At 71.6% G+C, this 113,326-nt stretch carries 98 protein-coding genes, 1 tRNA gene and 1 riboswitch (2 of these 100 cut by a window edge); of the genes, 35 read left to right on the forward strand and 64 right to left on the reverse strand.

Going from position 1 to position 113,326, the window contains the following annotated elements:
* Nucleotides 1-637, forward strand: partial view of an N-formylglutamate amidohydrolase gene (locus ACIPY5_RS06170; protein WP_400967957.1) — the 3' portion only. The gene continues 452 nt to the left of window position 1, outside the view; 637 of the gene's 1,089 nt are visible here — the last part of the coding sequence; the start codon falls outside the window, past its left edge; the stop codon is at nt 635-637.
* Nucleotides 638-683: 46 nt separating this feature from the next.
* Here ACIPY5_RS06170 and ACIPY5_RS06175 read toward each other — a convergent pair whose 3' ends face one another.
* On the reverse strand, nt 684-2,027 hold the full coding sequence (locus tag ACIPY5_RS06175; RefSeq protein WP_309342905.1) for an anaerobic C4-dicarboxylate transporter family protein: 1,344 nt from the start codon (nt 2,025-2,027) through the stop codon (nt 684-686).
* Between the two features lie 160 nt (nt 2,028-2,187).
* Between ACIPY5_RS06175 and ACIPY5_RS06180 the strand changes: the two genes are divergently transcribed.
* On the forward strand, nt 2,188-2,739 hold the full coding sequence (locus ACIPY5_RS06180; RefSeq protein WP_400967961.1) for a hypothetical protein: 552 nt from the start codon (nt 2,188-2,190) through the stop codon (nt 2,737-2,739).
* Between the two features lie 69 nt (nt 2,740-2,808).
* On the opposite strand, the gene ACIPY5_RS06185 is transcribed toward ACIPY5_RS06180, so the two are convergent.
* Together ACIPY5_RS06185 and glyA are read right to left on the reverse strand one after the other, a co-directional pair.
* Entirely contained in the window at nt 2,809-3,690 is an 882-nt protein-coding gene (locus ACIPY5_RS06185; protein ID WP_400967964.1) for a bifunctional methylenetetrahydrofolate dehydrogenase/methenyltetrahydrofolate cyclohydrolase, read from the reverse strand.
* Between the two features lie 132 nt (nt 3,691-3,822).
* Entirely contained in the window at nt 3,823-5,097 is a 1,275-nt protein-coding gene (glyA, locus tag ACIPY5_RS06190; protein WP_400967967.1) for a serine hydroxymethyltransferase, read from the reverse strand.
* A 35-nt stretch (nt 5,098-5,132) separates the two neighbouring features.
* Nucleotides 5,133-5,215, reverse strand: a riboswitch (ZMP/ZTP riboswitch).
* An 84-nt stretch (nt 5,216-5,299) separates the two neighbouring features.
* On the opposite strand from glyA, the gene ACIPY5_RS06195 reads away from it, so the two are divergent.
* The 6 genes from ACIPY5_RS06195 to ACIPY5_RS06220 all read left to right on the forward strand — a co-directional run bounded on the left by ACIPY5_RS06195 (nt 5,300) and on the right by ACIPY5_RS06220 (nt 12,827).
* Nucleotides 5,300-6,901: a family 20 glycosylhydrolase gene (locus ACIPY5_RS06195; protein WP_400967970.1), complete on the forward strand. Its 1,602-nt coding sequence runs from the start codon at nt 5,300-5,302 to the stop codon at nt 6,899-6,901.
* The gene (nagA, locus tag ACIPY5_RS06200) at nt 6,898-8,073 is read left to right on the forward strand and encodes an N-acetylglucosamine-6-phosphate deacetylase (protein WP_400967973.1); all 1,176 of its coding nucleotides are present in this window, start codon (nt 6,898-6,900) and stop codon (nt 8,071-8,073) included. Before ACIPY5_RS06195 ends, nagA begins: the two co-directional genes overlap by 4 nt.
* A 464-nt stretch (nt 8,074-8,537) precedes the next feature.
* Nucleotides 8,538-10,583: a sigma-70 family RNA polymerase sigma factor gene (locus tag ACIPY5_RS06205; protein WP_400967976.1), complete on the forward strand. Its 2,046-nt coding sequence runs from the start codon at nt 8,538-8,540 to the stop codon at nt 10,581-10,583.
* Between the two features lie 10 nt (nt 10,584-10,593).
* Complete coding sequence (locus tag ACIPY5_RS06210; RefSeq protein ID WP_400967979.1) at nt 10,594-10,995, forward strand: YrdB family protein; 402 nt, start codon at nt 10,594-10,596, stop codon at nt 10,993-10,995.
* 7 nt (nt 10,996-11,002) lie between these two features.
* A complete protein-coding gene (locus tag ACIPY5_RS06215; protein ID WP_400967982.1) occupies nt 11,003-12,421 on the forward strand; it encodes an FAD-binding oxidoreductase in 1,419 nt (472 codons plus the stop codon).
* Nucleotides 12,414-12,827: an NUDIX domain-containing protein gene (locus ACIPY5_RS06220; protein WP_400967985.1), complete on the forward strand. Its 414-nt coding sequence runs from the start codon at nt 12,414-12,416 to the stop codon at nt 12,825-12,827. Before ACIPY5_RS06215 ends, ACIPY5_RS06220 begins: the two co-directional genes overlap by 8 nt.
* A gap of 81 nt (nt 12,828-12,908) precedes the next feature.
* Here the strand turns inward: ACIPY5_RS06220 and nagB are convergent, their stop codons facing one another.
* From nagB to ACIPY5_RS06235, 3 genes are all read right to left on the reverse strand, one after another.
* Nucleotides 12,909-13,688 (reverse strand): glucosamine-6-phosphate deaminase, encoded by a 780-nt coding sequence (gene nagB, locus ACIPY5_RS06225; RefSeq protein WP_309337198.1) that lies wholly within the window; start codon nt 13,686-13,688, stop codon nt 12,909-12,911.
* A gap of 63 nt (nt 13,689-13,751) precedes the next feature.
* Complete coding sequence (locus ACIPY5_RS06230) at nt 13,752-14,669, reverse strand: ROK family protein (protein ID WP_400968492.1); 918 nt, start codon at nt 14,667-14,669, stop codon at nt 13,752-13,754.
* 5 nt (nt 14,670-14,674) lie between these two features.
* Nucleotides 14,675-15,826, reverse strand: a complete 1,152-nt coding sequence (locus ACIPY5_RS06235; protein ID WP_400967989.1) for an ROK family protein — start codon at nt 15,824-15,826, stop codon at nt 14,675-14,677.
* 282 nt (nt 15,827-16,108) lie between these two features.
* Between ACIPY5_RS06235 and ACIPY5_RS06240 the strand changes: the two genes are divergently transcribed.
* Entirely contained in the window at nt 16,109-17,587 is a 1,479-nt protein-coding gene (locus ACIPY5_RS06240) for a L,D-transpeptidase family protein (RefSeq protein WP_400967992.1), read from the forward strand.
* A gap of 142 nt (nt 17,588-17,729) precedes the next feature.
* Here the strand turns inward: ACIPY5_RS06240 and ACIPY5_RS06245 are convergent, their stop codons facing one another.
* The gene (locus tag ACIPY5_RS06245) at nt 17,730-19,949 is read right to left on the reverse strand and encodes an NADP-dependent isocitrate dehydrogenase (protein WP_400967995.1); all 2,220 of its coding nucleotides are present in this window, start codon (nt 19,947-19,949) and stop codon (nt 17,730-17,732) included.
* A 248-nt stretch (nt 19,950-20,197) separates the two neighbouring features.
* On the opposite strand from ACIPY5_RS06245, the gene ACIPY5_RS06250 reads away from it, so the two are divergent.
* Entirely contained in the window at nt 20,198-20,650 is a 453-nt protein-coding gene (locus ACIPY5_RS06250) for a GNAT family N-acetyltransferase (protein WP_309340473.1), read from the forward strand.
* A gap of 211 nt (nt 20,651-20,861) precedes the next feature.
* Here the strand turns inward: ACIPY5_RS06250 and ACIPY5_RS06255 are convergent, their stop codons facing one another.
* The 3 genes from ACIPY5_RS06255 to ACIPY5_RS06265 all read right to left on the reverse strand — a co-directional run bounded on the left by ACIPY5_RS06255 (nt 20,862) and on the right by ACIPY5_RS06265 (nt 25,530).
* Nucleotides 20,862-21,707 carry a hypothetical protein gene (locus tag ACIPY5_RS06255; protein WP_400967999.1) on the reverse strand — a complete coding sequence of 282 codons (846 nt, stop codon included), beginning with the start codon at nt 21,705-21,707 and terminating at the stop codon, nt 20,862-20,864.
* A 113-nt stretch (nt 21,708-21,820) separates the two neighbouring features.
* Nucleotides 21,821-23,629 (reverse strand): ABC transporter ATP-binding protein, encoded by a 1,809-nt coding sequence (locus ACIPY5_RS06260; RefSeq protein WP_309340476.1) that lies wholly within the window; start codon nt 23,627-23,629, stop codon nt 21,821-21,823.
* The gene (locus ACIPY5_RS06265) at nt 23,626-25,530 is read right to left on the reverse strand and encodes an ABC transporter ATP-binding protein (RefSeq protein WP_400968002.1); all 1,905 of its coding nucleotides are present in this window, start codon (nt 25,528-25,530) and stop codon (nt 23,626-23,628) included. The genes ACIPY5_RS06260 and ACIPY5_RS06265 overlap by 4 nt, the downstream gene beginning before the upstream one ends.
* Before the next feature lie 658 nt (nt 25,531-26,188).
* On the opposite strand from ACIPY5_RS06265, the gene ACIPY5_RS06270 reads away from it, so the two are divergent.
* Genes ACIPY5_RS06270 through ACIPY5_RS06285 form a run of 4 tightly spaced genes read left to right on the forward strand, consistent with a single transcriptional unit; the run spans nt 26,189 to nt 31,026 of the window.
* Nucleotides 26,189-27,373, forward strand: coding sequence for a M20 family metallopeptidase (locus ACIPY5_RS06270; protein WP_400968005.1), 1,185 nt, complete (start codon nt 26,189-26,191; stop codon nt 27,371-27,373).
* Complete coding sequence (locus tag ACIPY5_RS06275; RefSeq protein ID WP_400968008.1) at nt 27,370-28,275, forward strand: GNAT family N-acetyltransferase; 906 nt, start codon at nt 27,370-27,372, stop codon at nt 28,273-28,275. The genes ACIPY5_RS06270 and ACIPY5_RS06275 overlap by 4 nt, the downstream gene beginning before the upstream one ends.
* Entirely contained in the window at nt 28,272-29,396 is a 1,125-nt protein-coding gene (menC, locus tag ACIPY5_RS06280) for an o-succinylbenzoate synthase (RefSeq protein ID WP_400968011.1), read from the forward strand. The genes ACIPY5_RS06275 and menC overlap by 4 nt, the downstream gene beginning before the upstream one ends.
* A 19-nt stretch (nt 29,397-29,415) precedes the next feature.
* Nucleotides 29,416-31,026 (forward strand): helix-turn-helix domain-containing protein, encoded by a 1,611-nt coding sequence (locus tag ACIPY5_RS06285; RefSeq protein ID WP_309356860.1) that lies wholly within the window; start codon nt 29,416-29,418, stop codon nt 31,024-31,026.
* A gap of 39 nt (nt 31,027-31,065) precedes the next feature.
* On the opposite strand, the gene ACIPY5_RS06290 is transcribed toward ACIPY5_RS06285, so the two are convergent.
* The 13 genes from ACIPY5_RS06290 to ACIPY5_RS06350 form a co-directional block, all read right to left on the reverse strand.
* Entirely contained in the window at nt 31,066-33,132 is a 2,067-nt protein-coding gene (locus tag ACIPY5_RS06290) for a prolyl oligopeptidase family serine peptidase (RefSeq protein ID WP_400968015.1), read from the reverse strand.
* On the reverse strand, nt 33,129-34,376 hold the full coding sequence (locus ACIPY5_RS06295) for an erythromycin esterase family protein (protein WP_400968018.1): 1,248 nt from the start codon (nt 34,374-34,376) through the stop codon (nt 33,129-33,131). The genes ACIPY5_RS06290 and ACIPY5_RS06295 overlap by 4 nt, the downstream gene beginning before the upstream one ends.
* A gap of 63 nt (nt 34,377-34,439) precedes the next feature.
* Nucleotides 34,440-36,293: an ABC transporter substrate-binding protein gene (locus ACIPY5_RS06300; RefSeq protein ID WP_400968021.1), complete on the reverse strand. Its 1,854-nt coding sequence runs from the start codon at nt 36,291-36,293 to the stop codon at nt 34,440-34,442.
* A 183-nt stretch (nt 36,294-36,476) separates the two neighbouring features.
* Entirely contained in the window at nt 36,477-37,382 is a 906-nt protein-coding gene (locus tag ACIPY5_RS06305; protein WP_309356864.1) for an ABC transporter permease, read from the reverse strand.
* Entirely contained in the window at nt 37,379-38,329 is a 951-nt protein-coding gene (locus ACIPY5_RS06310) for an ABC transporter permease (protein WP_309356865.1), read from the reverse strand. The genes ACIPY5_RS06305 and ACIPY5_RS06310 overlap by 4 nt, the downstream gene beginning before the upstream one ends.
* Nucleotides 38,326-40,374 (reverse strand): dipeptide ABC transporter ATP-binding protein, encoded by a 2,049-nt coding sequence (locus tag ACIPY5_RS06315; protein ID WP_400968026.1) that lies wholly within the window; start codon nt 40,372-40,374, stop codon nt 38,326-38,328. Before ACIPY5_RS06315 ends, ACIPY5_RS06310 begins: the two co-directional genes overlap by 4 nt.
* A gap of 148 nt (nt 40,375-40,522) precedes the next feature.
* The gene (locus tag ACIPY5_RS06320; RefSeq protein ID WP_400968029.1) at nt 40,523-41,575 is read right to left on the reverse strand and encodes a dipeptidase; all 1,053 of its coding nucleotides are present in this window, start codon (nt 41,573-41,575) and stop codon (nt 40,523-40,525) included.
* Complete coding sequence (locus ACIPY5_RS06325) at nt 41,572-42,951, reverse strand: serine hydrolase domain-containing protein (RefSeq protein ID WP_400968032.1); 1,380 nt, start codon at nt 42,949-42,951, stop codon at nt 41,572-41,574. Before ACIPY5_RS06325 ends, ACIPY5_RS06320 begins: the two co-directional genes overlap by 4 nt.
* Nucleotides 42,952-43,059: 108 nt before the next feature.
* Nucleotides 43,060-43,566 carry a methylated-DNA--[protein]-cysteine S-methyltransferase gene (locus ACIPY5_RS06330; RefSeq protein ID WP_400968035.1) on the reverse strand — a complete coding sequence of 169 codons (507 nt, stop codon included), beginning with the start codon at nt 43,564-43,566 and terminating at the stop codon, nt 43,060-43,062.
* Entirely contained in the window at nt 43,563-45,125 is a 1,563-nt protein-coding gene (locus ACIPY5_RS06335) for a DNA-3-methyladenine glycosylase 2 family protein (RefSeq protein ID WP_400968038.1), read from the reverse strand. The genes ACIPY5_RS06330 and ACIPY5_RS06335 overlap by 4 nt, the downstream gene beginning before the upstream one ends.
* A gap of 102 nt (nt 45,126-45,227) precedes the next feature.
* Nucleotides 45,228-46,835 (reverse strand): bifunctional phosphoribosylaminoimidazolecarboxamide formyltransferase/IMP cyclohydrolase, encoded by a 1,608-nt coding sequence (purH, locus tag ACIPY5_RS06340; RefSeq protein WP_400968041.1) that lies wholly within the window; start codon nt 46,833-46,835, stop codon nt 45,228-45,230.
* Between the two features lie 32 nt (nt 46,836-46,867).
* The gene (gene purN, locus ACIPY5_RS06345; RefSeq protein WP_309356872.1) at nt 46,868-47,488 is read right to left on the reverse strand and encodes a phosphoribosylglycinamide formyltransferase; all 621 of its coding nucleotides are present in this window, start codon (nt 47,486-47,488) and stop codon (nt 46,868-46,870) included.
* Between the two features lie 34 nt (nt 47,489-47,522).
* Complete coding sequence (locus tag ACIPY5_RS06350) at nt 47,523-48,782, reverse strand: DUF6350 family protein (protein WP_400968044.1); 1,260 nt, start codon at nt 48,780-48,782, stop codon at nt 47,523-47,525.
* A gap of 113 nt (nt 48,783-48,895) precedes the next feature.
* On the opposite strand from ACIPY5_RS06350, the gene ACIPY5_RS06355 reads away from it, so the two are divergent.
* Nucleotides 48,896-50,317, forward strand: a complete 1,422-nt coding sequence (locus ACIPY5_RS06355) for an NCS2 family permease (RefSeq protein WP_309356874.1) — start codon at nt 48,896-48,898, stop codon at nt 50,315-50,317.
* Nucleotides 50,318-50,490: 173 nt separating this feature from the next.
* Here the strand turns inward: ACIPY5_RS06355 and ACIPY5_RS06360 are convergent, their stop codons facing one another.
* Nucleotides 50,491-51,246, reverse strand: coding sequence for an MBL fold metallo-hydrolase (locus ACIPY5_RS06360; RefSeq protein ID WP_400968046.1), 756 nt, complete (start codon nt 51,244-51,246; stop codon nt 50,491-50,493).
* A 70-nt stretch (nt 51,247-51,316) separates the two neighbouring features.
* Here ACIPY5_RS06360 and ACIPY5_RS06365 point away from each other — a divergent pair, with 70 nt between their 5' ends.
* Nucleotides 51,317-52,267, forward strand: coding sequence for a GlxA family transcriptional regulator (locus ACIPY5_RS06365; protein ID WP_400968048.1), 951 nt, complete (start codon nt 51,317-51,319; stop codon nt 52,265-52,267).
* A gap of 67 nt (nt 52,268-52,334) precedes the next feature.
* Here the strand turns inward: ACIPY5_RS06365 and sucD are convergent, their stop codons facing one another.
* Nucleotides 52,335-53,237, reverse strand: coding sequence for a succinate--CoA ligase subunit alpha (gene sucD, locus ACIPY5_RS06370; protein ID WP_292718928.1), 903 nt, complete (start codon nt 53,235-53,237; stop codon nt 52,335-52,337).
* Between the two features lie 27 nt (nt 53,238-53,264).
* Nucleotides 53,265-54,431, reverse strand: coding sequence for an ADP-forming succinate--CoA ligase subunit beta (gene sucC, locus ACIPY5_RS06375; protein ID WP_400968051.1), 1,167 nt, complete (start codon nt 54,429-54,431; stop codon nt 53,265-53,267).
* Nucleotides 54,432-54,626: 195 nt separating this feature from the next.
* Here sucC and ACIPY5_RS06380 point away from each other — a divergent pair, with 195 nt between their 5' ends.
* Entirely contained in the window at nt 54,627-55,298 is a 672-nt protein-coding gene (locus ACIPY5_RS06380; protein ID WP_292718924.1) for a TetR family transcriptional regulator, read from the forward strand.
* A 125-nt stretch (nt 55,299-55,423) separates the two neighbouring features.
* Nucleotides 55,424-56,656, forward strand: a complete 1,233-nt coding sequence (locus ACIPY5_RS06385) for an acyl-CoA dehydrogenase family protein (RefSeq protein ID WP_400968055.1) — start codon at nt 55,424-55,426, stop codon at nt 56,654-56,656.
* A gap of 42 nt (nt 56,657-56,698) precedes the next feature.
* Here the strand turns inward: ACIPY5_RS06385 and ACIPY5_RS06390 are convergent, their stop codons facing one another.
* Complete coding sequence (locus tag ACIPY5_RS06390; RefSeq protein ID WP_400968058.1) at nt 56,699-57,202, reverse strand: hypothetical protein; 504 nt, start codon at nt 57,200-57,202, stop codon at nt 56,699-56,701.
* 60 nt (nt 57,203-57,262) lie between these two features.
* Here ACIPY5_RS06390 and ACIPY5_RS06395 point away from each other — a divergent pair, with 60 nt between their 5' ends.
* A complete protein-coding gene (locus ACIPY5_RS06395; RefSeq protein WP_309356880.1) occupies nt 57,263-58,714 on the forward strand; it encodes an NAD(P)/FAD-dependent oxidoreductase in 1,452 nt (483 codons plus the stop codon).
* Nucleotides 58,715-58,766: 52 nt separating this feature from the next.
* Nucleotides 58,767-59,810, forward strand: coding sequence for an ATP-dependent DNA ligase (locus tag ACIPY5_RS06400; protein WP_400968061.1), 1,044 nt, complete (start codon nt 58,767-58,769; stop codon nt 59,808-59,810).
* A gap of 389 nt (nt 59,811-60,199) precedes the next feature.
* On the opposite strand, the gene ligD is transcribed toward ACIPY5_RS06400, so the two are convergent.
* Complete coding sequence (ligD, locus tag ACIPY5_RS06405; RefSeq protein ID WP_400968064.1) at nt 60,200-61,264, reverse strand: non-homologous end-joining DNA ligase; 1,065 nt, start codon at nt 61,262-61,264, stop codon at nt 60,200-60,202.
* Nucleotides 61,265-61,362: 98 nt separating this feature from the next.
* Nucleotides 61,363-62,253 (reverse strand): LysR family transcriptional regulator ArgP, encoded by an 891-nt coding sequence (locus ACIPY5_RS06410; protein WP_400968067.1) that lies wholly within the window; start codon nt 62,251-62,253, stop codon nt 61,363-61,365.
* 71 nt (nt 62,254-62,324) lie between these two features.
* On the opposite strand from ACIPY5_RS06410, the gene ACIPY5_RS06415 reads away from it, so the two are divergent.
* Nucleotides 62,325-62,993: a LysE/ArgO family amino acid transporter gene (locus tag ACIPY5_RS06415; protein ID WP_400968070.1), complete on the forward strand. Its 669-nt coding sequence runs from the start codon at nt 62,325-62,327 to the stop codon at nt 62,991-62,993.
* Between the two features lie 5 nt (nt 62,994-62,998).
* Here the strand turns inward: ACIPY5_RS06415 and ACIPY5_RS06420 are convergent, their stop codons facing one another.
* The 3 genes from ACIPY5_RS06420 to ACIPY5_RS06430 all read right to left on the reverse strand — a co-directional run bounded on the left by ACIPY5_RS06420 (nt 62,999) and on the right by ACIPY5_RS06430 (nt 65,021).
* Entirely contained in the window at nt 62,999-63,796 is a 798-nt protein-coding gene (locus tag ACIPY5_RS06420; protein ID WP_400968073.1) for a PaaX family transcriptional regulator, read from the reverse strand.
* Nucleotides 63,793-64,383 (reverse strand): GNAT family N-acetyltransferase, encoded by a 591-nt coding sequence (locus tag ACIPY5_RS06425; RefSeq protein ID WP_400968076.1) that lies wholly within the window; start codon nt 64,381-64,383, stop codon nt 63,793-63,795. Before ACIPY5_RS06425 ends, ACIPY5_RS06420 begins: the two co-directional genes overlap by 4 nt.
* 71 nt (nt 64,384-64,454) lie before the next feature.
* Nucleotides 64,455-65,021 (reverse strand): TetR/AcrR family transcriptional regulator, encoded by a 567-nt coding sequence (locus ACIPY5_RS06430; protein ID WP_400968078.1) that lies wholly within the window; start codon nt 65,019-65,021, stop codon nt 64,455-64,457.
* Between the two features lie 54 nt (nt 65,022-65,075).
* Between ACIPY5_RS06430 and ACIPY5_RS06435 the strand changes: the two genes are divergently transcribed.
* The gene (locus ACIPY5_RS06435; RefSeq protein ID WP_400968081.1) at nt 65,076-65,549 is read left to right on the forward strand and encodes a DUF1772 domain-containing protein; all 474 of its coding nucleotides are present in this window, start codon (nt 65,076-65,078) and stop codon (nt 65,547-65,549) included.
* 61 nt (nt 65,550-65,610) lie between these two features.
* On the opposite strand, the gene ACIPY5_RS06440 is transcribed toward ACIPY5_RS06435, so the two are convergent.
* Together ACIPY5_RS06440 and ACIPY5_RS06445 are read right to left on the reverse strand one after the other, a co-directional pair.
* A complete protein-coding gene (locus tag ACIPY5_RS06440; RefSeq protein WP_400968084.1) occupies nt 65,611-66,750 on the reverse strand; it encodes a Gfo/Idh/MocA family protein in 1,140 nt (379 codons plus the stop codon).
* On the reverse strand, nt 66,750-67,556 hold the full coding sequence (locus tag ACIPY5_RS06445; protein WP_309357519.1) for a sugar phosphate isomerase/epimerase: 807 nt from the start codon (nt 67,554-67,556) through the stop codon (nt 66,750-66,752). Before ACIPY5_RS06445 ends, ACIPY5_RS06440 begins: the two co-directional genes overlap by 1 nt.
* 124 nt (nt 67,557-67,680) lie before the next feature.
* Here ACIPY5_RS06445 and ACIPY5_RS06450 point away from each other — a divergent pair, with 124 nt between their 5' ends.
* A complete protein-coding gene (locus ACIPY5_RS06450; RefSeq protein ID WP_400968088.1) occupies nt 67,681-68,289 on the forward strand; it encodes a TetR/AcrR family transcriptional regulator in 609 nt (202 codons plus the stop codon).
* Between the two features lie 77 nt (nt 68,290-68,366).
* On the opposite strand, the gene ACIPY5_RS06455 is transcribed toward ACIPY5_RS06450, so the two are convergent.
* From ACIPY5_RS06455 to rplK, 3 genes are all read right to left on the reverse strand, one after another.
* Nucleotides 68,367-68,726, reverse strand: coding sequence for an iron chaperone (locus ACIPY5_RS06455; RefSeq protein ID WP_400968091.1), 360 nt, complete (start codon nt 68,724-68,726; stop codon nt 68,367-68,369).
* Between the two features lie 95 nt (nt 68,727-68,821).
* Nucleotides 68,822-69,511 carry a 50S ribosomal protein L1 gene (gene rplA / locus ACIPY5_RS06460; protein WP_309357515.1) on the reverse strand — a complete coding sequence of 230 codons (690 nt, stop codon included), beginning with the start codon at nt 69,509-69,511 and terminating at the stop codon, nt 68,822-68,824.
* An 11-nt stretch (nt 69,512-69,522) separates the two neighbouring features.
* Nucleotides 69,523-69,954 (reverse strand): 50S ribosomal protein L11, encoded by a 432-nt coding sequence (rplK, locus tag ACIPY5_RS06465; protein ID WP_045272000.1) that lies wholly within the window; start codon nt 69,952-69,954, stop codon nt 69,523-69,525.
* A 355-nt stretch (nt 69,955-70,309) separates the two neighbouring features.
* On the opposite strand from rplK, the gene ACIPY5_RS06470 reads away from it, so the two are divergent.
* Nucleotides 70,310-71,023 carry a hypothetical protein gene (locus tag ACIPY5_RS06470; protein WP_400968094.1) on the forward strand — a complete coding sequence of 238 codons (714 nt, stop codon included), beginning with the start codon at nt 70,310-70,312 and terminating at the stop codon, nt 71,021-71,023.
* A 14-nt stretch (nt 71,024-71,037) separates the two neighbouring features.
* On the forward strand, nt 71,038-71,874 hold the full coding sequence (locus ACIPY5_RS06475) for a hypothetical protein (protein WP_400968096.1): 837 nt from the start codon (nt 71,038-71,040) through the stop codon (nt 71,872-71,874).
* Here the strand turns inward: ACIPY5_RS06475 and ACIPY5_RS06480 are convergent.
* From ACIPY5_RS06480 to ACIPY5_RS06495, 4 genes are read right to left on the reverse strand one after another with little or no spacing between them, the layout of a single operon-like run.
* A complete protein-coding gene (locus ACIPY5_RS06480) occupies nt 71,853-73,025 on the reverse strand; it encodes a thiolase C-terminal domain-containing protein (RefSeq protein WP_400968098.1) in 1,173 nt (390 codons plus the stop codon). The two genes, ACIPY5_RS06475 and ACIPY5_RS06480, sit on opposite strands and share 22 nt — an antisense overlap.
* Nucleotides 73,022-74,479, reverse strand: a complete 1,458-nt coding sequence (locus ACIPY5_RS06485; RefSeq protein ID WP_400968101.1) for a class I adenylate-forming enzyme family protein — start codon at nt 74,477-74,479, stop codon at nt 73,022-73,024. Before ACIPY5_RS06485 ends, ACIPY5_RS06480 begins: the two co-directional genes overlap by 4 nt.
* Before the next feature lie 53 nt (nt 74,480-74,532).
* Complete coding sequence (locus tag ACIPY5_RS06490; protein WP_400968104.1) at nt 74,533-75,651, reverse strand: DUF5938 domain-containing protein; 1,119 nt, start codon at nt 75,649-75,651, stop codon at nt 74,533-74,535.
* Between the two features lie 7 nt (nt 75,652-75,658).
* On the reverse strand, nt 75,659-76,444 hold the full coding sequence (locus ACIPY5_RS06495; RefSeq protein ID WP_309342877.1) for an SDR family oxidoreductase: 786 nt from the start codon (nt 76,442-76,444) through the stop codon (nt 75,659-75,661).
* Nucleotides 76,445-76,615: 171 nt separating this feature from the next.
* Between ACIPY5_RS06495 and ACIPY5_RS06500 the strand changes: the two genes are divergently transcribed.
* Nucleotides 76,616-77,230: a TetR/AcrR family transcriptional regulator gene (locus ACIPY5_RS06500; RefSeq protein ID WP_400968108.1), complete on the forward strand. Its 615-nt coding sequence runs from the start codon at nt 76,616-76,618 to the stop codon at nt 77,228-77,230.
* A gap of 190 nt (nt 77,231-77,420) precedes the next feature.
* Here ACIPY5_RS06500 and nusG read toward each other — a convergent pair whose 3' ends face one another.
* The 3 genes from nusG to ACIPY5_RS06515 all read right to left on the reverse strand — a co-directional run bounded on the left by nusG (nt 77,421) and on the right by ACIPY5_RS06515 (nt 78,889).
* The gene (gene nusG / locus ACIPY5_RS06505; protein ID WP_400968111.1) at nt 77,421-78,446 is read right to left on the reverse strand and encodes a transcription termination/antitermination protein NusG; all 1,026 of its coding nucleotides are present in this window, start codon (nt 78,444-78,446) and stop codon (nt 77,421-77,423) included.
* A gap of 55 nt (nt 78,447-78,501) precedes the next feature.
* Nucleotides 78,502-78,777: a preprotein translocase subunit SecE gene (gene secE, locus ACIPY5_RS06510; RefSeq protein ID WP_045272112.1), complete on the reverse strand. Its 276-nt coding sequence runs from the start codon at nt 78,775-78,777 to the stop codon at nt 78,502-78,504.
* A 39-nt stretch (nt 78,778-78,816) separates the two neighbouring features.
* Nucleotides 78,817-78,889: transfer RNA gene (locus ACIPY5_RS06515), tRNA-Trp, on the reverse strand.
* Between the two features lie 230 nt (nt 78,890-79,119).
* Here ACIPY5_RS06515 and ACIPY5_RS06520 point away from each other — a divergent pair.
* Nucleotides 79,120-81,012, forward strand: a complete 1,893-nt coding sequence (locus tag ACIPY5_RS06520) for an HSP90 family protein (protein ID WP_400968114.1) — start codon at nt 79,120-79,122, stop codon at nt 81,010-81,012.
* A gap of 78 nt (nt 81,013-81,090) precedes the next feature.
* Entirely contained in the window at nt 81,091-83,913 is a 2,823-nt protein-coding gene (locus tag ACIPY5_RS06525; RefSeq protein WP_400968117.1) for a hypothetical protein, read from the forward strand.
* A gap of 52 nt (nt 83,914-83,965) precedes the next feature.
* On the opposite strand, the gene poxB is transcribed toward ACIPY5_RS06525, so the two are convergent.
* On the reverse strand, nt 83,966-85,690 hold the full coding sequence (gene poxB / locus ACIPY5_RS06530) for a ubiquinone-dependent pyruvate dehydrogenase (RefSeq protein WP_400968120.1): 1,725 nt from the start codon (nt 85,688-85,690) through the stop codon (nt 83,966-83,968).
* A 69-nt stretch (nt 85,691-85,759) separates the two neighbouring features.
* Nucleotides 85,760-86,383 (reverse strand): NAD(P)-dependent oxidoreductase, encoded by a 624-nt coding sequence (locus ACIPY5_RS06535; RefSeq protein ID WP_400968123.1) that lies wholly within the window; start codon nt 86,381-86,383, stop codon nt 85,760-85,762.
* A gap of 57 nt (nt 86,384-86,440) precedes the next feature.
* Between ACIPY5_RS06535 and ACIPY5_RS06540 the strand changes: the two genes are divergently transcribed.
* On the forward strand, nt 86,441-87,043 hold the full coding sequence (locus tag ACIPY5_RS06540) for a TetR/AcrR family transcriptional regulator (protein WP_400968126.1): 603 nt from the start codon (nt 86,441-86,443) through the stop codon (nt 87,041-87,043).
* Between the two features lie 155 nt (nt 87,044-87,198).
* Here ACIPY5_RS06540 and ACIPY5_RS06545 read toward each other — a convergent pair whose 3' ends face one another.
* The 6 genes from ACIPY5_RS06545 to gabT all read right to left on the reverse strand — a co-directional run bounded on the left by ACIPY5_RS06545 (nt 87,199) and on the right by gabT (nt 95,567).
* Nucleotides 87,199-88,560, reverse strand: coding sequence for an NAD-dependent succinate-semialdehyde dehydrogenase (locus ACIPY5_RS06545; protein ID WP_400968129.1), 1,362 nt, complete (start codon nt 88,558-88,560; stop codon nt 87,199-87,201).
* 87 nt (nt 88,561-88,647) lie between these two features.
* Nucleotides 88,648-90,111, reverse strand: coding sequence for an NAD-dependent succinate-semialdehyde dehydrogenase (locus ACIPY5_RS06550; RefSeq protein WP_400968132.1), 1,464 nt, complete (start codon nt 90,109-90,111; stop codon nt 88,648-88,650).
* 46 nt (nt 90,112-90,157) lie between these two features.
* Nucleotides 90,158-91,720, reverse strand: a complete 1,563-nt coding sequence (locus ACIPY5_RS06555) for an APC family permease (protein WP_400968135.1) — start codon at nt 91,718-91,720, stop codon at nt 90,158-90,160.
* Complete coding sequence (locus tag ACIPY5_RS06560; RefSeq protein ID WP_400968138.1) at nt 91,717-92,673, reverse strand: universal stress protein; 957 nt, start codon at nt 92,671-92,673, stop codon at nt 91,717-91,719. Before ACIPY5_RS06560 ends, ACIPY5_RS06555 begins: the two co-directional genes overlap by 4 nt.
* Nucleotides 92,670-94,070 carry an NAD(P)/FAD-dependent oxidoreductase gene (locus ACIPY5_RS06565; RefSeq protein WP_309342852.1) on the reverse strand — a complete coding sequence of 467 codons (1,401 nt, stop codon included), beginning with the start codon at nt 94,068-94,070 and terminating at the stop codon, nt 92,670-92,672. The genes ACIPY5_RS06560 and ACIPY5_RS06565 overlap by 4 nt, the downstream gene beginning before the upstream one ends.
* A 135-nt stretch (nt 94,071-94,205) precedes the next feature.
* Entirely contained in the window at nt 94,206-95,567 is a 1,362-nt protein-coding gene (gene gabT / locus ACIPY5_RS06570; protein ID WP_309342850.1) for a 4-aminobutyrate--2-oxoglutarate transaminase, read from the reverse strand.
* A 111-nt stretch (nt 95,568-95,678) separates the two neighbouring features.
* Between gabT and ACIPY5_RS06575 the strand changes: the two genes are divergently transcribed.
* Entirely contained in the window at nt 95,679-97,172 is a 1,494-nt protein-coding gene (locus ACIPY5_RS06575; RefSeq protein ID WP_400968143.1) for a PucR family transcriptional regulator, read from the forward strand.
* 58 nt (nt 97,173-97,230) lie between these two features.
* On the opposite strand, the gene ACIPY5_RS06580 is transcribed toward ACIPY5_RS06575, so the two are convergent.
* From ACIPY5_RS06580 to ACIPY5_RS06595, 4 genes are all read right to left on the reverse strand, one after another.
* Nucleotides 97,231-97,458: a hypothetical protein gene (locus ACIPY5_RS06580; RefSeq protein ID WP_400968146.1), complete on the reverse strand. Its 228-nt coding sequence runs from the start codon at nt 97,456-97,458 to the stop codon at nt 97,231-97,233.
* Nucleotides 97,459-97,541: 83 nt separating this feature from the next.
* The gene (locus tag ACIPY5_RS06585) at nt 97,542-98,087 is read right to left on the reverse strand and encodes a hypothetical protein (protein WP_400968149.1); all 546 of its coding nucleotides are present in this window, start codon (nt 98,085-98,087) and stop codon (nt 97,542-97,544) included.
* 16 nt (nt 98,088-98,103) lie between these two features.
* Complete coding sequence (locus ACIPY5_RS06590) at nt 98,104-98,346, reverse strand: hypothetical protein (protein ID WP_400968152.1); 243 nt, start codon at nt 98,344-98,346, stop codon at nt 98,104-98,106.
* Between the two features lie 68 nt (nt 98,347-98,414).
* Complete coding sequence (locus ACIPY5_RS06595) at nt 98,415-99,113, reverse strand: MBL fold metallo-hydrolase (protein ID WP_400968155.1); 699 nt, start codon at nt 99,111-99,113, stop codon at nt 98,415-98,417.
* Nucleotides 99,114-99,208: 95 nt separating this feature from the next.
* Here ACIPY5_RS06595 and ACIPY5_RS06600 point away from each other — a divergent pair, with 95 nt between their 5' ends.
* Both ACIPY5_RS06600 and ACIPY5_RS06605 read left to right on the forward strand, forming a co-directional pair.
* Nucleotides 99,209-99,781, forward strand: a complete 573-nt coding sequence (locus ACIPY5_RS06600; protein ID WP_400968159.1) for a TetR-like C-terminal domain-containing protein — start codon at nt 99,209-99,211, stop codon at nt 99,779-99,781.
* 112 nt (nt 99,782-99,893) lie between these two features.
* Nucleotides 99,894-100,547: an amino acid deaminase gene (locus tag ACIPY5_RS06605; RefSeq protein WP_400968162.1), complete on the forward strand. Its 654-nt coding sequence runs from the start codon at nt 99,894-99,896 to the stop codon at nt 100,545-100,547.
* A 179-nt stretch (nt 100,548-100,726) separates the two neighbouring features.
* Here ACIPY5_RS06605 and ACIPY5_RS06610 read toward each other — a convergent pair whose 3' ends face one another.
* Entirely contained in the window at nt 100,727-102,178 is a 1,452-nt protein-coding gene (locus tag ACIPY5_RS06610) for a helix-turn-helix domain-containing protein (protein WP_400968165.1), read from the reverse strand.
* Nucleotides 102,179-102,336: 158 nt separating this feature from the next.
* Here ACIPY5_RS06610 and aceB point away from each other — a divergent pair, with 158 nt between their 5' ends.
* The 3 genes from aceB (at nt 102,337) to rraA (ending at nt 106,276) form a co-directional block, all read left to right on the forward strand.
* Nucleotides 102,337-104,022 carry a malate synthase A gene (gene aceB / locus ACIPY5_RS06615; protein WP_400968168.1) on the forward strand — a complete coding sequence of 562 codons (1,686 nt, stop codon included), beginning with the start codon at nt 102,337-102,339 and terminating at the stop codon, nt 104,020-104,022.
* Between the two features lie 45 nt (nt 104,023-104,067).
* Nucleotides 104,068-105,663 carry an isocitrate lyase gene (locus tag ACIPY5_RS06620; RefSeq protein ID WP_400968171.1) on the forward strand — a complete coding sequence of 532 codons (1,596 nt, stop codon included), beginning with the start codon at nt 104,068-104,070 and terminating at the stop codon, nt 105,661-105,663.
* Between the two features lie 148 nt (nt 105,664-105,811).
* Entirely contained in the window at nt 105,812-106,276 is a 465-nt protein-coding gene (gene rraA, locus ACIPY5_RS06625; protein WP_400968174.1) for a ribonuclease E activity regulator RraA, read from the forward strand.
* Nucleotides 106,277-106,319: 43 nt separating this feature from the next.
* Here rraA and ACIPY5_RS06630 read toward each other — a convergent pair whose 3' ends face one another.
* The 7 genes from ACIPY5_RS06630 to ACIPY5_RS06660 all read right to left on the reverse strand — a co-directional run.
* A complete protein-coding gene (locus ACIPY5_RS06630; RefSeq protein ID WP_400968177.1) occupies nt 106,320-107,147 on the reverse strand; it encodes a fumarylacetoacetate hydrolase family protein in 828 nt (275 codons plus the stop codon).
* Complete coding sequence (locus tag ACIPY5_RS06635; protein WP_309342825.1) at nt 107,147-107,569, reverse strand: RidA family protein; 423 nt, start codon at nt 107,567-107,569, stop codon at nt 107,147-107,149. Before ACIPY5_RS06635 ends, ACIPY5_RS06630 begins: the two co-directional genes overlap by 1 nt.
* Nucleotides 107,570-107,617: 48 nt before the next feature.
* Nucleotides 107,618-110,017 carry a bifunctional salicylyl-CoA 5-hydroxylase/oxidoreductase gene (locus ACIPY5_RS06640; RefSeq protein WP_400968181.1) on the reverse strand — a complete coding sequence of 800 codons (2,400 nt, stop codon included), beginning with the start codon at nt 110,015-110,017 and terminating at the stop codon, nt 107,618-107,620.
* A 1-nt stretch (nt 110,018) separates the two neighbouring features.
* Entirely contained in the window at nt 110,019-111,680 is a 1,662-nt protein-coding gene (locus tag ACIPY5_RS06645; RefSeq protein ID WP_400968184.1) for an AMP-binding protein, read from the reverse strand.
* Between the two features lie 29 nt (nt 111,681-111,709).
* Nucleotides 111,710-112,576 carry an acyl-CoA thioesterase gene (locus ACIPY5_RS06650; protein WP_400968187.1) on the reverse strand — a complete coding sequence of 289 codons (867 nt, stop codon included), beginning with the start codon at nt 112,574-112,576 and terminating at the stop codon, nt 111,710-111,712.
* A complete protein-coding gene (locus ACIPY5_RS06655; RefSeq protein WP_309339261.1) occupies nt 112,573-113,013 on the reverse strand; it encodes a cupin domain-containing protein in 441 nt (146 codons plus the stop codon). Before ACIPY5_RS06655 ends, ACIPY5_RS06650 begins: the two co-directional genes overlap by 4 nt.
* 183 nt (nt 113,014-113,196) lie before the next feature.
* Nucleotides 113,197-113,326: the final stretch of a PaaX family transcriptional regulator C-terminal domain-containing protein gene (locus ACIPY5_RS06660; protein ID WP_400968191.1), read on the reverse strand. The gene runs 689 nt beyond the window's last position; only the last 130 of its 819 coding nucleotides appear in the window; the start codon falls outside the window, past its right edge; the stop codon is at nt 113,197-113,199.

Consider the following 113,326-nt stretch of genomic DNA (forward strand, 5'->3'; position numbering starts at 1 on the left):
GCCGGACACCGAGGCCGGCCTGCACCGTCTCGTCGAGACGTTCGTCGAGGTCGCAGAGCGCGGCCTCGGAGTGTACGAGCGCACCCGCGACGATCTGACCGAGCGGATGGTCGCGGAGCGCCTTCGTACCGGAGGCCGGCTCACCCGCCTGTCGTTCCACGACACCATGAACACGACGACCACGAAGGACGGCGCCGTGGACGTCCCTCGCGCCGAGAAGGACCGGCTGCCGCACATCGTGGCGCTCTCCAACCGGGGCGACGCCCGCGGCGAGGAGCGCGATCCCGCCGATCCGCCGACCATGGCCCCGGAGCGCCTGCGCGCCCTGGCCGAGGCGCACCGCACGGGCTTCGATGCCGCCGAGCCCGGCGATGTCGCCCTCAACCAGCCCTATCTCGGCAGTCAGGAGATCCTCGCCGCCGGCGCCCGCTTCCGCGCGCTCGCGGACGAGGCCGCCGCATCCGGTGCCGTGCTCGACGCCGTGCAGGCGGAGTTCCTCCGCGAGTTCCTGCTCGGCGACGCGGCGACCGCGCAGCTGCACCGGCCCGGCACCGACTGGATCGCCGAGGATCCCGCCCACGTCGACCGGATCGCCGCCGCCTGCCGCCGCTCCTGGGATCTGTACCGGGCGCGCTGATCCGCCGCGGAGCCCGGGCGGAGCCCGCCCCGCGGACGGGCGAGCATCACCCGCCCCAGAGCACCCCGAACAGCGCGCCGAACCCGATGGTCGTCACCGCCAAGATCAGCGTGGGAGCGAAGAACGAGTGGTCCACGAGCTTGGTGCCGAGCTTCGTGGTGCCCGAGGTGTCGAAGTTCGCCGCGGCGATCTGCGATCCGTTGGTCGGCAGCAGGTAGATCCCCGCGAACGCGCCGGCCCACATGCCGGACAGCAGCCCGAGCGGGATCCCCGCCGCGAGGCCGATCGGCACGATCGTACGGGTGGCCGTGGACTGGCTCGTGGTGAGCACGCAGACCAGGAAGACGCCGAGTGCGAAGATCCACGGGGCCGCGGTGACGAGGCCGCCGACGCCCTCCGAGATGAGCTTCGCGTGGGCGCCGAGGAACGTGTCGGTGAGCCACGCCAGGCCGAACAGCGCGATCGCCGAGACCATGCCGGCCTTGAACACCGTCATCGTCGGGATCTCGCCGACCTTGGGACGGGAGACGAGGAGGATCACGGTTCCGGCGACGAACATCACGATCTCGATGATCGGCGTCATGCTCACCGGGTCGCCCGAGCCGTCCAGCGGGCGGAGGCCCTTGAACAGGCCGAACAGCACGATCACGGCGACGCCGAGCAGGAAGATGATCGCCGCGTTGCGGCCTGCGGAGGTCACGGTCACGTCGGCCTTGACCTCGGCGGCGCCCGTGCGCGGCGGCGCGAGCTCGCCGCGGGCGATCCTCGCCTGCACCTCCGGATCCTCGGCGAGCTCCTTGCCGAGGCGGTTCACGACGAAGCTGGACACCACGATGCCGACGACCGCGGCCGGGATCGTCACCTTGAGGATGTCCACGAGCTCGAAGTTCCAGGGCGCCGCATCGGTGAGCGTCACCATCGCGGCCATCGCCGCCGAGACCGGGCTGCAGGCGAGTGCGACGCCGGTCGCGACCACCGAGAGCGAGAGCGGCCGCGACGGCCTGATGCCGTTGCGGTACGACAGATCCTGGATCACGGGCAGCAGCGGATAGAGGATGTTCGAGGTCCCCGCCCCGACCGAGAACAGGAACGAGATGAGCGGCGCGACGAGAGTGATCTGCTTCGGGCTGCGCGCGATGAGCTTCGCCGCGACCGACACCATCCAGTCGATGCCTCCGGCGGACTGCATCATCGAGGAGGCGAGCACGACCGACAGCACGATGAGGAGCGCGTCCACGGGCGGCGACCCTGGCGGCACGCGGAACACGAAGACCAGAATCGCGACGCCCGTCCCTCCCCAGAGGCCGAGACCCACGCCGCTCGAGCGCGTGCCCATCACGATGCAGCCGAGGACCACGATCAGTTCTGCGATGAACAGGGCGATCTGCATGAGCGTCTCCTCGAGGGTCGCGGACGCGGCCAGCATATTGGTCCGCCCGCCGGCTGCACACCCCCTGTCCGGCGCGGCGCCCCTCGTGCGCGGCGGCGACACTCCTGTGCGCGGCGCGGCGCCCCTACCCGTCCGCTCCGGCGCATGACAGTCTGGACGCATGAGGAATCTGGTCGTGCGGTTCGCGTCGCTCTACGTCTTCAACGTCGTCGTGCTGCTCGTGATCGGGTGGCTGACCCCGGCGAGGGTCGGCCTGCACGCGCTGTGGGCATCCGTGATCCTGACTCTCGCGACGCTCTTCCTCAAGCCCCTGCTGAAGAGGGCGGCCACCTCGATGTCGGCGAGCGGCACCAAGTTCGTGCAGTACCTCGCCGTGTTCGTGGTCGAGTTCCTGATCTGGGCGCTCACGGTCTGGCTGAGCGGCGTGCGCGCGGGAAACCTCTGGGGCTGGATCGTCCCGCCGGTGATCCTGCTGATCGGCTGGGTCGTCTACGACCAGATCGACGACGCGCTCTCCCGCAAGGCCGGAGAGCTGTACGACGCCGCGGGGGCGAAGATCTCGGGATCCCGTCGCGGGTCCGCCTCCTCGGCTGCGCCGTCCGCCTCGTCCGCGCCGTCCGCGGCCTCTTCCGCGGCGACCGCCGCCGGACGGCGGGAGCTCGACGACGGCCTCACGCCCGAGCAGCGGCGCATGCTCGACGAGCTCGGCTGACCTTCCCCCGGTACGCGGAACGGGCGGATCCGACCTGTCGTCGGATCCGCCCGTCTCGTTCGTGGCGGATCAGGCCGCGGCGCGCTCCGCCGCCTCGACCACATTCGTCATGAGCAGCGCGACCGTCATCGGGCCCACGCCGCCGGGGTTCGGCGAGATCCAGCCGGCGACCTCGGCGACCGCCGGATCCACGTCTCCGTAGACCTTGTTCTTGCCGGTCTCGGGATCCGTCTCGCGCGTCACGCCCACATCGAGCACCGCGGCGCCGGGCTTGACGTCGGCGGCGGTGATGAGGTGCTTGACCCCGGCGCCGGCGACGATGACGTCGGCCTCGCGCAGGTACGGCGACATGTCGGGCGTTCCCGTGTGCACCTGCGTGACGGTGGCGTTGACGTCCCGGCGCGTGAGCAGCAGGCCCATCGGGCGGCCGATCGTGACGCCGCGACCGACGACCACCACGTGCTTGCCCTTGAGGTCGTAGTCGTTGCGCAGCAGCAGCTCGATCACGCCGCGGGGCGTGCAGGGCAGCGGCGTGCGGATCGGCGCGTTCACGTTCAGCACGAGCCGGCCGAGGTTGGTCGGGTGCAGGCCGTCGGCGTCCTTGGCGGGGTCGATCCGCTCGAGGATCGCGTCGGTGTCGAGGTGCTTCGGCAGGGGCAGCTGCACGATGTAGCCGTGGCAGGCCGGATCCGCGTTGAGCTCGTCGATCACGGCCTCGACCTCGGCCTGCGTGGCGTCGGCGGGCAGCTCGCGCTGGATCGAGTTCATCCCGATCGCCTCGGACTGCCGGTGCTTCATCCCGACGTACAGCTGCGAGGCCGGGTCGGCCCCGACCAGCACCGTGGCGATGCCGGGGACGATGCCCTTCTCCCGCAGCGCGGCGACCCGCTCCGTGAGCTCGGCCTTGATCTCGGCCGCAGCGGCCTTGCCATCCAGAATCTTCGCGGTCATGTCAACTCTCCTTCTCAGACTCCCGCGCTCTCTCCTCTGACCGCGAGACTCCAACTCGGCGACGAGACTGCGGTTCAGATCCGCAGTCTCGTCGCGGAGATGAAGTCTCGCGGTCAGGAATCGGGCTTGCGCTTACTGCTGCAGGTCCGGGTAGAGCGGGAAGGCGGCCGCGAGCGCGTCCACGCGGGAGCGCAGCGCCTCGACGTCGGCGCCGGGCTGCAGCGCGAGGGCGATGACGTCGGCGACCTCGGTGAACTCGGCGTCGCCGAAGCCGCGCGTCGCGAGCGCCGGGGTTCCGATGCGCAGGCCCGAGGTGACCATCGGCGGACGCGGGTCGTTCGGGACGGCGTTGCGGTTGACGGTGATGTGGATGTCGTGCAGGAGGTCCTCTGCCTGCTTGCCGTCGATCTCGGCGTCGCGCAGGTCCACGAGCACGAGGTGCACGTCGGTGCCGCCGGAGCGGACCGCGATGCCCGCGTCCTTCACGTCCTGCTGCGAGAGGCGCTCGGCGATGATCGCCGCACCGCGCAGCACGCGCTCCTGGCGCTCCTTGAACTCCGGGGTGCCGGCGATCTTGAACGCGGTCGCCTTGGCGGCGATCACGTGCATGAGCGGACCGCCCTGCTGACCCGGGAAGACGGCGGAGTTGATCTTCTTCGCGATCTCCGGGTCGTTCGTGAGGATGAAGCCCGAGCGGGGGCCGCCGATGGTCTTGTGCACGGTCGAGGAGACGACGTGCGCGTGCGGCACCGGGTTCGGGTGCAGACCCGCGGCGACGAGTCCGGCGAAGTGGGCCATGTCGACCCAGAGGAGCGCGCCGACCTCGTCGGCGATCTCGCGGAACGCGGCGAAGTCCAGCGTGCGGGGGTAGGCGGACCAGCCGGCGATGATGACCTTCGGCTTGTGCTCGATGGCCAGGCGGCGCACCTCGTCCATGTCGATGGTCGAGGTCTCCGGGTTCACGCCGTAGGCGACGATGTCGTAGAGACGCCCGGAGAAGTTGATCTTCATGCCGTGCGTGAGGTGGCCGCCCTGGTCGAGGGACAGGCCGAGCAGGGTGTCGCCGGGGCGGGCGATCGCGTGCAGCACGGCGGCGTTCGCGGTGGCGCCCGAGTGCGGCTGAACGTTCGCGAACTCGGCGCCGAACAGCTCCTTGGCGCGGGCGATCGCCAGCTCCTCCGCGACGTCGACCTCCTCGCAGCCGCCGTAGTAGCGGCGGCCGGGGTAGCCCTCGGCATACTTGTTGGTCAGCACCGAGCCCTGCGACTGCAGGACCGAGACGGGGACGAAGTTCTCCGAGGCGATCATCTCGAGGAAAGTCTGCTGGCGCTTCAGCTCACGGTCGAGGACCTGGGCGATCTCGGGATCCACCTCGGAGAGAGGCGCGTTGAAGAAACGGTCGGTCATGGCGTGCTCCTTTGACGGTTGCGAAGAGAAGGGTGCTCATCGGCCCAGGCGCGCGGTCGAATCCATGACGGTCGCTCCCCGGTGGTGACCCACCCAGACGCCAGTCGCGACATTCCGAGCCTACCGGATCGGGATCAGGATCCGGAGGGCGATGACGCGCGCGGGTCCCCGCACTCCCCTCCCGGCACGGTACGTTTTGTTCATGGTCCTGCATGATGCACCGTCGCTCATCCCGTTCCCCTCCTCCGTGCAGCTCGGCGAGGGATCCGTCCCCCTCGGATCCGTGCGGCTCACGGGCGACCCCGACACGGTCGCGCTGCTGGGCGCGGAGCTGGAGGCGCTGCTCGGCCGGGATGCGGTGAGCAGCACCGGGACGACCCGGATCGCGCTCGGGATCGACGAGACGCGGGGTTCGGCCGAGGGCTACGCGCTGGACGCCGACGACGAGGGGATCCGCATCACGGGACATGACGCGGCAGGGCTCTTCCACGGCACCCGCACCCTGCTGCAGCTGCTGCGCCGCGGCGAGCGCCCCGGAGACGCAGACGGCGAGCGCGACTGGTCCGTCCCCGAGGTCCGCATCGAGGACGCGCCGCGCTTCCGCTACCGCGGCGTCATGCTCGACGTCGCCCGCCACTTCTTCGAGGTCGCCGACGTCGAGCGCTGGATCGACCGCGCCTCCTCGCTCAAGTACAACCACCTGCATCTGCACCTCACGGACGACCAGGGCTGGCGCATCCACATCGACGCCTGGCCGCAGCTCACCGGCGCCGGATCCGGCGGCGACGCGACCGGCGGCCCCGGAGGCTTCTACACGAAGGACGACATCCGCCGGATCGTCGCGTACGCCGCCGCGCGGCACATGACGATCGTCCCCGAGATCGATCTGCCGGGGCACACCCACGCGGTCGGACTCGGCTACCCGGACCTCGTCGAGCTCCCCGCGATCACGGAGGCGAACATCAGGGAGGCGGCGGCGCTGAACCAGCCGCTTCCGGTGCACGGCGTGCACTACGCGGCCTGGGGCGTGGGCCACTCCTCGGTCAAGATCCACGAGGAGCGCACCTACGACCTCATCCGCGACGTGCTCACCGAGGTCGCCGAACTGATGCCGGGCCCCTACCTGCACATCGGGGGCGACGAGTGCCTCGGCACGTCCGCCGCCGACTTCGCGCTCTTCTTCGAGCGGGCGGGGCGCCTCGCCGCCGCCACCGGGAAGACCCCCGTCGCCTGGCACGAGGCGGGCGCCGTCGAGGGCCTCGTCCCCGGGATGATCGGGCAGTACTGGGGATCCGTCGTGCCGGAGGACGGCCACGCCGCGCACGCCCGCCGTTTCGTGGAGCGCGGCGGCGCGCTCATCCTGTCGCCCGCCGACCGCGCCTACCTCGACATGAAGCCGCGCGCCGACCACCCGAGGGGCCTCGCGTGGGCCGGCATCGTACCACTGCGCACCGCGTACGAGTGGGATCCCGCCGCGGTTTTGGAGGACGTGCCGGCCGCGGCGATCCTCGGCATCGAGGCGCCCCTGTGGACCGAGTCCGTCGCCACCCTCGCCGAGGCGGATGGACTCGCCTTCCCGCGGATCGCCGCGCACGCGGAGATCGGCTGGTCGGCGCAGAATGGAGCGGAGCGCTCCTGGCGCTCGTTCCGTGCCAGGGTCGCGCAGCTGGTCCCCGCATGGGAGGCCTCCGGCATCGCCGTCGACCGCGCCGCAGTGGAGGACGACCCGGAGCAGGACGACGTGCGCGTCCCGCAGCCCCGCATCAACCCCGCATCCGCCCCGAGTACCGAGGAGACCGCATGACCGTCCGCACCGAGAGCTCCGCGCAGGGGTCGCTCGTCATCCACTCCGCCCGCATCGTCTCGGGCGGCTCGGTGGTCGACGACGGCTGGGTGCGGTTCGAGAACGGATCCATCGCGGCGCGCGGAACCGGCTCCGACTGGGCGCCCGCCGACGCGGTCGTGGATGCGCGCGATGCGGCCGGCGAGGGCGCGATCCTGACCCCCGGCTTCGTCGACATCCACAGCCACGGCGGGGCCGGTGCGGCCTTCGACGACGGCGTCGACGCGATCCGCACGGCCCGCGCGATGCATCGCGCGCACGGCACCACGCGTGCGGTCGTCTCGCTCATCACCGCGACCCTCGACGAGCTCGCCGAGCGCGTCGGCATGGTCGCGGATCTCATGCAGAGCGATCAGGATCTGCTCGGCTCGCACCTGGAGGGGCCGTTCCTCGACCCGGGTCACATGGGCGCACACGACCCCGAGCTGCTGCGCGCTCCGGCCGCCGCCGATGTGCAGCGTCTGCTCGACGCGGGCCGCGGCACCGTGCGACAGGTCACGGTCGCGCCTGAGCTCGACGGCGGGCTGGAGGCGATCCGACTCATCGTGGCCGCAGGCGCCGCCGCCGCGGTCGGGCACACGGACGCGGACGACGACACGATGCGCGCCGCGTTCGATGCCGGAGCGACGATCCTCACGCACGCGTTCAACGCGATGCGCCCGGTGCACCACCGCAACCCCGGGCCGGTGCTCACCGCCGCGCACGACGAGCGCGTGACCCTCGAGGCGATCGCCGACAACATCCACCTGCATCCGCACATCATCAAGCTCGTGTTCGACGAGGCGCCGGGGCGCGTCGCGCTGGTCACCGATGCGATGGCGGCGGCGGGATCCGCGGACGGCGACTACATGCTGGGCTCGCTGCACGTGACCGTCCTCGACGGCGTGGCAAGGGTGGACAGCGGATCGATCGCCGGCTCCACCCTCACGCAGGACGTGGCGCTGCGGCGCGCGGTCGAGGCGCACGTCCCGCTCGCGGATGCCGTGCTCGCCCTGACGCGCACCCCGGCACGGGCGATCGGCGCGGCAGACCAGCTCGGCGAGCTCGAGCCGGGCCTGCTCGCGGATGCGGTGCTGCTGACCGCGGGACTCGACGTCACGGCCGTGTGGACGGGCGCGCCGCTGCGGCGCTGACCGGTCCGCGATCCGGGCGGGGCCGCCGCTCCCCAGCGGCGGTCCCCTCCCGTGATCTCCCCAAACCCTCCGGTACCCGATCAGAGGATTCCCCATGTCAGAGCGGGTCGGCCCGGAACTCCTCCCCCGAGGTGCCGGGCCGACCCCGCCGGCGGATCCCCATCCGCCGGAGCCTGTGCTCGCCGCCCCCCGGTGGCCTACGCAGACTGTCTCTGACAGGAGAGATGGCGCGGTTCCCGATCCATTACGCGAGTTCGCAAGAATTCTTCAGAAAAGTTTTGAGACGCTGTCTCACGCGCTTCGGAACCGAGTCCGACGCGTGCGGCCCCTGCCGACTGCCGGTGATTTCGTTCGCGCCCTGGCGCATTCCCCCCTCAAGGGTGAAGAATGGAGATTCCCGCGTGATGAGAACCAGGGGTTTGCGTCTCTTCTGATGAGAACGCTTCCGACCTGAGAACCGAGAGATGACCGACCACACCCTTTCACCGAGCGATGCCGCGCCCGAATCGACGCGGAGTGACGCCGACCTCGTGCTGCGCACCCGGTCGGGCGATGCCGGTGCCTACGCCGAGCTGTGGCGTCGCCACTACGCGGCGGGCATCACGGTGGCACGGTCGATCACCAGCGCGTTCGACGCGGACGATCTCGTCCAGGAGTCCTTCGCCAAGATCTATCAGGCCATCCAGAAGGGCGGCGGCCCGACCGGCTCCTTCCGCGCCTACCTCTTCACCAGCATCCGCAACACCGCGGCCGGCTGGGGTCGGGCACGCCGCGAGGCGCCGATCGACGAGCTCGACACGGTCGCCGACCCGGCCTCGACCGACCAGGCCGCGAACGACGCGCTCGACCGCAGCCTCTCCGCTCAGGCCTTCCGCAGCCTCCCCTCGCGCTGGCAGGAGGTGCTCTGGTACTCCGAGATCGAGCAGATGAAGCCGGCCGAGATCGCGCCGCTGCTGGGCATGACCGCCGGCGCCACTGCTCAGCTCGCCTTCCGCGCGCGCGAGGGCCTGCGCGAGGCCTGGATCCAGGCTCATCTGAGCACCGCCGAGGCCGGATCCGTCTGCGAATGGACCATCGAGCGTCTCGGCGCGTACTCGCGCGGCAATCTCGGAGTGCGCGACCGCGCCAAGCTCGAGAACCACCTGGGCGAGTGCGCGCGCTGCCTGATCGTCGCGGCCGAGGCCAAGGAGGTCTCGCACCGACTCGCCTTCGTGCTGCTGCCCCTCGTGCTCGGCATCGGCGGATCCGGCGCCTACCTCGCGATGCTGCAGAGCGGATCCGCCCCGATCGTCGCTCTCGCCGCGATGCCCTCGAGCGTCGTGCAGGGCGCCGTCGTCGCCGGTTCGGCCGGCGTCGGCGCGGCCGGCGCCGTGGGCCACGGTGCGGCGGGCGCGGCCGGAGCCGCGACGCACGGCACTGCGGGAGCTGCGGGATCCGCGGGTTCCGGGGGCTCGACCGGCGGGCTCGCCGCCGGCTTCGGCGCGCTGGTCGGCGCAGGCTCGGCGGCGCTGGTGATCGCCGGGGCGATCGTCGCCGCGGCCGTGGTGCCGGGGTTCACGGCGAACCCCGCATCCACCTCCGCCCCCTCCGCCTCGGATCAGAGCGAGTCCGGCATCGTCGCACAGGTGTCGCCGCCCGCCAACCTGCCGGTCACCGCGCCGGCTCCGGCTCCCGTCCCCGCTCCGCAGCCGGAGAAGCCCAAGACGATCGTGAACGTGCCGGTCGACGTCCCGCAGAGCGCGCCCGCGAGCGCCCCCGCTCCCGTCCCGCCCGTCGTCCCTGTTGAGCCGACCACGCCCGTGGAGCCCGGCAAGCCCGACCCCGGCCCGGATCCCACGGATCCCGAGCCGGCGCTCCCGCCGGCCAAGGCACCGGTCCTCGGAACGGCGACGCTCTCCTGCAAGCTCCTCCATTCGGTGCTTCATGACAACGTGCAGGTGTCGATCGAGGTCACCGGCGTTCCTGGTGCGACCCTGCGGCCTTCGGCCGACGTGGCTTCGACGGGTATCACCACTCTCGACGCGAACGGCAAGGGTGTCGTCGTGTTCTTCCCGACCTATGAACAGGTGAACGGCGGGACGAAGGTCTCGCTCACGTATTTCCTCGGAGACAAGACGGGCGGGTCCGCCGCGTTCGATCTCGGCAGGTTCGCGCCGGTGAGCTGGCCTCAGTGCTGGCTCAACCCGCCGGAGCCGATCCCCGGGGAGCCCATCACGGACCCGGCGCCGACTCCGCCGCCGGCTCCGTCGACCACTCCGCCGCCTGCGCCCGCGACGACGCCCGCCGAGACCTCGGGAACCGCGCCCACCGAGACGACCCCTGCGCCGACGGAGCCCGCCCCGGCACCGGCCGAGCCCGTCGCCCCGGCACCCACCGCCCCCGCTCCGGCCCAGACCGCCCCCGCCACGGCTCCCGAGACCGCCGGTCCGACGAGCGCACCGGCGACCGCGGACCCGACCGCCCCCGCTGCCCCGACGGCGCCCGCCGTCGCCCCCGCTCCCGGCGCGTAGAATTGTCGGCATGTCCGCCGACACCCCCGCCCAGAATCCCGGAGCGACCACGCCGCTCCCCCTGCAACAGGGTGTGCTCCCCCGCGCCACCGCGCTCGACATCGTCCGCGTGATCGTCCTGGTCGCCGCGCTCGCATCGCTCGTGCTGTGGGGCCTGGCCCTGTGGGCGCTTCCCTGGAACCTCGTCGCCGCGATCGGCGCCCCGGTGGTCACGCTGCTGCTGTGGGCCCTGTTCCTGTCGCCGCGCCCGGTGCTCGTCGTGCACCCGTTCGTGCGCGCCGCGGTCGAACTGCTCCTCTACGCCGCCGTGACGGTCGCCTGGTGGACCATGGGCCAGGCCTGGATCGGACTCGGGTTCGCCGTGGTCGCGATCGCGACCGGGCTCATGGCCGGTCGCCGCTCGCTGTCCTGAGGCCGCGATGAGCGCTGCCGTGCTGGATCGGCTCCGGAGCGCCCTCGGCGACCGCGTCGACACCACCCGCGCCGCCCTCGAGACCGCGCGCGCCGACCGGTCGGGGCACGCCTCCCCGTCCGCTCCCCTCGCGGTCGTGCACGCGGAATCCACCGCGGATGTGCAGGCGACCCTGCGCGTCGCACACGAGACCGGCACACCCGTGGTGGTGCGCGGTGCGGGCACCGGCCTCGCGGGCGCCGCGATCGCGGGCGCGGGCGAGATCGTGCTGTCCACGCTGCGGATGCGGCGGGTGCACGAGATCCGCCCCGACGACCTCCTCGCGGTCGTCGAGCCGGGGATCCTGAACGCGGAGCTCGATGCGATCCTTGCCGAGCACGGGCTCTGGTGGCCCCCGGATCCGGCCAGTCGCGACATCTCCACGATCGGCGGCAACATCGCCACCGGCGCCGGTGGACTGCTGTGCGCGAAGTACGGCGTGGTGCGCGACGCCGTGCTGGCGATCGACCTCGTGCTCGCCGACGGCCGCCTGATCCACCTGGGGCACCGCAGCGTGAAGGGCGTGACGGGCCTCGATCTCACGTCGCTCGTGATCGGGTCCGAGGGCCGGCTCGGCGTCGTCGTCGGCGCGACCCTGAAGCTGCGCCGGGTCGTACCGGGCACGCCGTGCACGATCGTGGCGACCTTTCCCGCGGTGCGCGACGCCGCCCGAGGATCCGCGGCCGTCACGGCCTCGGGGGCGGAGCCCGCGATCATGGAGCTCATGGACGCGCGCTGCCTCGCCGCGGTGCACGCGCTGCTCGGCCTCGACGCCCCCGCCGAGGGCGTGGCTCAGCTCACGATCCGGACCGACGGACGCTCGGCCGCGGTCGAGGCCGACCAGATCGCCGCCGTGCTGCGCGAGGCCGGCGGCACGGTCACCGTGACGGACGATCCCGCCCGCGGCGAGGAGCTCCTGCGCATACGCCGGTCGATGCATGCCGCCATGGCCGCGCTGGGCACCACCCTCATCGAGGACGTCTCGGTGCCGCGCAGCGCGCTGCCGGCGATGTTCGACGAGATCGCGCGCATCGAACAGGAGTACGGGATCGAGATCCCCACGGTCGCGCACGCCGGCGACGGCAACCTGCACCCCAACTTCATCGTGCAGACCCCCGAGATCCCGCCGCGCATCTGGCGGGCGGCCGACGACCTGTTCCGCGCCGCGATGCGCCTGGGCGGCACCCTCACGGGCGAGCACGGCATCGGGACGCTCAAGAGCCGCTGGCTCGCCGAGGAGCTCGGCGAGGACCAGTGGCGGCTGCAGCGCGACATCGTGCGGGCCTTCGATCCGGCGGGCATCCTCGCGCCGGGCCGGGTCTTCGCCGACCGCGCCGCGGCCGCCGACACCGCAGCACCCGACACCGCAGAGGAGCCTCATGCCTGACATCCACGTCTCGGCCGCCATCATCACGGATGCCGCGGGACGCGTGCTGGTCGTGCGCAAGCAGGGCACGGAGCGGTTCATGCAGCCCGGCGGCAAGCCGGAGGCCGGGGAGACCGCCGCCCAGACCCTCGCCCGCGAGCTGCACGAGGAGCTCGGGCTGCGCATCGACGAGGACGCGCTGCGCCCGCTCGGCGTCTTCGTCTCCGCGGCCGCGAACGAACCGGGTCACCGCGTCGTCGCGACCGCGTTCGCCACGACCGCCGAGCCGGGGGACGTGCAGGTGCAGGCCGAGCTCGCCGAACTGCGCTGGATCACCCCCGCAGACGCGGAGTCGCTGCCGCTCGCCCCGCTCAGCGAGGAGCACCTGCTCCCGATCGCGTGGCCGGGGCTCCTCCCCCGTCCTTGAGCGCCCTTCGTCTCGCTGCGCGCGCTCAGGGACGATCCGTGATGCGGTCCCTGAGCGAGCCGAAGGCGAGACGGAGGGCGGTCAGATGCCCTGCCAGGCCGGCTTGTTCGCGAAGGTGTAGCGGTAGTAGTCCGCGAGCTTGAGCCGCGAGGCGGCCGCCTCATCGACGACGACCGTCGCGTGCGGGTGCAGCTGGATCGCCGAGGCCGGCATGAAGGCGGAGAGGGGGCCCTCGACGGCGTCCGCGATGGCCTGCGCCTTGCCCTCGCCATAGGCGAGGAGGACGAGGTGCCGAGCCTCCAGGATCGTGCCGAGGCCCTGGGTGATGCAGTGCCTTGGCACCTGGTCGATCGCGTCGAAGAAGCGCGCGTTGTCCTCGCGGGTCTGCTCCGTGAGCGTCTTCACCCTGGTCCGCGACGCGAAGGAGCTCCCCGGCTCGTTGAAGCCGATGTGGCCGTCGGTGCCGATGCCCAGCAGCTGCAGATCCACCCCGCCGGCCGCGCGGATCTTCGCGTCGTACTCCGCACCCGCATGCTCGATGCCGTCCTCGGATCCGTCCGGCACGTGCACGAGGGCGGGCGTGAGTCCCAGGGGCTCGACGACCTCGCGGGTGATCACGGAGCGGTAGCTCTCCGGGTGCGAGGGATCGATGCCGACGTACTCGTCCAGCGCGAAGCCGCGCACGTGCGAGACGTCGACGCCGTCGAGCTGCGCGCGCAGGGCCGAGTAGACCGGCAGCGGGGTGGACCCGGTCGCGAGTCCGAGGACCGCGTCGGAGCGTCGGCCGATGAGCCGGGCGATCTCTGCGGCGACCAGTTCGCCGGCGGCGGTGGAGTTCTCGACGATGACGACTTCAGCCATGGATTTCCCTCGTGAGTGTCGGTGACGTGGATTCGAAGATGCGGGTGCGATGCGACGCGGAGTTCAGACGAGTTCGGCGGGCAGCCGTGCGGCTCCCACCAGGGCGGCGCCGAGCGCGGCGGCCGGGGATCCTGCCGGCAGCAGTTCGATCCTCTCATCCAGATGCAAAGAGCCGATGAACGGCGACTCCGCACCCTCCTGGCGCAGCCGGCGCACGATGTCGTCGAGCAGGCGGTCGCCGAGGGCGGTGACCCCGCCGCCGATCACGACCGTCTCGACGTCGGCGCTCAGCACCAGGCTGCGCACGGCCGAGGCCGCGCCGAACGCCACGCCCTCCCGCAGCTCCAGGGCGAAGGCGTCGCCGCGCTCCGCCAGATCGAAGACGTCGCGGAGGGGCAGTTCGCCGCCCCGGCCCCAGGCCCTGCTGACGGCGCCTCCGCCGCAGAACGTCTCGATGCAGCCGCGCTGTCCGCAGCCGCACACGCGACCGCGCGGATCGACCGAGAGATGTCCGACCTCGCCGGCGGTGCCGTGGGCGCCGCGCCACAGTGCGCCGTCGATCACGATCCCCGCGGCGACCCCGGTGCCCAGGTTCAGATAGGCCATCGAATGCGCGTCGCCGCGCAGGGATCCGGCCCCGAGGGCGGCGGCCTTCACGTCGTTCTCCACGGAGACGGGCACGGGCAGCCGGACGCGCACGGCGTCCGCGAGGTCGAGCTCGGTCACACCGAGATTCACCGCGTGCAGCACGCGCCCGGCGTCCGCGTCGATGAGACCGGGGATGCCGATGCCGACGGAGGCCACGTCGGCGACGGCGAATCCGCCCTCGACGCCGAGCGCCTCGACCGCATCGTGCACGGCAGCCACGACCGCATGATCGCCCCAGCCCGTCGGGATGCGCGTGCGGGCGAGGATCGTCCCGTCCGCGGCGAGGGCGAGCGCGTCGATCTTGGTGCCGCCGACGTCCAGGCCGACGCGGATCCCGCTCACGAGACGCCCAGCTGGCCGGACAGGACCATGACCGCGGCCCCGCGCAGCACGATGTCGTCCTGGGCGGTCAGCCGGATCGCGACGTCGTCGAACACGCCCTCGAGGGTGCGCTCGGTGAGCGTGCGGGTCGCGGCGTCGATGAGCGTTCCGGCGAGCAGGTCCGCAGGACCGGAGAGCACGATCTCCGAGAGGTCGAGCGCGGCGACGATGGGAGCGATGGCCACGCCGAGCCTGGTTCCGGCCTCGCGGAGCACCTGCTCCTGCGAGGACGGATCCTCGGCGATGCGCGCCCGCAGCCGCGACGCGCTCAGCCACGCCTCGAGGCACCCGTCCTTGCCGCACGCGCAGCGCGGCCCGCCGTCGGTACCGACGACGACGTGCCCGATCTCACCGGCCGCGAACCGGCTGCCCACGAGCGGCTGGCTGTCGGAGATGAGCCCCGCGCCCACGCCGCGGCCGATCTTGATCAGCAGCATGTCGGGGCGGGCCTGGCCGAACGTGTACTCGGCGAGCACCGCGGCGTTCGCGTCGTTGCGCACCAGCACGGGGAGGTCGAGGGCCGCGCTGAGCAGGCGCTCCAGGGGGAAGTCGACCCAGTCCAGGTTGGGCGAGTTCAGCACCATCCCGTCGGGGCGGACGATCCCTGGGGCGCCGACGCCGATGCCGAGCACCGGCTCGGCGGACAGCTCGACGAGCTCCTGCGCGAGAGAGCGCACCGCTTCGTAGGCGGCCGTGCCGCCGCTCGGGCGCGGCACCTCGCGGCGCTCGAGCACCACGCCGTCCAGGCTGATGAGCGCGCCCTCGAAGGCGCCGGGGCCGGACAGGTCGAGGCCGACGATGCGATGCCCCTCGCGATCGATGTCGATGAGGATCGGCGGCTTGCCGGGACCGGTGGTCTCGCGGATGCCCTTCTCGACGACGATGCCGTCGTGGATGAACTCCCCGACCAGATCCGAGATCGTCACGCGGGTGAGGCCGGTCTCCCGGGAGAGGTCCGCGCGGCTCATCGCGCCGGAGTGGTACAGCGTCTGCAGCACCAGCGCGCGGTTGTGCCCGCGCGCATGCTCCGGCAGCACCTTGGTGCTCGTGCGCAGCTTGCGCGCCGACCCGAACCGGTGCGGGCTGGAGTCGCCGCTCTCCGCATTCATCGGGCGATGCCGCTCATCCGTGGGACCATGTTTGTTAGTACACCTTACGAACAGAGTGAAAATCAAGCCCGGTCGCGCGCGGCGGGACTCGGGTTCACCCAAACGTTACCGGATCCGGGCCGCCGCTCCGCATGTTTCCCGCGCGCGGCGCCGGACGGCGGACCCCGCGGCCGCTGATCCGGCACCTCCCCGCCCGTCCATGTGCTTCCGTTGCCGTTTTGTGATATGGCATCCCGTATCCTTGAAAGACTGACAACGTTCAAGGGCAAGGGGGGTGTGCACGTGACGGATCTGGCAACGGCAGCGGGGGCTCCGACTGAGGAGAACTCGATCGTCGACGGCACGGACGCGACCACGGAGGCCGCGACAGGAGACGGCGCAGGCGACCGCCACGCGGAGTGGGCGCCCTCCGAGGACGCCCCGCGCAAGAAGCGCCACATCGGACGATGGGTCGGCATCGGGCTCGGCGTGCTCGTGCTGGGACTCGGCGCGGCATCCACGATCCTCATCGCCCCCGGCACCGCGATCGCCGGCGTGCAGGTCGGCGGCATGACGCCCGGCGCCGCCGCGGAGGCCGTGAGCAACCACCTCAACGCGATGCAGGTGACCCTGACCGGCGAAGGCGGCGGCAAGCACGTCACCGGCTCCGATCTGGGCGCGCACATCGACGCAACGAAGCTCGCCGACAAGGCCTTCGCCGACCATCCGATGTGGAACATCACCAGCTGGATGCCGGCCCCGATCGCCGGCACCATCACCCTCGACGACCGCGCCGCCGAGCATGCGCTGCGCGCGCAGGTCCCCACCCTCTATCAGGACGCCACCGACGCCACGGTCGCGTTCCAGGGCACCGGCTACGCCGCGACCCCCGCGAAGGACGGGTCCGGGGTCGATCTCAAGGCGCTCACCGCCGCGATCGCCGCAGCCTCCGAGAAGGGGCAGAACTCGCTCTCGTTCGAGGCGAAGGCCGCACCGGTCGCCCCGGCGATCAGCGACAAGACCGCGGCCGCCACGGTCGCGCAGCTCAACACCCTGCTGTCGACGATCGGTTTCTACGTCGGCACCGAGCGCACCGTCCCCGTCGACGCCGCGACCGCTGCGAGCTGGATCACCCTCACGCCGGACAACGGCAAGCTCGCGATCACCGCGGATCAGGCCGCGATCCAGAAGACGGTCGACACGCTCGCGGCGAAGGTCAACCGCGCACCGGTCAACGCCACGACCATCGTGAACTCGTCGGGCGAGGCGCTCGACGACATCACGCCCGGCGTCACGGGCCGCCAGCTCGGCGATGTGTCGGGCACCGCGGCCGCGTTCGCCTCGCAGATCTCCAAGGGCAACGGCTCCTACGCCCTGCCGGTCAAGGACACCCCGTTCAGCTCGACCTCGCTGCTGCGCAAGATCGACGTGAACCTCAGCACCGAGACGCTGACCGTCACCGAGAACGGCAATGTCGTCGACTCCTGGCTGATCTCCTCGGGCCGCGGCGACTTCGCGACCCACACCGGGTCCTATGCCGTGAACTGGAAGCTCGACAGCCAGAACATGGGCAACACCGACCTCACCAAGGCGCCGTTCTACTACCAGCCCGATGTGAAGTGGGTCATGTACTTCAACGGCGACGAGGCCCTGCACGGCGTGTACTGGCACGACAACTGGGGCACCCCGATGAGCCACGGCTGCGTCGGCATGCCGGAGTGGCGCGCCCAGTGGCTGTTCGACTGGAGCCCGCAGGGCACCGAGGTCAACATCCACTACTGACCCGGATCCCGATCCCGTCTCGGAAGGGGCCCGTCGCATCGCGCGGCGGGCCCCTTCGCGTGCGCTGCGGCATCCGGGACCCGCGGACGGGGGGAACGACGAAGGGGCGGACGCCGCAGCGCCCGCCCCTTCGTGGATCCGGTCAGTTCAGGCCGTCGATGACCGCGTTCAGGGTGGCCGACGGACGCATGATCCTGGCCACGAGAGCGCCGTCGGGACGGTAGTAGCCGCCGATCTCCGCAGGCTTGCCCTGCACCGCGGTGAGCTCGGAGACGATGCGCTCCTCGTCCGCGGCGAGAGCCGCGGCGACCGGCGCGAATGCGGCGGCGAGGGTCGCGTCCTCGGTCTGCGCGGCCAGTTCCTGCGCCCAGTACAGGGCCAGGTAGAAGTGGCTGCCGCGGTTGTCGATCGTGCCGAGGGCACGACCCGGCGAGCGGTCGTTCTCGAGGAAGGTGCCGGTCGCGGCGTCGAGCGTCTTCGCCAGGATCGCGGCCTTCGCGTTGCCGGTGCGGTCGGCGAAGTGCTCGAAGGACGCCGCCAGGGCGAAGAACTCGCCCAGCGAGTCCCAGCGCAGGTAGTTCTCCTCGACGAGCTGCTGGACGTGCTTCGGAGCGGATCCGCCCGCGCCGGTCTCGAAGAGCCCTCCCCCGGCGAGGAGCGGCACGATCGAGAGCATCTTGGCGCTGGTGCCGACCTCGAGGATCGGGAACAGGTCGGTGAGGTAGTCGCGCAGCACGTTGCCCGTGACGGAGATGGTGTCCTCGCCCTTGCGCATGCGCGCGAGCGAGTAGCGGGTCGCGTCCTCGGGCGTGAGGATCTCGATCGTGAGACCGTCGGTGTCGTGGTCCTCGAGGTACTCGGTCACCTTGGCGATCAGCGCGGCGTCGTGCGAGCGGGCCGGGTTGAGCCAGAAGACGGCCGGGGCTCCGGTCGCGCGGGCGCGGCTCACGGCGAGCTTCACCCAGTCGCGGACCGGGACGTCCTTGGTCTGCGTCGCGCGCCAGATGTCGCCCGCGTGCACCTCGTGCTCGAGCACGACCTCGCCGGCCGCGTTCACGACCTGCACGCGGCCGTCGGCGGCGATCTCGAAGGTCTTGTCGTGGCTGCCGTACTCCTCGGCCGCCTGGGCCATGAGGCCCACGTTCGGCACGGTGCCGATCGTGGCGGGGTCGAGCGGGCCGTTCGCGATGACATCCTCGATCGTGGCCTGGTAGACGCCGGCGTAGGAGGAGTCGGGGATGACCGCGAGCGTGTCGTCCTCGCCGCCGTCCTTGCCCCACAGCTTGCCGCCGTTGCGGATCAGCGCGGGCATCGAGGCGTCGACGATCACGTCGCTCGGCACGTGCAGGTTCGTGATGCCCTTGTCCGAGTTCACGTAGCTGAGCCGCGGGCCGTTCTCCATCGCGCGGAAGAAGGCCTCGGCGATCTCCTCGCCGCCCTCCAGGTCCGCGAGCCCGGCGAGGATGGATCCGAGTCCGTCGTTCGCGGTGAGACCGGCGGCGGCGAGCTTGTCACCGTACTGCGCGAAGACGTCCTTGAAGTAGGCGCGCACGACGTGGCCGAAGATGATCGGGTCGGAGACCTTCATCATCGTCGCCTTGAGGTGCACGGAGTACAGCACGTCCTCCGCCTTCGCCTCGGCGAGGGTCTCGGCGAGGAAGGCGTCCAGCGCGGCGGCGTTCAGGAAGGTCGCGTCGACGATCTCTCCGGGGAGCACCTTGAGGTTCTCCTTGAGGACCGTGATCTGACCGTCCGCGGAGACGTGCTGGATCGTCAGCACGTCGTCGCCCGGGGAGACCCAGCTCTTCTCGTTCGCCTTGAAGTCGTCGTGACCCAGGGTCGCGACGTGGGTCTGCGAGCCCTCGCCGAACGCCTTGTTGCGGTGCGGGTGCTTCTTCGCGTAGTTCTTCACCGCGAGCGGCGCGCGCCGGTCGCTGTTGCCCTCGCGCAGCACCGGGTTCACGGCGGAGCCCTTGATGCGGTCGTAGCGGGCGCGGACGTCCTTCTCCTCGACCGTGGACGCGTCGTCCGGGTAGTCCGGGACGTCGAAGCCCTTCTGCTGCAGCTCGGCGATGGCCGCCTTGAGCTGCGGGATGGACGCCGAGATGTTCGGCAGCTTGATGATGTTCGCCTCGGGCGTGGTCGCAAGACCACCGAGCTCGGCGAGCGCGTCGCCCACGGCCTGGCCGGCGCTCAGGCGCTCGGGGAAGGCGGCGAGGATGCGGCCGGCGAGCGAGATGTCGCGGGTCTCGATGTCGACGCCCGCCTGGTGGGCGTAGGCCTGGACGATCGGCAGCAGAGAGGCCGTGGCCAGCGCCGGCGCCTCGTCCGTGTAGGTGTAGATGATGGCGTCGTCGGTCACCGGGGTCTCCGTTTCACGCAGGAAGGGTTTCAGACAGCGACCTCGCGTGGATGCGCACGCGGTATCGCGCAGATTTATCTCGATACCAAGATACCTGCCCTTCGTCGATTCCCGAGCGCCCTTCGTCCTGCTCCGCCCGCGCGGGATCCGGCCGGGTGCCGTTCGCCACGGCACGGCGGAAGGTGAACTTCTCCCCACGTTTGGCCGCGCTCCGCCACGAGCGCCGTCCAGGGGTTAGCCTGGGGACCATGACGGAACTGCGACTGGTCGAACTGTCCGCGGCGACGATCGTCGCCGTCAACAATCTCTCCCTGAAGCCCGGGCAGGAGCAGTACCTCGCGCCCGTCTCCTACGGCATCGCCGCGACCGTCATGAACCCGCAGACCAGCTGGCAGCGGGTCGTGCTGGACGAGGAGGAGGTCGTCGGCTTCGTCAGCGCCAACTTCGACCCCGATGCTCCAGAGGAACACTTCCGCTCCGTGCTGTGGCGCATCAACGTCGACGCCGACGATCAGGGCCGCGGTGTCGGCCGATTCGCCGTGGAGAGCCTGATCTCCGAGGCCCGCGCGCGCGGCTTCGGGCACCTGAACGTGATCTACGAGGCGGGCACCGGAGGGCCGGAGGCGTTCTTCCAGCGGGTCGGCTTCACGCCCGTCGGAGAGACCGAGTACGCCGAGGTCATCGCGGAGATCCGGTTCTGAGCACCGGCGCGCCCCGTATCTGAGCACCGGGGCGCCCGCGACGCGCGTACGCTGTGATCGGCGGCGGGGTTTCGAATCCCCTCCCCCATCGAAGCCCCGTCGTCTTCTCCTCTTCCCGCGGAGCAGGCGCAGCCGGACTCGCCGCCCTGCCGTCGTCGCGCCCCGGCGCGCGGTCGGAGCGTGGTCACCTCCGCAGGCGTGGCTCGAGCGCTCAGTCGCGCTCCTTGCGCTGCTTCGGGCCGCGCTCGCGTGCGTTCCACGCGGCGATGGCCGAGGCGGCCGCATCGGCGGCGCGATCCAGGGCGTCGGCCGACATCGCGATCACCTGCTGCGCCGTGTCCTGCCAACCCGTCGCGCGCGTCGCGCGCTCGCGCTCGGGGTCCCGGCCCTCGGCGCGGGCGTGGGCGTCGCGCTCGGCGGTGTCGAAGGCGCGCTCCAGCCGGGCCACCGCGTCTCGGTACGCGCCGAACTCGGCCGCCGCGATCCGGCGGGCGGGGTCGGGGCGCGCCTGCCTCGCCTCGTCCAGCGCGCGCAGGAATGCGGCGGTGGACGGATCGCCGGCGTCGCCGATGCTCGGATAGGCGATGAGCTTCGCCGGATCCGTCTCATAGGCCATCCAGCGCGCCACGACCGCGTCGTGGGCCGCGATCGCACGCGGCAGCGGACGCCGCTGCGGATCCGCGTTCAGAGCCAGATCCGCCCGCGCGGCCTCGACCTGCGCGCGCCGGGCACGAACAGCCGCGGATGCCGCCTTCGCGCCGGTCTCCGCATCGCGGAGCGCCCGCCGGGCGTCGGACACCTCGGCCGGATGCGCGGATCCTGCCGCTCGCCCCGCGACGCGGCCCGCGAGCTCGGCCCGGGCCACCCGGACGGCGAGACGCGCCTCGGTCGCCGCCCTCTGCGCGGACTGCAGGTCGAGGCGCGCAGCGTCGTAGCCGAGCCGGCGTCCTCCGGCTGCGGCTCCGCGGCGAGCGCCGAGCACGATCACCGCCCCCGCGCCGGCGATGACCGGCGCGGTCCACCAGAGCTCCGCGGCGACCGCCCAGAAGGGATCCACGCCTCGAGCCTACCGACCGGCGTTCCACAGGGCATTCGCACTTCCACAGGACAGATCCTCCGGATCCATCCTGCAGAAGTGCGGACGTCCTGCAAAACGCGGCGCCCCGATCCCTACACCAGCGTCTGCTGCCAGGCGGCGTGCAGCTGGGCGAACTTGCCCGTGCCGGCGATGAGGGCGTCGGGAGCGTCGTCCTCGATGATGCGGCCGTGCTCCATGACGAGCACCCGGTCGGCGATCGCGACGGTCGACAGACGGTGCGCGATGATGATCGCCGTGCGGTCGGCGAGCAGCGTCTGCAGCGCGTCCTGGATCAGTCGCTCGGACGGGATGTCCAGCGAGGCGGTCGCCTCGTCGAGGATCAGCACCGCGGGGTCGGCGAGGAAGGCGCGCGCGAACGAGATCAGCTGCCGCTGCCCCGCCGAGACCCGGCCGCCGCGCTTGTTCACGTCCGTCTCGTAACCGTCCGGGAGCGAGTCGATGAACGCATCGGCGCCCACGGCCCTCGCCGCGGCCCTGATCTCCTCCATCGTCGCGTCGGGCTTGCCCAGCGCGATGTTGTCCGCCACCGTGCCGCTGAACAGGTATGCCTCCTGCGTGACCATGACGATCGCGCGGCGCAGGTCCTTCGGGTGCAGGTCGCGCAGATCCACGCCGTCGAGCGTCACCGCACCCGCGGTCGGGTCGTAGAAGCGCGATACGAGCTTGGCCAGGGTCGACTTGCCCGCGCCGGTCGTGCCCACGAGCGCGATGGTCTGCCCCGCGGGGATGTCCAGCGAGAAGTCGGGCAGGATCACCCGGTCCTGGGCGTAGCCGAACTCGACCTCGTCGAAGCGCACGTGCCCCTTGGACTCCCAGAGGTCGACCGCCTTGATCGGATCCGGAACGGTCGGGACCTCGTCGAGCACGCCCGACACCTTCTCCAGCGCCGCCGTGGCGGACTGGAAGGAGTTCAGGAACATCGCGATCTCCTGCATGGGCGCGAAGAAGTTGCGCACGTACAGCACCGCGGCCAGCAGGATGCCGACCTGGATGTCGCCGCTCGCCATGCGGACGCCGCCCCACACCACGACCACGCCGAGGGTGAGCGCCGCGACCGCCATGAGCCCGGGCTCGAAAGTGCCGAACAGCAGCATCGAGCGGCGGTTCACGTCGCGGTAGTCGCCGGCGACCTCCTGGAAGGACACGTCGTTGCGGGGCTCCTTGCGGAACGCCTTCACGGCGCGGATGCCGGTCATGGTCTCGACGAACTGCACGATGACCTTTGCGCTGATCACCCGCGACTCGCGGTACACGAGCTGCGAGCGCTGATAGAACCAGCGCATGAGGTACACCAGCGGGATTCCGGCCAGCACCAGCACGACGCCCGACTCCCAGTCCACGAGCACGAGCGCGATGAACGTGAAGAGGCCGTAGAGGAGCCCGGACACCAGCTGGTTCAGGCCGCCGTCGAGCAGTTCCCGGATGGAGTCCAGGTCGCTCGTCTGGCGCGAGATGATCCGGCCGGAGGTGTAGCTCTCGTGGAACTCGAGACTCAGCCGCTGGGTGTGCAGGAACATGCGCTTGCGCAGGTCGAGCAGCACCGCCTGCGTGATGCGGGCCGTGAGCACGGCGTACCAGCCGATCAGCGCGGATCCCACGGTGCCGACGACGAGGAACACGATTCCGACCATGATCGTCGGCATCCAGTCCGCGTGCTTCAGCACCGCCGGCAGCGCCGTGTTCAGGCCGTAGGCGACGAGCGCCGGTCCCGCGACCTGGGCGGCCGTGGAGATCACCAGCACGAGGGCGGTGAGCGTGATCTGCACCTTGAGCGGCGCGATCAGGGATCCGAAGAGCCGCAGCGAACGGCGACGGATCGCCCTGCTCTCCTCGTGCGTGAGGTCGGAGCGGTCCTCGTCCTGGGTTCCGATGACGCTCATGCCTGCACCTCCTCGTTCTCTGCGTGGGTGTCGTCCCCCGTGCCGTCGGGTGACGGTGTTCCTTGGGCCGTGCCGGCGACCACGGGGATCGCCCCCGTGCGCGCGGCCTCCTCGGCCTCGAGGCTCGAGATCACGTGCCGGTAGTGCGCGCTCGTGCGCAGCAGCTCCGAGTGCGCGCCCACGGCCGTCACCTTCCCGTTCTGCAGCAGCGCGACCCGGTCGGCGAGGGCCACGGTCGACGGGCGGTGCGCGACGATGAGCGCGGTGGTCTCGGCGAGCACGTGGCGCAGCGCCTCCTCGACGAGCGCCTCGGTGTCGACGTCGAGCGCCGACAGCGGGTCGTCCAGCACGAGCACCTTGGGCTTGGCCGCCACGGCGCGCGCGAGCGCGAGCCTCTGGCGCTGTCCGCCGGACAGGCTCAGCCCCTCCTCGCCGATCATGGTCTCGACGCCCTCGGGGAGCGTGTCGACGAACCCGGCCTGGGCGACGTCGAGCGCCTCGCGGAGCACCTGCTCCGCCTCGGCGCTGTGCACGTCGAGGTCGGCCCTGCCGAGCAACACGTTCTCGCGCACGGTGGCAGAGAACAGCGTCGCGTCCTCGAACGCCATCGCGATGTGCGTGCGCAGCTCGGCCAGGGTCAGGTCGCGCACGTCGACGCCGTCGAGCGTCACGCGTCCGCCGGTCACGTCGTACAGGCGCGTGGGGAGGGTCGTGAGCGTGGTCTTGCCGGATCCGGTGATGCCGACGAGTGCCATGGTCTCGCCCGGGCGCAGCACGAGGTCGATGCCGTCGAGCAGGTCCCGCTCGTGCGGGCGGGCGTCCTGGTAGCGGAAGCGGGCGCCCTCGAACGCGAGCTCGCCGCGAGGCTCCGCGATGCTGGCCGGGCTCTCCGGATCCGTGATCGTGTTCTGCTCGTCGTAGATCTCGAACACGCGGTCGGTCGCCGTGCGCGCGTCGAGCATGAACGAGAACAGGAAGCCGATCGACTCGATCGGCCAGCGCAGCACGGTCGCCATCGCGAAGTAGGCGAACAGCTCTGGCGCGCTCAGCGCGCCCTGCGCGATCAGCCAGATGCCGGCGACGAGGTTGAGCGCGAACGCGATCTCCGGCATGAGCACGAGCCAGAACCAGATCCAGCCGACGGAGCGGGCCTTGCTCAGCTCGGTCTCGCGCAGCGACTCGGCCTGGCGCGCGAACTTCACGAGCGCGTGCTTGCCGCGGCCGAAGGCCTTGAGCACGCGGATGCCGTGCACGCTCTCCTCGACGCTCGTCGCGAGGTCGCCGGCCTGGTCCTGGCTGCGGCGGGTGAGCACGCCGTAGCGCTTCTCGAACAGGAAGCCCGAGATCCACAGCGGCACCGCGGTGATGAGGAAGATCGTGCCGAGCAGCCAGTGCCAGCGGAACAGCAGGGCCGCGCCGATCACGATCGTGAGCAGGTTGACGACCAGCAGCACGAGGCCGAACGCGAGCCACCGGCGGATGAGGCCGATGTCCTGCATCATGCGGCTGAGCAGCTGACCCGACTGCCAGCGGTCGTGGAAGGCGACCGGCAGGCGCTGCAGGCTCGAGTACAACTGCGTGCGCATCCGGTATTCCACCTGCGTGGCGGGATTGAGCACGAACTGGCGGCGCAGCCACACCATGAGTGCTTCGCCGAGGGCGAGCACGGTCACGGCGACGGCGCCCCAGATGATGGCGCCGATCTCGCCGGTCGCGATGGGGCCTTCCAGCACGACCTGGAGCAGCAGCGGCACGCATAGTGCGATCACCGCGGCCGCGAGGGCCGAGATCCCGCCGCCGATGAGGCGGCCGGCGACCGGCTTCACGAAGGGCGCCAGCCGCGCGAGCGCGCGGGGCGTGGAGAGGGGGACGGTGGACGGTGACGAGGATTCTTCAGACATGTTCTCAGCAGTGACGTATCGCATCAGGGGATGGCAGGGGACGAAAAGGAGCGGATGCGATGCATCCGTGCGATGAGCGACCGGTGGGGCCGAGGGAGACCGGAGCGGGTCAGTCCTCGGCCGGGAGGAAGAGCGAACCGGCGACAGCGCTGATCGACGACGCAGTGTTGATCGTGGGCATGGTGTCCTCCTCGGTTCGACGGCCGCCGGGTCGGTTGACGCGACAGCCGTCCAGCCTATGTTTGTGAACCGTCCGAACGCAAGCGTTTTCCCGAAACCGATCTCAGGTTGCTCGCGAGTCCGGCCGCATCCGCCGCGCCGGGCGATTCTCTGCTGCTGAACACAGCACCCGCCACCCCCGCGCCATTCCCGATCCACCGGATCCGCCGCCGCCACGGCAGTCGCCGGCACATCGAGCACCGGCAACGTCGACGCCCCCTCTGCGCGTCGGCGCCCCCGCTGGTGGACGCTCGCAGGAGGGGGCGTGGATAACCAGAGGGGGCGTCGACGAGATGGGATGCGTGCGGATCGTCGTGCGGATCCTGGGGCGATCGTCGGATCGGATCAACCGGGGCGCCGGGTTTCGGCCGAGCGGACAGTCGGACGCCGGAACGGCCTCAGCAGGATGGGAGCACGATCCGAATCCTAAGGAGCCGCTATGCCGGAACCCGTCGAGACGATGGTCGCGGAGATCCTGCGCCTCGTCCGCTGCGAGTCGCCGTCCGACGACCTCGCCGCCGTCGCCCGCAGCGCCGACGCCGTGGCCGAGCTGGGCACGACCCGCCTGGGCGCGGCGCCGGAGCGGATCGTGATCGACGGCCGCACCCACCTGCGCTGGCGCTTCCCCGGCGCACCGCGGATCCTCGTGCTCGGCCACCACGACACCGTCTGGCCGGTCGGGTCGCTCGAGGAGCTGCCGGCGCGCGCCGACGAGGAGACGCTGGCGGGACCCGGATCCTTCGACATGAAGGCCGGGCTCGTGATCGCCTTCCACGCGCTCTCCCGGCTGGCCGACCTCGCCGGCATCACGGTGCTCGTGACCGGCGACGAGGAACCGGGATCCGCGACGTCGAGGACGCTCATCGAGGACGAGGCGCGCGCGTCGGCCGCCGCGCTCGTGCTCGAGGCCGCCGGCCCCGGCGGCGCCCTGAAGATCGCGCGCAAGGGCGTCTCGCGCTATGAGATCGCCGTGCACGGACGCGCCTCGCACGCGGGGCTCGATCCGGAGCAGGGCGTGAACGCGACCCTGGAGCTCGCGCATCAGGTGCAGGCCGTGGCGCTGCTCGGCGACGCCGAGGCGGGCACGACCGTGACCCCGACCCGGACCGCCTCCGGCACGACGACCAATACGGTCCCGGCGCTCGCCTCGTTCTCGGTCGACGTGCGCGCCCTGTCCGCCGCGGAGCAGGAGCGCGTGCACGCGGGGATGCTGGCGCTGACGCCGCGGATCGACGGCGCCCGCGTCGTGGTCGAGGGCGGCATCAACCGCTTGCCGCTCGCGGCCGACTCCTCCGCCGAGCTGTTCCGACGGGCGCAGCGGATCGCGGAGCGCCTCGGGATGCCCCCGCTCTCCGGGATCAGCGTCGGCGGGGCCTCGGACGGTAACTTCACGGCGGGCGCCGGCACCCCGACGCTCGACGGGCTCGGCGCGGTCGGCGGCGGTGCGCACGCCGCGCACGAGCACGTGCTGATCGCCGAGCTGGAGCCCCGCGTGCGGCTGCTCGCCGGACTCGTCGACGACATCCGCGCCGCGCCGCCGCGCGCCGCGCGTCCGATCGCGGACGCGGTGCCCGTCCCCGCCCCGGGAGCCGCGTCCGCCCCGACCGCCGCCCCCGCACGATGACCGGCCCCTCCGCCCCCGCCACGGCGCCGCGGGACGAGCTGGCCGAGGAGGCCGCCCTCGCCGCGACGGCCGCCGAGGCCCGTTCCGGCGTCCGCATCCGGCTGCTCGACGACATGCGCGACCTTGCGGCCGTGCGCGCCCTGTACGAAGGAATCTGGGACACCGGAGCCACCAACCCCCCGGTCACCGCCGATATGCTCCGCGCCCTCGTACAGGCGGGCAACTACGTCGCCGGCGCCTTCGACGACACCGCGGCCGGGCCGGAGCTGGTCGGCGCCTGCTTCGGATTCTTCGGCCCGCCCGCCGTGCGCACCCTGCACAGCCACATCGCCGGGACGACCCCCGCGGCGCGGGGGCGGCACCTCGGCTTCGCCCTCAAGCTGCATCAGCGCGCCTGGGCCCTGCGCCGCGACATCGACACGATCACCTGGACCTACGACCCGCTCATCCGCCGCAACGCGCACTTCAACCTCGGCAAGCTCGCCGCCTCGGTCGGCACGTACCTGCCGCGCCTCTACGGATCCCTCGACGACAGCATCAATCGTGGCGACGAGACCGACCGGATCCTGGTGCGCTGGGAGCTGCGCTCCCCGCAGGTCGTCGCGGCGGCGGCGCACCGCCCGCTCCTGGTCGACGCCGCCGCGGCCCGCGCCGCAGGCGCCGCCGTCGCGGTGCGGCCCGATGCCGCTGACGCCCCTCGCCTCGGCGCGCTCGACGCGGAGACCGTGCTCGTCGGCGTCCCGGCCGACATCGAGGGCATGCGCGACACGGATCCGGAACGCGCGGCCGAGTGGCGGCTCGCCGTGCGCGACGTCCTCAGCGCGCTGCTCGACGACGGGGCGACCGTGCGCGGCTTCGACCGCGACGGGTGGTACATCATCGACAGACAGGAGAGGTCATGAAGCTCGAAGGCGTGGAGATCCGGACGATCCGGATGCCCCTGGTCTCGCCGTTCCGCACCTCGTTCGGCACCGAGACCGTGCGCGAGGCGGTGCTCGTGCGGGCGGTCGGCGCGGACGGCGAGGGCTGGGGCGAGTGCGGCGCGAGCGCGCTGCCGCTGTACAGCTCGGAGTACACCCCGGCCGCGGCCGCGGTGCTGTCCGAGGTGCTCGTGCCCGCGCTCGGCGGCGAGGACCTGGATCCGCACCGGGTCGCCGGGATCCTCTCGCCCTTCAAGGGGCACCGCCAGGCCAAGGCCGCGCTCGAGACCGCGATCCTCGACGCCGACCTCCGCGCGCGCGACGTGCCGCTCTCGTATCATCTGGGCGCGGTGAAGGACCGGGTCGCGTGCGGCGTCTCGGTGGGCATCACCCCGACCATCCCCGCCCTCCTCGACGCCGTCGACGGTTATCTCGCGGACGGCTATGTGCGGATCAAGCTGAAGATCGAGCACGGCTGGGATCTGGAGCCCGTACGCGCCGTCCGCGAGCGGTTCGGAGACATCCTGCTGCAGGTGGATGCGAACGCGGCCTACGGCCGGGCCGACATCGAGCACCTCGCGAAGCTGGACGCGTTCGACCTTTCGCTGCTCGAACAGCCGCTCTCCGCCGACGACCTCGGCGGTCACGCGATGCTCGCCCGGCGGATCGGCACGCCGATCTGCCTCGACGAGTCGATCCTGTCCGCCGAGCACGCCGCCCACGCGATCGAGCTCGGCGCCTGCTGCATCGTGAACATCAAGCCGGGCCGCGTCGGCGGCTATCTGGAGTCCCGCCGGATCCACGACCTCTGCGTCGCGCACGGCGTGCCGGTGTGGTGCGGCGGGATGCTCGAGACCGGGATCGGCCGGGCGGCCAACCTCGCGCTCGCCGCCCTGCCCGGCTTCACCCTCCCCGGTGACACCTCGGCCTCGGAGCGCTACTACGAGACGGATCTGACACCGCCCTTCCGCCTCGAGGACGGGCACATGACCGTGCCGACGGGCCCGGGTATCGGCGTGACCCCGGACGCGGCCGTGCTCGACGAGGTGACCGTCTCCCGTGCCTGGATCCCGCTCGCGGGGGCCGCTGCCGGCGCGTGCTAGCGTCGCGAAGGTGCCCCCGATGAACCATCGTCCGCAGGTCACGCTGGTGCGCGTGCTCGAGGCGCTGGACACCACCCTGCTCACGATCGTGTGCGGCACGGTCGCCCGTGAGCGCACGATCGAGGCGATCGTGATCCACGACCCCCGCGACGAGCCGGACGCCCCGCGCAACTCGCTCGTGATGGGCGTGGGCGTCGAGGATCCGGCGCTCGTGCGGCGCCTGCTCCCCCTGCTCGCGCAGGCCGGCGTCACCGCGCTAGTGGTGCGCGCCCCCTTCTCCGCCGACGACGCCCTGCGCGCCGAGGCCGAGGCCACGGGCGTCGTCGTCCTCGCGCTGAACCCGAGCACGACCTGGGCGCATCTGGCCGGCATGCTCCGCTCGCTCATGACGCCGGGCGATCCCGACGATGCGCGGCCGGTCACGTTCGGCGGAATCCTCGCGGGCGATCTGTTCGCCGTGGCGGATGCGATCGCCGCGCTTCTCGAGTCGCCGGTCACGATCGAGGACCGCAACGCGCAGCTGCTCGCCTTCTCGAACGGCCCCGAGTCGCAGCGCGCCCCCGGCATCGGCGCCCGTCCGCTGCCGTCGCAGGATGTGCGGGCACTCGAGGAGAACGGGACGCTCGCGCAGATCGCACGGAGCGAATGGCCCGTGGAGGTCGCCACGGGATCCGCCGGCGACGAGGTGCGCACCGCGATCGCCGTGCGCGCCGGAGACGAGGTGCTCGGCACGATCTGGACCGCGGGCTCGCTCACCGCCGAGCGGAGCTCCTCCTTGCACGATGCCGCGAAGCTCGTCGCCATGCATCTCGTGTGGCAGCGCACGGACGCCGACGTGGAGCGCCGGCTGCGCGCGGAGCTGCTGCGCACCGCGCTCGGCGGCGGCCCCTCCGCGGGCGAGGCCGTGCACCGCCTCGGCCTCCGCGAGGAGGCCTGCGTGGTCCTCGCGCTCACCCTGCACGATCCCGCCGCCGAGCAGCTCCCGCACGCGCACCTCGCCGCGGAGCGCAAGCGCGTGGCCGACGCGTTCGCCGTGCACCTGTCCTTCGCGCACCCGCGCTCCGTCTCTGGTCTCGTCGGCGACGTCGCCTACGGGGTGCTGCCGCTCGCATCCGCCGGCGACGCCGACGACGAGGGCGACAGCGCGGTGCGCGTCGCGACCGAGTTCCTGACCCGGATGCGGTCCGCCCTGCGCCCACTCATCGGCGTGGGGATGGTGGTCGCGGAGACCGCGCTCCTCCCCCGCTCCCGGGCGAGCGCCGATCGCGCGCTGCGCGTGCTGCGCGCCGGGATCGTGGACCGGCAGGTCGCGCGTCTCGACGAGGTGCACGCGGAAGCGCTGCTGCTCGAACTGTCCGGCCCCGCGCGGGACATCCCGTCCGGCCCGCTGGCGCGCCTGCTGGCCTACGACGAGACGCACGGCAGCAGCCTCACCGAGACGCTCGAGGCGTGGCTCGACGCGTTCGGGGACGTCGGCGTGGCCGCCGCCGCGAAATTCGTGCACCCGAACACGTTCCGCTACCGCCTGCGCCGCGTGGCCGAGGTCGGCCGCATCGACCTCGACGATCCGAACGCGCGCTTCGGCGCGATGATGCAGCTGCGCCTGCGCGCGATCAGCCCCGAGCGCTGACCCGCCGCCCGATCCGGGACGCCGGGCGGGCCCGGCGGTTCAGCGTCGCGTATCCGGATCCTCGACCGCGGGGTCCGGCAGGCCCAGTGCGCCCAAGAGGCACGCCAGCCAGGCGGCGTCCTGCGCGACGATCACGTCGTGCCCCGTGCCGGATCCGTGCCCGGCGTTCTCGTACACGTGCAGCAGGATCGGCGCCTCGCCGCGCTGGGCCGCCTGCATGCGCGCGACGAACTTGCGCGCCTGCCAGGGCGGGCAGCGGGGGTCGTTCGCCCCCGCCTCGACGTAGAGCAGCGGATACTCGGCCGGACGCACGCGCTCGTACGGGGACAGCGAGATCATGCGGGCGACGTCGACAGGGTCGTCGGGGTCGCCCCACGCCTTGCGGATCACGAACTCCAGGTACGGGTTGCGGAAGCCGCCGACGAGGTCGAGCAGCGGTGCGCGCGGCAGCACCGCGGCCCACAGCTCCGGGCGGGCGGTGATCGCATTGCCGCACATGAGTCCGCCGTCGGAGCCGCCGGAGAGCGCGAGCCGTCCTGGTGCGGCGATCCCCTCGGCGAGGACGTGCTCCGCCACGGCGATCAGGTCGCTGTCGCGGGTGCCGCGCCGTTCGCGGTCGGCGGCGCGGAACCATGCGCTGCCGAACTCGCCGCCTCCGCGGAGGTACGCCTGCACGACGGTGCCCCCGCAGGCGAGGAAGGCCGCGAGATCCGGCTGGTACTGCGGAAGCGTGGGGATCCCCGCGGCGCCGTACGCCGAGATCAGGACCGGTGCGGCGCCGGCGGATCCACGGGGGCGGACGACGTGGTACGGGATCGCGATGCCGTCGGAGGCGATCGCCTCGTGCAGCCGCACCGTCGCGTCGATCGCGATCCGTGGCTCCTGCAGCACCTCGACCGCGCCGCCGGGGCGATGCCGGTAGACGCCCCACGACGTGGTGAGGGTCGAGAAGGCGAAGAGGAAGGATCCGTCCCGGCTCTCGGCCGCGAGACCGGTGAGCGGGAAGAAGGGGGCGGCGAGCGCGCCCTCGCCGGGCAGGGGCACCGACCCCCGTTCGGCGCCGTCCCCGTCGAGGATCCGCACCCGCGCGGCCGTCCGGTGGAACTCGCTGAGGTAGAGGGCGTCGCCGACAGGGAGCACCGAGCGCAGCACCGCGTCGCTCTCCGCCACGAGCTCGGTCCAGCAGGACGGGTCCGCCGGATCCGCGGCGTCGAGCGGGATCGCGACGAGCCGGCGCCGCGGCGCGTCCCGATCCGTGACCGCGACGTACCTGTCCCCCACGATGTGCCCCGCGACGGTCTCCGGCCCCGGCCGCAGGAACGGCCTCCAGCCGGTGCCGGGGTCCGTGAGATCGCGCACGGCGACCGGGAGCGGCGTGCCGACGCGGTGAGCCGCGACCGCCCAGCGTCCATCCGCGGAGAACTGGATCCGGGTGTACTCGCGGGAGCCTTCGGGGACCGGCACGTCCTCGATCGCGGAGGGCCCGTGATCGCCCAGGGCACGCCGGTAGACGACCTGGCGGAAGTCGTGAGCGGTGCCGCCGAGGCCGAGGAACGCGAAGCCCGTGCTGTCGGGGAACCAGGAGATCCCTCCGCCCCAGGAGCTGTGCAGGAGCTCCGGCGGTGCGTCGTCGCGGCGCGCGCCGGTGCGCACGTCGACGAGCTCGACCCGGTTGTGCTCGCTGCCGTCGGTGCACACTCCGAGGGCGAGCACCGTGCCGTCGGGCGAAGGGGCGAACCAGCTGAGCACCGCGGTGCGTCCCGGCTCGTCGAAGCGGGCGAGATCCACGAGGGTGCGCCCGGGGCCGTAGGGCTCGTCCGCGACCTGCAGCTCCCGCCCCTCGACGCGGAACCACCGCCCGCCTCCGCTCCGGGGCAGCTCCGGCCAGGCGCCCGCGTGGCTGCGCTCGACCACGGCGCGCACGGCGTCGCGATCGTGCCCGGCCCAGATGGTGTCCTCGGCGTGCACGGCCTGCGCCCGCTGCCAGTCGGAGACCTCGCCCGGCACCGCGGCGTCGGCCTCCAGCCAGCGGTAGGGATCCGGCACCGCGATGCCGGCGACGATCTCGACCGTGGCCTCCGTGCGGGCGGTCGGTGCGGCGCTCATCCGAGGTCCTCTCGCGGGGCGGGGGCGGCGGTGCGACCGTGCGGTGCGACGTCGGCCTCGGGGACGCCCGGTGCGAACTCGGCCCGCAACCGGTCGAGGTGGCCCGGCACGAGCGACGCCCTGTGGCGGTGGGCGATCGCGTCGAACGCGACGGTCACGTCGGCGAGCGGATCCGTCCCTCCGCCCGCGTGCGTGCCCGCGACCTCGTCCCACAGCACCGTGGGCGCCGTGCGCAGGTCGACGAGCACGTCGCCGAGCCGATCCAGCGCGTGTTCGAGCGAGTCGGGGGCCGGCTCGCGCTCCGAGAGCGTCGCCTCCCAGTCGAAGGGCCGGGGCGAGCGCTCCGCGAAAGACACGACGGGGCCGTGCCCGTACGTCATGCCGATCACCCGCAGCGCGTCGCCGAACCGGGAGTGCAGCAGCGTGCCCATCGCGGGGCGGCCGTGCAGCGGCTCGCGGCGCACGTGGGCGTTGTGCGCGAAGACCAGGATCCGCTCCTCGCGCTCGGCGATCCACGCGACGGTGTCGGCCATGAGCTGCTCGCGCGGGTACGCACCGGGCGCGCCGTCCCAGGCGAGCTCCGCGAGGAACGCGCGGAGGGTCGCCGCGCTGCGCCGTGCCGCGTCGTCGCCCTCGCGGTCGGCGCGTGCGCACAGGTCGGCGATGCCGTCGCGGATGCGGGCTCGCGCCGCGTCGTCCAGGCGGTCCCACGCGATCGCCGCCTCGGTGCGCCCGCCGAGGTCGGTGACGCGCCGCAGTTCCTCATCGCCCTCATGAGCGGGGACGCGCTCGAGGCACACCCGGACCGCCGCGCCGGGCGAGGTCGAGGATCCCGGCAGGTCCATGCCCCAGAAGCGCAGCGGCGCCTGCCCTGCATCGCGGCGACGGGCGTTCTCGGCGCGCATCCACGCGAGCTGGTTCCGGACGCCCTCCGCGGCGCCGAAGCCGTAGGTGATCCCGGTCAGGGCGACGTCCTCGGCCTCGCCCTGACCGCCCTGGATCCAGGCGTCGACCGCCAGCCCCTCCGCGAAACCCGACTCCCGCACGAAGGCCGTGAAGCCGAGCTCGGTCGCGAGCGTGCGGAACAGCCCGTCGCCGAGCCGGGCGAAGTCGTCGATCCCGTGCGCGCCCTCGCCGACCAGCACGATGCGCGCGTCGCCGACGAGGGCGCGCGCCGCCGCCGGGTCCCAGGGCTCACCGGGGGCCGCCAACGGGCGGAGGTACGTCAGGGGGGTGTCACGCATCGGGGATGATCCTCTCACCGGGACGGAACCGGCCCGAACCGGCCGGTCCCGTCCACGGATCCGCTACTTCTGCTTCTCGGTGAAGTACCACTGCTCCGGGGAGTAGATGAACTTCAGCAGTCCCTCGAACGCGTCAGGCGGGCCCGAGAGCGCGCTCTTCCACACGATGAGGTTGTCGGGGGTGGGCAGGAACAGCACGGGCAGGTCCTTCGACAGCAGCGTGGTCTCCGCGCTCAGCGCCTTCGGATCGGATCCGAACACGCTCGCCTCGATCGCCTTGTCCGCCTCGGGGTCGCTGTAGCTGCCGAGGTTGAAGCTGCCGCCCGTGTTGAAGGCGCCGTTCGCCGTGGGATACGAGGTCATGACCAGGGGGCCCGTGTCCTGCATCGCCCACTCGTCCGTGTTCGCCGGCGCTCCCGGGTTCGTGTAGTTCTCGTACATGTAGTTGAGCGACTTCGAGACGACCTTCACATCGATCCCGAGCTTCTTCGCCTCCGAGGAGAACGCGAGGTCGCGCGCGCCGACGTAGCTCGGCGAGCTCGCCGAGGCGAGGGTGAACGAGATCTTCTGCCCCAGCGCGATCCCCTCCCCGCACTGATCGGATCCCGACCCCGGCTTCACGCAGGTGGTCCCGGCCTTGTCGACCTTCCAGCCGTGCGCCGTGAGCAGCTTCTCCGCGGCCTTCGGGTCGAACGGATAGGGCGCCTTGTCGCCGAAGTCCGGCGGGAACGCGGAGCCGAGGCCGACCGTGGCGTAGTTCTCGCTCGCGGCGCCGTTGTAGACCCCGCGACTCTTGATGTAGCCGGGCTGGTCGACGAGATGCTGCAGCGCCTGGCGCACGTAGGGCTGGGCGATGATCTTGTCGAAGCCGCCGGTCGTGTTCGCGAAGTTGATCACGAGCGGATCCGAACGCGCCGGGGCCGGGGCCGCGTAGACGTTGTAGCCCTTCTTGCGCAGGTCCTCGATCTTCGAGGAGTAGCTCGAGTCGAGGCGGCCGACCGTGATCGTGCCGGCCTGGTACTGGTTGTAGATCGCCGCGGCCGAGGTGAACGCCTTGAAGTCCACCTGCGTGAGGGTGTGCTTCCCGGGCCCCGTGTAGGCCTTGTTGGGCGTCAGCGAGAACGAGCCGGTCGTCGGCTCGAAGCTCTTCAGCGCATACGGGCCGCTCACCACCTGCCACAGCGGGTTCGTGGCGAACGTCGCCTGGTCCGAGGACTGGCCGGTGAGGAACGTGTAGATCGCGCTCGCGTTCGCGGGATCCGTGTAGTCCAGGACGGGTCCTCCCGTCGTCGCGATGCTCCAGTCCGCCGAGGGGATGACGACGAGCTGCTGCAGGAGCGACTCCAGGTAGGCGGGGTTGTACGCCTTCTCCAGCGTGAGCACGACGGTGTCGGCTCCCTGCGCGGTCGCGGTCACCCCGTCCGGGAACTGCCCCGGCGTGTAGAACGCCCAGTTGGCGGCGCTCTGGGCGACGGCGGCCTTGAGGATGTCGAGGGAGAAGACCACGTCGCCGGCGGTGACCGGCTTGCCGTTGGACCAGCTGTTCTTCTTCATCGAGATCGTCGCCGTGCGGTCGTCCGCGCCGTAGGACGGCGGCGCGGCGAGGCTCGTGTCCGCGTTGCTCTTGCCGTCGGCATCGGCCCGGTACAGCGTCCGCCACATCAGGTCGTTGCCGATCACGGCGCCGTTCGCCTCCGCGGGCGGGTACGGGAAGATGTAGTTCGGCGCGAGGCCGGGCGTCATCGCGATCGTCACGACGCCGCCGTCGACGCTCTTGCTGCTCGCCGCGGGGATCGTGCGGTACTGCGAGGGGTCGACCTTCGTGGCGCCGGCCGTGCAGCCGGTCGTGATCAGCGCGGCCGCGATCGTGAGCGCGATCAGGAGGCGTCGTCGCCTCCGGGGAACCTGCGCGTTCATGCTGTGCTCCTTCTTCGGGTGGTCGGGGATCGTCGGGCGGGCCGTTCCGGCGCTTCGGGTTCCGTGGCCTGCCGGATCGGATCCGGTGCTTCGAGAGTGCAGGACGCCGGAGTCGGCCCGTTCAGCGATCCGGACAGTTTCCGCGCGGCGCGCCTGTCTGGGCGGACACACTCCCGCGCGGGCTCATCGGCGCCGGTCCAGCACGTCGCGCAGGGCGTCGCCGAGAAGGTTCAGCCCGAGCACGACGAGCACGATGCACAGGCCCGCGGGGTAGATCAGCCACCAGTTCCCCGCGGTGATGTACGCGACGCCGCTCGAGAGCTGGCTGCCCCAGTCGGTGACGGGATAGCTCAGCCCGAAGCCGAGGAATCCGAGCGCCGCGATCACGAGGATCGCATCGGCGACCTGGAAGGTGAGGTTCACGATGATCACCCCGAACGTGTTCGGGATGAGGTGCGTGAAGATGATCCGGCGATCCCCCGCGCCCATGAGCCGCGCGGCCTGCACGAACTCGCGCACCCGCAGAGACAGCACCTCGCCGCGGATGAGCCGCGCCGACACGAGCCAGGAGAAGCCGCCGATGACGAGGCTCAGCGTGAGGGGCGTCGCGGTGAAGCGCGCCGCGATGATGAGGACGAAGAATAGGAAGGGGATCGCGAGCAGCACGTCCACGAACCGCATCATGATCCCGTCCACGATCCCTCCGGCAAGACCGGCGACGGCTCCGTAGACCGTGCCGAGCGTCGTCGCGAAGACCGCGGCGAGCAGGCCGATCTCGAGCGACACCTGCCCGCCCAGCATGAGCCGGCCGAGCACGTCGAAGCCGTTCGGATCAGTGCCGAGCGGGTAGCCCTCGCCCGGCGGCAGCAGCGCGTCGAGCAGGTTCACGTCGGTCTGATTCGTCGGATAGAGCAGCGGTCCCACGAAGCTGAACAGGACGAGAAGGAGGAGCAGGGACGCCCCCGCCACGGCCATCGGGCTGCGCCGCAGCGCCCGCAGGACGGCGCCGGCGGCGAGCGGGCGCGCCGCGGTGGCGGTCTGGACGATGACGTCGGTCTTCTCGGACATCTCCGGGTGTGCGGTGGTCATCTGCTCAGCTCGATCCGTCGGTCCGCGCGGGCGACCACGAGGTCGGCGAGGAGGTTGCCCAGCACGGTGAGCGCGCCACCGATGAGCGTGTAGGCCAGCAGCACCGGATAGTCCTCGCGGTGCAGGCTGTTCAGGAACAGGAGGCCGAGGCCGGGGTAGTTGAACACCGACTCGACGATGAGGTTGCCCGCCAGGAGCGTCGGGATCATCACGCCGACGAGCGTGATGAGCGGGATGCAGGCGTTGCGCAGCAGATGCCGCATCAGCACGATGCGCTCCGGCGCGCCCTTGGCGCGGGCGACCTTGATGTAGTCCATGCCGAGCTGTTCGAGCGCCGCCGAGCGCTGATACTGCGAGAAGACGACCACGTTCGTGAGCGCGAGCGTGATGAGCGGCAGCGCCATCGCGCGCGGGTCCGTGAACACGACCCAGGGCGAGGTGGACTGCGACGCCTCCGCGGGGAAGAGCGGCACGAGCTGGCTGAGCAGCGCGATCAGCAGGAGCGCGACGAGGAAGGACGGGGTCGCGTAGAGCAGGTAGGCGATGCCGGTGGCGGCGCGGTCGACGACCGTGTTCCGCCGGACCGCCTGCAGGATCCCGAGCGGGATCGCGATGAGCAGTGCGAGCACGAGGCCGGAGAGGGACAGCACCGCGCTGCGTCCGGCGTTCTGCGCGAACAGCACCGAGACCTCCTCGTTCAGCTTGTAGGAGCGCCCGAGGTCGCCCTGCAGCAGCTGCCCGACGTAGTCGATGTACTGCGCGAAGAGCGGGCGGTCGAAGCCGTTCTCGCGATTGAAGGCCTCGACCGCGGCCGCCGAGGCCTGCGGACCGAGCACGACCCTGCCCGGGCTGTCCGAGATGAGGTGCAGCATCACGAAGATCACGATCGAGATGCCGATCAGCACGAGGAGCGAGATCAGGATCCGCCGCAGCAGGTAGGAGATCATGCCGCCGCCTCCGCCTCTGCCTCATCCGCGCTCCGCGCCTCGCCCTCGGTTCCGGTCTTGGGCTGCAGCGGGAAGTGGCAGGCGACGTCGTGGCCGGTGCCGACGGCCTCCAGTGTCGGCTCCACCGTCGCGCACAGCTCGGTCGCGAGCGGGCATCGGGTGCGGAACCGGCAGCCGCTCGGGGGATCCAGCGGACTGGGCAGCTCGCCGCGCACGCGCCCGGCGCCCTCGGGCACCGGGGCGTCCGGATCCGCGATGGGCACCGCCGCGAGCAGGCCGGCCGTGTACGGGTGCGCGGGCCGCTCGTAGACGTCGTCGGTCGCGCCGACCTCGACGATCTTGCCGAGGTACATGACGCCGACCCGATCGGAGAGGTAGCGGATGACGGAGAGGTCGTGCGAGATCACGACGCTGCTCAGCCCGCGCTCGCGCTGCTGGGTGCGCATGAGGTTGAGCACCTGCGAGCGGATCGAGACGTCGAGCGCGCTCACCGGCTCGTCCGCGACGAGGACGTCGGGGTCGAGCGCCAGAGCGCGGGCGAGCCCGATGCGCTGGCGCTGCCCGCCGGAGAGCTCGTGCGGATAGCGCTCCAGGATCGACGGCCCGAGGCCGACGCTGTCCAGCAGCGCGATCGCGCGCTCGGTGCGCTCGGCGGACGTGCCGATGCCCTGGATCGTGAGCGGCTCGCGCAGGATCGCGCCGATCGTCATCTTCGGGTCGAGCGCGGCGCCGGAGTCCTGGAACATCATCTGCAGCTTCGCCCTGCGCGCGCCGAGCTCGCGGCGTCTCATCCCCGAGACGGTCGCACCGTCGAGGCGCACCTCGCCCGCCGTGGGCCGGTCCATCGCGACGAGCATGCGCCCCAGCGACGACTTGCCGCATCCGGACTCCCCCACGAGGCCGAGGGTCTCCCCGGCGCGGACGTCGAAGCTCACTCCGGAGACCGCCTTGACCGTGCGGCGCCCCTTCGGCGCCCAGCCCGAGACAGGGTGCTCCTGCACGAGGTCTTCGACCTCGAGACGCGGTTCCCGGGACGTCGCCGCCGCGGCCGCGAGCGGCAGCGCACGGCCCTGCGGCACGGCCGCCGCCCCGTCGACGGGGTTCCAGCAGGCGAACACGTGCCCGTCCTCGCCGTCCAGCGGCGGACGCTCCGTCCGACAGCGATCCGTCGCGGCCGCGCAGCGGGGCGCGAAACGGCATCCCGGAACCGTCTCCGCGGGATCCGGCGGGGATCCGGGGATCGAGAACAGCTCGACGCCGCGGTCCTGCTCGAGCGACGGGATCGAGTCGAGCAGCGCGCGCGTGTAGCGGTGCCGGGTGCTCCGGAACAGCGCACGCGTCGGACCGGTCTCGACGAGTCGTCCGGCGTACATGACGCCGACGCGGTCGGCGTGCCGGGCGACCACGCCCATGTCGTGCGTGACCAGGATCATCGCCATGCCGAGCTGCTCCTTGAGCCGGCCCAGCAGCTCCAGGATCTCCGCCTGGATCGTCACGTCGAGCGCGGTCGTCGGTTCGTCGGCGATGAGGAGGTCGGGCTCGGCGATGAGCGCCATCGCGATCATCACGCGCTGGCGCATGCCGCCGGAGAGCTGGTGCGGGTAGTCGCGCATGCGTTCGGACGGCCGGGGGATGCCGACGAGCGCGAGCATCTCCTCGGCCCGGCGCAGCGCCTCGGGGCGGCGTGCCAGCCCGTGCAGCAGCAGCGGCTCCGCGACCTGGTCCCCCACGCGCCTGGTCGGATTCAGAGCCGTGAGCGAGTCCTGGAACACCATCGAGATCCGGCGTCCGCGCAGCGCCCTGTACCCGCGCGGATCCATCCCGGTGAGCTCCTCGCCGTCGAACCGGATGGATCCGCTCGTGATCGCGGAGCCGCCGGGCAGCATGCCCATGATGGACAGACCGGTCATCGACTTGCCGGATCCGGTCTCGCCGACGATGCCGAGCGTCTCGCCCCGGGCGAGGTCGAGGTCGACGCCGGTGATCGGACGCACGGTCCGCTCCCCGGAGCGGATCTCGACCGAGAGGTCTCGAATCGTCAGCATTGCGCGCTCCCTTGCGCCTGCCGCTCCACGCGGCCGGCCCTGTTCTTCCATGATCCTGCGGCACCGCGGGCGCGCGGGGTTCGTCGGGTCGATCGAACGGAGCACCCGCCGTTCGTCCTCTGCGACGATCGGGAGGGCCGGAGTGCTCTCATCGCACGGACGGCCGGCCGAGCTGCCCCCGGAACAGCCGCTGCAGGTTCCCGCCGAGCACGCCGAGGACATCGACCTCAGCCCACCCGCGGCGCAGCAGCGCCTCGGTCACGAGCGGCAGCCCCTCCGGGCCCTCCAGCCCCGGCAGGTAGACGTCGGCCGGGACCCCCTGCACCTCGGTGACGACGCAGCAGGGCGGTGTGGTCTCGCCGATGACCTCCCGCACGAAGTCGGGTCCGAGGCCCACGTGCTCGCTCCCCGCGATCGCCACGATGTGCTCGAGGTGATCCACGAGCCGGTCGATCGTGGCCGGCTCCTCGTCGAGGAACGGCGCGAAGAAGTTCACGCAGATCACGCCGCCGCCCGCGGCGATCCCGGCGAGGTGCTCGTCCGAGAGATTGCGGTGATGGTCGCGCAGCGCGCGCGCCGAGGAGTGCGTCGCGACGACGGGCCGCGTCGCGATCTCCAGCACGTGCGAGACGCCCGCCGCGCCCAGGTGGCTGAGGTCGACCAGCATGCCGACCCGCTCCATCTCGCGCACCGCCTCCACGCCCGCGCCGGTGAGCCGGCTGCGCGCGGCGTCCTCGCCGGATCCGTCCGCGAAGGCGCCACGGCCGAAGTGGGTCAGCGAGCCGACGCGCACCCCGAGACGGTGCATCGTCGTGAGCAGCTCGACGTCGGCGTCCAGACCCGGCATGCCCTCGAGCGCCAGGACGAGGGCGATCCGCCCGTCTGCGATCGTCCGGTCCACGTCCTCGCCCGAGCGGCAGAGCGCGACGCGTCCGGCGTTCTCCTCGGCCAGGCGGTGCGCGGCCTCGATCATGCGCAGGGTGCGCCGCAGGGCGCCCTCGGGGCGGTACGGATCCTCGATGAACACCGGGAGCACCTGCAGGTTCACTCCGCCCGCCTCGAGCTGCGGCAGCCAGCGCTCTCGGAAGAAGCTCCCCCAGCGCTCCGGCGGCCGTGCCACGACCGCGCAGAGCAGGTCGTTGTGGGCGTCCGCGACGACGGCGCGACGGTGCAGAGCGCCGGCGAAGGCCAGGGCGGTCACGACGCCACCCGCCGATCCGCCCTGCCGGTGTGCAGGAACAGCGCTCCGCCCCCGCCGTCGTCGCCGAGGAAGGCGACCGGCTGGCGGACGCCGCCCTCCGCCTCGACCGGGAGCAGCACATCGCCGTGCCAGCCGACGAGCTCCGTGCGATACGGCAGGTCGCCGAGATCGGCCACGACGCCGTGCGGGACGCGGTCGAGCCAGACACGTCCCTCGGCGGTCCGGGTGATCGTGGTCAGGGCCGTGCTCGACCGGTAGCGGCCGACGAAGCGTTCGGCATGCGCCGGCGCGGGACCCGTCGGGCTCGGGAGAGGCTCCGCCGCGATCCCGGCGACCTCCTCGAGCACCGCGTCGACGAGCGCGGCGAAGACCGGATGCGGATCCCCGCCGTTGGCGAGAGCGGCGACGGCGAGGCCCTGCTCCGGCAGCACCCGCAGGCTCGCCGACTGACCGATCGTGTTGCCGTCATGCCCCGGGATCGTGTGTCCTCCTCGGGCGAAGAGCTCCCAGCCGAGCCCCCACGCCGCCCCCTGGGCGATGTCGGGAAGCCGGATCTGCGCGGTGCGCATCGCCTCGACCGCCGCCCGGTCCAGCACGGGAGAGCCGTCCGGCGCCGCACCGCCCGCGAGATGGAGGCGGGCGAACGCGAGCAGGTCTCCCGCGCTCATCGCCAGCCGGGATCCGGCCGCCGCTCCCGCGCGCTCCATGGCCCACACGGTCGTCGGAACGACCTCGCCGTCGTCCTGCACGAGGTGGCCGACGGCCGCGCGGTGCAGGATGGCCTCCGACGCGTCCACGGCGGCGTGCCGCAGCCCGAGCGGGTCCAGCAGCCGTTCGCGCAGGACCCTCTCGTACGGCGCCCCGCGGAGGACCTCGACGATGCGGCCGAGGGTCGAGAACCCCGCGTTGTTGTAGGAGAACATCTCACCCGGGGCGAAGAGCTGCGGCGTCTCGGCGAGGATCCCGACATAGGTCTCGAGCGCATCGTCCCCGTCGCCCGTGTCGACGAAGACGTCGCCTTCGAAGCCCGCGCTGTGCGTGAGCAGGTGCCGCGGTGTGATCGCGGCGGAGGCCTCCTCGTCGGCGACCCGGAAGCGGGGAAGCACCTGCCGCACGGGCGCATCCAGGTCGAGCAGGCCCTCCTCGACGAGCTGCATGACGAGCGTCGCGGTGAAGACCTTCGTCACGGATCCGATCTGGAAGACGGATCCGGTGTCGGCCGCGACGCCGGTGCCGCGATGGAGCACTCCCGCGGCGTAGCAGAAGGTCTCGTCCCCGAGGCCGATCGCGAGCGAGACGGCCGGCACGCGGTGCCGGGCCATCAGGGCGGGGATACGCTCCTCGACCCAGGTCTGGACGGTGGCGAGCGGCGGCATGGTCCTCCTCGGGGTCGGCTCACCTCGAGGCTAGAGCGCGGATGCCCGGACCTCTTCGTCGAGCGGCACCAGTCCGAGGCCGCCGGATGGTCCGGGCCGCCAGACCGCTCATGCGGCGATCGCGTGCGCGGCCTCGCGGTCCAGCAGCCGGCGCTTGACGTCCTCGCCCCAGGCGAAGCCGCCGAGGGTGCCGTCGACGCGCAGCACGCGGTGGCAGGGCACGAACAGCGCCGGAGCGTTGCGCGCGCAGATCGACGCGGCGGGGCGCACGGCGCCGGGTTTGCCGAGAGCGACGGCGAACTCGGTGTAGGTGAGCGGCTCCCCTGGGGTGATCCGCCGGAGCGCCTCCCAGCCGGCGCTCTGCATCTCGGTGCCGAACTGGCGCACCTCGACGGCGTCGATCGCCGCGAGGTCGCCCGCGTAGTAGGCGGCGACGGCGTCCGCCGCGGCGGTGGCGCCCTCGACGACCTCCTCCGGACGGTTCTTCTCGGCGAGGCGGTGGAGGATCGCCTCGTGGTCGGTGGTCCAGCCGGAGGCGAGCACGCGGTCCTGCTCGTCGACGAGGATCGTGAAGGGGCCGTCGGGGGTGTCGATGGTCTGGATGATGGCGGTCATTTCGAGCCTTCCGTGATCGAGATGGTCGGAGTGTTCTTGGTGGTCGTGGCGGCCCTCGTGGTCTTCGCCGTCTTCGCGGCTCTGACCGGGACCGCGCGCCAGAGGTGCGCGGTGAGATAGCTGCGCCAGGGCGCCGTGCGGGCGGCCCAGGCATCGAGGGGCCCGGCCTCGGCGGGCAGCCCCGCCCCGCCGGCGCCCGCGCGGGCCGCGACGTCGCCGGGCAGGAACACGTCGGGGTCGCCGAGCACGCGCATCCGCACATAGTCGGCCGTCCACGGCCCGATCCCCGGCATCGCGAGCAGCGCGGCGCGCTGGGCGTCGCCGTCGTCGCCGAGCGTGAGCCGGAGAGAACCGTCGGCGAGGGCCGCGGCGGCGCCGGTGACGGCGCGGATCCGTGCCGCGGGGCCCCGCAGCACGGCATGCCCGTGCTCGGCGATCGCGGCCATGGTCGGGAAGAGGATCCCCTGCCCGAGGGCGTCCTCCGCGGATCCGACCCGCTCCCCGAGCTCCTGGGCGAGCAGGGTCAGCGCGGTGCGTGCGGCGGCGACCGTGATCTGCTGCCCGATCATCGCGCGGATCAGCATCTCGTGCGGATCCGCCGCCCCCGGCACCCTGATGCCGGGGACGCGGGCGACGAGCGGCGCGAGCGGCGCGTGCGCGGACAGGGCGGCGTCGACCGCCAGCGGATCCGCGTCGAGATCGAACAGGCGCCGGGCGCGGGCGACGAGGGGCGCGAGATCGCCGAGCTGCGCGAGGCGGGCGCGGAGGTGCAGCCGATCGGCGTCGTCGAGGCTCAGCTCGAACCACCCCGGTCCGCCGTCGAGGCGCAGGTGCCGGGAGAAGCGGCGCTCCCCCGCATCCTCGACCCCGGGCAGCGCCCGCGCGCGCATCCACGCGAACAGGCCCTCCGCGTCGAAGGGCCTGCGGTAGGGCAGCAGCAGGTCGATCTCCCCCGGCACGGCGGTCGCGGCGGCCAGGGCGTCGCGACCGTGACGACGGGCGCGGAGCTCGCCCGGGGCGAGGCCGAACACCTCGCGCACGGTGTCGTTGAACTGGCGCACGCTCGCGAACCCCGCGGAGAACGCGACGTCGGCGATCGGCAGGTCGGTGCCGACCAGCAGCATCCGGGCGGTGTGCGCGCGGTGCGCGCGGGCGAGCGCGAGCGGTCCGGCCCCGAGCTCGCCGGCGAGCAACCGGGTGAGGTGGCGGGAGGAGTAGCCGAGCCGCGCGGCGAGACCGGGGACGCCCTCGCGCTCGACGACGCCGTCGGCGATCAGGCGCATCGCGCGTGCTGCCACGTCGCCGCGCAGATTCCATTCCGGCGAGCCGGGGGCGGCCTCGGGAAGACAGCGCTTGCAGGCGCGGTAGCCGGCCTCGTGCGCGGCGGCACTGGTCGGGAAGAACGTGACGTTCTCCGGCTTGGGCGTGCGGGCGGGGCAGCTCGGGCGGCAGTAGATCCCGGTCGAGCGCACCGCCGTGACGAACTGCCCGTCGAAGCGGGTGTCACGCGCGTCGATCGCGCGGTACCGCTCGTCGAAAGTCATTCCGGGGAAGCTCATGCCTCCACTCTGGCACGTCCGAATCCCGCAGGCTCGCGGAAATCGGACATGACAGTGCCGGCCGTCCCGGGCCGCGCCCACGCGGCGCGACCCGGGAGCGGCTCAGTGGAAGAAGTGGCGCTCGCCCGTGAAGAACATCGTCACGCCGGCCTTGCGGGCGGCGTCGACGACCTCGTCGTCCCGGACGGATCCGCCCGGCTGCACGATCGCGGTGACGCCCGCGTCGATGAGCACCTGGGCGCCGTCCGCGAACGGGAAGAACGCGTCGGAGGCGGCGACGGATCCGGCAGCCCGATCGCCGGCGCGCTCGACCGCGAGGCGGCACGAGTCGACGCGGTTGACCTGACCCATGCCGACGCCGACCGTGGCGTTGCCCTTGGACAGCACGATCGCGTTCGACTTCACGGCGCGGCACGCCTTCCACGCGAAGATGAGGTTCTCCATCTCGAGGTCGTCGGGGCGCTCGCCCGAGACGAGCTCCCAGTTCTTGGCGACCGAGACGATGTCGTCGGGGAACCGGTCCGCATCCTGCAGCAGCAGGCCGCCGGAGACGAGGCGCACATCCATCTGCTCCTGCTGCCAGTCGTCCGGCAGCTGCAGCAGGCGCAGGTTCTTCTTCGCCTTGAACACCTCGAGGGCCGCGGGCTCGAACGCCGGGGCGACGATGACCTCGGTGAAGATGTCCTTGAGGTTCTCCGCCATCTTCAGCGTCACGGTGCCGTTCGCGGCGATCACGCCGCCGTAGGCCGAGACCGGGTCGCACTCGTGCGCGCGCAGGTGCGCGCTCGCGATCGGATCCAGGGCGTTGGGCGCCGTCGTCGCGATGCCGCACGGGTTGGCGTGCTTGATGATCGCGACCGCCGGGTGCACCATGTCGTACGCCGCGCGCAGGGCCGCATCGGCGTCGACGTAGTTGTTGTACGACATCTCCTTGCCCTGCAGCTGCGTGGCCTGGGCGATGCCGTGCCCGCCCGCGCGCGTGTAGATCGCGGCGCGCTGGTGCGAGTTCTCGCCGTAGCGCAGCGTGGCGAGGCGCTCCGCGTTGATCGTGAGGTGCTCGGGCAGCTCGCTCTCGCTCGACAGCGTGCCGTCGGAGAACCACTGCGCCACGGCCGTGTCGTAGGCGGCGGTGTGCGCGAAGGCGCGGGCCGCGAGCTCGCGACGCTGGGCGAGAGTGGTGCCGCCCTCGTCGAGCGAGCGCACGAGCGACGGATACGACTCGGGCGACACGACGATCGCCACGTTCGCGTGGTTCTTCGCGGCGGCGCGCACCATGGCGGGTCCGCCGATGTCGATCTGCTCGACCACGTCGTCTCCGACCGCGCCGGAGGCGACGGTCTGCACGAACGGGTAGAGGTTCACCACGACGAGCTCGAAGGGGCTGATCCCCCGCTCCGCGAGCTGACGCTCGTGGTCCTCGAGGCGCAGGTCGGCCAGCAGGCCGCCGTGGATCGCCGGGTGCAGCGTCTTCACTCGCCCGTCCAGCATCTCGGGGACGCCGGTGACCGCCGCGACGTCCGTGACCGCGAGGCCCGCACCGCGGATGGCCTGGGCGGTGGATCCGGTCGACACGATCTCGATGCCGTTGTCGGCGAGCGACTGCGCGAGCGGCACGAGGCCGGTCTTGTCGCTGACCGACACCAGCGCGCGACGGATGCGCACGGCATCGCGGGGGCGGTAGAGGGACGGGTCGTGGGCGGGACCGGCCATCGGGTTTCCTTCCGGGTAGGCGTCAGTTCTCGTCAGCGGCCTGCGGCCGAGGGGGATCCGAGATCGTGGGGGCGGGCGCCGAGCTCGAGGGAGCCCTCGGCGATACGGCGGACGACGTCGATCAGCAGACGCCGCTCGACGGGCTTGATGCGCTCGTGCAGGGAGGACTCGGTGTCCCCCGGCTGCACCGGCACGCGCTCCTGCGCGAGGATCGGTCCGCTGTCGACGCCGTCGTCGACCACGATCACGCTGGCGCCGGTCTCGCTCGCGCCGGCCGCGAGCGCGTCGCGCACGCCGTGCGCTCCGGGGAACTCGGGCAGGAACGCCGGGTGCGTGTTGATGATGTTCGGAGCCCAGGCGGCCACGACGTCGCGCGGCAGCAGGCGCATCAGCCCGCTCAGCACGATGAGGTCCGGTCGCCAAACCCTGAGCTGGGCGTCGAGCTCCGCACCCCAGGCCTCGCGGCTGTCGAAGGCCTCCCAGGGGACGACGAAGGAGGGGATCCCGAAGGCTTCGGCGTGCGCGAGCCCGTCGGCTTCGCGATCGGCGCCGATGACGATGATGCGCGCCGGGAATCCGGGGTCGGCGGCCGCGTCGAGGAGGGCACGAAGATTCGAGCCGGTGCCCGAGATGAGTACGGCGACCGTCAGCACCCAGACAGTCTAGCCGGGAGGCTCCGTCCGCCGATCACGCGAGACGGTCCGCCGACCGGTCCCTGTCGTCGTCGATCCAGGCCGCGTCGACGTCGCCGTGGCGGCGCGGTGCGAGCAGCAGGATCGCGGCGCCCACGAGCACCTCGAGCCCGAGGGCGAGCGCGACGGGACCCGGGTCCGGCCCCGCGACCGCGAGACGCCCCGGCCCGAGGGATCCCTGCGACAGCGCCGCGAGAAGAGCGCCGAACCCGCCCGCGAGCGCGGCGATCCCGGCCGCGGTCGCGACGCGGGGTCCGATCCCGGCCTCCGCCGCGGCCGAGACCTGCCGCGAGCGGATCACCCACCCCGCGAAAGCCCCCGCGGCGATCGGCAGGAGCACGACGATGAGAGCCCACGGCGAGGAGCTGTCCGGCACGAGGCCCAGCAGCGGCACCCCCGGCACGACGCCCAGCACGGTGCCCGCGGGCGAGACGGCGGTGCCGGCGCCGATCGCGAAGCCGGGGCCCGCGATCCACGCCACCGCCCACGCCACGAGCGTCGGCACGTAGGCGAGCTGGGCGAGGCCGATCACGACCACGCCGAGGCCGTCGGCGCGCAGCGACTCGAAGAGCGCCACGCTCTGCCCCCCGCGGACGACGCCGGCGACCGCCACCGCGAGTGCCGCGGCCCCGACGACGCCGGCCGCGGCGGCCGCGGATCCCCGCACGATGTCGCCGGGCACATGCGCCCAGTCGGGCCGGCGGTCCAGCACGTCCTGCACGCGGTCGACGACGCCGCCGTCGCCCTCGCTCCACGCCGTCGCGATCGCTCCCGCGAGAGCCCCGCACAGGAACACCAGCGGCGGGAACAGGATCGCGAGCCAGAACGGAGCCTTCAGCACCCCGAGACCGCCGGTCAGCGCGGCGAGCGCGGAGATCACCGCGAACGTCGCCGTCCCGCTCGCGACGCCCGCGATCCAGGATCCGGCGAGCGCGGCCCTGCGCCCCGAGCGCGCCGCGAAGATCGCGGTGAAGCCGAGGAACAGCAGCGGAGGCACGGAGAGGGCGAAGGACGCCGCGGCCGGATTCACGCCGACCGCGTTCACCAGCGCGTCGGGAAGGGCGACCGTGAGCGGGACGCCGTGGCCGAACTGCCAGAGCGTCGCGGCACTCGGCCAGAGAGCCCCCCAGTCGGCGTGGGTCCCGAACGCGACGGCCCAGATCACGGCGAGAGGCGCGAGCAGCGCGGCGAGGCCGATGGCCGCCGCGACGATCGCATCGACCGCCGCAAGGAGCACGATGAGGAGGCGTTGCATGACGGCTTCGAGCCTACGTGCTCCGCCTCGCGCTCCCCTGCGGGCGCGCGGGCCGCGGCGCCACGACGCGCAGGACCCCTTCCAGACGATACGGTTTTCCGCGGAGGTCCCCCATGACAACAGTCCCCCCGCCCGTGTCCGGCCCGGTCGCCGCCGAGCCGAAGAACGCCGTCGATCGCTTCTTCGAGATCACCCAGCGCGGATCCACCCTCGGCACCGAGATCCGCGGCGGCATCGTCACGTTCGTGACGATGGCCTACATCGTGATCCTCAACCCGATCATCCTGTCCACCCCGGACGTCGCCGGCCACACCCTGCCGGGCGGAGCCGTCGCCGCGGCCACCGCGCTGACGGCCGGCGTCATGACGATCCTGTTCGGGCTGATCACGCGGCTGCCGTTCGCGTTCGCCGCGGGTCTCGGCATCAACGCGTTCCTCGCCTTCACCGTGGTCGGCTCTGTCACCTGGGCCGAGGCGATGGCGCTCGTCATGATCAACGGCGTCATCATCGTCCTGCTCGCCGCGACCGGCCTGCGCAAGCTCATCTTCGACGCCGTCCCCGTGCAGCTCAAGCTCGCCATCACGGTCGGCATCGGCCTGTTCATCGCCTTCATCGGATTCGTGAACGCCGGCTTCGTGACCTCGACGAAGCAGCCCTCCCCTCCGGTCGACCTCGGCATCGGCGGATCCGTCGCCTCGATCCCCACCCTGCTGTTCGTGATCACCCTGCTGATCGGCGGAGTGCTCATCGCCCTCCGCGTCAAGGGCGCGATCCTCATCGCCCTCGTCGGCGGCTCGGTGCTCGCGGCGATCCTCAACCTGATCTGGCCGTTCGGTCAGGACTTCGGGTTCACCGGCAGCGTCGTGGGGCTCCCCGACCTGAGCCTGATCGGCCGGGTCGACTTCGGCTTCGACCTCGCGAAGGTCGGCGGCGTGACCCTGGTGATGTTCATCTTCACGCTGCTGTTCTCCAACTTCTTCGACGCGATGGGAACCATGACGGGCCTCGCGAAGGAGGCCGACCTCGCCGACGAGAAGGGCGACTTCCCGCGCATCAAGTCGGCGCTCGTCGTCGAGGGCGTCGGCGCGATCGTCGGCGGCGGCACATCGTCCTCCTCCGCGACCGTGTTCGTCGAGTCGGGCGCCGGCATCGGCGAAGGAGCCCGCACGGGTCTCGCCACGACGATCACGGGAGTGCTCTTCCTGCTCGCGATGTTCTTCACCCCGCTCACCGCCCTCGTGCCCAGCGCGGTGGCAGCCGCAGCCCTCGTGCTCGTCGGCGCGATGATGCTCTCGCAGATCAAGAACATCGATCTCGGCGACTTCCGCGTCCTGCTGCCGGTCTTCCTCACGGTCACCGTCATGCCCATGACGTACTCGATCGCCAACGGCATCGGCGCCGGCTTCGTCAGCTGGATCGTCGTGAACGCGCTCACCGGCCGTGCCAGGACGATCCACCCGCTGCTCTGGGTCGTCGGCGTCGGCTTCGTCCTGTTCTTCGCCCGCGGCCCGATCGAGGCCCTGCTCGGAGCCTGACCCCGGGTCCGCAGGATCCGGCGGGTCCGGCGGATCCCGCCGGATCCGTCGACGCCCCCTCGCAGTATCGAGGCCCCCTCTCAGGAACGCACCTGGGAGGGGGCCTCGATACGCAGAGGGGGCGTCGACGTGCGTGGCTTCAGGGCGCGGCTGGCCTCAGAGCGCGACTGGCCTCAGAGCGCGAGCGGGATGCCGGCCTCCGGCACGCGCAGCCGGTCGGCGAGGCCCGCGTAGCCGAACTCGCGCACGAGGCGCTCGCGGGTCTCGGAGAAGTGGTGCCAGCCCTCGGCGTGCACGGGCACGATCACCGCATCGCCGAGCTCCCGCGCGGCGGCGACCGCTGTGCGCGCGTTGAGGGTGAGGTCGGCGTCGCCGAAGCGTCCGACGTTGGCCGCTCCGGCGAACAGCACGGCGATGTGGATCCGGCCGATCCGCTCGGCGATGGCCGTGACGACCTCGACCGAGGCGTTGTCGCCGGAGACGTAGACCACGGGCTCCCCCGGCGCGCTCAGCACGAAGCCGGTCACCGTGCCGGAGAGCTCCTCCGCCCCCTCCGGGCCGTGCAGCGCGGGCACCGCGGTCACCTCGACGCCGCCGACGTGATGCGTCTGCCAGGGGGCGAGCCCGGTCACGCCTTCGACGCGCGCCGCTGCCTCCGGCGTGGACAGCACGGCGCCGGCGCGGGGCAGGAACGCGCGCCCCGCCTCGTCGAGGTTGTCCGGGTGCTGGTCGTGCGAGAGCAGCACGGCATCGATCTCGCCCACCTGGTCCGCGCCGAGCGCAGGGCCGCTCAGTTTGTGCAGCGCGATGCCGCCCTCGTAGGAGCGCGGGGCGTCGAAGGTCGGATCCGTCAGCAGGCGCACGCCCGCGTACTCGATGATCGCGGTCGGTCCGCCGATGAGGGTCAGGGTCACGGGGTTCTCGGTCATGGATCCATCGTGTCCGCCTCGCTCGCGCCACGGGAGCGGCCTTGATGACACCTTTCGATAAGATCGGGCCATGCGCACCGCCGCCGTCCTCGCCTTCCCGGGGATCAGCCCGTTCCACCTGTCCGTGCCGCTCATGGTCTTCGGCGGCGTCGGCGTGCGCTCCGTCGAGGCCGCCTATCGCACCGTCACGGTCGCCGAGGAGCCCGGTCCGGTGCGCACCGCCGCCGGCCTGGACCTCGTCGTGACCGAGGGGCTCGACGCCCTCGCGACCGCGGACCTCGTGGTGATCCCGAGCTGGGATCCGGAGATCGCCCCGAGCAGCGCGCTCCTCGACGCCGTGCGCGCGGCGCACGCCCGCGGCGCACGGATCTTGGGCCTGTGCCTCGGCGCCTTCGTGGTGGCCGCGAGCGGCGTCGCCGACGGCAGGGAGCTGTCCACGCACTGGTCCGCGGGGCCGCAGCTCGCCGCGCGGCATCCCGAGGTCACCGTCCGCTGCGAGGCGCTGTGGACGGATCTCGGCGATGTGGTCACGTCGGCCGGTGTCGCCGCAGCGCTGGACTGCTGCCTGCACATCGTCCGTACCGAGCTGGGCAGCGCGGTCGCGGCCGACCTCGCGCGGTCCCTCGTGATGGCCCCGCATCGCGAGGGCTCGCAGGCGCAGTTCCTGTCCCGCCCGCTCGCCGCCGACCGCGACGGCGACGAGATCGACCAGGCGATCGCCTGGGCTCTGGAGAGGATCTCCGAGCCCGCCCCGATCGACGTGTGGGCCGGCGCCGTGCACCTCTCCCGCCGCACGTTCACCCGGCGCTTCCGCGATCGCACCGGCACGAGCCCCGGGGACTGGCTGCTGCAGCGCCGCCTGGACGAAGCGCGCCGCCTGCTCGAGACGTCGGTGCTGCCGGTCGACGCCGTCGCGCACCGCACGGGATTCGGCAGCGCCGTGACGCTGCGCCACCACTTCCGGGCCCGCTTCGGCACGACCCCCGGTGCGCACCGCCGGGCCTTCGCGGACCCCTCATGACGGAGTCGTCCCCCTCAGCGCACGCTCTGGGGTGCGCTGAGGGGGACGACTCGGGTGTTGCGGTGCCTTACAGGGCGGCGTAGACCTCGCGCAGCAGGGCGGCGGTCTCGGACGGCGTCTTGCCGACCTTGACGCCGGCGGCCTCGAGGGCCTCCTTCTTCGCCTGCGCGGTGCCCGCGGAGCCGGAGACGATGGCGCCGGCGTGGCCCATGGTCTTGCCCTCGGGAGCCGTGAAGCCCGCGACGTAGCCGACGACCGGCTTGGTGACGTTGGCCTTGATGAACTCGGCCGCACGCTCCTCGGCGTCGCCGCCGATCTCGCCGATCATGACGATCGCCTTGGTCTCGGGGTCGGCCTCGAACGCGGCGAGCGCGTCGATGTGCGTCGTGCCGATGACCGGGTCGCCGCCGATGCCGATCGCGGTGGAGAAGCCCAGGTCGCGCAGCTCGAACATCATCTGGTAGGTCAGGGTGCCCGACTTCGACACGAGGCCGATCGGGCCCTTGCCGGTGATGTTCGCCGGGGTGATGCCCGCGAGAGCCTCGCCCGGGGTGATGATGCCGGGGCAGTTCGGGCCGATGATGCGGGTCTTGCCGCCCTTCTCGACCGCGTACGCCCACGCCTCGGCGGAGTCGCCGACCGGCACGCCCTCGGTGATGACCACGAGCAGCGGGATCTCGCTGTCGATGGCCTCGACCATGGCGTCCTTCGTGAACGCCGGCGGCACGAAGGCGACCGAGACGTTGGCGCCGGTCTTCTCGATGGCCTCGGCGACGGATCCGAACACCGGCAGCTCGACGGCGTTGCCGTCCTTGTCGGTGTGCGAGACCGTGGTGCCGGCCTTGCGCGCGTTCACGCCGCCGACGACGTTCGTGCCCGCCTTCAGCATGAGCGCCGTGTGCTTGGTGCCCTCGCCGCCGGTGATGCCCTGGACGATGACCTTGGAGTCCTTGTTGAGGTAGATCGACATGTTCCTTGTCCTTGTCTCGTCAGAGGGTCAGGCGTTCGCCAGCTCGGCGGCCTTGTCGGCGCCCTCGTCCATGGTGGCGGCGAGCGTGACGAGCGGGTGGGCGGCGGCCGTGAGGATCGCGCGGCCCTCCTCGACCTGGTTGCCGTCCAGGCGCACGACCAGCGGCTTGGTGGCCGTGTCGCCGAGGATCTCGAGGGCCTTGACGATGCCCTCCGCGACGGCCACGCAGCTGGTGATGCCGCCGAAGACGTTGACGAAGACGCTCTTGACCTGCTCGTCGCCGAGGATCACGTCGAGGCCGCTGGCCATGACCTGCGCGTTCGCGCCGCCGCCGATGTCGAGGAAGTTGGCCGGCTTCACGCCGCCGTGGTTCTCGCCCGCGTAGGCGACGACGTCGAGCGTCGACATGACCAGACCCGCGCCGTTGCCGATGATGCCGACCTGGCCGTCGAGCTTGACGTAGTTGAGCCCCGACTCCTTGGCCTTGGCCTCGAGCGGGTTCTCGGTCGCCTTGTCGGCGAGCTCCTCGTGCTCGGGGTGGCGCACCTCGGAGGCGTTGTCGTCGAGCGTGACCTTGCCGTCCAGGGCGATGATGTCGCCCTCCTCGGTCTGCACGAGCGGGTTGACCTCGACCAGGGTCGCGTCCTCGCCCTTGTACACCTCGTACAGCTTCACGAAGATGTCGGCGACCTTCTCGGCGAGGCCCGGCTCGAAGTTGCCGGCCTTGGCGATCTCGAGCGCCTTCTCGGGGGTGATCCCCTCGAGCGGGTTGACCTCGACGCGGGCGAGCGCCTCGGGCTTCTCGACGGCGAGCTGCTCGATCTCCATGCCGCCCTCGACCGAGGCGAGACTCAGGTAGGAGCGGTTCGAGCGGTCGAGCAGCACGGAGAAGTAGAACTCGCGGGCGATGCGGGCGCCTGCCGCGACCATGACGCGCTTGACGACGTGGCCCTTGATGTCGAGGCCGAGGATCGCCTTGGCCGCCTCGTACGCCTCGTCGGGGTTCTTGGCGACCTTCACGCCGCCGGCCTTGCCGCGGCCGCCGGTCTTGACCTGCGCCTTGACGACGACCACGCCACCGAGCTTCTCCGCCGCTGCCTTCACCTCCTCGGGGGTGTCGGCGACGATGCCGGCGAGGACCGGCACTCCGTACTTCTCGAAAAGGTCTCGTGCCTGGTACTCGTAGAGGTCCACGTGCAGTCCTTCGCTGGTTGCGACGAATGGGACGCGACAGGAATTCTGTCGGGTGTCGATGTGAGTCGACCCGATAGGCCAGCCTACTACCGCGGAATCACGCTTCCTGACCGCGTGCGCCGCCGCCTGTCTGGCTCCCGAGACGTCGGACGACTCGGGACCTCCGCGCAGGATCCGGACAACTAGGCTCCTCCTATGACCGAGCACGCCGACGTGTCCCCCGCTCGCACCGCCGTGGTGCGCGCTGCGCTCGAGCTGTTCTCCGCCCAGGGCTTCGACTCGACCTCGGTCGAGCAGATCGCCAAGGCCGCAGGCATCTCGCGCTCCACGTTCTTCCGCCAGTTCGGCGGCAAGGACGATGTCGTCTTCGCCGACCATGAGGAGCTCCTCGACGGGCTGCGCCGCTACCTCGAGCGCCCCCACGCGAACCCGTGGACCGCCGTATGCGACGGGTCGCTGATGGTCTTCCGCTCCTTCGCCGCCGATCCCGAGATGGCGCGGCTGCGCTACCAGGTGGTGCGCGAGGTGCCCACCCTGCGCGACCGCGAAATCGTGACCGTGTTCCGTTACGAGCGCCTGTTCGACGAGTACCTGCGCCGCTCGATGCCGGATCTGGATCCGCTCGACGCCGTCGGGTTCGCCGCACTGGTGACGGCCGTGCACAACCACGTGCTGCGCCGGCTGCTGCGCGGATCCCGCACGTCGGCGGCCGCTCTGCGCCGCGCCCTCGACGACGTGCTCCGCCGCTACGGCGTGCATCCCGACAGCGTCGCGGATCCGGGTGAGGACGCGGTCGTCGTCGCCGTGTTCCCGCGCTCGATGCCCATGGCGGAGATCACCCGCCGCCTGCGCGACGAGCTCGACTGATCCCGCGCCTCGCAGACCCGTCCGCGGCCGCGGCGGGCCCGTTCGGCGTGCGCGGAATTCCTCGTTTGGCGGTACGCTGTCTCATGAATCTTGAGACTGAGTCTCACTCCCTGGATGGAGACCCCATGAGCAACGACGCCCTCTTCCCCGGCGAAGCCGTCACCTCCTACGACGTGACCGGACGCCGCGGAACCGACTACTACGAGGTCTTCTCCGACATCCCCGCCGCCGACCGCGCGCACTGGGAACGGGCGCAGGCGTACGTCGACGAGGTCGGTCCGCAGATGCGGGACGCATGGGACCGCGCAGAGTACCCCCTCGCGGTCGCGCGCCGCATGGGCGAGATGGACCTCGTGGTGGACGGCGTCGTCCACCCCGCGCTCACCCGGATGAGCCCCCTCGCGGCAGGTCTCGTGAACATGGAGATCTCCCGCGGCGACGGCTCGCTCGGCACCGTCCTCGCCGTGCAAGGCGGACTCGCCCTGCGCACGCTCGCCCTGTTCGGCAGCGCCGAGCAGCAGGAGCGCTGGCTCGTCCCGCTCGCCGACGGATCCGTGCTCGGATCCTTCGCGCTCACGGAGCCCGATCACGGATCCGACTCCGTCTCGCTCGAGACCGTGGCGCGCCGCGACGGCGAGGAGTGGGTGCTGCGCGGGGCGAAGAAGTGGATCGGCAACGGCGCCTCGGGCGGCATCACGTTCGTCTGGGCGCGCGTCGACGACGAGGGCGCCGCCGAGCACGGTGCGGTGCGCTGCTTCCTCGTCGAGCAGGAGCGCCCCGGATACGAGGGCTCCGTGATCACGGGGAAGGTGTCGCTGCGCGGCATCCACCAGGCGCACATCCGCCTCGACGACGTGCGCGTGCCGCTGGATGCGGTGCTGCCGGGCACACGCAGCTTCAAGGACGCCTCGACCGTGCTGTACGCCACGCGTTCCGGGGTCGCCTGGTCCGCGCTCGGGCACGCGACCGCCTGCTACGAGGCCGCCCTCGCCTACGCGACGACGCGCGTGCAGTTCGGCAAGCCGCTCGCGAAGTTCCAGATGGTCCAGGAGCGGCTCACGCACATGCTCGAGGAGCTCACCGCGATGCAGCTGTACTGCCGCCGCATGGCCGACATGGACGTGGCGGGCACGCTCCGCCCGACCCAGGCGTCCCTCGCGAAGTTCCACAACACCCGCGCCGCGCGGCGGGTCGCCCAGATCGCCCGCGATCTGCTCGGCGGCAACGGGATCCTGCTCGAGAACGGCGTCATGCAGCACATGGCCGACATCGAGGCGATCCACACCTACGAGGGCACCGAGAGCATGCAGGCCCTGCTGATCGGCCGCGACATCACCGGGATGAGCGCCTTCGCCTGACGGGCGGGCCGCTCGCCTCGGACGCGCGGCCCGCGCTGCGACTCAGTCGCAGCCGCAGCCCCCGGACGGCGTCTTCACCATGAAGCACACCTCGCAGATGCCGTAATCCCGATCCTCGACCGGCGTCGCCTTCGGCGCACGCGGCTCGGGCTTCGGCTTCGCCGGGGCACGGGTGCCCGCCGCACGCGCCGGGCGCGAGACTCCGGCCGGCGCTCCGAGCAGCTCACTGGGGTGCGTGACGTAGAAGTACGGCGCGCGGCCCTCGCTCGGAGCGAGCGGCAGCGCGCGCCCTGCCACCACGATCTGCTCGTCCTCGGTGAAGCCGTTGGTGTAGGTGCGCCCGATGTGCAGGGCGGCGCCCTCGCCCCGGCGGATCGCCTCGATGTAGCGACCGCGGTCGATGAAGGTGCTGATGTCGACGGCCTCGACGATCGCACGGATGAAGTCGTGGTTCACCGGGTCGATGCGCTGACCGCGCAGTGCCTCGGCGAGCGACTTGTAGGGACGGGAGCTGCCGGTGGGGGTGGGACCCTGGACTTCGTTCATATTGCTTCAAGGATCCCACGTTCTGCTCGGTGCGCCCTGCGTGCGTGGAAGACTGGCGGCATGCCCCGCGCCACCGTCATCGGAAGCGGGCCGAACGGGCTCGCCGCGGCCGTCTCGCTCGCGCGAGCCGGCTACGCCGTCGAGGTGCTCGAAGCCGGTGCGACGATCGGCGGCGGCGTGCGCAGCGCCGCGGTCACGCTGCCCGGATTCGTGCATGACGTGTGCTCGGCCGTGCACCCCGCCGCCTATTCCTCGCCGTTCCTCCGCGCCTTCGGCCGGGACCGGATCGACTGGATCATTCCCGAAACGGCATATGCCCACCCGCTGGACGGCGGGCGCGCCGGGATCGCCTGGCACGACCTCGAGCGCACGGCCGATGCGCTCGGCCCCGACGCCCGCGCCTGGCGGGCGCTGCTGCGCCCGCTGAGCTCGCACATCGAGGGCGTCCTGGACTTCACCGGCGGATCCCTGCTGCGGATCCCCCGCGCCCCGGTCACCGCGGTCCGCTACGGGCTGCGCACGCTCGAGCAGGGCTCGGCGATGGCGGAGCGCACCTTCCGCACGCCGGAGGCCGCCGCGCTCGTGGCGGGCGTGGTCGCGCACGCGAACACCGCCCTTCCCTCGCCGAGCGGCGCCGCCGCGGGCCTGCTGCTCATGGCGCAGGCGCACGCGGGCGGCTGGGCCTACCCCCGCGGCGGCGCCCAGCGGATCGCCGACGTGCTCGCCGAGGATCTGCGCGCGCATGGCGGCACGATCCGCACCGGCACCCGCATGGTCGACCTCTCCGCGCTGGACTGGGGGGATCCGGCCCGCGGCGACCTGCTGCTGCTCAACTCCTCCCCGCGGCTGGCGCTCACGCTGCGCGACGTGCCGCCGCACTATGCGAAGGCGATCCGCGCGTACCGGTACGGTGCGGCGGCGGCGAAGGTGGACTTCGCGCTGGACGGGCCCGTTCCCTGGACGAACCCCGACGTCGCCCTCGCCCCGACCGTGCACGTGGGCGGTACGCGCGCCGAGGTATGGGCGAGCGAGAACGCCGTCGCCCAGGGGCGCGTCTCGGACCGCCCGTACGCGCTCGTGGCGCAGCCCTCGGTGCTCGACGACACGAGGGCGCCCGCGGGCAAGCAGGTGCTCTGGGCGTACATCCACGCCCCCGCGAACTCCGACGTCGATGCGACCGAGCTCGTCATCCGGCAGATCGAGCGATTCGCCCCCGGGTTCCGCGACCGCATCCTCGCGAGCCATGCCGTCACCCCGCGCCAGCGCGCGCACCTCAACCCGGCCGAGATCGGCGGCGACATCTTCGGCGGCGCGTTCACGATGCGCCAGGCCCTGGTGCGGCCCGTGCTCTCGCCCGCGCCGTGGCGCACCCCGATGGCCGGCGTCTACCTCGCCTCGGCCGCGACACCGCCCGGTCCCGGGGTGAACTTCATGGCCGGCTGGCATGCGGCGCGCACCGCGCTGGCGGATGCCGGGGAGCGCGTCGATCTCGAGGACCTGTTCGGATCCTGACGGCGGGCTCCACCGATGGCCCTGGAGGGCCGTGGACGGCAGGATGGGATCCATGCGCTACGAGATCCCCGCACCGATGCTCGCGAAGGCCGCCACGACCGTGCCCGATCCGGCGAAGTTCCCCGGCGGGCTGCTGTACGAGCCGAAGTGGGACGGGTTCCGCGGACTCGTGTCCTGGGACGGCGAGTCCGTCGAGATCGGGTCCCGCGGAGCGAAGCCGCTGACCCGCTACTTCCCGGAGCTGGTCGACGCGATCCCGCGGCTGCTGCCCGGTCCGTGCCTGCTCGACGGCGAGATCGTGGTCGCGACGGGGGCCGAGGGTTCGCAGCGGCTGGATTGGGAGGCGCTGAGCCAGCGCATCCACCCGGCCGCCTCGCGCGTGCTGAAGCTCTCCGCAGAGACGCCCGCGATGTTCATCGCCTTCGATCTGCTCGCCGCGGGCGATGAGGACCTGCAGCCCCTTCCCTTCGGCGAGCGCCGCGCGCGGCTCGAGCGGCTGCTCGCCGATGTCCCGCATCCCCTGCATCTCACTCGCACGACCACCGAACAGGACACCGCCCGCCGCTGGCTCGCCGAGTTCGAGGGCGCCGGACTCGACGGCATCGTCGCCAAGCCCCTGGACCAGCCGTACGCCCCCAACAAGCGCACCCTGTTCAAGGTCAAGCACGCCCGCACCGCCGACGTCGTCGCGCTCGGGTACCGGATCCACAAGAGCGGATCCGGGGTGGGATCCCTCCTCGTCGGCCTCTACGGGGAGGACGGCGTGCTGCGCCCGGTCGGTGGCGTCGCCGCATGGAGCGACGCGATGCGCCAGCAGCTCGTCGAGGATCTCGCGCCCCTCGTGGAGCGGGACGAGTCCGGCGCCGCGATGACCGGCGACGGCGAGCGCTCGCGTTTCAGCGCGTCGAAGGACACCTCGTTCGTCCGGCTGCTCCCCGAACGCGCGCTCGAGGTGCGCTACGACCAGCTCGAGGGCTGGCGCTTCCGGCACACCGTGCAGTTCGAGCGCTGGCGCGACGACCGGGATCCGCGCTCCTGCACGTACGAGCAGCTGGAGACCGTCGACGGCTACGACCTCGCCGACGTGATCGACTGACGCTCGCTCGTCGGTCGGGGCTCTCCCGCTTGGCGCACGTCTACCGTTTTGGGGCGCACTCCCCCGTTTTGGGGCGCGCGCCGACACGGATCCACGGCCTCACACGCCCCAAAACCGAGAGACCCGCCCCAATCCAGACCCACGCCCATCCCGGCCTCGGAGAGTTCCGCCCCGAACGGCCCCGAACCGCCCGGACACGGGCGACGGACGCACGGCGATGTTCCGCCGCTCTTCGACGTCCACACCCTCGTTTCGGGGCGCACTCTGCTGTTTTGGGGCGCGTCCAGACACGGATCCATGGCGTCACGCGCCCCAAAACGGAGAGACCCGCCCCAAAACGACCTGGGGCCCGCCCTGAACAGGCCGAGCCGGACCGACCGGACCCCGGCTCAGCGACCGGGGGCGGGCTCGCCGTTCTCGTCCCAGTTCGCGGCGACCTTCTTCGAGGGCTGCACGCGCGGGGGCTCGCCCGGCATCTTGGGGAACTCCGGCGGGAACGGCATCTCGCCGAGCCCGTTCTCCACGTCGCGGTCCCACCAGCTCAGCAGGGTGTCGATGCGTCCCGGACTGTCCTGCATGCGCGCCCACGGATCGCCGAGGTCGGCCAGGCGCTGCGGCACGGTGCGGACCGTGAAGCGCTTCGGATCCACGCCGTCCAGCTCATCCCAGGAGATCGGGGTCGACACGGTCGCCGCGGCCAGCGCACGCGGGCTGTAGGCGCCCGCCATCGTGCGGTCGCGGTTGGCCTGGTTGAAGTCCACGAAGATGCGCTCGCCGCGCTCCTCCTTCCACCACGCCGTCGTGACCCGATCGGGCATCCGCCGCTCCAGCTCGCGCCCCGCGGCGATCACGGCATGCCGCACGGTGAGGAACTCCCACTCCGGCACGATCGGGCAGAACACGTGCAGCCCGCGGTTGCCGCTGGTCTTGATGAACGCCTCGAGGCCGGCCTCGCGCAGCACGGCACGCAGCTCGTTCGCGGCGGGGACGGCCTCGGCGATGCCGGTGCCGGGCTGCGGGTCGAGGTCGATGCGCAGCTCCACCGGGTTGTCGGTGTTCGACGCGAGCGAGGCCCAGGGGTGGAACACGACCGTGTTCATCTGCACGGCCCAGACGATCGCCGCCGTCTCGGTGAGCACGATCTGCGGATGCTTCCGACCGCTGTTGTAGGTGCACATCACGCTCTGCACGAAGTCGGGCGTGCCCTTGGGCGGGTTCTTCGAGAAGAAGCTCTCGCCGTCGATGCCGTCTCGATACCGTTCGAGCGAGACGGGCCTGTTGCCGGTCGAAGTGAGGAACGGCGTCGACACCGTCTGCACGTACTCGGCGAGCTCGGCCTTGGTGATGGGCCCGCCCTCCGCATCCGGCCAGACCGCGCGGTTCGGACTGGAGATGTCCAGCGAACGATCGCCGTCGGGGCCGGGGACGGTCAGCGTGATGCGCTCGGATGCCATGCCTCGACCCTAGGACGCCCCGCCGACGCCGCGCCAGCATCCGGGCCGACCAGGCGGACCCGAAGCGCGGCCGGCCTCAGCGCGGGACGCGGCCGGCCTCAGCGCAGCACCCGGTCGGCCTCCGCGCGGATCTCCGCCGCGATCGCGTCCAGCAGCTCGGAGCGCAGGTTCCACTGCTGCCAGAACAGCGGCGAGGCGACCTCCTCGTCATCGAGTCGCACCAGCCGGCCGTCCGCGAGGCCCGCCTCCGCATGCGGGACCGGGAGCAACGCCCACCCCAGCCCGAGTTCCACCGCCACGGAGAAGTCCGCCGAGGCGGGCACATGATGCCGCGGCACCGGCCACGGGTCGACACCGCGCTCGCGCAGCCAGTCCTGCTGCAGCACGTCGCGCCGGTCGAAGTCCACGAACGGCGCGAGCGCCAGCGCCTCGGCCGACGCGCCGTCCGGGAACCACCGCCGCGCGAAGCCCGGTGCCGCCGCGGCCACATAGCGCAGCGCACCGAGCGCCTCCACCCTGCACCCTCCGACCGGCTCCGACTCGCTCGTGACCGCCGCCATCACAGTGCCGGACTCGAGCATCCGCGCGGTGAAGTTCTGGTCGTCGCGGTGCAGGTCGAACTCGACGTCGTACTGCGCGGAGAGCCGGGCCAGCGGGGCCAGGAACCAGGTCGCCATCGAGTCGGCGTTGACTGCGAGCGGGATCCGGATGCGCGCGCCGTCCCCCTCCGCGGACAGGCCGAAACCGGCGATCGCATCGCGTTCCAGAAGGGCGATCTGACGACCGAACCGGGCGACCGCCTCCCCCGCCTCGGTCGCTCTCACGGGCTTGCTGCGCACCAGCAGGATCCTGCCGAGCTGCTGCTCCAGGGTCTTGATCCGCTGGCTCACGGCGGACGGGGTCACGAGCAGCCGGCGGGCGGCCGCGTCGAAGCTTCCCTCGTCGAGCACCGCGGCCACGGTGCGCGCGGATTCCGGATCCACCTGCACATGAGCGATTCTAATCTGGCTTAAGGAATCTTCGCTGGTGCTGAATCAGAATGCGACCGTATTCTCGATCCGTGCTCACCCTCCTCTCCGGCCTCGGCCTCATGTTCTCGCTCATCATCGCCGTCGGCGCGCAGAACGTGTACGTGCTGCGCCAGGGCCTTCGCCGGGAGCACGTGCTGCCCGTCGTCCTGATCTGCGCCGCCTCGGATGCCGCACTGGTGCTCGCCGGCACCGCGGGCCTCGGCTATCTCGTGAAGACCCTGCCCTGGCTCATCGTCGTGGCGCGCTGGGCGGGCGCGATCTCCCTCATCGTCTACGGCGTGCTGGCGGCCCGCCGGGCGTGGAAGTCCGGCGGCGAGGCGCTGCTCGCCGACCCGAGCGCGGCGGACGAGAGCTCGACGGGCGGCGGAGCCGCCGGCACCGCGACGCTGACCCGCACCGCGCCGCTCGCGCCCGTGATCCTGGCGACGCTGGCTTTCACCTGGCTCAACCCGAACGTGTATCTCGACACCGTGCTGCTCATCGGCGGGGTCGCGGCCACGCACGGAGACGGCCGCTGGCTGTTCGCCGCGGGAGCCATCATCGCGAGCGTGACCTGGTTCTTCGCGCTCGGCTTCGGCGCGCGCCACCTCGGCCGCTGGCTGCGGACGCCGCGCGCCTGGCGGATCCTGGACACCGCGATCGCCGCGCTGCTCGTCGTGATGGGGATCAGCCTGGTGCTGCCGGTCTTCTTCGGCTGATGCCGTCAGCGGGCGGCGATGTCCCCGGCGATCCAGCCGTCGAACACCGCCGGCCCGCCGTCCGGCACGGACTCCCACCGCTGCAGCCAGTCGGTGCGCAGCCGCGCGGGACGCCAGGGTCCGTCGCGGAGCTCGACCGGCAGCAGCGGATCGCTGCGCAACGCGTGCTCGAGCGCGTCCGCGAGGCGCAATCGACGGATGACCGGGGCGTCCCGAGGATCGTCGGCTTCGAGCGCGATCTCGAGCGCGTCGTAGCCGGCATCGATCGGAGCCGCGGGCCAGAGCGCCTCGGCGATGCCACGAGGATCCGCTACACCGCGCAGCGAGACCTCCTCCGCCACGGCGACGACCATGTGGTCACGGGCATCGTCGTCGAGCAGCGGCGTGAGGTCGTGCGGGCTCAGGAACAGCGCGGTCGACGCCGGTGCCGCCCCGATGGCCATGAGTGTGCGGCGCAGCGCGTCGCGGCGTCCGCGATCCGCTTCCGGGACATGCACGGAGAGAAGATGCCATCTCCCGTCCCACGGCGCCTTGCCGCGATCCTGCGCGATCGCGAGTCCGAGCCCGAGGCGGTCGCGTTCGATCTCGACCCGGCCCGCCGCGGTGAGGGCGAGCCGCCCCGCGCGGCCTCGGCCGCTCAGCACGACCGCACCCGCGGCCGCCCTGCGCCGAAGCGCGAGCCGGAGGGGCTGATCCGCCACTCCCACCAGGTTCGCCGCGCGGTACACGTCGGCGAGCGCGACGTCGCCTTCGCGCGGAAGGAACGCAGCGATGACGGTCCGCGCCGAGATCACTCCGCTCACGCGGCGACACCCCGTTCCATCACCGTGTACCGGTCGAAGCCGTAGACGGCGCCCAGCGCCCCCATCGCGCCTCCGCCGACAGTGCGGAATCCGAGCCGCTCGTAGAGCGCGGCGGCGCGAGGGTTCGAGTCGACGACGGACAGGCGCACGGCGCGCAGCGCACCCGCTCTCGCCCTGTCCTGTGCGGCGGCCAGCAGTGCCGTGCCGATCCCGCGGCCGCGCCATCTCTCGTCGACGCACAGGCCGTCCAGGACGAGCGCATCGCGGCGGGCGCCGCGCTCGAGGATCAGAAGGACGGCCGCGGCGCGCACGGCGGCGCCGACCGAGAGGGCCGACCGCAGCGACGACCACGACAGATCCACCGCGCCCGCGCCCTCCTCGAGGAACCCGCAGACCCCGGCGACCGCGCCCTCGCACCGGGCGACCAGCACCCGCTCGGGCCTCAGCACCGCGGCGATGATGCGCGCCCCCACCTCCGTGGAGGCGAACGCGGGGCGCAGCTTGCGCTGGAACGCGGCCCAGTACAGCGCACCGACCGCGGAGCGCTCGCCCTCGTCGAAGCCGATCCCGATCTCGCACCGTTCCATGACACAAACATATCGAATCTCGCACGTTCGTGTTGGATTCGACCATTTGCGGCGCGGACGCCCGCGCCGACTCAGGATCGGAACAGCGCGAGGATCGTGTCGAGGCGCGCCTGCTCCAGCGCGGGGTCGAGGCGCTCGGACGCCGACAGCCGGGCCGCGCCATGCAGCATGCTCCACAGCAGCTCGGCCCGCACGACGGCCGCCTGCTCATCCCTCCGCCCCGTCGCCACCGCGTCGAGGAAGGACCCGAACGCCTCGCGCAGCGGCTCCGGCGTCTCCGCGGCCGCGAACACGATGCGGGTGCGCGCCTCGAACATCGCCTCGTAGAGGGCGGGATGCGCGCGGGCGAAGGCGAGGTAGGCGCGCACCACGTGCGCGAGACGGTCGCCCGCGCCGATCGGAACCGAGAGCTCCACCGCCATCTCGGCGAAGCCGGCGACCACGATCTGCTCGACGATCTCGTCCCTCCCGCCCGGGAACGAGCGGTACAGGATCGGCTGGCTGTAGCCGATCTCGGCGGCCAGTCGCCGCACGGTCACCGCCGGCCAGCCCTCCTCCTCTGCGACGCGCCGGGCGGCGTCGACGATGGAGCGGGAGCGGTCCGAGGGATCCGTGCGCTCGGGCGTTGACGGCGTCATGCCTCGATGTTAGCATCGCTAACTGTTAGCGCTGCTAACACGAAAGGAGAAGCCATGTCCCTTGCGATCGTCATCACCGCCATCGGCGCCATCGCCGCCATCGCCGTCATCTTCGGCACGGATGTGCTCGCCGCCGTGGTGCTGCGCGCCGTCTACGCCGAGGTCGATGCCCCGACCCTCGTGCAGGTGGTCGGCCGCGGGCACTACTACGGCGACCGCCGGCTGCCGATCGTCGGCATCGCGGGCGTCGCGCTCACCGCGGCGACCGTCGCCCTCTCGGCACTCACCGGCAGCATCGCCGCAACCGTCCTCGCCGCCGTGGCTCTCCTACTGCTGCTCCTCTGGCTCCTGCTCTTCGCCCGCATCGCGAAGCCGATCAACGCCACCTTCACCGCCGCCGCCCTCGCGGGCACCGTGCCGGCCGACGCCCGAGCGCTGCAGGACCGGTGGGAGTCGATCATCCCTCTGCGCGCCGCGCTGCAGGGGCTCGCCCTGGTGCTGCTGTGCGTCGCGCTGGTGGTTCGCTGAGGCTCGGCCGTCGGCTCGAGGGGCCCGTCGCCCGGACGAAGGGCCCCTCGATGCGCGGAGCTCAGAGCGTCGCGGCGTAGGGGTCGAAGTCCTCGTCGAGGGATCCGACCTCGTTCAGGGTGCTCTGCACCGTGACGAAGCCGCGGGACTCCGCCGATTCCTCGATCGACAGCAGCGCGTCGAGCACGTGCGCACCGAACTCGCCGGTCGCGACATGCGGGCGGCCGGCCCGGATCGATCGCGCCATGTCGAGCAGCCCCAGGCCGCGGCCGGAGACCACGCCCTCCTGCGCGATGTCGACGACCTCCTGCTCGATGGGCTCCGGCGGGATGAAGAGGCGGGTGAGCGGCCTGGTGATCGTGATCGGACCGCCGAAGGTGTTCGGATCCGGGATCGTCAGCGTGCCCTCGGTGCCGGTGATCTCGACGATCCCGTGGCGCAGCATCGGCGAGTCGGTGCTGTAGAGGCTCTGCGCCTGGCCACCGCGCTCGAACTCCATCAGCACGCCCAGCGTCGAGGGGATCTCGACCGGGAACTCCTCGCCGGCCTTGGGCCCCTGCTGCACGCGCCGGGTCGGAGTTCCCCGCAGGCCGAGCGCCGCGACCGCGGCGACGGGGCCGAAGACGTGCACGAGGGTGGAGACGTAGTACGGGCCCATGTCGAGCAGCGGCCCGCCGCCCTTCGCGTAGAGGAACGCCGGGTCCGGGTGGAAGATCTCCGGCCCCTGCCACTGGAAGGTCGTCTGCGCGAACAGCGGGCGGCCGATGTCGCCCCGCGCGATCACGCGCTTCGCGGTCTGCACACCGGGACCGAGCACCGTGTCGGGCGCCGCGCCGACACGCAGCCCGAGGTCGGCGGCCTTGGCGTTGATGCGCGCCGCCTCCTCGCGGCTCACGCCGATCGGCTTCTCCGTCCACACGTGCTTGCCCGCGTCGAGGGCCGCGAGCGATACGCCGACGTGCTCCGCGGGCGGGGTGATGTTCACGACGAACTCGATGTCGGGATCGCCGAGGACGGCGTCGACGTCGCCGGCCACGGGCACACCGTACTTCGCTGCCTGCGCCCGGGCACGCTCCGGGATGAGGTCCGCGACGGCGAGCACGCGGACATCGGGGAACCGCGTGAGGTTCGTCAGGTACTGATCGCTGATGTTCCCCGCGCCGATGATGCCGACGCCGACGGAGCCGGACGACGCCGCCATCAGCGGGCCACGTTCTCGTCGAGGAAGATCCGGCTCTGCTCGATCGCGGAGAGGATGTCGCCGTCGAAGCGGTCGAACTCGACGATCGCGAGTTCCAGCGCGGGAGCCGCGGCGGCGGCGGCCGCGAGCGGGACGACGCCCTGGCCGGCCGGCACCTGGTCGGCGGGCGGGTAGGCGCGGACCGCCTCCGGATCGAGCGTGCCGTCCTTGGCATGCACGGCGACGACGCGGTCCCCGAGGCGCTCCAGCAGGGCGACGGGGTCGGCGCCCGCGCGGGCCGCCCAGTACAGGTCGACCTCGAGCAGGACGCGCTCGTCGAGCAGGCCCGCGAGCACCTCGAGTCCGGTCACTCCGTCGAACACCGCCTCCAGCTCGTGCGCATGGTTGTGGTAGCCGACGCGCAGGCCGTGCGCCTCCGCGGCGGCCGCGGCCGCGTTGAGGCGGCGGGCCGTATCCTCGATCTGCGCGACCGACTCCCAGCGCGCGGGCTCGGTGTAAGGATCGATCACGATGCCCATGCCGAGCGTCTTCGCGGCGGCGAAGACCTCGTCGTGCGACGGGACCGCGATCGAGGTGCCGGAGCCGTCCGGATTCACGAACGAGTCGGACGCGAGGAAGGCGTGCCCCGAGGGTGCGACCAGGCCCGCGGCGGCGAGGGCGGCGGCCAGGGGCGCCGCGCGGTGCACGAAGTCGTAGGGCTCGACCGTGGTGAACCCGCGTCCGGCGACGGCGGCGAGCGTCCCTTCGAGGTCGTCGTCGAGCTGGGACTTCAGGGTGAACAGCTGGATGGATGTCTGGACCGTCATCGGTAGCTCCTTGGGTGTCTGCGGTGACTGCGTTCGTGAGCGCAAGCGTGGGCCGCCTCGCCGTGACGAGCAGACTAGCACCAAAAACCTCCGCATGGAGGTTTTTGGTGGGTAGAATCGAGACATGCCCGCCGCCGACCCGCCGACGTCTCGCCAGGGCGTGTACGCCAAGGGCGTCGCCCGCCGCCAGGAGATCCTCGACCGCAGCATCGAGGTGTTCGCGGCACGTGGATCCGGTCGCACCAGCCTCCGCGCCATCGCCAGGGAGATCGGTGTGACCCACGCGGCCCTCTCGCACTACTTCGGCTCGCTGGAGGAGCTGCTGGTCGCGGTCTACGAGGCGAGCAGCCCCCACGGCGAGGACTCCGTCCCCGCGGACACCTCGCCGATGACGATGATGATCGAGTCCGCGCGCGCCAACCGCGAGGTGCCAGGCCTCGTCCAGCTGTACTCGTCGCTGGTCGCGACGGCCCTCGAGGACGACCATCCCGTGGCACATGCGTTCGCGAGCACCCGGTTCGCGAAACTGCGCGCCGAGCTCGGCGACCGGATCCGTCAGCAGCAGCGCGACGGACGGATGCGCGCCGACGTGGATCCGCTCGCCGCCGCCGCGCTCGTCATCGCCGCCTCGGACGGCCTGCAGACCCAGTGGCTGCTCGACGACAGCGCCCCGCAGCACGAGGCCCTCGCCGTCCTCGAGCGTCTGCTGCGTCAGGCCCCCACGGACGGATAACGGCGCTGCGGCGCGGCCCGCGCCGATTCCGTGCGACACGACGCCGCACGCGATTCCCCCTCGGGAGGACTCGCCCCTCAGCGACCGTCGATCTCGGCGATCCGGAACGCGACGAGATCCCGGATCAGGTCGTAGGGGATCTCGGATCCCGGCGCGAAGCGGATCGTCCCGGTACTGGTGCCGGCGCCGTCGAGGTTCTCGACCCGGCCGGCGACCGCCGCCACCGCGGCAGCGCTGAACGGGTAGACGCCCAGGTGCTTCGCCGTGCGGATGGCGGAGATCAGCACCTTCCCGTGGTGGGTGAGGGCGGGCATGCGGTAGCCGGTCCCCTGCGCCGCATCGGGGGCGAGCTCGAGCGCGACCTCGTACACGCGCGCCAGCGCCCGCCGGTCCTCCGGATCCTCGACGCCCGCCAGATACTCGTCCACCACGCCCATGCGCTCATCCTGGCATCGAGTCCTGACACGCAGAAGACCCCCGCCCCGAGGGGCGAGGGTCTTCCGGAGAGCGTCTCCTGAGCCTGTGGAAGGGCTCAGATGGCGTTGACGTCCAGCGGGATGCCGGGGCCGAACGTGGTCGACACCGCACCCTTCTGGATGTAGCGGCCCTTGGAGCTGGACGGCTTGAGGCGGACGATCTCCTCGAGCGCTGCCTTCATGTTGTCGTCGAGCTGCTCGGCCGAGAACGAGGCCTTGCCCACGACGAAGTGCACGTTGGCGTGCTTGTCGACGCGGAACTCGATCTTTCCGCCCTTGATCTCCTCGACGGCCTTGGCCGGGTTCGGGGTCACGGTGCCGGTCTTCGGGTTCGGCATCAGACCACGCGGGCCGAGCACCTTGCCGAGACGGCCGACCTGGCCCATGAGCTCAGGGGTGGAGACGGCCGCGTCGAACGCGGTCCAGCCGCCGGCGACCTTCTCGATGAGCTCGGCGCCGCCGACCTCGTCCGCACCCGCGGCGATCGCGGCCTCAGCGGCCGGACCCGTCGCGAACACGATGACGCGGGCGGTCTTGCCGGTGCCGTGCGGGAGGATGACGGTGCCGCGCACCATCTGGTCGGCCTTGCGGGGGTCGACCGAGAGCTTCAGCGCGACCTCGACGGTGGAGTCGAACTTCGCGGAGCCGGTCTCCTTCGCGAGGGCGACAGCCTCGGTCGGGGTGTAGAAACGGTCCGCCTCGATCTTCGCGACGGCGGCGTTGTAAGCCTTGGACTTGGTAGCCATTGTTATCTCCCTCAGCCCTCGACCGTGATGCCCATGGAACGGGCGGTTCCGGCGATGATCTTGGACGCGGCGTCGATGTCGTTCGCGTTCAGGTCGGCCTGCTTCTGCTCGGCGATCTGACGGACCTGCTCGGCGCTGATCTTCGCGACCTTGACGGTGTGCGGAGTGGCGGAGCCCTTCTGCACGCCCGCAGCCTTCTTGATCAGCTCGGCCGCCGGCGGGGTCTTCAGGATGAACGTGAAGCTGCGGTCCTCGTAGACGGTGATCTCCACGGGGATGACGTTGCCGCGCTGCGACTCGGTCGCGGCGTTGTACGCCTTGCAGAACTCCATGATGTTGACGCCATGCTGACCGAGCGCGGGGCCGATCGGCGGCGCCGGGTTGGCTGCACCGGCGTTGATCTGAAGCTTGATCAGACCGGTCACCTTCTTCTTCGGTGCCATAGTGATTCCTTTCTCGAGCGGATGCGAGCATCCCTCTCCCGCGGATCCGGCATCTCCGGAGCGCGGTGGCGTTCGCGCGCCGCCCCTTCGACAAGCTCAGAGACTGCGCACAAACCATAGAAGTCTACCGGATCCCGGGCGCGTCCGCGCACCGCGGTCAGTCGAGCGTCCATGCGAAGCTGTCCGAACAACGCTCGTGGGCACGAAGAGGAATGATCCAAAACATCTCCTCGCGAGCGGGTCCGTCCGCGTTGCCCGCTAGCATCCCTGCCATGTCTTTCGGGGGGGGGGGGGGAGAACCAGCGCATCTCTGCGCACGATCGCCGGGCCGCGTTCCCGGCTGTCCGACACCGGCGTGATCATTCCGCCCTTCCTGTACCTTCCCTACGACCGCATCGCTGACGATGTCGGCGTGTGGTGGGGCGATCTCGAGAACTGGATCGACGAACACATGACGCCGCTGATCGCACGTCTGGGGGAGTTCGATCTGCTCACGAGCACCGCAAGAACCCTGGCCATCGGCAATGACTTCGTCCGGGGAACGCTCTTCACATTCAGCGGCAAGACGTGGGAGGCCAGTCTCAAGAACTACGAGACGCTCGCCGAGGCCGCTCAAGTCGACTACGACAGCTACTTCCATCGGCTGCGCTCCGGCGACCCCAAGCTGCGCAACGCCGCCGCCCGTGTGACCAGACCGGAACTCCTCGCCGCCCGCGAGGCGCTGAACGCCGAAGTCAGCAAGATCCGCGTCGGAACCCGGATCATCCCGCTCGCGGGGACAGCGATCGACGTCGTCTCCGCCTCCTTGGAGGTCATCGGCGGCGGATCTCCGACGTCAGCCGGGGCAGGCCTGGCCGCTGGAATCGCCGGCGGACTCCTGGGCGAAGGCACCGCTTGGGCGGCTGGCGCTCTGCTCGGCGTGTCCGTTCCCCCGCTGGCCGCGGCAGCTATCATCGGCACCGTCGCCGTGGTCGCAGGGAATGCGGCCCGATCCGAATGGGAGAATTCGGTTCCGCTCGATGTCCGCGAAGCGATCGATGCCGGCGATTTCGGCTATGCGTTCAATTGAAAGGCTGTGGACCCGTGGCAACAGTGCGCATACGCGTGCGGACCGTCGATGCTCGGCTCACGCGCCCGACTGCGTACATATCGGCAAGAACAAAGCCCGCCAAGGCCATCTTGCTGATGGCGCCCACGGTCCTCGTTGCAGGTCTGGCATCATTCGTCGCCCTCGATAATCACGCGACGCCATGGTTTCGCACGATGATGTTGCTCGCGTCCCTTGCGATCCTGATGCTCATACCGTTCACGATCAGCGCGGTGCGGAGACAGGGCTTTGACCGCATCAGGTACAGTCGTCGGCCCCCCTTCCGCTTCGTTCCCACCTCAACCATCCCGGTGATCGCTGTCCTCAGCGCGCTACTCATCACCGTCTCCGGCATTGCCGGCACGGTCCCCCTGTTCCTCCCGAATCCACCGTCGTACGGGGCCGTTGGACGGTTCTCTCCTGTCGCGCTCATTCCGCTGGGAATCGCGTTCCTCGGATACCTCATCAGCCGTGCGCGCCTGCCCCGAGGGCTCAGCGTCGCACCGGGTGGCCTGACATGGACGGAAGGCCGGACCCCGATGAGATTCGAGTGGAACAGCATCGGCGCCGTCTCTCTCGCAACCAATGCCCGGGGCTGGCGATGCATCCGCATCCACACGACCAGCGGCACCCGACACGACCTCGCCGCGGGGCTCCTCGGATCCGACCCCGCCGTCGTCGGCGAAGTCGTGCAGCATTTCCTCGACCATCCCGAAGAACGCGAACTCCTCCACGACCCCGACGCCGCGCTTGCCCGCGTCGTCACCCCCGTCAGCCCCTCGCGCCGGACTCAGGGACCGACGCCGGTGCGTCAGCGGCGGAGCGATTCGTAGAGGGTCACCACGCAGGCGCTGCCGAGACCAAGGTTGTGCTGCAGGGCGAGGGTCGCTCCCTCGACCTGCCGCTCCCCCGCCCGGCCGCGCAGCTGCTGCACGAGCTCGGTGCACTGCGCGAGCCCCGTCGCGCCGAGCGGGTGTCCCTTCGAGAGCAGCCCGCCGGAGGGGTTCGTCACGACCCGGCCTCCGTAGGTGTTCTGCCCGTCGCGGACGAACTGCGCGGCCGTGCCCTCCGGCGTGAGCCGCAGAGCCTCGTAGGAGATGACCTCGTTCGCGGTGAAGCAGTCGTGCAGCTCCGCGACCGGGATGTCCTCGGGCGAGACGCCCGCCTCCTCGTAGACGGCGTCGGCTGCCCGGCGCGCGATACCCGCACCCACGAGCGCCATCGCGTCGCCCTCGAACGAGTCGGCGCGATCGCTCGTCATGGCCTGCGCCCTGATGCGCACGGAACCGTCAAGCCCGCGCCTGCGGGCGAAGTCCGCGGTGCACAGCACCGCGGCAGCGGCCCCGCAGGTCGGCGGGCAGCACTGCAGCCGGGTCAGCGGGCCGAACACGTGCGGCGAGCCCAGCACCTCCTCGACCGTGACGGGATCCCGGAAGACGGCTGCGGGGTTCGCCCGCGCGTGCCGGCGCGCCTTGACGGCGACCTCCGCGAACAGCGCCGCCTCGGCGTCGTAGCGATCGAGGTAGGCCTGCCCTGCGGCGCCGAAGAACCGGGCGGCGACGGGAGCCTCGGGCTCCTCGTCGCCGAGCATCTCCGTGAACCGCCAGAGCGCATCGGGACGATCGAGGTAGGTCGGGGCGATCGCGCCGCGCGCCATCTGCTCGAACCCGAGCACCAGCACGCACTCCGCCGCCCCGGACAGGATCGCCTGACGACCCAGCCACAGCGCGGTGGATCCGCTCGCGCACCAGTTGTTCACGTTGACGACGGGGATGCCCGTGGGGCCCAGCCCGTAGAGCGCCGTCTGCCCCGCGGCCGAATCGGCGTACACATACCCCGCGTACGCCTGCGCGACGTCGGCGATGCCGATCCCGGCGTCGGCGAGCGCGCGGCGGGCGGCTTCGGCCCCCATCTCGTCATAGGTCCCGCTGGTCCGCGGCGTCGCGAAGGGGATCATGCCGACGCCCGCGACGACGACGCTCACACCCGCTCCCCGAGCAGGCGCCGCAGCGCCGGCTTGTCGATCTTGCCCACGGGGTTCTTCGGGATCTCGGCGACGATCTCGATGACCTCCGGCTGCTTGAAGCGGGCGAGCAGCCGGGCGGCGTGCGCCGAGAGCTCCGGCGCACCGGCGGTCGATCCCGGCACGAGGGACACGAAAGCGACCGGGACCTCGCCCAGCACGTCGTCGGGCCGTCCCACCACCGCCGCCTCGTGCACGGCCGGATGCGCGTAGAGGGCGTTCTCGATCTCCTTCGGATACACGTTCTCGCCGCCGCGGATGATCATGTCCTTGATCCGGTCGACGATCCGCAGATAGCCGTCCTCGTCGAAGCAGCCGATGTCGCCGGTGCGCAGGCGTCCGTCCACGATCGTCCGCGCGGTCTCCTCGGGGCGCCCCAGATAGCCGGCCATGACGACGGGTCCGGAGATCACCACCTCACCGCGCTCCCCCACGGGAACGGGCCGGCCGTCCGCATCCACGACCTCGACCCGTTGCCCCGGCAGCGGAAGGCCGACCGTCCCCGGCTTGCGCGGACCGCGCAGCGGGTTGATGGTCGAGGCTGTCGTCGTCTCGCTGAGCCCGTACCCCTCGACGATCGTGATCCCGAACCGCTCCTCGAATCGCTCGATCGCCTCGACCGGCATCGGCGCGGCGCCGCACACCCCGAAGCGCAGAGACGAGGTGTCAGGGCGGATCTCCTCCGGGAGCGTGGAGAGCAGGGCGTAGATCGCGGGCACGGCCGAGAAGTAGGTGGGGCGCACGCGCTCGACGTCGTCGAAGAACCGATCGCGCGAGAAGCGCCCCGTGATCGTGACGCGCCCGCCGGCGCGCAGCGGGGTGAGCGTGCCGAGCACGATGCCGTTGGCGTGGAACAGCGGCAGCACGAGGAGGCTGTGGTCCTCGGGGCCCAGCTCGAACCATTCCGCGAACGATGCCGTCATCGCGTCCAGGTTGGCGTGGGTCAGCATGACGCCCTTCGGGCTGCCCGTGGTGCCGCTCGTGTAGATGAGCAGCGCGAGATCGGAGTCCGGACGCGGACCGCGCGGGGGCAGTCCCGTCACCTCCCCCTCCGCGAGCGCGGACGGGGTCAGCGCGGCGACGCCGAGGTCGCGCCCGGTGTCGGTCACGACGACGCGCGCACCGGCGTCCGTGAGCTGGTAGCGCGCCTCCGCATCGCCCAGGACCGGGTTGATCGGCGTCACGGCGGCGCCCAGCCGCCAGGCGGCGAAGAGGGCGATGATGAGGTCGACGCGGTTCGGCAGCAGCACGGCGACGACATCGCCTTCGCCCACGCCGTGGGCGGCGAGGACCGCCGCCGCGTTCTCGGTTCGGGCGAGCAGCGCGGCGTTGTCGAGCGCGCCGTCGTCGTCGGCGAGCGCGGGACCCTGCGGATCCACGAGCGCCCGCCCATGGGGCAGATCGCTGAAGTGCATGAGGCTCCTTTCGGGCGGTGCCGGCGCATGTCGGCACCGCCCGGTCGAGGGATTCAGACGCGCGTGACGACGGGTTCGGCGACGAGCCCGAAGGCGCGCAGCTGCCCGAGCAGCTCGCGATGTCCGAAGGCCTGGCACGCCGAGGCGAAGCCCACTCTGTGCGGGGCCTGCTGGATCAGCGAGTAGGCCGCATAGGCCTGCAGGAGTCCGGTCTGCTTGTAGTTGCTGTTGCCGTGGATGACCACGTGCGAGCGCCCGAGCGGACCCGAGGCGTGCACCGAGTCGAGCGACCGGTTGATCCTCGGGTTCTCCCGCGGCGGCATGCCCGCCTGCACCGATGCGGCGACCTCTGCGAGCGCCGCCTCCTGGGCCTCGGGGTCGAGCGGACGGATCTGCTCCTCGAACATCTGCACCGTGAGCGCCACGTTCGCCATCACCTCGGGCGCGAAGACGCCGCCGATCGCACGGACATTGCTCACGCGGGGGTCGTGCTGGAACCAGATCGGGTGGGACATCCCGCCCCATGGCACGGCCGTGGCGAGTTCGTGATAGCCGGGCACCGGCACCTGGAACGCCGAGGTGTGATCCCACTCCACGAGCCGGTTCTGCTCGAGGTAGAACCAGTCGGCCTTGAGGATCGTGAAGATCGTCTGCGTGGACGCGAAGGTCGGGAACCCCTTCCATAGCACGAGGATGTCGAGCGTGTCGTACCCGCCGGGCTCGAGCGCGATGTTCGCCGCGATCTCGCTCGTCGTGTACATGTGCGCGACGCCGGGTGCCAGCAGCCGTCCGTTCTCGGCGAAGCCCTCGCCCCACCGGTCCCGCGCGGCCATCACCCAGTCCTGCTCGCCCGTGGTGTCCAGGTAGTGCGCGCCGATGCGCAGCGCGGCCTCCACGACCGCGGGTCCGAACTTGATGAACGGGCCCGCGGTGTTGCAGATGACCTGCGCCCCCTCGAAGGCGCTCGCCATCGCATCCGCGTCGTTGTCGACCGCGATGATCTCGTAGTCGGCGGTCTCGATCCCGGGGATGCGCTCCACGACCTCGCGCACCCTGTCCTCGTCGCGGCCCGCCGCGACGAAGGGGACGCCGAGCTCGCGCAGGTACTCGCAGATGAGCCGGCCGGTGTATCCGCTGACGCCGTAGACGACGACGGGCTTGTCGGTTGCCATGATCGCCTCACATCCCCATCGCGCCGTCGATGGACAGCGTCGCGCCGTTGACGAACGAGGATCGCTCGGAGAGCAGGAACGCGACGCCGTCGGCGATGTCGTCCTCGGTCGCGAGCCGTCCCGAGGGGGTGAGGCCGACGACCGCGGTCACCGCGTCACCGGCCGTGGGGAACAGGCCGAGGCGCTCCATGTCGCCCGCGAGCTGAGCCCCCATCGCGTTGGGGACCAGGCCGGGGCAGACGGTGTTGACGCGCACGCCGTAGCCGAGCCTTCCCGATTCGGCGGCGGCGACCTTCGTGAGCCGCTCCACGGCCGACTTCGACGCCGAGTAGGCGGCGATCCCGGGGAACGCGATCGTGGCGGCCACCGAGGCGATGTTCACGATGGCGCCGCCTGCACCCGCCGCGCCTCCCGGGCGCATCGCCCGGAACGCGTGCTTGACGCCGAGCGCGGTGCCGAGCACGTTGACCTCGAGGACCCGCCTCATGTTGTCGGGATCGAGGTCGACGAGCAGATCCGAGATCTCGATGCCCGCGTTGTTGACGAGTCCGTCGAGCCCGCCGAGCTGCACGACCGCGGCCGCCATGCCCTCCTGCCACGACGCGTCGTCGGTGACATCGAGCCGGACGAAGTCCGCGCCGAGTCCCTCCGCCGCGGCACGCCCCGCCTCCTCGTCGACGTCCGCGAGGACGACGACCCCGCCTCCCTCGACGATCCGCTGCGCTTCGCGCAGGCCCAGCCCTCTCGCGCCGCCCGTGACGACGACGCGCTTTCCTGCCAGATCCGTGGACATCGGTGTCCGCTCCTTTCGCCGGTGAAAGTTGATGCGTACAGCAGAACAGAGAACTTGACAGTTGGCAAGGAAATTCTTGACACTTGTCAAGACACGCGACGCGGACGGACTCGAACCGGCCGTGCGGGAATCCGACGCGCGTAGAATCGCGACAGACCGGAGGAGGCGATCATGGGCGATGTGGCCGTCCGCGCCGAGCGCGCGAGCACCGACAAGTTCGCCGCGCGGCGTCGCGAGCTCGCCGGCTCCGCCCTCTCCGCGATCGCCGAGCGCGGCTACGCGCGCACCGGGATGCGCGATGTCGCCGCCCATTCCGAGCTCTCCCACGGCGCGCTGCACTACTACTTCGAGGACAAGGACGACCTCATCCGCCAGGCGATCTGGCAGTACAAGTCGGAGTGCGCCCGGCGCTACGACCCGATCGTGGAGACCTCGGTGACAGCGCAGGAGCTGGCCCGCCGCTTCGGCGACGAGATGGCCGCGACGCTGCGCGACGAATCCGACATGCACCGGCTCTGGTACGACCTGCGCAACCAGGCCCTCTTCGACGAGGGCTTCCGCGAGACGATCGTGGCGATCGACGACCTGCTGCGCGAGATGGTGTGGAACGTGGTCCTCCGGTACGGCGAACTGAGCGGCAGGACCCCCGCGGTCGATCCGCTCGAGGCCTATGCGCTCTTCGACGGACTGTTCCTGAACTGCCTCATCGCCTACCTCCGCGGCGATCTCAGCGCGCTCGACCGCATCCGCGAGAGCAGCCCGCGTCTGCTCGCCGCCGCGATCTGACCGCACTGCCCCGGGATCGCGCCCGCACACCTGCAGGAACCCGGTACGGATGCACGACCGTTCCGGCGGATCCGTCCTGCATCCGTGGCGGGATCGTGCATCCGTCCTGGCGGACGACCGACCAGCCACAGACGCGAGAACGGCCGCCCCCGAAGGGACGGCCGTTCCGCAGTGCGCTTCCGGGGAAGCGTCAGATCATCTTGGTGACCTGGTCGAACGACAGCTCGACCGGGGTCTCGCGCTCGAACAGCGAGACGAGCACGGTGAGCTTGCCGCTCTCCGGCTTGATCTCGGAGATCGAACCGGGAAGACCCGCGAACGAGCCCTCCTTGATCGTGATGGTCTCGCCGATCTCGAAGTCGACCTCGGCCGCGAGCGGGCGGGCCACGGCGACGCCGCCCTTGGCGGTGACGGCCTTGGCGGTCGGGACGTCCTTGACCTCGACGAGGGACTTCAGCATGTTGAAGGCCTCTTCGAAGCGGAGCGGGGTCGGGTTGTGCGCGTTGCCCACGAAGCCGGTGACGCCGGGCGTGTGCCGCACGACGGACCAGGTGTCCTCGTTGAGCTCCATGCGCACGAGCACGTAGCCGGGGATACGGACGCGCGTGACCATCTTGCGCTGACCGTTCTTGATCTCGACGACGTCCTCCATCGGGACCTCGATCTGGTAGATGTCGTCCTCGACTTCGAGCGTCGACTTGCGCTGCTCGATGTTGGCCTTCACCTTGCGCTCGAAGCCGGCGTAGGAGTGGATGACGTACCACTTGCCGGGGAGCATGCGCAGGTCCATGCGGAAGGACTCGTACGGGTCCTCCTCCACGGCCTCGTCGTCGGCCTGGTCCTCGTCGCCGTTCAGGTCGGGACCGTCGTAGGGAGCGACCTCGTCTGCGGCCGCGGCCTCACGATCGGCGGCCTCCTCGGCCACGGAGTCGTTGAGAACCTCTGCGGCGGCCTCTGATTCGGCTGCCTCGTCCAGGTTGAGAGCGTCGTTCACGATCGCGTCTGCCTCCGGGTCTTCGTCGATGTCGATGTCTTCTTCGTCCACGTCGTCGTCCTCGTCGCCCTCGATGTGCAGGGCCACCCGCTCGGCGGGCGTGACGGCGCGTTCTTCGGAGGCGAGGATGTCGCCCTCCTGGGCCTCGTCGTCCTCGCTGGACTGCTCGGCGGCCGTCGCCCAGTCGACGTCGTCTCCGAGGTATCGTTCGCGTTCGGACACTGGTTCTTCTCTCCTTCAGGTTCGGCCCGGGGTCAGATGCCGCCGGGCCGCGGGATCACGCGGTTTTCCCGGGAACCCCGAAGACTTGCGTCGTCAGCCACGAGAAGGCCATGTCGAGCCCGTACACGAGGGCCATCATCACGATGACGAAGCCCAGCACGACCAGCGTGTACTTGACGAGCTCCTTGCGCGTGGGGGTGACCACCTTGCGGAGCTCGGCGATCACCTGACGGAAGAACAGCGCGATGCGACCGAAGAAGCCGAGCTTCTTGTCGCGGCCCGCGCCGCCGTTCGCCGTGGGAACCACAGCGCCCGATGCGTCCTGAACCATCCTCGAGTACCTTTCGTGTGCCGGCTGCGCGCCGACGCGCAGGGCGGACAGGAATCGAACCTGCAACCTGCGGTTTTGGAGACCGCTGCTCTGCCAATTGAGCTACCGCCCTAGAGATCCGGAGATCTCTGTCCGCAACCTCTCCGTGTTCCGGGAGACCCGGGGCACGGCGAAAGAATGCAGACAACAACTGCTCGTCCAGTGTACGGCATCCGCACCGGCCCTCCGAACCGGGGCCACATCCCGGGCGCGGCACACCCTCCCGCACCGTCCCCGCATCCCCTCCGCGCGGCGACCTCCTGGGCTGGGTTGTTAGGCTCGCCGTACGGCCGCGCATCCCTCATGGACGCTGCGGTCGCGGAGGGAGGATCGATGGCGGCGGAGGATCCGGCACGCGCGGAATCGCAGCAGTTCCAGGTGGACCTGCGCGGCGTCGTCGACCTGCTCAGCCGGCACATCTACTCCGGGCCCCGCGTGTACCTGCGCGAGCTGCTGCAGAACGCCCGCGACGCGATCGCAGCGCGTCGCGAGGTCGACGGACGCGGCGGCACCATCCGGATCAGGCCGCTTCCCGCCGAGGGCGGCGAGTTCGTCCTGACCGACGACGGCGTCGGACTCACCGCGAGCGAGGTCGCCGAGCTGCTCGCGACCGTCGGCCGCAGCTCCAAGCGCGACATCTTCGACCTGCCCCGCAGCGACTATCTGGGACAGTTCGGCATCGGGCTGCTCAGCTGCTTCATGGTGGCGGACGAGATCGTGATCCGCTCCCGCAGCGCCCGCGGCGGACGCGGAGTCGAGTGGGTCGGATCCGCCGACGGCACCTTCCGGGTGCGCGAGCTCGACGACGAGCTGCCCGTCGGCACGAGCGTGCACCTCGTGCCGCGGTTCGACGCCGGCGATCTGCTCCGCGCCGACGCGGTGCGCGAGCTCGCCACGACCTTCGCCGAGTTCCTGCCCACGACCGTCCTGCTCGAGCTGCCCGGGGGCGACGTGCAGATCACGCACGACGCGCCGTTCCTCGACCCGAGGCAGGATCCGGCCGCGACGGCGGCCTACGGCCGGGAGCTGATCGGATCCGTCCCGCTCGACGTCATCGAGCTCGCCGAGCCCGCCACCGGAACGCGCGGTGTCGCCTACGTGCTGCCCTTCGCTCCCCCGCCCGGCGCGCGCCAGGCGACGCGGATGTACCTGGGCCGCATGCTGCTCTCCGAGCGCGCCGACGACGTGCTGCCGGAATGGGCGTTCTTCGTGCGGGCGGTGATCGACTCGACCGGCCTCAATCCCACCGCGAGCAGGGAGTCGCTCGTCGACGACGAGGCGCTGGCGCTCGTGCGGCAGCAGCTCGGCGCTGCGCTGCGGCGCTGGGTGCTCGAACTGGGGCTCAGCGCGCCGCACCGGCTCGCGCAGTTCGTCGCCGTGCACGAGGTGGGGCTCAAGTCCCTCATCCGTCACGACGACGAGCTCGCCCGGTTCATCACCCGCTGGCTGACCGTCGAGACCACGCACGGCACGATGAGCGTCGGGGACCTCGTCGAGCGCTACGAGCGGATCCGCTACGCCGAGACCGTCGACGAGTTCCGCCAGGTCGCCGGCATCAGCCGCGCCGAGCAGATCCTGGTGAACGGCGGCTACCTGTACGACGCGGATCTGATCCGGCGCCTGCCGGAGCTGTTCCCTGCGGTGACGGTCGAGCGCGTCGACGTCGTCGGCGAGCTGGACCGGCTGGACCCACCGCCGCTGGACGACAGGGCCGCGGCGATCGCGCTCGAGGATCGCGCCGCCGCGGTGCTCGCCGAGGTCGGCTGCGCCGTCGTGGTGCGCACGATCGACCAGCCGGAGCTGCCCTCGCTGTACGTCGCGGATCCCTCGGTGCTGCGCCGCATCGACCGCACCAGGACCAAGGGCATCACGGGGGCCCTCTGGGGCGGCGTGCTGGACCGCATCGACGGCGCCGTCGGCGAGGACCGGGACGACGACCTCGCGGCCCGGCTGTGCCTGAACTGGGGCAACCGCGTGATCCGTTCGCTGGGCGCGGTCGCCGACGACGCGGTGTTCGCCCGCACCGTGCAGCTGCTGTACATCCAGGCGCTGCTCGCCGGGCACCGTCCGCTCGGCGACGCCGACCGGACCCTCATGACGGTCGCGCTGTCCGACCTCGTCGCGCTCTCGGCCGGAGTGACCGGACTCGAGCTGCCCCCGCTGGCCGAAGATCCCGATCCCCTCTCCCCGTCCTGACGGCGGGCGCATCCCGCCCCGCCGCAGCGGGGCCGCACTCCACCCGCCCGCAGCGGGTCCGTACATCCGGAGGAACCCATGGCAGGACAGAAGACGCAGCTGGACCGGCTCCTCGAGGAGATCGACCGCACGCCCTGGGGACCCCAGGAGCAGGCCCTCGTCGCGGAAGCCGTCGCGCTCGCCCAGGAGATCGGCGACGAGCAGCTCGAGTATCAGGCGCGGATGCGGCAGACCGCCTCGGCGAACATGGGCGGTCTCACCGACCTCATGCTCAGCTCCTTCGCCTGGTGCCTCGCGCACCACGATGCGGATCCGGCCCGGTTCCCGGCCGATATCGACAACGGCGCAGCCGACCTGATGTGGCAGTTCAAGTGGATGGCCTCCTCGTTGCGCAGCTCGCCCGCGTTCTCGCCGGAGCAGATCACGGCGGTCCTGGACGACATGGAGGCGCACTACCGCACGGCCGGACTCGGCATGAGCGGCGTGCTGATGGCGCGCTTCGAGGATGCGCACGCGGCCGGGCGGATGGAGGACGCGGAGCGGCTGCGCGTGCAGCTGGAGGCCACTCCGCGCGACTCGCACAGCCACTGCGACGCGTGCGGGCGGAGCCAGGTCGCCGGATTCTTCGCCGACACCGACCGCGATGAGGATGCGATCCGCCTGGTCGAGGAGATGCTCGAGGGCGGATTCTCCTGCGGCGAGGAGCCCGAGCACGCCCTGTCGGTATCGCTGCTGCCGTACCTGCGCCTCGGCCGCGGCGAGCAGGCGCGGGCGGCGCACCTGCGCAGCTACCGGCTCGCGAAGGACAACCCCGATCTGCTCACCGCCATCGCGAACAGCATCCGGTTCTGCGCGCTGAGCGGCAACGAGGCCCGCGCCCTCACGCTCATCGAGAGGCACCTCCCCTGGCTCGCCCACGACGCCCTGAACGCGCAGGGGCATTTCCGCATGCTCACCGCGATCGGCACCGCGCTCGACGCGGTCACGGCGGCGGGACACGGCGACACGCCCGTGCGCGGAGCCGGCTCCCCCGACCTGGAGCGCTTCTTCGGCGCACACGACGGTGCGGAGGGCGCGTGGTCCGCCGTGGAGCTCGCGGCGGCGGCGTGGGCCGCGGCGGAGCGGATCGGCGTGCGCTTCGACGAGCGCGACGGCACCGACAACCACGCGCGGCGGCTGCAGTTCGCGCGCAGGACCGCCGGTGACCGCTATGACGTGCCGATCCGCAGCGACGTGTTCGCGGCGCCCGCGGTGGATGCGACACCGACCGACGACGAGGGCTGGTACCGCCGGGGGCTCGACCTCGCCGGCTACGGTGCCGCCGCGGACACGCTGGGCGCCCTGGCGCACGTGATCGACCGGGTCGATCCCGAGCGCCGCGCGGTGCTCACGGGCCAGCGGCTCGCGGCCCTCGTGAACTTGGAGCGCGTGGACGAGGCGACCGCGCTCCTGCCCGACCGGATCCGCTCCCTGCGCACCGCAGGTCTCGACGCGCAGGCCGGGCTCGAGGAGCGCTTCGGGCTGGCCCTGTTCGGCACCGCGACCGAAGCCGACACCGCCGCCCTCGCCGAGCTCTTCGCCGCGTCCGCGGATCCGTCCGGTCCCGCAGCGCTGCCTCCGGCGGCGCGCGGCGACATCGCGCTCACCCTGGCGTTCGAACTCGGCGACGGGGATCCGGCCACGGCTCTCGAGCTCTCCGAGCAGGCGGCGGCCCTGTTCGCCGAGGCGGGGGATGCCCGCCTCGGGCACGGCGCCGAGATCGCCGCCGCGATGGCGCTGCTGCGCGCCGAGCGGGTCGACGAGGCCCTCGCCCGGATCGACGCGCTGCTGGCCGACACCGCGATCACGCGCGGCGTGCGCGCGCGCATGCTCGAGATGCGGGCGCGCGTCCATGGCGGGCGCGGCGCGTTCGCCATGGGGGCCGCCGACGCCGACGAGGCCGGCCGCATCCTGGCGGAGCTCGGCAGCATGTCCCCGCTCGCGGGGGCGCAGATGCTCGCCGGCGCCCTCTGGGAGGACGCCGAGGAGCCGGAGCAGGCACTCGCGCGCTACCGCGTCGGCGCCCGCCTGCTGGAGCAGCACGGCGGCGATGTCGCCGGGGCGAAGTACCGTGTGGCGCGCAGCATGCTGAACTCCGGAGCCGTGGAGGAGGCCGCGGAGCTCTTCGGCGAGGTGCTGCAGCGCGAAGAGGCCGACGAGGTCCCCGCGGGCAGCCGGGCGATGACCGCGATCATGCTCGCGCGCGCTCTCCGCGCGGCCGGCGAGGGCGGGCAGGCGTACGGTGCGTTCGGCTATGCGGCCGAGCTCTTCGGAGAGGCCGAGAACCCTGCCGACCAGGCGCTCGCCCTGATGAACCGCGCGCAGATCCTCGCTCAGTACGACGAGCGGGAGCAGGCCGTCGAGACCCTCGAGGAGGCCGCGGCGATCGTCCGCACGGCCGAGGACGCCCCGGCCGCCGTGGTCGAGGTGCTGCACAACCTCGGCCAGTCCTACGGCGCGCAGCAGGATCCGCGGGCCTTCGCGCTGTTCGACGAGGTCGAAGCCGTCGCGCGGGCGAACGACGCGGACTGGGTCGTCGCCGACGTCACGGACTCCCGCGCGCGTGCTCTGCTGTCCGCGGAGCGCGTGGACGAGGGCGTGGCCGCGGCGCTCACGGCGTCGGACGCGTTCGCCGCCGCCGGCGACGCGCAGTCCGCGGGCGGATCCGCGCTGCTCGCGGCGCGAGCGCTCACCGGCGGAGGGCGCTCGGCCGACGCGGTCGCCGCCTACCGCGCGGTGCTCGACCAGGCGTCGGACATCCCGCCGCTGCTCCAGATCGCCGCGCTCGAGCTCGGCGACGTGCTGCAGGGCCTCGGCCGCGACGCCGAGGCCGCCGAGGTGCGCCGGCTCGCCGAGGACTGATCCGGGATCGGATCCGGTCCCGGCGGACGCCGCGGATCGGATCCGACCCCGCTCAGAACAGCTGACGCCAGTTGGCCTTCGCGAGGTCCAGCAGCTCGTCGCCGCGCCCCGAGAGCACGGTGCGGATCGCGTACAGCGCGAAGCCCTTGACCTGCTCGGCGTTCACCGCGGGCGGCATGGACAGCTCCTGCCGCTCGGTCACGACGTCCAGCAGCGCGGGCCCGTCGTGCGCGAGCACCTCGGCGAGCGCGCCGGGAAGGTCCTCGCTGCGCTCCACGCGGCGCCCGAAGATGCCCATGGCCTCCGCGACGGCGGCGAAGTCGGGATTGTCCAGTCCGGTGCCGTAGTTCACGAAGCCCGCGGCCTTCATCTCCAGCTCCACGAAGTTGAGCGAGGAGTTGTTCACCACGATCGTCTTCACCGGCAGCCGGTTCTGCGTGAGCGAGATGAGCTCGCCGAGCATCATGGTGAGCCCGCCGTCGCCCGCGAGCGCCACCACCTGGCGACCCGGCTCCGTCGCCTGCGCGCCGATGCCGTGCAGCAGGGCGTTCGCCATGGATCCGTGGTTGAAGGATCCGATGAGCCGGCGCCGGCCGTTCATGTGCAGGTAGCGGGCCGCCCAGACCGTGGGCGATCCCACGTCGGCGGTGAAGACGGCGTCATCGGCTGCGGCTTCGTCGAGCAGCCGAGCCAGGTACTGCGGGTGGATCGGCGCCTTCCCCCGCGAGGGCACCGCGAGCTCGTCGAGCTTGGCCCTGGTCTTGCGGTAGTGCGCCGTCGCGTCGTCGAGGTGCGCGCGCCGGCGGTCTGCCTTGAGGCGCGGCAGCAGCGCGGCGGCGGTCGCGCCGACGTCGCCCACGAGGCCCAGATCCAGTGGGTGGCGCCGTCCGAGATTCTCTCCGCGGATGTCGACCTGGATCGTCGTCGCCTCCGCCGGATAGAACTGCGGATACGGGAAGTCGGATCCGAGGATCAGCAGGGCGTCCGCGCCATCCATCGCGCGGTAGCCGGAGGCGAAGCCGAGCAGGCCCGTCATGCCCACGTCGAAGGGGTTGTCGTACTCCACGAACTCCTTGCCGCGGAGGGCGTGCACGACGGGTGCGGCGAGACGGTCCGCGAGCGCGACGATCTCGTCGTGCGCCCCCTCTGCACCGGCGCCGGCGAGGATCGTCACCTTCGATGCGGCGTTCAGCAGGGTCGCCGCGCGCTCCAGCTCCGCACCGCTCGGCACGACCACGGGCCTGCTGCGCTCGATCACGGTCACGCGATCGTCCTCGGCCTGCGCGAGCGCGATGTCGCCGGGGATCACGAGCACGGCCACGCCGCGCTTCTCGATCGCCTGGCGCATCGCGATCTGCAGCAGCCGCGGCATCTGCGCCGGATCCGACACGTCTTCGACGTAGACGCTGCACTCGCGGAAGAGCTCCTGCGGATGCGTCTCCTGGAAGTACTGCGTGCCGATCTCGCTGGTCGGGATGTGCGCGGCGATCGCGAGCACGGGCACCCGCGAGCGGTTGGCGTCGTAGAGGCCGTTGATGAGGTGCAGATTCCCGGGTCCGCAGGATCCGGCCACGACCGCCAGCTCGCCCGTGAGCGCGGCCTCCGCGGCCGCGGCGAAAGCGGCGGTCTCCTCGTGGCGGACGTGCACCCAGCGCAGGGTGCCGTCCTTGCGCAGGGCGTCGGTGAAACCGTTCAGGGAGTCCCCCGGGATCCCGTACACGCGCTTCACCCCGTTCGCGCGGAGCGTGCTGACGATGTTCTCGGCGACGGTGGTCATGGCGGCCTCTCGTGAAAGCGAACAGGACACTTCGAGGCTACGCCCGCAGGCTGCGGGCAGGGCCGCTCGCTACTCCGTGATGTAGACGGCGTGCCGGAACCACTCCGGACGGGACAGCGCCTCGACCGCGGCGCGCCCCACCGTGTCGAAGCGCGTGCTGTAGTGCCAGCGCACGGTGCGGTCGACGCCCACCCGGTAGCCGGCGGGGCCGGTGCCGGTGATGAGGCGGGAGGGGCGCAGGCTCGTCCAGTCCGCGGCACTGTCGGCGAGGGCCGCGTCCATGGCCCTGGTGTCGGTGTTGTTCGCCTTCAGGACGCGCTCGAGGATGGGCTTCGCGACGAAGCGCGAGAGCGGGTCATCCTGGGCGACGTACGCGCCGGCCGCGGAGACGGCGATCACGCGGGACACCCCAGCCGCGTCCATCGCCGCGAGGAGCGCCGCCATGCCCTCCTGGAGCAGCACGACGTCGCCGTCCGCGCGGACGTGCCCGATCGTCGAGATCACCGCGTCGGCACCGTGCAGGGCGGCGGTGAGGGCGGCGACGTCCCGAGCGTCCGCGATGGCGACGATCGTCCCCTCTGGCGCGGATCCGGGCCGGCGCACGACCGAGACGACGTCGTGACCGGCGGCGAGGGCGTGCGCGACCGCGGCCCTTCCCGATCGACCCGATGCTCCCACGATGGCGACGCGCATCCGCTTCTCCTTCTTCGATCCAGAGGTGAGTGATTACTCACTCACTATACTCGGATCATGCCCCGCTCCACCCCCGCCTCCTCATCCCGCGAGCGGATCCTCGACGCCGCGCTCCTCGTGATGCGCGATCGGGGGCTCGCGAACACCACCACGAAGCTCATCGCGGCGCAGGCGGGCCTGTCCGAGGCGATGCTCTACAAGCACTTCGCCGACAAGCAGCAGTTGTTCCTCAGCGTGCTGCGGGAACGCACTCCGCGCGCGCGTCTCGAGGCGGACCCGCGAGGCGAGAGCCTGGCCGAGGGGCTCTCCGCGCTGGTCGCCGACCTCATGGCGTTCTTCACCCGCACCTTCCCGATCGCGGCCTCGATCTTCGGATCGCCGGCGCTGCTGGCCGAGCATCGCGAGGGCGTCGCCGCGCACGGGGGCGGCCCCGCGACCGTGATCGACGGCGTCCGCGCCCGCCTCGTCGCGGAGCAGGATGCGGGCAGGATCCGCCCCGACGCCGACACCGCCTCCACCGCGCGGACGCTCGTCGGAGCGGCGTTCCATCAGGGCTTCCTCGCGGCGTTCGAGGGCCTCGACGCCGTGCCCGACGCCGAGCGCATCGCCGCCGACATCGTGGACGTGGTGCTTCCGGGGCTGGTCCCCGCGGGCCGCTGAGCCCCTAGCGGGAAGGCGGCGCTCGACGAGGGCGGCACCCGATGAAGGCCGCGGACGACGAAGGGCGGGCGCCGCAGGATATGCGACGCCCGCCCTTCCCTCCGACGCGCCCCTCGATCGAGCAGGGGCGGCGGGAGGAGATCCCGTAGCCGGGATCAGGCCACGCGGATGAGCTTCTTGTTCACGAACTCGTCGGCCGCGAGCAGGCCCAGCTCACGCGAGGTGCCGCTGCGCTTCACGCCGCCGAAGGGCAGCTCGGGGCTGTCGGCGAGCACGACGTTGACGTAGACCATGCCCGCGTCGATGCTGTTCGCCACGCGCTCGGCCTGCGCCTCGTCCGTGGTGAACACGTAGGAGCCGAGCCCGAACGAGGTGTCGTTCGCGAGCGCGACCGCCGCGTCCTCGTCGGCGACGCGGTACACCACGGCCGCCGGACCGAACAGCTCCTCGCGGTACACGTCCATCGCGGGCGTGACGTCGGCGAGCAGGGTCGGCGCGTAGAACGCGCCGTTGCGGGTGCCGCCCGTGAGCAGGGTCGCGCCCTGCGCGACGGCGTCGTCGACCTGCTTCTGCAGGTTGATCGCAGCCGCTTCCGAGACGAGCGGGCCGAGCACCGTGTCCTCCTGCGTCGGGTCGGCCGGCGTGACCGCGGACAGCGCCGCGACGGCCTTCTCCACGAACGCGTCGTAGAGGCCGTCGACGACGATGAAGCGCTTGGCGCCGTTGCAGGCCTGGCCGTTGTTGTCCAGGCGAGCGTCGACCGCGGCCTGCACCGTGGCGTCCAGGTCGTCGGTGGACAGCAGGATGAACGGGTCGGATCCGCCGAGCTCGAGCGCGACCTTCTTCAGGTTGCGTCCCGCCACCTCGGCGACGGCCGCGCCGGCGCGCTCGGATCCGGTCACCGAGACGCCCTGCACGCGCGGGTCGGCGACGATCGTCGCGGACTGCTCGTTCGTGGCGTAGACGTTGACGTACCCGCCGTCGGGCAGGCCCGCATCGCGGTAGATCTCCTCGAGGAGCGCCGCCGACTCGGGGCACTGCGGCGCGTGCTTGAGGATGATCGTGTTGCCGATCGCCAGGTTCGGGCCGGCGAACCGGGCGACCTGGTAGGCCGGGAAGTTCCACGGCATGATGCCGAAGAGCACGCCCAGGGGCGCCTTGCGGATGACCGCGGTGCCCTCGCCGAGGATGTCCAGCGGCTGGTCCGCGGTGATCTTCTCCGCGTTGTCGGCGTAGAACTCGATGATGTCGGCGGCGAAGTCGACCTCGCCGACGGCGGCGGCGAGCGGTTTGCCCATCTCGCGAACGATGATCGCGGCGAACTCGTCGCGACGGGCGCGGTGGCCCTCGGCGATCTTCCGCACGACAGCGGCGCGCTCGGCGACGGGCGTGGCGGCCCACACCGCGGCCGCGGCGTGGGCGCGCGAGACCGCGTCCTCGATCTGCGCGTCGGTGAAGGTCTCGTAGGTGGCCAGGGTCTCGCCCGTGGCCGGGTTGACGACGGCGTAGTCGGTCATTCCGGTTCCTTTCGGTTGGTCAGATCGTGGTGCAGGAGGGGACGGAGCGCGGCATCCTTCGGATCGCCGCGCCCCGTCCTGGTCTTCTCAGTCGACCGGGATCAGCGTGTACTTGGTGGACAGGTACTCGTGGATGCCCTCGAAGCCGCCCTCGCGGCCGACGCCGGACTGCTTGACGCCGCCGAAGGGGGCGGCCGCGTTGGAGACGACGCCCACGTTCAGACCCATCATGCCCGTCTCGAGCGCGTCGATCATCCGGTGACCGCGGGCGAGGTCCTGCGTGAACACGTAGGACACCAGGCCGTACTCGGTGTCGTTCGCGAGGCGGACGGCCTCGGCCTCGTCGGCGAAGGTCGCGATCGCGAGGACCGGGCCGAAGATCTCCTCGCGGAGGATCTCGCTGCCGGCCTGCACGTTCGCGAGCACGGTGGGCTCGTAGAAGGACCCGACACCCTCGAGCGCCTTGCCGCCGGACAGCAGCGTCGCGCCCCGCTCGACGGCGTCGCCGACGAGCTCCTGCGCCTTGGCGACCGCGTCGTGGTCGATCAGGGGTCCGATCGAGACGCCGTCCTCGGTGCCGCGGCCGATCTTCATCGCGTCCACGCGCTCGGTGATGCGCCGGGCGAACTCGTCCGCGATGTCCTGGTGCACGATGAACCGGTTGGCCGCGGTGCACGCCTGGCCGATGTTGCGGAACTTCGCCGCGAGGGCGCCCTCCACGGCCTTGTCCAGATCCGCGTCCTCGAACACCACGAACGGGGCGTTGCCGCCCAGCTCCATCGACACGCGCAGCACGCCCTCCGCCGCCTGGGCGATGAGCTTGCGGCCGACCTCGGTGGATCCGGTGAAGGACAGCTTGCGCAGGCGCGGGTCGGCGATGATCGGGGCCGACAGCGCGGAGGAGCGCGAGGTCTGCACGACGTTCACGACACCGGCGGGGAGCCCTGCCTCCTCGAGCAGCTTCACGAAGTACATCGTGGTGAGCGGGGTGAGTGCCGGGGGCTTGATGACCACGGTGCAGCCGGCCGCGAGCGCGGGCGCGATCTTGCGGGTCGCCATCGCGAACGGGAAGTTCCACGGGGTGACGAAGAACGACGGGCCCACGGGGCGCTGCGAGACGACCATGCGGCCGGTGCCCTCGGGGTTCAGGCCGTAGCGGCCGGAGATGCGCACCGCCTCCTCGCTGAACCAGCGCAGGAACTCGCCGCCGTAGCCGACCTCGCCCCGGGCCTCCGCGAGCGGCTTGCCCATCTCGATGGTCATCAGCAGCGCGAGGTCCTCCTTGTGCGCCTGCACGAGGTCGAACGCGCGGCGGAGGATGTCGCTGCGGGTGCGCGGCGGCGTCGCGGCCCAGGAGTCCTGCGCGGCGACAGCCGCGTCGAGCGCCCGCATGCCGTCGGCCGGCGAGGCGTCGGCGATCGTGCGCACGATGTCGTTGGTGGCGGGGTCGTGCACGTCGAAGGTCTTATCGCCCTCGGCGGCGACCCACTCGCCCGCGATGTAGAGCCCGGTGGGGACGCTGTCCAGCAGCGCCTTCTCCTGATCGGTCATGAGTGCTCCTTCTTTCTCGATATCTGTTGCGGATCCACGCAGCGCCTCAGCGGCGGCGCAGGCTCTCCGGTGCGGCCTTGGTGAGCGTCTCCCCGCGGAAGAAGCCCGGGGAACGGAAGTACTGGACGACCATCACCACGACGCCCAGCAGGATCACCGAGACGCCCAGGATGAACACCAGCCCGACGCCTCCGATCTGCGATCCGCTTCCGGTCGCCCCCGGCGTCCAGCTCTCCACGAGGGACAGCACGAAGATGCCGAGGAGGATGATCCCCCCGATGAGGGGGAACAGGAACGTGAAGAACACGTTCCGCGCCGAGTCGAACCACTGCTTGCGGAAGTACCACACGCAGGCGAACGCCGTGATCCCGTAGTAGAAGCAGATCATGATCCCGAGGGCGGCGATTGTGTCCCAGAGCACGGTGTCGCTCACCAGGCGCATGATCGCGTAGAACGCGCTCGCCACGATCGCAGCGACCACGGTCGCATAGCCCGGGGTGAAGAACCGCGGGCTCACCGTGGCGAACTTCGGCGGCAGCGCTCCGTAGTGGCCCATGGCCAGCAGCGTACGGGCCGGGCTCACGAAGGTGGACTGCAGCGAGGATGCGGAGGAGGTCAGCACGGCGAGGGACACGAGGAACGCGAGCGGCCCCATGATCGGGCCGGACAGCGCGAAGAACACGTTCTCCTGGATGCCCTCGTTGCCGAGGCCCAGCTCGCCGGTGCCGACGCCCGCGAACATGATCATGCCGATCGTCAGCAGCAGGTAGACGGAGATGATCGTGATGACCGTCGTGGTCGCGGCACGGCCCGGCGTGCGCTCGGGATCCTTCGTCTCCTCGTTCATGGTGAGGGTGACGTCCCAGCCCCAGAACATGAAGATCGACAGCGAGAGGCCGGTCACGAGAGCGCCGACCGAGGAGACCGCGAACGGGTCGAACCACTGGATGTCGAAGCGCGTCGGGTCGAAGGCGTCGCCGGTCGCGCCGCGCACGATCGCGACCACCGCGAACACCAGCAGCACGGCGAGCTGGAAGCCCACCAGCACGTACTGCAGCTTCTGCGAGGTCTGCATGTCGCGGTACGAGATCCAGGTCGCACCGAGCATGAACAGCAGGCACACGCCCACGTTGATGAACGGGTTGGAGGCGAGATCCGCGATCGAGGGGTTCTGCGCGATCTGCGAGATCAGCAGGAACAGGAAGTCGACCGCGATGCCGGCGAGGTTCGAGAGCACCAGGATCGTCGCCGCGATGAGACCCCAGCCGGCCATCCAGCCGATCCAGGGCCCGAAGGCGCGGGTCGCCCAGGTGAAGGAGGTGCCCGAGTCCGGCATCTCGCGGTTCAGCTCGCGGTAGCCGAAGGCCACGAGCAGCATCGGGATGAAGCCGACCAGCAGCACGGCGGGCACCTGGGTGCCCACGGCGGAGGCGGTCGGGCCCACGCCGGCCGTGAAGGTGTAGGCGGGGGCGATGCAGGAGATGCCCATCACGATCGCGCCGAGGAGGCCGACCGTGCCGACGCTCAGGCCCTTGCGGGAGATCCCGCCGGTCACCGAGTCGGAGGGCGCGTCGGCCGGCGCGGCGATGCGCTCATCGGTGGCGGTCATGCGTCGGCTCCCTTCGGGCTCTCGGTGTCGGTGGTGGTGGTGTCCGGTGCGGGCTTCTCCGGTGTGTCGGCGAGAGGGTCGTGGCTCGTGCGCGGCACCACGATCATGGGCACGGGCAGCACGTGCAGCATCTTCGCCGCGGTCGAGCCGAGGAACAGCCGGCGCGGCTGAGCGAGCCTGCTGGATCCCACGATGAGCATCTCGCCGGGCTTCCACGCCAGGCGCGCCACGGCCTCCTCGACCGTCTCACCGCGCGCGTGCTCGAGCTCGGCGTCGACGCCCTCGGGCAGCGCATCGGAGGCGCGAGCGAGCACGTCCTCGCCGAGCGCGTCGTCGACCAGGCGCATGGCGCCCGTGCCGAGGCCCGCCGGCACGTCGAACGGCACGAGCGAGATGAGCCGCAGTCCGCTGTCCGTCATGGCGGCCAGTCGCACGGCCGCGTCCAGCAGCACGTCGGCGCCGGGCCGGGTGCCGATCGCCGCCGTCACCCGTGAAACATCGGTGTCGGCGTCGATGCCACGGGCGAGACCGGCGGGGGCCAGCGCCACGGGCACCGGCGAGGAGTGCAGCAGCTCGCTGGCCACGCTCCCGATCCGGTGGTAGCCGAACAGCCCGCCGTTGGCGGCGCCGACCACGATCAGCCCCGCCCCGAACTCCTCCGCGGCCTCGATGAGGCCCTCGGCGAACGACTCCCCCGGGCGCACATGGCCGGAGTGCGAGAGGCCGGCGGGAATGCGTCCCGCCGCCTCGCGCAGCCATGCGCGCGCCTGCTTCTGGATGTGCGTCTCGTAGGAGCGCTCCGGCGGCACTGCGGCGGACAGCGCGCCCTCACGGGGCAGCACCGTCACGACGTGCAGGTGCGCTCCGGCGCTGCGCGCGAGCCGCACGCCCAGCGCGAGGGCGTCGGATCCGGAGTTCGTCGGGCGGAAGCCGACGACGATGGCTCGGGTCATGCGCCATCCAGGGCGGGCTCGCGCAGCTCGTCGGAGACGGCGGAGCGGTCCGCTTCGAGGATCTGCGCGGCGGCGAGGCGCCCCATGCGGATCGCGCCGTCGACGTGCTGGTAGCCCGCGCCGGCCAGGTCGGAGCATGCGAAGTGGATCGGGCCCACGGAGGCGCGGAGGTCCTTGCCGTAGCGGTGCAGGCCGCCCATGTCGAAGCTCGCGGCATACGCGCCACGGGTCCACTCCTCGGTGCCCCAGTCGCTCTCGTAGTACACGACCGGGTTCTTCGCCTCGGGACCGTAGTAGTGCGAGAGGGACTCGAGGATGCGCTCCTTGCGCTCCTCGGCGCTCAGCTCGAACACGTCATCGGCGTTCTGGTCGCTCACGAAGCCCACCAGGGTGCCGCGCTCGTCGCCGTGGTTGGTGTTGTCGTACGCCTCGTGCGAGAGCTCGTAGGGGCTGAACGCGGTGCCGGACAGGCCCTGCTCACGCCAGAACGGACGGTCGTAGACGGCGTGCACCTTGATCACGAAGCCCATCGACAGGTGCTGGTGCATCTGGTGCTGGCGACGCGGCAGCGACGGCACGAAGGAGATCCGGTCGTAGAGCACCGGCGCGTGCGCGAGGATCGCGTAGCGGGCGCGGACCGTGAGGGAGTCGGTGGTCGCGGTGACGCCGTTCTCGCCCCATTCGAGGCTGCGCACCGGCTGGTTCAGCAGCACGTCGTCGCCGAGGCGCTCGGCGAGCAGCAGCGGAACCTGCTGCAGTCCGCCCACGACGCGCTTGTCGAGGATGAAGTCGGCGTCGACGAGGTTCGAGTACGAGCCGGCGGACGCGGCCATCAGCAGCGACTGGAGCAGCGAGAACGCGTGCGTCGGCTTGGTGAGCATCGCGGATCCGGTCGCGAACGCGAGGTTGCGCACGGCCTCGTCGTCATCGCTCTGCTCGCGCAGCCAGGCGTCCCAGGTGATCGAGTCCCACTCGGCGGCCTTCGGGTGCGCGTAGGGGCGGTCAGGGTCGATCTCGGCGACCATGGCGTCGAGGCGCTCGGTGATCTCGGCGATGACTTTCTCGGTCTCCGGGGAGACCGGGAACATCTCACCCGTGAAGCGGTGCAGCGCGCCGTCGGGGCCGACGTAGACGCTGTCGCCCTCGCGGTAGCGGCTGAAGGTCTCGAGCCCCAGCTCGTCGATCGTCTCGATCAGCGCGTCCTGGTCGGGCGAGACCCACTGGCCGCCGATCTCGAGCATGGCGCCGTCGATGACGTCGGTCCACAGCCGCCCGCCGACACGGTCGCGGGCCTCCAGGACCACGACCGACAAACCCGCCTTGCGCAGTTCGTTCGCGGCGGTGGTGCCTGCGGCGCCCGCTCCCACGATGAGCACGTCACGGGTGATATCGGCCAATTTCGACTCCTTCATCGGTTGCGCGGTGGTGCGCGGTGCAGGCGGTGCTGCGTCTTGTCTTGCTCTGTCTTGCGTGTTCAGAAAAGTTGCCGGGCGCGATCCAGCATCCCCCGATCCCGATCGCGCCCGGACGTCTCAGTGGGCCGCGAGGGCTTCGGCGATGACGTCGAGACCCTCGTTGAGGAGATCGTCGCCGATCGTCAGCGGCGGGAGGAAGCGGATCACGTTGCCGAACGTGCCGCAGGTGAGGACGATGACGCCCTGGGCGATCGCGGCCTTCGCGACGGCACCGGTGAGCGCGGCGTCCGGGGCTCCGGTGGCGGGGTCCACGAACTCGGCGGCGATCATGGCGCCGTGGCCGCGGATGTCGCCCACGCGCGGGTCGGCGGCCTGGATCGCGGCGAGGCGGTCCTTGAGCAGCGCGCCGATCTCGGTGGCGCGCTCCAGCAGGCCCTCGGTCTCGTAGGCGTCGATCGCGGCGAGCGCGGCGGCGCAGGCCACCGGGTTGCCGCCGTAGGTGCCGCCGAGGCCGCCCGAGTGCGAGGCGTCCATGATCTCGGCGCGGCCGGTGACGGCGGCCAGCGGCATGCCGCCGGCGATGCCCTTGGCCGTGGTGATGAGATCGGGCTCGATGCCGAAGATCTCGCTCGCGAACATCGCGCCGGTGCGGCCGAAGCCGGTCTGCACCTCGTCGGCGATGAAGACGACGCCGTTCGCACGGCACCACTCCACGATCGCGGGCAGGTAGCCGTCGGCCGGGACGATGAAGCCGCCCTCGCCCTGGATGGGCTCGATGATGACGGCGGCCAGGTTGTCGGCGCCGATCTGCTTCTCGAGCTGGAGGATCGTGCGGGCCGCCGCCTCGGCGCCGGACAGGCCGTCGCGGAACGGGTAGGAGGCCTGCGCGCGGTACACCTCGGGGGCGAACGGACCGAAGCCGCTCTTATAGGGCATGGCCTTGGCGGTGAGCGCCATGGTCAGGTTGGTGCGGCCGTGGTAGCCGTGGTCGAAGGCGACGACGGCCTGGCGGCCGGTGTGCTTGCGGGCGATCTTGATCGCGTTCTCGACCGCCTCGGCGCCCGAGTTGAACAGGGCGCTCTTCTTGGCGAAGTCGCCGGGGGTGAGCCGGTTGAGGGCCTCGGCCACCTCCACGTAGGACTCGTACGGGGAGATCATGAAGCAGGTGTGGGTGAACTGCGCGGCCTGCGCGGCGATGGCCGCGGCGACCTTGGGGTGCGCGCTGCCGACCGTGGTCACGGCGATGCCGGATCCCAGGTCGATGAGCGAGTTGCCGTCGGCGTCGACGACGACGCCACCGCCCGCGGCGACCGCCGCGACGGGCACGGTGTGCCCCACTCCGGCGGGAACGGCCGAAGCCTTGCGGGCGAGGATCTCGGCCGAGCGCGGGCCGGGGAGCTCGGTGACGAGGCGGCGCTCCTGGGGAAGGGAGGGGCCGCCGAGGGGAAGCGTGTCTGCCTGCGCGTCGATGGTGCTCATGGCGTCGAGACTACGGAGGTCGCCGCCCGGCAGCATTCGCCGTGGCGTACAATCTGGATCACGATTTCGCCGATGCGGCCACGCTGCGATCGGCTGCGAAGGAGCCCCGCCATGGACCAGCAGCCCACGCTGCGCACCCTGCTCGGCCGCCGCGATCTGCATCTGCGGCTGGTCGGATCCGAGGCGGCGCTGCCTGCCGGATCCCTGGACCTCCCGCTGCGCTGGGTGCACAACTCCGACCTCACGGATCCCACCCCCTTCCTTGCCGAGGACCTCGCCCTGCTGACGACCGGAACGCAGTTCGCCGATGACGACCCCGCAGGCACCCGCGCCTACGTGCAGCGGCTCGTCGACCGCGGCGTCGTGGCGCTGGGCTTCGGGACCGAGGTGCACCGCAGCGGGATCCCGGCGGACCTCTCCACCGCCTGCGCGCAGACCGGCCTGCCGCTGTTCGAGGTTCCCTACGGCACGCCGTTCATCGCGGTCGCGCGGGCGCACTCCGAGGCCATCGCCGCCCAGGCCTACGCCCGGCGCACGTGGGCACTGGAGACCCAGCGCGCCCTGTCTGTCGCGGCGCTCCGCCCGCACGGGCTGGAGTCCACGCTCACCGAGCTGTCCCGCCGGCTCGGCTGCCGCGTCGGCATGTACGACGCCTCGGGGCAGCTCGTGCACGAGCACCCCTCGGGCGGCGCCTCGCCCGTCGTCGCCGCCGCAGCGGCGGATCTCCTCGCCCGCGGCGGCTCGGCGAACAGGGTGGTGCAGGACGGGGAGGCGGCGCACACGCTGCTCACCGTGGGGCGCGCGGGGCACCTGCGCGGGGTCGTCGCGATCGCGAGCGGAACCCTGGATCCGGAGACCCGCGCCGTGGTGACCTCCGTCATCGCGATGGCGGGGCTCTCCCTCGAGCAGAGCGAGCAGCTCGCCCGGAGCAGGCGACGACTGCACAGCCAGCTGCTCGCCTCGCTGCTCACCGACGATCCGGCCCTGGCTCGTCGGGTGCTGGGCGCGCTGCCGCCGGCGCCGGTGGTGGTCGCCGTCGCCGCAGGACCGCGTCAGGGCGCCGTCGTCGAATGGTGGGAGAGGCAGCAGGGCGACGCGGCACCGGCCGCGTTCCTCGCCGAGTCGGAGGACGGGCTCGTGATGTGCCTGAGCGTCGCGGACGCCGGAGTGCTGGACGAGATCGCCGCGCGCGCCGAGGTGCGCATCGGAGTGTCGGCGCCCGAGGAGTACAGCGGCTTCTCCCGCGCCCACGCGCAGGCGCTCACCGCGCTGCGCCGAGCCGGCGATGCGGTCACCCGCTACGCCGACAGCGCGGAGTCGAGCGTGCTCGCCGCCTTCGCGACGGACGAGGCGCGCCTGATCGCCGAGTCCCTGCTGGCACCCCTCCGCCAGCACGACGCGCAGGAGGGCGCCGAGCTGGAGCGGTCGCTGCGGGTCTGGCTCGAGCACGACACCCGCCTGGAGCCCGCGGCGGCCGCGCTCGGCGTGCACCGGCACACGCTGCGCACCCGGATCGCCCAGGCGGCGTCGATCCTCGGCGCGGATCTCGGATCCTTCCCGGCCCGCGCCGAGCTCTGGGCGGCACTGCGGACGGCCGGCGACTGAGTCGGCTGCGCGCCGACTGTGCGCTTCGCTGAGGGCGCGCCGCCCCGGCGGGAACGGCTCAGCGCGCGACGCCGTCCTCTGCGCCTCGAGCCGAGAATCGCGACGCCGGGTCGTAGCGATGGTTCCACCGCTCCTGCGCGAGCATGACATCGACCGTCTCGTCGCCCAACCGCGCACGCGCGGCCGGATCCTCGATGCACTGCGCGACGATCTCCGCCACCAGCGTCGGATCGCTCCGCAACCACCGCGCATTCCACGCGAGCACCTCACCCGCCTTCGTCGCCACCCCGAACCGCTTCGACGACGCCGACGCGTACGCCAACTCCGACCACGCGAATTCACGCCGACGTCCGACCCGTTTCGTGATCGTCACGCCGGTCCGCGACACGATGACACCGATTGAGAAGAAGGGGCGGACAGTTGCCCAAGCCCCCCCCGGGCGATCATGTAGACGAATACAGCGCCGAAGAACATGAAGTTGCGACGGTGGAAGCCGGAATAGTCGATGGTGCCCAAAGCCGAAACGAACGCGATGCCACCCGCCAGCCCGACGACGAGAAGTGAGATACCGACCCAGGAGGACCGCAGCGTCGACCGGCTCCAGATCCCGCCCTGACGGGTCAGCGCGTCGATCTTGCCGCTGTTCATCGCGCCGTCCGCCCGGCGCACCGCTTCGTCCAGCGCCGCTGCCACGAAGCTGGCCACGCCGACTACCGCCACGTGTGCGTTCCCCTGTACGAGGAAGTAGATGCCGCAGAAAACGAAGAACAGCACACCCAGCAGCGCCGCCCGACTCGACGGCCCTGTCGGCTTCTCCGGGAGCACGTCGTTGAGCACCGCCACGCCGATGTACTCATGGCGCCGCACAGAGCGTGCGTGTTCCGCGCCGGTATCGGTCGCCGAAGCACGCTTCATCTCGCGACCTCTCCCGTCATATCCATCCACCGATCAACCCACCAATCGCCGACCGCTTCGCCGAAATCGCCGACGACGATGAACCCATCGGGGCGTCCGCACCCGCTCCGCGGAGCAGGCGATCGAGCGCCGAGCAGACGACGATGGCCTTCTGCCCGTTCGCAAGGCGCCGGATATCGATGCGCATCCGATCGTCATCGCTCGGCTCGGCGGGCACGGAGACGAACGGCGGCAACGGATCTTGAGAAACGACTTCCATGCATACCCCCCGGTGCGGCCAGTCTAGGGGCGCGGGGGATCGCGTTTTCGCCCGTCCGGCGTCATGCGTCAGGGCTTGCGCGCCGCGATCATCTCCGCCGCGGTGCCGCGGAAGATCGGGCCGTGCCCGACGACGATCGAGCGCTCGGGCAGGTCGCGCAGACGCTCGAGACTCTCCGGCGTCTGCTCCGGGGCGTCACTGAACGGACCGAGCTGCACGTCGGTGGATCCGTTCAGCACGTGACGGGTGGTGAGCGCGTCGCCGACGAAGATCGCGTCGACCGCGGGGACGCGGATGGCGACGGATCCGGGCGAATGACCGGGCAGGCCGATGATCTCCGGCGCTCCGGGCAGATCCAGCACATCCCCGTCCCGCATCGTGCGCACCGCGCCGAGGTGCTTCGTGCGCATCCCGCCGCGACGCAGCGCCGCGGCGAAGAACTGCAGCGTCGGACCGAGCCGCATGGCGCCGCCCGAGGCCCCCGGCGTCTTCTCCCCCTTCGCGCGCCCCGCGTCGGCCTCGTGCACGAACGTCGGCACGTCGTACTCGGTGCGCAGCCACTCGGCGATGCCGATGTGATCGCTGTCGCCGTGGGTGAGGACGACGCCGCGGATGTCCTCGGGGCGCCGGCCCGCGGCGGCGAGCGCCTGCTGCAGGATCCGCCGGTCGCCCGGCAGGCCCGCGTCGATGAGAGTGATGCCCTCGTCGGTGACGACGGCATGCATGGCGACGATGTCGTCGCCGATCCGGATGAGTTCTGCGTTCATGATGGCTACGTTATATAGCTATGATGGCTACTGTCAATAGCCATATGATCGAAGAGCGGCAGCCGTCCCGAACTGCCGCCGCGGAGGAGGTCCCGATGCCCGCACCGCAACGCGTCACCCGCGCCGCGCTCACCACCGCCGCGCGCGCCATCGCCGAGGACGAGGGCATCGACGCCGTCACGATCAGCGCGGTCGCCGCCACGGTCGGGGTGCGCCCGCCCAGCCTGTACAAGCACGTCGGCCACCGGCACGACCTGCTGCGGCTCATCGCCGACGACGCCGCCCGGGAGCTCGACGAGGACGTGGCGGCCCTGGCCGGATCCACGACCGATCCCGCCGCCATGCTCACGGCGATCGCGCGGGCGTTCCGGGCGTTCAGCGCCCGCTCCCCGCGAGCGTCCTCGCTGCTGTTCGCGGGCGCCGCGCTGGGTACGGAGGGTGCGGAGCCGCAGTCCGAGGGCATGGTCGCGCTCACGCGCACCCTGCTGAGCGCCGTGCAGGCGACGACGCCGTCGGATCCGCTCCCCGCCGCCCGCACACTGACCGCATGGGCGCACGGCTTCTGCACCATGGAGCAGGCGGGTGCGTTCCGGCTCGGCGGCGACGTGGACGAAGCGTTCGAGTTCGGCCTGGCGACGCTCGTGGGCGCGCTGACCGCGCACCGCTGAGCGACCTCGCTCGCGCCGGGGGCGCCGCCCCTGTGGCACCGGCCGCCTACCGCGCCAGGCGCCTGCTCGCGGCCGCCTGCCCGCGGCCGGCGCACCGGCGTAGGGTGGGCGCATGGGAGGCATCGAGGATCTGGACCGTGCGGCCACCGCCGCGGCATCCGTTCCCGGCGCGGCCTCCGAGACGCTCGCCGCGGTCGGCTGGCTCTCCGCGGCGATCGACGCGGATCGCACCGCCGGCCACTTCGATCGCTGGGGCCTCGCCTCCGCGATCGACGCGCGCACCGGGGACCCCTTCCTCCCCCGGCCGCTGTTCGAGGCGCTGCACGAGCGGGCGGGACTCGAGGCGTCCTGGCCGATCGGCAACGCCGGACTGCTGCAGACCTACGGTTCCCTGCTCGCGCACGACACCGCCGACCGGAGCCGTGAGCGCTGGCTCGGCGCGGACCTCGCCACGGGGCTGGGCCTCGACGGCGCCCATTTCGTGCCCTGGGAGGGATCCCGCACGCTCCTCGACCGCGCCACGGAGGCCGCCGCCGTGCTGCTCGCCTCGGGCGGGGAGTTCTCCTGGTACTCGCTCGTGGAGGGCAGGGCCACAAGGGCCGTGCTGGGCCACGAGCACGGCGGATCCCGCGCCCTCGCCTACGCGGTGGCGCCGGGGCCCGGCACGTCGCCGCTCCTGGTCGCACTGCTCCCGGTGGCGCAGGCCGAGACCGTCCGCCGTGACCTCGACGAGGCCGCGTCCCGCCTGCGCTGGCACGCCGCCTGACCCCACCCGGCCTCCTTCGCCCGCTCCCCCTCCCCATCTCCGAGTCGTCCCCATGAGCGCACGCCAGGGCATCCCCTGGCAGGGACGACGCCAGCGTGGTGCACCGCACATTCCGGGTCGTCCCCATGAGCGCACGCCAGGGCATCCCCTGGCGGGGACGACTCGGAAGTGGGGCGGGGCTAGGCGGGGGCGTGGGCCTCGAGGAACTCGTACACGTCCGTCGTGTCGACGCCGGGGAAGGCTCCGGTCGGCAGCGTCGCCAGGAGGGTGCGCGGGGTGCGCACGTTCGGCCAGGACTGCTCGCGCCAGCGCTTCTCCAGATCGGCCGGAGCGCGCCGGCAGCACACCTCGACCGAGTGCTTCGAGACGCCGCGGTTGGGGGTGTCCCGCCCGATGAACCACTTCGTGTCGTCGAAGCGCACCCCCACGCTCACCGAGTGCAGGCCCTCGCTCGACGGCTCCACGCGGGCGGTGCACCAGTACGTCCCGTTGCCCGTGTCGGTGTACTGGTAGTACGGGTTGAACCGGTCCTCCTCCTCGAACACGACCCGGCTGGTCCACCGGCGGCAGCACATCTGTCCCTCGATGGATCCGAGCCGGTCGGTCGGGAAGTTCACGTCGTCGTTCTCGTACGCCTTCGTGATCGTGCCGGACTCGTGCACCTTGAGGAAGTGCACCGGGATGTCCAGGTGCCGGGTGGCGAGGTTCGTGAACCGGTGCGCCGCGGTCTCGTACGACACCGAGTACGCGTCGCGGAGGTCCTCGATCGAGATCGCGCGACGCTCCTTCGCATCCTTCAGCACGGGGACGAGGTGCTCCTCCGGCATCAGCAGCGCACCCGTGAGGTAGTTGGTCTCCACGCGCTGCCGCAGGAACTCGGCGTAGCTGCGCGGTTCGGAATGGCCGAGGATCCGGCTGGACAGCGCCTGCAGCACGGCCGTGCGGGCATCACCCTTGCCCGGCACGCGACTGGAGAGGTAGAGCCGCCCGTGCGCGAGATCGGCGACGCTGCGCGTGGACTGCGGCAGATCGGGCGCGTAGTGCAACGTGAAGCCGAGGTGAGCGGCGATGTCGCTCGCGCTGCGCTGCGTGAGCGGGCCGCCGGGATGGCGCACCGCCGCGAGGATCTCCGCGGCCTTCCTCTCCAGATCCGCGAAGTGGTTGTCCTGACGGCGCATGAGGTCGCGCAGCTCGACGTTCGCGCGGCGCGCCTCCTCCGGCGTCGCCGCGCGCTCGTCGCGGAGCTTGTCGATCTCGCCGTGCAGGGCGAGCAGCGCCCGCAGCGCCTCGTCGGGAACGGTCTTCGAGATCCGGAACGGCGCGATGCCGAGCGCCTGGAACGTCTGCCCCTTCATCGCGCGCTCGACCGCGATCTCCATCGCGGCGCGCTCGTCGAGGGGCTGCTCGGCGAGGATCTGATCGATCGTCGTATCGAGCGCGCGGGCGATCAGCTGCAGCTGGGTGAGCTTCGGCTCGCGCTTGCCGGTCTCGATCATGGACACCTGACTCGGCGCCCGGTCGATCGCCGTCGCGAGCTGCTCGAGCGTGAGCCCCGCCGCCGTGCGGAGCTGCCGGATGCGGCGCCCGATCGTGAGAGCGTCGACCTCTTCTGCCGTGTCTGCGGTGACCATGGCGCTGATTCTGTCACGAAAACAGAAATCCGACCAAACTTCTCCCCAGGTTTTGTCTGGTCGACTCCGGATCTTCACTCAGAGTGGTCTCAAGCCACCCCGGCTGCTTCGGCAGACTCCCGATGCCGGACCGGATCCACTCACGGAGGAGACAGATCATGACCATTCCCACCGCGTCGCCGACCGCCCCGATCCGGACCGTCGGCACCGCCGTCTCCGGCACCGAGGGTCCCGCGATCCGCATCACCGGCCCCCTGCACGACCGCTTCGGCGAGATCCTCACGCCCGCGGCCGTGGCCTTCCTCACGGAACTGCACCACCGCTTCGGCGGACGCCGGCACGACCGCCTCGCCGACCGCATGCGCCGCCGCTTCGAGATCGGCAACGGCCACGACCCGCGCTTCCGCGACGACACCTCGCACATCCGCGAGGACGCCGACTGGCGCGTCGCCGGCGCGGGCCCGGGCCTCGAGGATCGCCGCGTGGAGATCACCGGCCCGACGGACCCGAAGATGACCATCAACGCGCTGAACTCCGGCGCCAAGGTCTGGCTGGCCGACCAGGAGGACGCGACGAGCCCGACCTGGAGCAACGTGATCGGCGGGCAGCTGTCGCTGCGCGACGCGATCCGCGGCCGTCTGACCCACACGAGCGAGGACGGCAAGGAGTACCGCGTCACCGCCGAGCAGACCCCCACGATCGTGATGCGCCCGCGCGGCTGGCACCTCGTGGAGAAGCACCTCGAGTTCACCGACCGCACCGGCCGCCGCATGGACGCCTCGGGCTCGCTGGTCGACTTCGGCCTCTACTTCTTCCACAACGCGCAGGCGCTCATCGAGGCCGGCCGCGGCCCGTACTTCTACATCGCCAAGCTCGAGTCGAGCGAGGAGGCGAAGCTCTGGAACGACGTGTTCACGTTCAGCGAGGAGTACTTCGGGATCCCCCGCGGCACGATCCGCGCGACCGTCCTGATCGAGACGCTGCCCGCCGCGTTCGAGATGGAGGAGATCCTGTTCGAGCTGCGCGAGCACTGCGCGGGTCTCAACGCCGGACGCTGGGACTACATCTTCTCGATCATCAAGAACTACCGCGGCCGCGGCGCCCGCTTCGTGCTGCCCGACCGCAGCGAGGTCACGATGACGGTGCCGTTCATGCGCGCCTACACCGAGCTGCTCGTGAAGACCTGCCACAAGCGCGGCGCCTTCGCGATCGGCGGCATGAGCGCCTTCATCCCCAACCGTCGTGACCCCGAGGTGACCGCCCGGGCGATCGAGAAGGTCGCCGCGGACAAGAAGCGCGAGGCCGGTGACGGATTCGACGGCACCTGGGTCGCGCACCCCGACCTGATCCCCACGGCGCAGGCCGAGTTCGACGCCGTGCTCGGCGAGCGCCCCAACCAGCTCGACCGTCAGCGCCCCGACGTCGAGGTCCGCGCGGAGGATCTGCTGGACGTGCACATCGGCCGTCCGATCACCGCCGAGGGCGTGCGCGACAACGTCTCAGTGGCGATCCGCTACCTCGAGGCCTGGCTGCGCGGGATCGGCGCCGTGGCCATCGACAACCTCATGGAGGACGCGGCGACCGCCGAGATCAGCCGCTCGCAGGTGTGGCAGTGGATCCACCAGGGGCAGTCCACGCAGGACGGCACCCTCATCACGGCCGAGTACGTCGAGGGCCTGATCGCGGAGGTGCTCGCCGCGACGCCGCGCCCTTCCGCAGGCTCCGGGACCGAGGACCGCTTCGAAGACGCCGCCGCCGTGTTCCGCGAGGTGGCGCTGCAGCCCGAGTTCCCCGCGTTCCTCACTCTGCCCGCCTACTCCCGCTTCCTCGTCGAGACCGCCTGACCGGCTCGGCACCCGACCATTCGCCCACGAACGAAGGACATCACCATGACTCGCTACCAGGACGACATCGACGCCATCCAGGCGCTGAAGGCGGCGGCCGGATCCCCGTGGAACGCCATCGACCCCGAGTCCGCCGCGCGCATGCGGGCGCAGAACCGCTTCCGCACCGGACTCGAGATCGCGCAGTACACGGCCGACATCATGCGCCGCGACATGGAGGAGTACGACGCCGACTCCTCGCTGTACACCCAGTCGCTCGGCGTCTGGCACGGCTTCATCGGGCAGCAGAAGCTCATCTCGATCAAGAAGCACCTGAAGTCGACGAACAAGCGCTACCTGTACCTCTCCGGCTGGATGGTCGCCGCGCTCCGCTCCGAGTTCGGCCCCCTCCCCGACCAGTCGATGCACGAGAAGACGGCGGTGCCCGCGCTCATCGAGGAGCTGTACACGTTCCTCCGCCAGGCGGACGCGCGCGAGCTCGACCTGCTCTTCACCCAGCTCGACGCCGCGCGCGCGGCCGGAGACGAGACCGCGGCCGAGTTCATCCAGTCCCAGATCGACGACTACGAGACCCACGTCGTCCCGATCATCGCCGACATCGACGCCGGCTTCGGCAACCCCGAGGCGACCTATCTCCTCGCCAAGAAGATGATCGAGGCGGGTGCGTGCGCGATCCAGATCGAGAACCAGGTCTCGGATGAGAAGCAGTGCGGCCACCAGGACGGCAAGGTCACCGTGCCGCACGAGGACTTCCTCGCGAAGATCAACGCGGTCCGCTACGCGTTCCTGGAACTCGGGATCGACAACGGGATCATCGTCGCCCGCACCGACTCGCTGGGCGCGGGGCTCACCCAGAAGCTCGCCGTCTCGCAGGAGCCGGGCGACCTGGGCGACCGGTACAACGCGTTCCTCGACGTCGAGGAGATCTCCGAGGCCGACCTCGGCAACGGCGACGTGGTCATCAAACGCGACGGCCGGCTGCTGCGGCCCCGCCGCCTCGCGAGCAACCTGTACCAGTTCCGTCCGGGGACCGGCGAGGAGCGCGTGGTCCTCGACTGCATCACGTCGCTGCGCAACGGCGCGGACCTGCTGTGGATCGAGACCGAGAAGCCGCACGTCGAGCAGATCGCGGGCATGGTCGACGCGATCCGCGCGGAGATCCCGAATGCGAAGCTCGTCTACAACAACAGCCCGTCGTTCAACTGGACGCTGAACTTCCGCCAGCAGGTCTACGACCTCCTGGCCGCACAGGGCGAGGACGTCTCCGGCTACGACCGCGGCGCGCTCATGAGCGTCGAGTACGACGACACCGAGCTCGCGCGCCTCGCCGATGAGAAGATCCGCACGTTCCAGCGCGACGGATCCGCGCGCGCCGGGATCTTCCACCACCTGATCACCCTGCCGACCTACCACACGGCCGCTCTGTCGACCGATGACCTCGCGAAGGGCTACTTCGGAGACGAGGGCATGCTCGCCTACGTCAAGGGCGTGCAGCGCCGGGAGATCCGCGGCGGGATCGCCACGGTCAAGCACCAGAACATGGCCGGATCCGACCTCGGCGACAACCACAAGGAGTACTTCGCCGGCGATGCGGCCCTCAAGGCGGGCGGTCAGCACAACACGATGAACCAGTTCAGCTGACGCCCCAGAGGTCGCCGAGCGCCCTTCGTCTCGCTGCGCTCGCTCAGGGACCGGCCCACCCGGTCCCTGAACGAGGAGCGCAGCGACGAGACGAAGGGCGCTCCGTCCTCGCTCAACCGTCCCGGAGAAGCATGAAAGGATCCACCGCATGACCTCCACCGCAGACCTCTACGACGAGCACGGCGACGCCCTGCAGTCCCTCGCGCTGCAGCTGCGCGACTTCGGCGGGCGCCTCGCCTTCGAGGGCCCGATCCGCACGGTGCGCTGCTTCCAGGACAACCAGCTCGTGAAGGACCTCCTCGCCACGCCGGGTGACGGAGCCGTGCTCGTGATCGACGGATCCGGATCCCTCGGCACCGCGCTCATGGGCGACCTGATCGCGGCGAGCGCCGTCGCGAACGGCTGGGCCGGCGTCGTCATCCACGGCGCGATCCGCGACAGCACGGCGATCGGCCGGCTGCCGCTGGGCGTCAAGGCCCTCGGCACGAACCCGCGCAAGAGCGCGAAGGCCGGGACCGGCCAGGTCGACGTGATGCTGCGCTTCGGCGACGTGGAGTTCTGCCCCGGCGCGGTGCTCTACGCGGACGAGGACGGCGTGCTCGTCGAGCGCTGACGCGGCCACGCAGAGCCGGCCGGGGTCCGCACCGTGCTCGGATCTAGGCCGACCGGATCCGGTTGCGGAGCTCGCCGATCCCCTCGATCGCGGTCGTGACGACATCCCCGTCCTGCAGCCAGCGCGGATCCGCCATCCCGAGCGCGACCCCGCCCGGGGTGCCCGTGAGGATGAGGTCGCCGGGCCGGAGCCGGGTGATCTGCGAGACGTAGGAGACGAGATCGGCGGCGTCGAAGACCAGTTCGCGGGTGTTCCCGTCCTGCACCGGCTCTCCGTTCACGGCGCAGGTGATGCGGAGTCCGGCCTTCGGATCCAGCTCCTCCGCGGTGACCACGAACGGGCCGATCGGCGTGGTGGCGTCGAATGCCTTGCCCTGCAGCCACTGCAGGGTGCGCTGCTGCCAGTCCCGCATCGAGATGTCGTTCGCGACCGTGTAGCCGAGGATCGCGGCCGCCGCCGTGTCACGGTCCGCGCGGTGCACCTCGGATCCGACGACGACGGCCAGCTCCGCCTCCCAGTCCAGCTTCACGGTGTCGTGCACCCGGATCTCGTCCGCCGGTCCCGTGAGCGTGTCGGCGAACTTGGCGAACAGCGTCGGGTGCTCCGGCACGGCGCGGCCGGTCTCGAGGATGTGGTCGCGGTAGTTGAGGCCGCAGCAGAACACCTTCGCGGGTCGCGGCATCGGCACGCCGAAGGCGTCTTCGGCCAGGTCCTGCCGGGTCCGCTCCCGGAGCGCGGCCTCGGCCCGCGCGCGCCAGCCCTCGCCGGCGACGAGATCCTGCGCATCGGCCTCGTCGAGCAGCACCCAGCCGTCGGCGTCGCCGGCCGCGGCACGGGTGCCGCCGTCGACGCGGACGGTCGCGAGCCGCATCAGTCCCGGTCCTCGTCGGCGACCACGGCGCCGCCGAGGTGCGCGACGCCCTGGATCTCGATCATGGCCTCCTTCTGCCACAGCCGCGTGACGCCGATCCCCGCCATCGCCGGATACTCGGTGCCCGCCATCTCGCGCCAGCGGCGGCCGATCTCCCGGCCGTGGGCCTGGTAGTCGTCGACGTCGGTGAGGTAGATCGTGACGTCCACGAGATCCGTGGGCGTGCCGCCGGCCGCCTCGAGCGTGACGAGCAGGTTCGAGAACGCCTGCACGAACTGCTCGACGATCCCCCCGGGCACGATCGCGCCGGTGCGGTCCATCGCGGTCTGCCCGCCGAGGTAGACGAACTCGCCGGCGCGCACCCCGTGCGCGAAGCCGCTCGGCGCGATGAGGGTCTCAGGGTTGATGATCTGGCGGGTCATGATTCTTGTCCTCCTGTGTGGATGCGTTATGAGGGTCTGGCCCAGGGCTCAGGGTCCGACCGGCGCGAGGGCTTCGACGGCCTCGCGCTGCGGGACCCACCGGCGGTGCTCCGGCGCGCTCTCCCCCGCGCCCTCGTCCCGGACGAGCGAGAGCCGCGGTCGCACGGCGTCGGTGCGAGCGGTCGGCGGCTTGCGCGACCCGGCGCGGAACGGCGCCACCCAGTCCGCGCCCTCCCCGCGGTAGCCCTGGTCCGCGGCCGCGTGCAGCGTCCACTGCGGATCCCAGAGGTGCGTGCGGCCGAGCGCGACGAGGTCGGCGCGGCCGGCGAGCAGGATCGAGTTCACGTCGTCGTGGCTGGACACCGCGCCCACCGCGATCACGCTCACCCCGGCCTCGGCGGCGACCCGGTTGCGGATCGCGTCGGCGAACGGCGTCTGGTAGCTGCGACCGAACTGCGGCTTCTCCTCCTTGGCGATCTGCCCGGAGGACACGTCGATCGCGTCCGCCCCGTGCGCGATGAACGCCCGGGCGATCTCGATCGCGTCCTCGAGCTCATTGCCGTCCTCGCACCAGTCCACGGCCGAGAGGCGCACGGTGAGCGGACGTTCGGCCGGCCACGCGGTGCGCATCGCATCGAACACCTCGAGCGGGTAGCGCAGGCGGTTCTCCAGGCCACCGCCGTACTCGTCCGTGCGCCGGTTGGAGACCGGCGACAGGAACGACGAGATGAGGTAGCCGTGGGCGGCGTGCAGCTCGGCGAGGTCGAACCCCGCCTCGGCCGCGCGCCGGGTCGCGGCGACGAACTCCTCGCGCACCCGGTCCATGCCGGCACGATCGATCTCCCGCGGCGCTGCGTTCGCCGGGCCGTAGGGCAGCGCGGACGGCGCGAGGGTCGCCCAGTTGCCCTCGGGCAGCGGATCGTCGATCCCCTCCCACATGAGCCTGGTGGAACCCTTGCGGCCGGAGTGGCCGAGCTGCACGCCGATCTTCGCGGTCGACTGGTCGTGCACGTAGTCCACGATCCGGCCCCACGCGTCGCGCTGCTCGTCGGTGTAGAGGCCGCCGCAGCCCGGCGTGATCCGCCCCTCGGCCGAGACGCAGACCATCTCCGTCATGACGAGACCCGCGCCGCCCGTGGCCTTGGATCCGAGGTGCACGAGGTGGAAGTCGCCGGGCACACCCTCGACCGAGGAGTACATGTCCATAGGCGACACGACGACGCGGTTCTTCAGCGCGAGCGCGCCGATCCGGTGCGGGCGGAACATGGCCGGCTCGTCCTCGGTCCGGCCCGCGAAGCCCGCACCACGCACGACGTCGGCGGCGAAAGCCGGATCCCGCAGGGCGAGGTTGTCCAGCGTGATGCGCCGGCTGCGGGTGAGAAGGTTGAAGGAGAACTGCAGCGGATCCTGATCCGCGTACTGGCCGATCCGCTCGAACCACTCGAGCGAGGCCTGCGCGGCGCGCTGGGTGGAGGCGACGACCGGGCGACGCTCGGACTCATAGGCGTCCAGCGCGTCCCCGAGCCGGTCCTGCTCGTGCAGGCATGCGGCGAGCGCGAGCGCGTCCTCCATGGCGAGCTTCGTGCCGGAGCCGATCGAGAAGTGCGCGGTGTGTGCGGCGTCGCCGAGGATCACGAGGTTCTCGTGGTGCCAGTGCTCGTTGCGCACGGTGGTGAAGTTCAGCCACTTGGAGTTGTTCGTGAGCACCTCGTGGCCGTCGAGCACGTCGGCGAAGAACCCGCGGACCTTGGTCACCGAGAAGTCGTCGCTCACCCCGGGCGGGAAGACCTCGTGCTCGGTCGCGTCGAAGCCGGCGGCGCGCCACACATCCTCGTGCATCTCGATGAGGAACGTCGAGCCCTGGTCGGAGTACGGATACCCGTGCAGCTGCATGATGCCGTGCGGGGTGTGCAGCACCGCGAACGTGAACGCCTCGAACACGCGATCCGTGCCGAGCCACATGTACTTCGACACGCGGCGGTCCAGGTCGGGTACGAAGGCCTCGGCGAACTGCCCGCGCACGCGCGAGTTCACGCCGTCCGCGGCCAGCACGAGGTCGTACTCCGCCATGAGCGCGGCGGCGTCCGGCGCCTCGGTGCGGAAGCGGATCTCGGCGCCGAGCTCGAGGCAGCGCCGCTGCAGGAGCTGGAGGAGCTCCTTGCGCCCCATCGCGGCGAAGCCCTGCCCGCCGACCGTGTGCGTGTTACCACCGAAGAGCACGTCGATGTCGGTCCAGCGAGCGAACTGCTCGCCCATCCGGGCGGCGATGACCGGATCCGCGTTCTCGATCCCGCCCAGGGTCTCGTCGCTGAACACGACGCCGAACCCGAAGGTGTCGTCGGGGGCGTTGCGCTCCCAGATCGTGACCTTGTGCGAGGGATCGAGCTGCTTCATGAGGGCGGAGAAGTAGAGTCCTCCGGGGCCCCCTCCGATCACGGCGATGCGCATGTCAGACCCCCTGGGAGACGGGCGCGGCGAGGGCGGCCTCGGCGGCGGCCCTGTCGCGCAGGATGAAGTGCTGCACCTTGCCGCTGGGATTGCGGGGCAGCTCGGCGAGATAGTCGATGCGGCGAGGGCACTTGTAGAGCGCGAGCCGCGACTTCACGAGCGCGAGGATCGAGGCGGTGAGCTCCTCCGAGACGTCGACGTGAGCGCGGGGGACGACGTAGGCGTTGACGATCGTGCCGCGATCCGGGTCGGGACGGCCGACGACCGCGACCTCGAGCACGTCGGGGTGGGCGGCGATCGCCTCCTCGACCTCCGGGGCCCCGACGTTGTACCCCGCCGTGACGATCATCGAGTCGCTGCGGGCGTAGAAGGTGAAGTAGCCGTCCTCGTCCTGCACGAACGTGTCGCCGGTGATGTTCCATCCGTCGTGCACGTACGCGGTCTGCCGCGGGTCGTCCAGGTAGCGGCAGCCCGTGGGACCGATGACGCCGAGCCGCCCCGGCTCCCCCGGACCGAGGATCCGGCCGTCGTCGTCGAGGATCGCCGCGCGGTAGCCGGGCACGGCCCGCCCGGTGGATCCGGGTCGGATGTCGTCGCCCGACGCCGAGATGAAGACGTGCAGCATCTCGGTGGATCCGATGCCGTTCACGAGCCGCACCCCGGTCGCCTCGGCGACAGCCTCGAACGTCTCCCGGGAGAGGTGCTCCCCCGCCGAGACGCCGACCCGCAGCCGGCGGAGAGCGCCGGCGAGGCCCTCCTTGAGGATCGCGCGGTAGCCGGTCGGGGCCGTGTACAGCACCGTGATCCCGAGCGGTTCGATGAGCCGCGCGAGCTCGATCGGCGTGGCCCGCTCCAGGATCACCGCGGCGCCGCCCGTGCGCAGCGGGAACACCACGGCGCCGCCGAGGCCGAACGTGAACGCGAGCGGAGCGGTGGTCGCACTGACGTCGTCCGGCGTCAGGTGCAGCACGTGCTTCGCGAAGGTGTCGGCGTTGGCGAGGATGTCGCGGTGGAAGTGCATCGTGATCTTCGGCGCACCCGTCGTGCCGCTGGTCGCGCCGAGCAGCGCCACGTCGTCGGCGGCCGTGTCGACCGCCGCGAACCGGCCGTCCTTGTCGTCGCAGGCGCGCATCAGGCGGTCCCCGTCGCCGCCGAACACCAGGAGGCCGCGCTCTGGCAGCAGCTCGCGAAGGGCGCCCTCGACGACGCCGAGGTCGCGGTGGTCGACGATCGCGGCCGAGGGGCGCACCCGCTCGAAGACGTTGCGCACCTCGCTCTCCTTCCAGGCGACCATGGTCGTGACCACGACCGCGCCGGCCTTGAGTGCACCGAGCCAGCAGGCCACGGCCCAGGGCCCGTTGAGCAGCCTCAGGGCGACGCGGTTGCCCGGCACGATGCCCAGATCCTCGGTGAGCACCTGTGCGACCTGGTTCGCACGGCGCTGCAGCTCCCCGTAGCTCCATCGCGTGCCGTCGCCGAGGACCACGGCGTCGCGGTCGGGGCCGAACGCCTCGACCGCGCGGTCGATGAGCTCGGCCGCGGCGTTCAGCCGCTCCGGGTACTGCACATCGGGGATCGTGAACTCCAGCGTCGGCCAGAGCTCGAACGGCGGCAGGGCGTCACGGGCGAAGGTGTCGACGTGGGCTGAGCGGGAAAGCTCCATTGCTGGTCCCTTCGAGATTCGAGGTGTGGTCAGAGGGCGCGACCGGGACGGATCATGCCCTCCTGGGCGACGGTCGCGATGAGGCGGCCGGCGCGGTCGAAGAAGCGGCCGAGGCCGAGGCCGCGCCCGTCGGAGATGCCGGCCGACTCCTGCGCGTACAGGAGCCACTCGTCGGCGCGGGCCGGCGCGTGGAACCACATCGCGTGGTCGAGGCTCGCGGTCACGAGGCCCTCGTCCCGCCAGGGCAGGCCGAGCACCCGCAGCACCGGCTCGAGGATGGTGTAGTCGCACACGTACGCGATCGCGAGCTGGTGTGTGGCGGGGTCGTCGTCGAGAACCTCGAACGCGCGCACCCAGACCGCCTGATGCGGCACCCGCGCGCCCTCGATCCGCACGTACACGGGCCCGGGGACGTGCCGCATGTCGAAGCTGCGGTCGTGCGACCAGTAGTCGACGTCGGCGCCCTCGTGCCCGGCGAGCGCCTCGGCGCTGGACCGCAGGGTCTCCGGATCCGGGATCTCCGGCATCTCCGGCCCGTGCGCGGGGAACTCCTCCGGCACGTGGAAGGAGGCGGTCGCGAGGAACGCGAGCCTGCCGTGCTGGTGGCCGCGGACGTGCCTCGTGGAGAAGCCGCGTCCGTCGCGGAGGAGCTCCACCTCGTACCGCACCGGCTCCGCGATGTCGACGCCCCGCAGGAACGTCGAGTGCACCGAGTGCAGCACGCGGTCGTCGCCGACCGTGCGGATCGCCGCCGCGACGCTCTGCGCGACGGTGTCACCCCCGTAGGCCTTCGGCCACGGGACCGGCTGCGGCTGTGCCGCGAACGCGCGATCGGCGTGCTCCGGCGCGCACTCGGTGAGCGCGATCGCCCGGAGGAACGCGGCGGAGGTGCTCATGCGCGGCGGAAGCCCTCGAGCGCGGCGTCGTCGACCTCGTCGAGGTTGATGACGATGTTGTCCGGCGTCCGCGTCGTCAGCCACACGAGCTCCTCCGTGGTGGACATGTTCGCCTCGACGTGCGGCATGAACGGCGGCACGAAGACCCAGTCGCCCTCGGTCATGTCGAGGAACTCGGAGTAGTCCTCGCCGAAGTAGATGCGCCCCCTGCCCCGCAGCACGTAGCCGCCGGTCTCCGCCTCGCCGTGGTGGTGCGGCAGCGAGCGGTAGCCGGGCTCGTTGGACACCATGCCGAACCAGATCCTGGTGGCCTCGGTGTGCTGCGGCCCGACGCCGGAGACGCGGATGCATCCGCCGGAGGACATCGTCTGGGTGTCCTCCTCACCGCTGCGGGTGACCTGCGGGACGCGGTCCCAGCGCAGTTCGTTCTCGGTCATCGGAGCTCCTCTGCTCTGTCCGGTGCGCGCGGCCGCCCGCGGCGCGGCGAGGTCGGCCGCCTCGTCCTGGAAGTGTCACATGCGTGATCATCGTCACACAAGTGCAATATATCCAAAACTGTCGAACACGACGAAGATCCCTGACCGCACCATGCGGTGCGACCAGGGATCCCCCCGGGGCGATCAGCTCAGGACGGTCGAGACGAAGCGCTCGGCGGCGGGTTCGAGCCGTCGGTGCAATGCCGAGAACAGCCGCTCCGCCTCGACCCCGACCCACCCGTCCGGCAGGTACTGCAGCGGGATCCCGGGATCC

The sequence above is a fragment of the Microbacterium sp. NPDC089698 genome, from assembly GCF_044749045.1.
Taxonomy (GTDB): domain Bacteria; phylum Actinomycetota; class Actinomycetes; order Actinomycetales; family Microbacteriaceae; genus Microbacterium.

Coding starts and splice junctions, on each gene's coding strand:
- ACIPY5_RS06175 (WP_309342905.1), bottom strand. CDS start 2,027: ATGCAGATCGCCCTGTTCATCGCAGAACTGATCGTGGTCCTCGGCTGC.
- ACIPY5_RS06180 (WP_400967961.1), top strand. CDS start 2,188: ATGAGGAATCTGGTCGTGCGGTTCGCGTCGCTCTACGTCTTCAACGTC.
- ACIPY5_RS06185 (WP_400967964.1), bottom strand. CDS start 3,690: ATGACCGCGAAGATTCTGGATGGCAAGGCCGCTGCGGCCGAGATCAAG.
- glyA (WP_400967967.1), bottom strand. CDS start 5,097: ATGACCGACCGTTTCTTCAACGCGCCTCTCTCCGAGGTGGATCCCGAG.
- ACIPY5_RS06195 (WP_400967970.1), top strand. CDS start 5,300: ATGGTCCTGCATGATGCACCGTCGCTCATCCCGTTCCCCTCCTCCGTG.
- nagA (WP_400967973.1), top strand. CDS start 6,898: ATGACCGTCCGCACCGAGAGCTCCGCGCAGGGGTCGCTCGTCATCCAC.
- ACIPY5_RS06205 (WP_400967976.1), top strand. CDS start 8,538: ATGACCGACCACACCCTTTCACCGAGCGATGCCGCGCCCGAATCGACG.
- ACIPY5_RS06210 (WP_400967979.1), top strand. CDS start 10,594: ATGTCCGCCGACACCCCCGCCCAGAATCCCGGAGCGACCACGCCGCTC.
- ACIPY5_RS06215 (WP_400967982.1), top strand. CDS start 11,003: ATGAGCGCTGCCGTGCTGGATCGGCTCCGGAGCGCCCTCGGCGACCGC.
- ACIPY5_RS06220 (WP_400967985.1), top strand. CDS start 12,414: ATGCCTGACATCCACGTCTCGGCCGCCATCATCACGGATGCCGCGGGA.
- nagB (WP_309337198.1), bottom strand. CDS start 13,688: ATGGCTGAAGTCGTCATCGTCGAGAACTCCACCGCCGCCGGCGAACTG.
- ACIPY5_RS06235 (WP_400967989.1), bottom strand. CDS start 15,826: ATGAATGCGGAGAGCGGCGACTCCAGCCCGCACCGGTTCGGGTCGGCG.
- ACIPY5_RS06250 (WP_309340473.1), top strand. CDS start 20,198: ATGACGGAACTGCGACTGGTCGAACTGTCCGCGGCGACGATCGTCGCC.
- ACIPY5_RS06260 (WP_309340476.1), bottom strand. CDS start 23,629: ATGAGCGTCATCGGAACCCAGGACGAGGACCGCTCCGACCTCACGCAC.
- ACIPY5_RS06265 (WP_400968002.1), bottom strand. CDS start 25,530: ATGTCTGAAGAATCCTCGTCACCGTCCACCGTCCCCCTCTCCACGCCC.
- ACIPY5_RS06270 (WP_400968005.1), top strand. CDS start 26,189: ATGCCGGAACCCGTCGAGACGATGGTCGCGGAGATCCTGCGCCTCGTC.
- ACIPY5_RS06275 (WP_400968008.1), top strand. CDS start 27,370: ATGACCGGCCCCTCCGCCCCCGCCACGGCGCCGCGGGACGAGCTGGCC.
- menC (WP_400968011.1), top strand. CDS start 28,272: ATGAAGCTCGAAGGCGTGGAGATCCGGACGATCCGGATGCCCCTGGTC.
- ACIPY5_RS06285 (WP_309356860.1), top strand. CDS start 29,416: ATGAACCATCGTCCGCAGGTCACGCTGGTGCGCGTGCTCGAGGCGCTG.
- ACIPY5_RS06290 (WP_400968015.1), bottom strand. CDS start 33,132: ATGAGCGCCGCACCGACCGCCCGCACGGAGGCCACGGTCGAGATCGTC.
- ACIPY5_RS06295 (WP_400968018.1), bottom strand. CDS start 34,376: ATGCGTGACACCCCCCTGACGTACCTCCGCCCGTTGGCGGCCCCCGGT.
- ACIPY5_RS06300 (WP_400968021.1), bottom strand. CDS start 36,293: ATGAACGCGCAGGTTCCCCGGAGGCGACGACGCCTCCTGATCGCGCTC.
- ACIPY5_RS06305 (WP_309356864.1), bottom strand. CDS start 37,382: ATGACCACCGCACACCCGGAGATGTCCGAGAAGACCGACGTCATCGTC.
- ACIPY5_RS06310 (WP_309356865.1), bottom strand. CDS start 38,329: ATGATCTCCTACCTGCTGCGGCGGATCCTGATCTCGCTCCTCGTGCTG.
- ACIPY5_RS06315 (WP_400968026.1), bottom strand. CDS start 40,374: ATGCTGACGATTCGAGACCTCTCGGTCGAGATCCGCTCCGGGGAGCGG.
- ACIPY5_RS06325 (WP_400968032.1), bottom strand. CDS start 42,951: ATGCCGCCGCTCGCCACCGTCCAGACCTGGGTCGAGGAGCGTATCCCC.
- ACIPY5_RS06330 (WP_400968035.1), bottom strand. CDS start 43,566: ATGACCGCCATCATCCAGACCATCGACACCCCCGACGGCCCCTTCACG.
- ACIPY5_RS06335 (WP_400968038.1), bottom strand. CDS start 45,125: ATGAGCTTCCCCGGAATGACTTTCGACGAGCGGTACCGCGCGATCGAC.
- purH (WP_400968041.1), bottom strand. CDS start 46,835: ATGGCCGGTCCCGCCCACGACCCGTCCCTCTACCGCCCCCGCGATGCC.
- ACIPY5_RS06350 (WP_400968044.1), bottom strand. CDS start 48,782: ATGCAACGCCTCCTCATCGTGCTCCTTGCGGCGGTCGATGCGATCGTC.
- ACIPY5_RS06355 (WP_309356874.1), top strand. CDS start 48,896: ATGACAACAGTCCCCCCGCCCGTGTCCGGCCCGGTCGCCGCCGAGCCG.
- ACIPY5_RS06360 (WP_400968046.1), bottom strand. CDS start 51,246: ATGACCGAGAACCCCGTGACCCTGACCCTCATCGGCGGACCGACCGCG.
- ACIPY5_RS06365 (WP_400968048.1), top strand. CDS start 51,317: ATGCGCACCGCCGCCGTCCTCGCCTTCCCGGGGATCAGCCCGTTCCAC.
- sucD (WP_292718928.1), bottom strand. CDS start 53,237: ATGTCGATCTACCTCAACAAGGACTCCAAGGTCATCGTCCAGGGCATC.
- ACIPY5_RS06380 (WP_292718924.1), top strand. CDS start 54,627: ATGACCGAGCACGCCGACGTGTCCCCCGCTCGCACCGCCGTGGTGCGC.
- ACIPY5_RS06385 (WP_400968055.1), top strand. CDS start 55,424: ATGAGCAACGACGCCCTCTTCCCCGGCGAAGCCGTCACCTCCTACGAC.
- ACIPY5_RS06390 (WP_400968058.1), bottom strand. CDS start 57,202: ATGAACGAAGTCCAGGGTCCCACCCCCACCGGCAGCTCCCGTCCCTAC.
- ACIPY5_RS06395 (WP_309356880.1), top strand. CDS start 57,263: ATGCCCCGCGCCACCGTCATCGGAAGCGGGCCGAACGGGCTCGCCGCG.
- ACIPY5_RS06400 (WP_400968061.1), top strand. CDS start 58,767: ATGCGCTACGAGATCCCCGCACCGATGCTCGCGAAGGCCGCCACGACC.
- ligD (WP_400968064.1), bottom strand. CDS start 61,264: ATGGCATCCGAGCGCATCACGCTGACCGTCCCCGGCCCCGACGGCGAT.
- ACIPY5_RS06425 (WP_400968076.1), bottom strand. CDS start 64,383: ATGGAACGGTGCGAGATCGGGATCGGCTTCGACGAGGGCGAGCGCTCC.
- ACIPY5_RS06430 (WP_400968078.1), bottom strand. CDS start 65,021: ATGACGCCGTCAACGCCCGAGCGCACGGATCCCTCGGACCGCTCCCGC.
- ACIPY5_RS06435 (WP_400968081.1), top strand. CDS start 65,076: ATGTCCCTTGCGATCGTCATCACCGCCATCGGCGCCATCGCCGCCATC.
- ACIPY5_RS06440 (WP_400968084.1), bottom strand. CDS start 66,750: ATGGCGGCGTCGTCCGGCTCCGTCGGCGTCGGCATCATCGGCGCGGGG.
- ACIPY5_RS06445 (WP_309357519.1), bottom strand. CDS start 67,556: ATGACGGTCCAGACATCCATCCAGCTGTTCACCCTGAAGTCCCAGCTC.
- ACIPY5_RS06450 (WP_400968088.1), top strand. CDS start 67,681: ATGCCCGCCGCCGACCCGCCGACGTCTCGCCAGGGCGTGTACGCCAAG.
- ACIPY5_RS06455 (WP_400968091.1), bottom strand. CDS start 68,726: ATGGGCGTGGTGGACGAGTATCTGGCGGGCGTCGAGGATCCGGAGGAC.
- rplA (WP_309357515.1), bottom strand. CDS start 69,511: ATGGCTACCAAGTCCAAGGCTTACAACGCCGCCGTCGCGAAGATCGAG.
- rplK (WP_045272000.1), bottom strand. CDS start 69,954: ATGGCACCGAAGAAGAAGGTGACCGGTCTGATCAAGCTTCAGATCAAC.
- ACIPY5_RS06485 (WP_400968101.1), bottom strand. CDS start 74,479: ATGCACTTCAGCGATCTGCCCCATGGGCGGGCGCTCGTGGATCCGCAG.
- ACIPY5_RS06490 (WP_400968104.1), bottom strand. CDS start 75,651: ATGGCAACCGACAAGCCCGTCGTCGTCTACGGCGTCAGCGGATACACC.
- ACIPY5_RS06495 (WP_309342877.1), bottom strand. CDS start 76,444: ATGTCCACGGATCTGGCAGGAAAGCGCGTCGTCGTCACGGGCGGCGCG.
- ACIPY5_RS06500 (WP_400968108.1), top strand. CDS start 76,616: ATGGGCGATGTGGCCGTCCGCGCCGAGCGCGCGAGCACCGACAAGTTC.
- secE (WP_045272112.1), bottom strand. CDS start 78,777: ATGGTTCAGGACGCATCGGGCGCTGTGGTTCCCACGGCGAACGGCGGC.
- ACIPY5_RS06520 (WP_400968114.1), top strand. CDS start 79,120: ATGGACGCTGCGGTCGCGGAGGGAGGATCGATGGCGGCGGAGGATCCG.
- ACIPY5_RS06525 (WP_400968117.1), top strand. CDS start 81,091: ATGGCAGGACAGAAGACGCAGCTGGACCGGCTCCTCGAGGAGATCGAC.
- poxB (WP_400968120.1), bottom strand. CDS start 85,690: ATGACCACCGTCGCCGAGAACATCGTCAGCACGCTCCGCGCGAACGGG.
- ACIPY5_RS06535 (WP_400968123.1), bottom strand. CDS start 86,383: ATGCGCGTCGCCATCGTGGGAGCATCGGGTCGATCGGGAAGGGCCGCG.
- ACIPY5_RS06540 (WP_400968126.1), top strand. CDS start 86,441: ATGCCCCGCTCCACCCCCGCCTCCTCATCCCGCGAGCGGATCCTCGAC.
- ACIPY5_RS06545 (WP_400968129.1), bottom strand. CDS start 88,560: ATGACCGACTACGCCGTCGTCAACCCGGCCACGGGCGAGACCCTGGCC.
- ACIPY5_RS06550 (WP_400968132.1), bottom strand. CDS start 90,111: ATGACCGATCAGGAGAAGGCGCTGCTGGACAGCGTCCCCACCGGGCTC.
- ACIPY5_RS06555 (WP_400968135.1), bottom strand. CDS start 91,720: ATGACCGCCACCGATGAGCGCATCGCCGCGCCGGCCGACGCGCCCTCC.
- ACIPY5_RS06560 (WP_400968138.1), bottom strand. CDS start 92,673: ATGACCCGAGCCATCGTCGTCGGCTTCCGCCCGACGAACTCCGGATCC.
- gabT (WP_309342850.1), bottom strand. CDS start 95,567: ATGAGCACCATCGACGCGCAGGCAGACACGCTTCCCCTCGGCGGCCCC.
- ACIPY5_RS06575 (WP_400968143.1), top strand. CDS start 95,679: ATGGACCAGCAGCCCACGCTGCGCACCCTGCTCGGCCGCCGCGATCTG.
- ACIPY5_RS06585 (WP_400968149.1), bottom strand. CDS start 98,087: ATGAAGCGTGCTTCGGCGACCGATACCGGCGCGGAACACGCACGCTCT.
- ACIPY5_RS06590 (WP_400968152.1), bottom strand. CDS start 98,346: ATGGAAGTCGTTTCTCAAGATCCGTTGCCGCCGTTCGTCTCCGTGCCC.
- ACIPY5_RS06595 (WP_400968155.1), bottom strand. CDS start 99,113: ATGAACGCAGAACTCATCCGGATCGGCGACGACATCGTCGCCATGCAT.
- ACIPY5_RS06600 (WP_400968159.1), top strand. CDS start 99,209: ATGCCCGCACCGCAACGCGTCACCCGCGCCGCGCTCACCACCGCCGCG.
- ACIPY5_RS06605 (WP_400968162.1), top strand. CDS start 99,894: ATGGGAGGCATCGAGGATCTGGACCGTGCGGCCACCGCCGCGGCATCC.
- ACIPY5_RS06610 (WP_400968165.1), bottom strand. CDS start 102,178: ATGGTCACCGCAGACACGGCAGAAGAGGTCGACGCTCTCACGATCGGG.
- aceB (WP_400968168.1), top strand. CDS start 102,337: ATGACCATTCCCACCGCGTCGCCGACCGCCCCGATCCGGACCGTCGGC.
- ACIPY5_RS06620 (WP_400968171.1), top strand. CDS start 104,068: ATGACTCGCTACCAGGACGACATCGACGCCATCCAGGCGCTGAAGGCG.
- rraA (WP_400968174.1), top strand. CDS start 105,812: ATGACCTCCACCGCAGACCTCTACGACGAGCACGGCGACGCCCTGCAG.
- ACIPY5_RS06630 (WP_400968177.1), bottom strand. CDS start 107,147: ATGCGGCTCGCGACCGTCCGCGTCGACGGCGGCACCCGTGCCGCGGCC.
- ACIPY5_RS06635 (WP_309342825.1), bottom strand. CDS start 107,569: ATGACCCGCCAGATCATCAACCCTGAGACCCTCATCGCGCCGAGCGGC.
- ACIPY5_RS06640 (WP_400968181.1), bottom strand. CDS start 110,017: ATGCGCATCGCCGTGATCGGAGGGGGCCCCGGAGGACTCTACTTCTCC.
- ACIPY5_RS06645 (WP_400968184.1), bottom strand. CDS start 111,680: ATGGAGCTTTCCCGCTCAGCCCACGTCGACACCTTCGCCCGTGACGCC.
- ACIPY5_RS06650 (WP_400968187.1), bottom strand. CDS start 112,576: ATGAGCACCTCCGCCGCGTTCCTCCGGGCGATCGCGCTCACCGAGTGC.
- ACIPY5_RS06655 (WP_309339261.1), bottom strand. CDS start 113,013: ATGACCGAGAACGAACTGCGCTGGGACCGCGTCCCGCAGGTCACCCGC.